Annotated in this window: 96 protein-coding genes and 1 pseudogene (1 of these 97 running past the window's edge); 55 read left to right on the top strand and 42 right to left on the bottom strand. The window is 31.2% G+C overall.

Annotated features, from left to right (window positions below):
* Window positions 1-109, bottom strand: the beginning of a protein-coding gene (locus C8N27_RS06700; RefSeq protein WP_121146749.1) for an ABC transporter permease/M1 family aminopeptidase. It extends 3449 nt beyond the left edge of the window; 109 of the gene's 3558 nt are visible here — the first part of the coding sequence; its start codon is at window positions 107-109; the stop codon falls past the left edge of the window.
* Between the two features lie 3 nt (window positions 110-112).
* A complete protein-coding gene (locus C8N27_RS06695; RefSeq protein ID WP_121146748.1) occupies window positions 113-994 on the bottom strand; it encodes an ABC transporter ATP-binding protein in 882 nt (293 codons plus the stop codon).
* 205 nt (window positions 995-1199) lie between these two features.
* On the opposite strand from C8N27_RS06695, the gene C8N27_RS06690 reads away from it, so the two are divergent.
* From C8N27_RS06690 to C8N27_RS06670, 5 genes are all read left to right on the top strand, one after another.
* A complete protein-coding gene (locus C8N27_RS06690) occupies window positions 1200-2330 on the top strand; it encodes a sensor histidine kinase (RefSeq protein ID WP_121146747.1) in 1131 nt (376 codons plus the stop codon).
* Window positions 2323-3024 carry a LytR/AlgR family response regulator transcription factor gene (locus C8N27_RS06685; protein WP_121146746.1) on the top strand — a complete coding sequence of 234 codons (702 nt, stop codon included), beginning with the start codon at window positions 2323-2325 and terminating at the stop codon, window positions 3022-3024. Before C8N27_RS06690 ends, C8N27_RS06685 begins: the two co-directional genes overlap by 8 nt.
* Window positions 3025-3090: 66 nt before the next feature.
* Window positions 3091-4863 carry an AMP-dependent synthetase/ligase gene (locus C8N27_RS06680; protein ID WP_121146745.1) on the top strand — a complete coding sequence of 591 codons (1773 nt, stop codon included), beginning with the start codon at window positions 3091-3093 and terminating at the stop codon, window positions 4861-4863.
* Between the two features lie 72 nt (window positions 4864-4935).
* The gene (locus C8N27_RS06675; RefSeq protein ID WP_028892070.1) at window positions 4936-6708 is read left to right on the top strand and encodes an AMP-dependent synthetase/ligase; all 1773 of its coding nucleotides are present in this window, start codon (window positions 4936-4938) and stop codon (window positions 6706-6708) included.
* 45 nt (window positions 6709-6753) lie between these two features.
* Window positions 6754-8376 carry a pseudouridine synthase gene (locus C8N27_RS06670; RefSeq protein WP_121146744.1) on the top strand — a complete coding sequence of 541 codons (1623 nt, stop codon included), beginning with the start codon at window positions 6754-6756 and terminating at the stop codon, window positions 8374-8376.
* Window positions 8377-8459: 83 nt separating this feature from the next.
* Here C8N27_RS06670 and C8N27_RS06665 read toward each other — a convergent pair whose 3' ends face one another.
* Window positions 8460-9755 carry an MFS transporter gene (locus C8N27_RS06665; RefSeq protein ID WP_099214508.1) on the bottom strand — a complete coding sequence of 432 codons (1296 nt, stop codon included), beginning with the start codon at window positions 9753-9755 and terminating at the stop codon, window positions 8460-8462.
* A gap of 68 nt (window positions 9756-9823) precedes the next feature.
* Entirely contained in the window at window positions 9824-10633 is an 810-nt protein-coding gene (locus C8N27_RS06660; RefSeq protein ID WP_121146743.1) for a M48 family metallopeptidase, read from the bottom strand.
* Window positions 10634-10765: 132 nt separating this feature from the next.
* Here C8N27_RS06660 and C8N27_RS06655 point away from each other — a divergent pair, with 132 nt between their 5' ends.
* The 8 genes from C8N27_RS06655 to C8N27_RS06620 all read left to right on the top strand — a co-directional run bounded on the left by C8N27_RS06655 (window position 10766) and on the right by C8N27_RS06620 (window position 18851).
* Complete coding sequence (locus C8N27_RS06655) at window positions 10766-11638, top strand: alpha/beta hydrolase (RefSeq protein WP_121146742.1); 873 nt, start codon at window positions 10766-10768, stop codon at window positions 11636-11638.
* A complete protein-coding gene (gene msrB / locus C8N27_RS06650) occupies window positions 11635-12102 on the top strand; it encodes a peptide-methionine (R)-S-oxide reductase MsrB (RefSeq protein WP_099214511.1) in 468 nt (155 codons plus the stop codon). Before C8N27_RS06655 ends, msrB begins: the two co-directional genes overlap by 4 nt.
* 52 nt (window positions 12103-12154) lie before the next feature.
* The gene (locus C8N27_RS06645) at window positions 12155-12709 is read left to right on the top strand and encodes a DUF1572 family protein (protein ID WP_121146741.1); all 555 of its coding nucleotides are present in this window, start codon (window positions 12155-12157) and stop codon (window positions 12707-12709) included.
* A gap of 171 nt (window positions 12710-12880) precedes the next feature.
* Entirely contained in the window at window positions 12881-14209 is a 1329-nt protein-coding gene (gene ffh, locus C8N27_RS06640; protein WP_099214513.1) for a signal recognition particle protein, read from the top strand.
* Between the two features lie 89 nt (window positions 14210-14298).
* Window positions 14299-15183, top strand: a complete 885-nt coding sequence (folD, locus tag C8N27_RS06635; RefSeq protein ID WP_099214514.1) for a bifunctional methylenetetrahydrofolate dehydrogenase/methenyltetrahydrofolate cyclohydrolase FolD — start codon at window positions 14299-14301, stop codon at window positions 15181-15183.
* 162 nt (window positions 15184-15345) lie between these two features.
* Window positions 15346-15975, top strand: a complete 630-nt coding sequence (locus C8N27_RS06630) for a cation efflux transmembrane domain-containing protein (protein WP_121146740.1) — start codon at window positions 15346-15348, stop codon at window positions 15973-15975.
* 184 nt (window positions 15976-16159) lie between these two features.
* On the top strand, window positions 16160-17260 hold the full coding sequence (locus tag C8N27_RS06625) for a helix-turn-helix domain-containing protein (protein ID WP_121146739.1): 1101 nt from the start codon (window positions 16160-16162) through the stop codon (window positions 17258-17260).
* A gap of 118 nt (window positions 17261-17378) precedes the next feature.
* Window positions 17379-18851, top strand: a complete 1473-nt coding sequence (locus tag C8N27_RS06620) for a serine hydrolase (RefSeq protein WP_121146738.1) — start codon at window positions 17379-17381, stop codon at window positions 18849-18851.
* A gap of 151 nt (window positions 18852-19002) precedes the next feature.
* Here the strand turns inward: C8N27_RS06620 and pepE are convergent, their stop codons facing one another.
* Window positions 19003-19710 (bottom strand): dipeptidase PepE, encoded by a 708-nt coding sequence (pepE, locus tag C8N27_RS06615; RefSeq protein WP_121146737.1) that lies wholly within the window; start codon window positions 19708-19710, stop codon window positions 19003-19005.
* 67 nt (window positions 19711-19777) lie between these two features.
* Between pepE and C8N27_RS06610 the strand changes: the two genes are divergently transcribed.
* The 8 genes from C8N27_RS06610 to C8N27_RS06575 all read left to right on the top strand — a co-directional run bounded on the left by C8N27_RS06610 (window position 19778) and on the right by C8N27_RS06575 (window position 27326).
* A complete protein-coding gene (locus C8N27_RS06610; protein ID WP_121146736.1) occupies window positions 19778-20296 on the top strand; it encodes a lipocalin family protein in 519 nt (172 codons plus the stop codon).
* A 268-nt stretch (window positions 20297-20564) separates the two neighbouring features.
* On the top strand, window positions 20565-21098 hold the full coding sequence (locus C8N27_RS06605; RefSeq protein ID WP_121146735.1) for a lipocalin family protein: 534 nt from the start codon (window positions 20565-20567) through the stop codon (window positions 21096-21098).
* A gap of 133 nt (window positions 21099-21231) precedes the next feature.
* Window positions 21232-22008 (top strand): carboxypeptidase-like regulatory domain-containing protein, encoded by a 777-nt coding sequence (locus C8N27_RS06600; RefSeq protein ID WP_121146734.1) that lies wholly within the window; start codon window positions 21232-21234, stop codon window positions 22006-22008.
* A gap of 4 nt (window positions 22009-22012) precedes the next feature.
* Window positions 22013-22828, top strand: a complete 816-nt coding sequence (locus C8N27_RS06595; protein WP_121146733.1) for a carboxypeptidase-like regulatory domain-containing protein — start codon at window positions 22013-22015, stop codon at window positions 22826-22828.
* Window positions 22829-22832: 4 nt separating this feature from the next.
* A complete protein-coding gene (locus C8N27_RS06590) occupies window positions 22833-23612 on the top strand; it encodes a carboxypeptidase-like regulatory domain-containing protein (protein WP_121146732.1) in 780 nt (259 codons plus the stop codon).
* A 91-nt stretch (window positions 23613-23703) separates the two neighbouring features.
* Entirely contained in the window at window positions 23704-24501 is a 798-nt protein-coding gene (locus C8N27_RS06585) for a carboxypeptidase-like regulatory domain-containing protein (protein WP_121146731.1), read from the top strand.
* A 30-nt stretch (window positions 24502-24531) separates the two neighbouring features.
* Window positions 24532-25026, top strand: a complete 495-nt coding sequence (locus tag C8N27_RS06580; protein ID WP_099214523.1) for a DUF6702 family protein — start codon at window positions 24532-24534, stop codon at window positions 25024-25026.
* A gap of 71 nt (window positions 25027-25097) precedes the next feature.
* Window positions 25098-27326: a M1 family metallopeptidase gene (locus C8N27_RS06575; protein ID WP_121146730.1), complete on the top strand. Its 2229-nt coding sequence runs from the start codon at window positions 25098-25100 to the stop codon at window positions 27324-27326.
* Window positions 27327-27402: 76 nt separating this feature from the next.
* Here the strand turns inward: C8N27_RS06575 and C8N27_RS06570 are convergent, their stop codons facing one another.
* Window positions 27403-27837 (bottom strand): hypothetical protein, encoded by a 435-nt coding sequence (locus C8N27_RS06570; protein ID WP_099214525.1) that lies wholly within the window; start codon window positions 27835-27837, stop codon window positions 27403-27405.
* 395 nt (window positions 27838-28232) lie between these two features.
* Between C8N27_RS06570 and C8N27_RS06565 the strand changes: the two genes are divergently transcribed.
* Window positions 28233-29828 (top strand): helix-turn-helix domain-containing protein, encoded by a 1596-nt coding sequence (locus C8N27_RS06565; protein WP_167444731.1) that lies wholly within the window; start codon window positions 28233-28235, stop codon window positions 29826-29828.
* An 8-nt stretch (window positions 29829-29836) separates the two neighbouring features.
* Here C8N27_RS06565 and C8N27_RS06560 read toward each other — a convergent pair whose 3' ends face one another.
* A complete protein-coding gene (locus C8N27_RS06560; RefSeq protein ID WP_099214527.1) occupies window positions 29837-30049 on the bottom strand; it encodes a hypothetical protein in 213 nt (70 codons plus the stop codon).
* Window positions 30050-30330: 281 nt separating this feature from the next.
* On the opposite strand from C8N27_RS06560, the gene C8N27_RS15885 reads away from it, so the two are divergent.
* Genes C8N27_RS15885 through C8N27_RS06555 form a run of 3 tightly spaced genes read left to right on the top strand, consistent with a single transcriptional unit; the run spans window position 30331 to window position 30905 of the window.
* Entirely contained in the window at window positions 30331-30501 is a 171-nt protein-coding gene (locus C8N27_RS15885) for a hypothetical protein (protein WP_164723413.1), read from the top strand.
* A 26-nt stretch (window positions 30502-30527) separates the two neighbouring features.
* Window positions 30528-30698, top strand: a complete 171-nt coding sequence (locus C8N27_RS15880; protein ID WP_167444730.1) for a hypothetical protein — start codon at window positions 30528-30530, stop codon at window positions 30696-30698.
* Window positions 30699-30725: 27 nt separating this feature from the next.
* Window positions 30726-30905, top strand: a complete 180-nt coding sequence (locus C8N27_RS06555) for a hypothetical protein (RefSeq protein ID WP_121146727.1) — start codon at window positions 30726-30728, stop codon at window positions 30903-30905.
* A 62-nt stretch (window positions 30906-30967) separates the two neighbouring features.
* Here the strand turns inward: C8N27_RS06555 and lon are convergent, their stop codons facing one another.
* Window positions 30968-33424, bottom strand: a complete 2457-nt coding sequence (gene lon / locus C8N27_RS06550) for an endopeptidase La (RefSeq protein ID WP_121146726.1) — start codon at window positions 33422-33424, stop codon at window positions 30968-30970.
* A gap of 231 nt (window positions 33425-33655) precedes the next feature.
* On the opposite strand from lon, the gene C8N27_RS06545 reads away from it, so the two are divergent.
* Together C8N27_RS06545 and C8N27_RS06540 are read left to right on the top strand one after the other, a co-directional pair.
* Window positions 33656-34342 carry a tetratricopeptide repeat protein gene (locus C8N27_RS06545; RefSeq protein WP_099214530.1) on the top strand — a complete coding sequence of 229 codons (687 nt, stop codon included), beginning with the start codon at window positions 33656-33658 and terminating at the stop codon, window positions 34340-34342.
* On the top strand, window positions 34342-34872 hold the full coding sequence (locus tag C8N27_RS06540) for a YfiT family bacillithiol transferase (protein ID WP_121146725.1): 531 nt from the start codon (window positions 34342-34344) through the stop codon (window positions 34870-34872). The genes C8N27_RS06545 and C8N27_RS06540 overlap by 1 nt, the downstream gene beginning before the upstream one ends.
* A 23-nt stretch (window positions 34873-34895) precedes the next feature.
* Here the strand turns inward: C8N27_RS06540 and C8N27_RS06535 are convergent, their stop codons facing one another.
* From C8N27_RS06535 to pheT, 6 genes are all read right to left on the bottom strand, one after another.
* A complete protein-coding gene (locus C8N27_RS06535) occupies window positions 34896-35225 on the bottom strand; it encodes a cupin domain-containing protein (RefSeq protein WP_099214532.1) in 330 nt (109 codons plus the stop codon).
* Between the two features lie 161 nt (window positions 35226-35386).
* A complete protein-coding gene (locus C8N27_RS06530) occupies window positions 35387-35623 on the bottom strand; it encodes a hypothetical protein (RefSeq protein WP_121146724.1) in 237 nt (78 codons plus the stop codon).
* A gap of 98 nt (window positions 35624-35721) precedes the next feature.
* Window positions 35722-36282 carry a helix-turn-helix domain-containing protein gene (locus tag C8N27_RS06525; RefSeq protein WP_099214534.1) on the bottom strand — a complete coding sequence of 187 codons (561 nt, stop codon included), beginning with the start codon at window positions 36280-36282 and terminating at the stop codon, window positions 35722-35724.
* Between the two features lie 112 nt (window positions 36283-36394).
* Window positions 36395-37009, bottom strand: coding sequence for a LysE family translocator (locus tag C8N27_RS06520; protein WP_121146723.1), 615 nt, complete (start codon window positions 37007-37009; stop codon window positions 36395-36397).
* 3 nt (window positions 37010-37012) lie between these two features.
* Window positions 37013-38047 (bottom strand): quinone-dependent dihydroorotate dehydrogenase, encoded by a 1035-nt coding sequence (locus C8N27_RS06515; protein ID WP_121146722.1) that lies wholly within the window; start codon window positions 38045-38047, stop codon window positions 37013-37015.
* A gap of 64 nt (window positions 38048-38111) precedes the next feature.
* Window positions 38112-40538: a phenylalanine--tRNA ligase subunit beta gene (gene pheT, locus C8N27_RS06510; RefSeq protein ID WP_121146721.1), complete on the bottom strand. Its 2427-nt coding sequence runs from the start codon at window positions 40536-40538 to the stop codon at window positions 38112-38114.
* A gap of 172 nt (window positions 40539-40710) precedes the next feature.
* Between pheT and C8N27_RS06505 the strand changes: the two genes are divergently transcribed.
* Entirely contained in the window at window positions 40711-43281 is a 2571-nt protein-coding gene (locus C8N27_RS06505) for an endonuclease (protein ID WP_121146720.1), read from the top strand.
* A 71-nt stretch (window positions 43282-43352) separates the two neighbouring features.
* On the opposite strand, the gene C8N27_RS06500 is transcribed toward C8N27_RS06505, so the two are convergent.
* Entirely contained in the window at window positions 43353-43646 is a 294-nt protein-coding gene (locus C8N27_RS06500) for a hypothetical protein (protein ID WP_047789548.1), read from the bottom strand.
* Between the two features lie 103 nt (window positions 43647-43749).
* Here C8N27_RS06500 and C8N27_RS06495 point away from each other — a divergent pair, with 103 nt between their 5' ends.
* From C8N27_RS06495 to C8N27_RS06470, 6 genes are all read left to right on the top strand, one after another.
* On the top strand, window positions 43750-44376 hold the full coding sequence (locus C8N27_RS06495) for an NUDIX hydrolase (RefSeq protein WP_121146719.1): 627 nt from the start codon (window positions 43750-43752) through the stop codon (window positions 44374-44376).
* Window positions 44377-44436: 60 nt separating this feature from the next.
* Window positions 44437-45252, top strand: coding sequence for a lysophospholipid acyltransferase family protein (locus C8N27_RS06490; RefSeq protein WP_121146718.1), 816 nt, complete (start codon window positions 44437-44439; stop codon window positions 45250-45252).
* Window positions 45253-45298: 46 nt separating this feature from the next.
* The gene (locus C8N27_RS06485) at window positions 45299-46387 is read left to right on the top strand and encodes a M42 family metallopeptidase (protein ID WP_121146717.1); all 1089 of its coding nucleotides are present in this window, start codon (window positions 45299-45301) and stop codon (window positions 46385-46387) included.
* 57 nt (window positions 46388-46444) lie between these two features.
* Window positions 46445-46993 (top strand): NUDIX hydrolase, encoded by a 549-nt coding sequence (locus C8N27_RS06480; protein WP_099214544.1) that lies wholly within the window; start codon window positions 46445-46447, stop codon window positions 46991-46993.
* Window positions 46994-47011: 18 nt separating this feature from the next.
* On the top strand, window positions 47012-47632 hold the full coding sequence (locus C8N27_RS06475; protein WP_121146716.1) for a hypothetical protein: 621 nt from the start codon (window positions 47012-47014) through the stop codon (window positions 47630-47632).
* Between the two features lie 74 nt (window positions 47633-47706).
* On the top strand, window positions 47707-49317 hold the full coding sequence (locus C8N27_RS06470) for a class I SAM-dependent methyltransferase (protein WP_121146715.1): 1611 nt from the start codon (window positions 47707-47709) through the stop codon (window positions 49315-49317).
* Between the two features lie 55 nt (window positions 49318-49372).
* Here C8N27_RS06470 and C8N27_RS06465 read toward each other — a convergent pair whose 3' ends face one another.
* The 4 genes from C8N27_RS06465 to C8N27_RS06450 all read right to left on the bottom strand — a co-directional run bounded on the left by C8N27_RS06465 (window position 49373) and on the right by C8N27_RS06450 (window position 56753).
* Window positions 49373-50050 (bottom strand): fibronectin type III domain-containing protein, encoded by a 678-nt coding sequence (locus C8N27_RS06465; protein WP_121146714.1) that lies wholly within the window; start codon window positions 50048-50050, stop codon window positions 49373-49375.
* Window positions 50047-52524 (bottom strand): leucine-rich repeat domain-containing protein, encoded by a 2478-nt coding sequence (locus C8N27_RS06460; RefSeq protein WP_121146713.1) that lies wholly within the window; start codon window positions 52522-52524, stop codon window positions 50047-50049. Before C8N27_RS06460 ends, C8N27_RS06465 begins: the two co-directional genes overlap by 4 nt.
* Before the next feature lie 171 nt (window positions 52525-52695).
* On the bottom strand, window positions 52696-55194 hold the full coding sequence (locus C8N27_RS06455) for a PIG-L family deacetylase (protein ID WP_121146712.1): 2499 nt from the start codon (window positions 55192-55194) through the stop codon (window positions 52696-52698).
* A 131-nt stretch (window positions 55195-55325) separates the two neighbouring features.
* Entirely contained in the window at window positions 55326-56753 is a 1428-nt protein-coding gene (locus tag C8N27_RS06450) for an ATP-dependent DNA helicase (RefSeq protein WP_121146711.1), read from the bottom strand.
* Window positions 56754-56856: 103 nt separating this feature from the next.
* On the opposite strand from C8N27_RS06450, the gene C8N27_RS06445 reads away from it, so the two are divergent.
* Genes C8N27_RS06445 through C8N27_RS06435 form a run of 3 tightly spaced genes read left to right on the top strand, consistent with a single transcriptional unit; the run spans window position 56857 to window position 58953 of the window.
* Window positions 56857-57591 (top strand): hypothetical protein, encoded by a 735-nt coding sequence (locus C8N27_RS06445; RefSeq protein ID WP_099214550.1) that lies wholly within the window; start codon window positions 56857-56859, stop codon window positions 57589-57591.
* The gene (locus C8N27_RS06440; RefSeq protein ID WP_121146710.1) at window positions 57569-58396 is read left to right on the top strand and encodes a DUF3822 family protein; all 828 of its coding nucleotides are present in this window, start codon (window positions 57569-57571) and stop codon (window positions 58394-58396) included. The genes C8N27_RS06445 and C8N27_RS06440 overlap by 23 nt, the downstream gene beginning before the upstream one ends.
* Window positions 58396-58953, top strand: a complete 558-nt coding sequence (locus C8N27_RS06435; protein WP_121146709.1) for an RsmD family RNA methyltransferase — start codon at window positions 58396-58398, stop codon at window positions 58951-58953. The genes C8N27_RS06440 and C8N27_RS06435 overlap by 1 nt, the downstream gene beginning before the upstream one ends.
* Window positions 58954-59026: 73 nt before the next feature.
* Here C8N27_RS06435 and C8N27_RS06430 read toward each other — a convergent pair whose 3' ends face one another.
* Window positions 59027-59866, bottom strand: coding sequence for a hypothetical protein (locus C8N27_RS06430; protein ID WP_121146708.1), 840 nt, complete (start codon window positions 59864-59866; stop codon window positions 59027-59029).
* 224 nt (window positions 59867-60090) lie between these two features.
* Window positions 60091-62913 (bottom strand): PKD domain-containing protein, encoded by a 2823-nt coding sequence (locus C8N27_RS06425; protein ID WP_121146707.1) that lies wholly within the window; start codon window positions 62911-62913, stop codon window positions 60091-60093.
* 242 nt (window positions 62914-63155) lie between these two features.
* Here C8N27_RS06425 and C8N27_RS06420 point away from each other — a divergent pair, with 242 nt between their 5' ends.
* On the top strand, window positions 63156-65279 hold the full coding sequence (locus tag C8N27_RS06420) for a response regulator (RefSeq protein WP_121146706.1): 2124 nt from the start codon (window positions 63156-63158) through the stop codon (window positions 65277-65279).
* Between the two features lie 25 nt (window positions 65280-65304).
* On the opposite strand, the gene C8N27_RS06415 is transcribed toward C8N27_RS06420, so the two are convergent.
* Entirely contained in the window at window positions 65305-66927 is a 1623-nt protein-coding gene (locus C8N27_RS06415; RefSeq protein ID WP_099214557.1) for an ABC-F family ATP-binding cassette domain-containing protein, read from the bottom strand.
* Between the two features lie 177 nt (window positions 66928-67104).
* Between C8N27_RS06415 and C8N27_RS06410 the strand changes: the two genes are divergently transcribed.
* A complete protein-coding gene (locus C8N27_RS06410) occupies window positions 67105-68463 on the top strand; it encodes a hypothetical protein (RefSeq protein ID WP_121146705.1) in 1359 nt (452 codons plus the stop codon).
* A gap of 125 nt (window positions 68464-68588) precedes the next feature.
* Window positions 68589-70388: a DEAD/DEAH box helicase gene (locus tag C8N27_RS06405; RefSeq protein ID WP_121146704.1), complete on the top strand. Its 1800-nt coding sequence runs from the start codon at window positions 68589-68591 to the stop codon at window positions 70386-70388.
* A gap of 66 nt (window positions 70389-70454) precedes the next feature.
* On the opposite strand, the gene C8N27_RS06400 is transcribed toward C8N27_RS06405, so the two are convergent.
* From C8N27_RS06400 to C8N27_RS06370, 7 genes are all read right to left on the bottom strand, one after another.
* On the bottom strand, window positions 70455-71285 hold the full coding sequence (locus tag C8N27_RS06400) for a prohibitin family protein (RefSeq protein ID WP_099214560.1): 831 nt from the start codon (window positions 71283-71285) through the stop codon (window positions 70455-70457).
* Between the two features lie 35 nt (window positions 71286-71320).
* Complete coding sequence (locus C8N27_RS06395; RefSeq protein ID WP_121146703.1) at window positions 71321-72223, bottom strand: cation diffusion facilitator family transporter; 903 nt, start codon at window positions 72221-72223, stop codon at window positions 71321-71323.
* A gap of 68 nt (window positions 72224-72291) precedes the next feature.
* Window positions 72292-74445 carry a TonB-dependent receptor gene (locus tag C8N27_RS06390; protein WP_121146702.1) on the bottom strand — a complete coding sequence of 718 codons (2154 nt, stop codon included), beginning with the start codon at window positions 74443-74445 and terminating at the stop codon, window positions 72292-72294.
* 109 nt (window positions 74446-74554) lie between these two features.
* Window positions 74555-74893 carry a hypothetical protein gene (locus C8N27_RS06385; RefSeq protein ID WP_099214562.1) on the bottom strand — a complete coding sequence of 113 codons (339 nt, stop codon included), beginning with the start codon at window positions 74891-74893 and terminating at the stop codon, window positions 74555-74557.
* 33 nt (window positions 74894-74926) lie between these two features.
* Window positions 74927-75325 carry an acyl-CoA thioesterase gene (locus C8N27_RS06380; RefSeq protein WP_099214563.1) on the bottom strand — a complete coding sequence of 133 codons (399 nt, stop codon included), beginning with the start codon at window positions 75323-75325 and terminating at the stop codon, window positions 74927-74929.
* A 5-nt stretch (window positions 75326-75330) separates the two neighbouring features.
* Window positions 75331-75510, bottom strand: a complete 180-nt coding sequence (locus tag C8N27_RS06375; RefSeq protein ID WP_047790511.1) for a CPXCG motif-containing cysteine-rich protein — start codon at window positions 75508-75510, stop codon at window positions 75331-75333.
* Window positions 75510-77528: a VWA domain-containing protein gene (locus C8N27_RS06370; protein ID WP_167444729.1), complete on the bottom strand. Its 2019-nt coding sequence runs from the start codon at window positions 77526-77528 to the stop codon at window positions 75510-75512. Before C8N27_RS06370 ends, C8N27_RS06375 begins: the two co-directional genes overlap by 1 nt.
* Window positions 77529-77657: 129 nt before the next feature.
* On the opposite strand from C8N27_RS06370, the gene C8N27_RS06365 reads away from it, so the two are divergent.
* The gene (locus C8N27_RS06365) at window positions 77658-77999 is read left to right on the top strand and encodes a hypothetical protein (RefSeq protein ID WP_121146701.1); all 342 of its coding nucleotides are present in this window, start codon (window positions 77658-77660) and stop codon (window positions 77997-77999) included.
* Here the strand turns inward: C8N27_RS06365 and C8N27_RS06360 are convergent.
* Window positions 77989-78396 (bottom strand): group III truncated hemoglobin, encoded by a 408-nt coding sequence (locus C8N27_RS06360; RefSeq protein ID WP_121146700.1) that lies wholly within the window; start codon window positions 78394-78396, stop codon window positions 77989-77991. The genes C8N27_RS06365 and C8N27_RS06360 overlap by 11 nt on opposite strands.
* Before the next feature lie 71 nt (window positions 78397-78467).
* On the opposite strand from C8N27_RS06360, the gene C8N27_RS06355 reads away from it, so the two are divergent.
* From C8N27_RS06355 to C8N27_RS06340, 4 genes are all read left to right on the top strand, one after another.
* Entirely contained in the window at window positions 78468-79064 is a 597-nt protein-coding gene (locus C8N27_RS06355) for a Crp/Fnr family transcriptional regulator (protein WP_121146699.1), read from the top strand.
* Between the two features lie 297 nt (window positions 79065-79361).
* The gene (locus C8N27_RS06350) at window positions 79362-79634 is read left to right on the top strand and encodes a hypothetical protein (protein ID WP_121146698.1); all 273 of its coding nucleotides are present in this window, start codon (window positions 79362-79364) and stop codon (window positions 79632-79634) included.
* 11 nt (window positions 79635-79645) lie between these two features.
* The gene (locus tag C8N27_RS06345) at window positions 79646-80065 is read left to right on the top strand and encodes a hypothetical protein (protein WP_121146697.1); all 420 of its coding nucleotides are present in this window, start codon (window positions 79646-79648) and stop codon (window positions 80063-80065) included.
* A gap of 99 nt (window positions 80066-80164) precedes the next feature.
* Window positions 80165-81319, top strand: a complete 1155-nt coding sequence (locus tag C8N27_RS06340; protein WP_121146696.1) for a hypothetical protein — start codon at window positions 80165-80167, stop codon at window positions 81317-81319.
* Between the two features lie 103 nt (window positions 81320-81422).
* Here the strand turns inward: C8N27_RS06340 and C8N27_RS06335 are convergent.
* Window positions 81423-81538: pseudogene (locus C8N27_RS06335) on the bottom strand (IS110 family transposase); the annotation flags it as partial.
* A 437-nt stretch (window positions 81539-81975) separates the two neighbouring features.
* On the opposite strand from C8N27_RS06335, the gene purB reads away from it, so the two are divergent.
* The 5 genes from purB (at window position 81976) to C8N27_RS06310 (ending at window position 87234) form a co-directional block, all read left to right on the top strand.
* Window positions 81976-83319: an adenylosuccinate lyase gene (gene purB / locus C8N27_RS06330; protein WP_099214572.1), complete on the top strand. Its 1344-nt coding sequence runs from the start codon at window positions 81976-81978 to the stop codon at window positions 83317-83319.
* Complete coding sequence (locus tag C8N27_RS06325; protein ID WP_121146695.1) at window positions 83319-83735, top strand: hypothetical protein; 417 nt, start codon at window positions 83319-83321, stop codon at window positions 83733-83735. Before purB ends, C8N27_RS06325 begins: the two co-directional genes overlap by 1 nt.
* A gap of 3 nt (window positions 83736-83738) precedes the next feature.
* Entirely contained in the window at window positions 83739-84518 is a 780-nt protein-coding gene (locus C8N27_RS06320) for a TerC family protein (protein ID WP_099214574.1), read from the top strand.
* 78 nt (window positions 84519-84596) lie between these two features.
* The gene (locus C8N27_RS06315; protein ID WP_121146694.1) at window positions 84597-84920 is read left to right on the top strand and encodes a hypothetical protein; all 324 of its coding nucleotides are present in this window, start codon (window positions 84597-84599) and stop codon (window positions 84918-84920) included.
* Window positions 84921-84972: 52 nt separating this feature from the next.
* Complete coding sequence (locus C8N27_RS06310) at window positions 84973-87234, top strand: TonB-dependent receptor (protein WP_121146693.1); 2262 nt, start codon at window positions 84973-84975, stop codon at window positions 87232-87234.
* 69 nt (window positions 87235-87303) lie between these two features.
* On the opposite strand, the gene msrA is transcribed toward C8N27_RS06310, so the two are convergent.
* Window positions 87304-87963, bottom strand: a complete 660-nt coding sequence (gene msrA / locus C8N27_RS06305; RefSeq protein ID WP_099214577.1) for a peptide-methionine (S)-S-oxide reductase MsrA — start codon at window positions 87961-87963, stop codon at window positions 87304-87306.
* A 144-nt stretch (window positions 87964-88107) separates the two neighbouring features.
* Between msrA and dnaX the strand changes: the two genes are divergently transcribed.
* Window positions 88108-89808, top strand: coding sequence for a DNA polymerase III subunit gamma/tau (gene dnaX / locus C8N27_RS06300; protein ID WP_121146692.1), 1701 nt, complete (start codon window positions 88108-88110; stop codon window positions 89806-89808).
* Here the strand turns inward: dnaX and C8N27_RS06295 are convergent.
* The 5 genes from C8N27_RS06295 to C8N27_RS06275 form a co-directional block, all read right to left on the bottom strand.
* On the bottom strand, window positions 89797-91620 hold the full coding sequence (locus tag C8N27_RS06295) for a cation:proton antiporter (RefSeq protein WP_121146691.1): 1824 nt from the start codon (window positions 91618-91620) through the stop codon (window positions 89797-89799). The genes dnaX and C8N27_RS06295 overlap by 12 nt on opposite strands.
* A gap of 58 nt (window positions 91621-91678) precedes the next feature.
* The gene (gene pbpC / locus C8N27_RS06290) at window positions 91679-94018 is read right to left on the bottom strand and encodes a penicillin-binding protein 1C (RefSeq protein WP_167444728.1); all 2340 of its coding nucleotides are present in this window, start codon (window positions 94016-94018) and stop codon (window positions 91679-91681) included.
* A gap of 102 nt (window positions 94019-94120) precedes the next feature.
* Window positions 94121-95245: an efflux RND transporter periplasmic adaptor subunit gene (locus C8N27_RS06285; RefSeq protein ID WP_121146689.1), complete on the bottom strand. Its 1125-nt coding sequence runs from the start codon at window positions 95243-95245 to the stop codon at window positions 94121-94123.
* 10 nt (window positions 95246-95255) lie between these two features.
* Window positions 95256-99578, bottom strand: a complete 4323-nt coding sequence (locus tag C8N27_RS06280; protein ID WP_121146688.1) for a CusA/CzcA family heavy metal efflux RND transporter — start codon at window positions 99576-99578, stop codon at window positions 95256-95258.
* Window positions 99579-99660: 82 nt separating this feature from the next.
* The gene (locus C8N27_RS06275; protein ID WP_141554028.1) at window positions 99661-100056 is read right to left on the bottom strand and encodes a hypothetical protein; all 396 of its coding nucleotides are present in this window, start codon (window positions 100054-100056) and stop codon (window positions 99661-99663) included.
* 256 nt (window positions 100057-100312) lie between these two features.
* Here C8N27_RS06275 and C8N27_RS06270 point away from each other — a divergent pair, with 256 nt between their 5' ends.
* Window positions 100313-101260, top strand: coding sequence for a tRNA dihydrouridine synthase (locus tag C8N27_RS06270; RefSeq protein WP_121146687.1), 948 nt, complete (start codon window positions 100313-100315; stop codon window positions 101258-101260).
* 52 nt (window positions 101261-101312) lie between these two features.
* Here C8N27_RS06270 and C8N27_RS06265 read toward each other — a convergent pair whose 3' ends face one another.
* Together C8N27_RS06265 and C8N27_RS06260 are read right to left on the bottom strand one after the other, a co-directional pair.
* The gene (locus C8N27_RS06265; RefSeq protein ID WP_121146686.1) at window positions 101313-102626 is read right to left on the bottom strand and encodes a DEAD/DEAH box helicase; all 1314 of its coding nucleotides are present in this window, start codon (window positions 102624-102626) and stop codon (window positions 101313-101315) included.
* Window positions 102627-102764: 138 nt separating this feature from the next.
* Complete coding sequence (locus C8N27_RS06260) at window positions 102765-108260, bottom strand: alpha-2-macroglobulin family protein (RefSeq protein ID WP_244174717.1); 5496 nt, start codon at window positions 108258-108260, stop codon at window positions 102765-102767.
* A 255-nt stretch (window positions 108261-108515) separates the two neighbouring features.
* Between C8N27_RS06260 and miaE the strand changes: the two genes are divergently transcribed.
* From miaE to C8N27_RS06245, 3 genes are all read left to right on the top strand, one after another.
* Window positions 108516-109097, top strand: a complete 582-nt coding sequence (gene miaE, locus C8N27_RS06255; protein ID WP_099214586.1) for a MiaE family protein — start codon at window positions 108516-108518, stop codon at window positions 109095-109097.
* Window positions 109097-109534, top strand: coding sequence for a DUF4268 domain-containing protein (locus C8N27_RS06250; RefSeq protein ID WP_099214587.1), 438 nt, complete (start codon window positions 109097-109099; stop codon window positions 109532-109534). The genes miaE and C8N27_RS06250 overlap by 1 nt, the downstream gene beginning before the upstream one ends.
* A gap of 112 nt (window positions 109535-109646) precedes the next feature.
* Window positions 109647-110138 carry a CAP domain-containing protein gene (locus C8N27_RS06245; RefSeq protein ID WP_164723410.1) on the top strand — a complete coding sequence of 164 codons (492 nt, stop codon included), beginning with the start codon at window positions 109647-109649 and terminating at the stop codon, window positions 110136-110138.
* An 88-nt stretch (window positions 110139-110226) separates the two neighbouring features.
* Here the strand turns inward: C8N27_RS06245 and C8N27_RS06240 are convergent, their stop codons facing one another.
* The 3 genes from C8N27_RS06240 to C8N27_RS06230 form a co-directional block, all read right to left on the bottom strand.
* Window positions 110227-112104: an OmpA family protein gene (locus C8N27_RS06240; RefSeq protein ID WP_099214588.1), complete on the bottom strand. Its 1878-nt coding sequence runs from the start codon at window positions 112102-112104 to the stop codon at window positions 110227-110229.
* Between the two features lie 11 nt (window positions 112105-112115).
* Complete coding sequence (locus C8N27_RS06235; protein ID WP_121146684.1) at window positions 112116-113054, bottom strand: PorP/SprF family type IX secretion system membrane protein; 939 nt, start codon at window positions 113052-113054, stop codon at window positions 112116-112118.
* 10 nt (window positions 113055-113064) lie between these two features.
* Window positions 113065-115343: T9SS type B sorting domain-containing protein (locus C8N27_RS06230; RefSeq protein WP_147431704.1), on the bottom strand; the 2279-nt coding region annotated here is incomplete at its 5' end.

The following is a 115343-nucleotide window of genomic DNA, read 5'->3' as shown; positions in this document are numbered from 1 at the left end:
CTTGGCTTCCTGTAAAATATCCTAAGCCTAGAAACAAGACTGCAAATATGGGAAAAGCTCGTTGTTTTAACTGATAGTATATTTCAAATTGCAATAATTTCTTAAACATAGGTTAGGCTTTTTTATGGTGAAACAATGTAGCAAAGTAGTAGTCTTCTAAATTCGGAGTGATTCTTTCAAACCCGTTAGATAGTGAAGTCTCAGAAAAAACTCTTATTTGTGTTTCTCCTGACACTAGTTTGGTTGAAATAACCTCGTACATTGTTTTATAGTGCTCAAGGTCATTTTTAGTTATAATTTTTGTCCAAATATTATGTTCAATACTTGCAACTAATTCTTTTGGGTTACCTTGGGAAATGATTTGACCTTCCGATAAAATTGCCATTTGTGTACATAAATTTCTAACATCCTCTACTATGTGAGTAGATAAAATAACTATTACGTTCTCTCCTATTTCACTCAGAAGATTTAAAAAGCGATTGCTTTCTTCAGGATCTAACCCAGCTGTTGGCTCATCTACAATAATTAGTTTGGGGTTAGCCAATAAAGCTTGAGCTATCCCAAAACGTTGGCGCATTCCTCCAGAAAACGTATGTACTGCTTTTTTTCTGTGTTGGTAAAGGTTTACTTGTTGTAATAAAGAAGTTACTTGCTCTTTTCGTGTTGAGTTATTAGTAATACCTTTCAGAATAGCTAAATGATCTAACAATTTTTCTGCTGATATTTTAGGATACACTCCAAACTCCTGAGGAAGATACCCTAAGTGTTTTCTTATCTCCTCTGGTTTATTAATAATATTGTAATCATTAAATACAATTTCTCCAGATGAGGGTTCTTGTAAAGAAGCGATAGTACGCATTAAAGAAGATTTACCAGCTCCGTTAGCGCCTAATAAGCCAAACATTCCGTTCGAAATTTTTAAGTTTATTCCATTTAGTGCTTTAACTCCGTTAGGGTATGTTTTAGTAAGGTTTGTTATAGTTAATGTATTCATATAAGATTCGTTTTGTTTGCAACAAATCTCTAGCATCATACCTTTATTATAAATTAAAAATGATGTACTCTATTCTTTTCAGCACACACCATATTCTTTTAATAGCTAACTTATGTTTGACTAAAAAAGCTATTCATTCATCTAAAAAACAACAGTGTTTATCAATATAATTGTGAGAACAGTTTTACATGAGTAATTTTGAGGTATGATAGATTTTTTAAAGAAATACAAAGCTTTTCTTATTGGATTCTTAATTATTGTTCCATTATTCACCTTATTAGATTATCTGAATTTTCTAAATATACCGAATGATCAACCTGTTGAGGTTATTGTAATTACTGTTTTTTGGGCACTTGTTATTGCTTTACCCATACATAATTATCAATACTTAAAAAGGAAAAAGAAAGCTGTATTTGGTATTGCTGTTCTTTTTGTACTACTTTTTATTACTGTGCTTATTGATTCATTTATGAAGCTTCCAGATAATCCTATCACCTTCATTCTATTAATGATATTTTGGTGTGGGCTAGCTTATTTTTTAGTGCCCAACTTCATAAAAAAATACTGGAAATTCATAGCACTACTATACACACCTCTACTCTTATATTTTTTATACCTACGATTATTTTCTGGTGACTTAGAAGCTTATTTAAAAGTAAAGCAAGAAACTCCGTTCTATATTTTCTTCATACCCATTCCTATCTTCTTTTTTCTTTGGGTTTTTGAACAATGGAAATGGATACAAGAGCTAAAAAAAGAAAAGTCTAAAACAGAATTATCACTCTTAAAAACACAAATAAACCCGCATTTTTTCTTCAATACTCTAAATAACCTGTATGCCTTAACAGTTAAAAGCTCACCTCAAGCACCAGAAGTTATATTAAAACTATCTGATATGATGCGCTACACAATTTATGACGGGGAAAAAGAAACTGTAAAAATTTCAGAAGAGATAGCATACTTAAATAATTACATTGAGCTACATAAAATCCGTTACAGAAAGTCTGTTGAAATTACCTTTAACCATAACATAGATACGAATCTAAATATTCCGCCACTACTATACATTATCTTACTTGAAAATGCTTTTAAACACGGTATAGAAACACTAGCAGAAAATGCTTTTATTCATGTCTATTTATATGATAATGATGATTTTATTTACTTTGAAATAGAAAACAATTTTGATCCTAATGAAATAACTAACTCTAAAGGAATTGGACTGCAAAATTTAAAACGAAGATTATCTTTGTTGTACAAGCAACAACATGAACTAAATATTGATATTACAAACAACTTTTACAAAACACTTTTAAAAATACCGAAGCATGCTTAAATATATAATTATTGATGATGAGCCTTTAGCACATGAAATCATAACGGAATTTTGTAGCATGCTACCTCATGTTCAATTAGAAAAAAGTTGCTATAATGCTATGGAAGCTATGCAGTTTTTAAATGAACATACAGTTGATTTTATGTTTTTAGATATCAACATGCCTAAATTAAAAGGCTTAGATTTTTTAAAGACGCTGTCTAACCCTCCTAAAACCATTATTACTACTGCCTACAAAGAATATGCCCTAGAAGGGTTTGAGCTAAATGTTGTGGATTATCTTTTAAAGCCTTTTAGTTTTGATCGTTTGGTAAAAGCTGTAAATAAAGTATCAGATACACTACCTACCAAAACAATCCACAAAGAAAGCATAGAGTCAAATGAAATCAATACCCGACTGTTTATCAAGGGAGATAAAAAGCACCATCAGATTGATTTAAATAATTTGTTATTTATCGAAGCTTATGGAAATTATACTAAACTATTTTTAGCAGATGAAATGATTGTAAGCCATGAAAAAATTTCTCATTACGAATCTCTATTAAATCCTATTCAATTTTTAAGAGTACATAAATCATTCATTGTTGCAGTAGATAAAATAAAGTTTATAGAAGGTAACCGTATTATAATTCATGAGCATAAGGTTCCTATTGGTCAAACCTATAAAAGCAGTGTTAGTAAACTTTACAACTAACCTCAATTTAATTTTTTATTTATCTCTTTTATTTTCATAGATTTATGCGTCACCAAAATCATTTACATGCATATATCTTCAAAAGTTACACGTCTTTTTGATTTCCCCTATCACCAACTAAAAAACTATCCTCAACAACACTGCTTAGTTTCAAAAGTAAACAATGAATGGAAAAGTATATCTACTCAAAAATACATTGAAGACGCCAATACCATAAGTAAAGCTTTACTAAACCTTGGTGTTAGACCTGGAGATAAAATAGCTGTGATTACTTCTGTAAATCAACCAAAGTGGCATATTTTAGATATAGGAGTTATGCAAATAGGAGCTGTAAATGTACCTTTATATCCTACTTTTTCAGAAAAAGATTATGCCTATATCTTAAATCATTCTGATAGTGTTTATTGTTTTGTTTCTGATGATGAACTTTATCAAAAAGTAATAAAAGTTCAAGAACAAACACAACTTAAAAAGGTGTTTACTTTTGAAGATCTAGAGACAGACTATGGATGGAACTCTTTCCTAAACCTTGGCAAAGATGAAACCCATCAAACAACAGTGAATGAATTAAAAAAAGTTGTAGAACCATACGATTTAGCTACTATTATCTATACCTCAGGTACTACTGGAACTCCAAAAGGAGTTATGCTTTCACACAATAACATTGTTAGTAACGTTTTTGCTGTAGGGAAAAGACTCGATTTACAAGGAAATAAAAAAAGAGTTATTAGCTACTTACCTATTTGTCACATTTTTGAGCGTGCAGCATCTTATTATTGTCAATATATGGGCTTTGAAATTCATTTTGCTGAAAGTATTGATAAAGTTGGGGATAATTTACGTGAAATTCAACCTCATTTTATGGCAGTTGTTCCTAGATTATTAGAAAAAGTTTTTGATAAGATAGTTGATAAAGGAAGTAATTTAAAAGGTATAAAAAAACGTCTATTCTTCTGGGCATTGCAACTAGGAGAACAGTATAAACCATACAAAGAAAATGGTTGGTGGTATGAGTTTAAGCTCTCTATAGCCCGTAAACTTATTTTCTCAAAATGGAAAGAAGCTTTAGGCGGACAATTAGAATTTATGTTAGCGGGAAGCGCTCCTACACAAGCTAGACTTGTTAGAGTATTTACAGCTGCAGGAATTCCTGTTTTTGAAGGCTACGGACTTACCGAAACTTCTCCTGCTATCTCTGTAACCGATATGCGAAATAATGGCTTTAAAATAGGAACAGTTGGGAAAGTTATTGAAAACGTAAGTGTAAAAATAGCTGATGATGGAGAGATCTTAGTTAAAGGCCCTAACGTAATGATGGGTTATTATAAAGATTTAGAAAAAACTGACGAATCTATTGAAAACGACTATTTTCATACGGGAGATATCGGAGAACTAGATAATGAAGGTTTTTTAAAGATTACGGATAGAAAAAAAGAAATCTTCAAAACTTCTGGAGGTAAATATATTGCTCCTGCTATACTAGAAGGTGAATTAAAAAAATCACGTTTTATAGAACAAGTAATGGTTATTGGTGAAGGAGAAAAAATGCCTGCAGCATTAATCCAAGTAGCTTCAGAATTTGTTCAAGAATGGGCTAAAAGACATAACCATACTATTACAGATATAACTACAGATAAAAAACTAATCAAACGAATTCAAAAAGAAATTGATTTTTGTAATGAGAAGTTTGGTAAATGGGAGCAAATAAAACGTTTTGAAATTACTCCTGATGAATGGACTACAAATGCAGGTCATTTAACTCCGACATTAAAAATGAGACGAAAAATTATCTTAGAAAAATACAATAATCTATACCAAAAAATATATAATCCTCAATAAATCAACCAGTAAACTACAACTTGTGCAATCGGGGTATTTTTCATACTTTGCAAAGCCCAAAAATTTGAACATATGTCGATTGAAATTACGCGTCTTTTTGACTTTCCTTATTATCAACAAGAAAAATATAATTTAAAAAAAGCATTTATCACTAAATACAATGGTGAATGGCAATCTATATCAACAAATGAGTATATAGAAAAAGCCAACGCTATAAGTAGAGGTTTATTACGATTAGGAATACAACCAAACGATAAAATTGCTGTAATTTCAACCAACAATAGAACTGAATGGAATATTTGTGATATTGGAATACTACAAACAGGAGCTCAAAACGTTCCTATTTATCCAACCATTTCAAAAGAAGACTACGAATATATCTTAAACCACTCTGAAGCTACTTATTGTTTTGTTTCAGATGATACCATCTTAGAAAAGCTAAATCAAATAAAAGGAAATACAAAGCTTAAAGAAGTTTTTACTTTTGATGATATTCAAGGAGAAAAAAGTTGGAAAGAAGTTTTAGCATTAGGCGAAGATAATAGTAATCAAAATGAAGTTGAAGAGCGTAAAGCTGCTGTTAAAACTGACGATTTAGCTACCTTAATTTACACTTCTGGAACAACAGGACGCCCTAAAGGAGTTATGTTAAGTCATAAAAACATAGTTTCAAATGTATTGAGTAGTGAAAAAAGAGTCCCGCTTGAAAATGGACAAGGAAGAGCTTTGAGCTTTTTACCTGTTTGTCATATTTTTGAACGTATGCTATTATACTTATATCAATATTGTGGAATCTCTATTTATTTTGCAGAAGCTATTGATAAATTAAGTGAAAATGCACAAGAGGTAAAGCCTAATGTAATGACCGCTGTTCCTAGATTATATGAAAAAATATATGATAAAATATATGCCAAAGGAGCTGACTTAACAGGAATTAAAAAGAAATTATTCTTTTGGGCTATAGACTTAGGTTTACAATATGAGCCATATGGAGCTAACGGATGGTGGTATGAGAAGAAATTAAGTATTGCTAGAAAACTTATATTCTCTAAATGGCAAGCTGCTTTAGGTGGAGAATTAAAAATAATGGTATCTGGTTCTGCTGCATTACAATCTCGTTTAACAAGAGTATTTACAGCTGCTGGAATGCCTGTAATGGAAGGTTACGGTCTTACTGAAACTTCTCCTGTTATTTCAGTAAATGATATGCGTAATGGTGGTTTTAAAATAGGGACTGTAGGTAAGTTAATTGATGGTGTTGAAGTAAAAATAGCTGATAACGGTGAAATCCTAGTAAAAGGCCCTAACGTAATGCAAGGGTATTACAAAGACCCTGAAAAAACCGCTGAAGCATTACAAAACGGATATTTCCATACAGGTGATAAAGGTGAATTAAGTGAAGATGGTTTCTTAAAAATAACTGGACGTACTAAAGAAATGTTTAAAACCTCAGGTGGTAAGTATATTATTCCACCATTATTAGAAGGTCAGTTAAAACAATCTCGTTTTATAGAACAAGTAATGGTTATTGGTGAAGGTGAAAAAATGGCTGCTGCATTTATTCAACCAAACTTTGAGTTTGTACGTGAATGGGCACAAAGACATAACGTTACCTTAGGAGATAATAAAGACTTGGTAAGTAATCCTAAAGTCATAGAACGTATTCAAGAAGAAGTTGATTATGCCAATACAAAATTTGGTAAATGGGAAACTATTAAAAAGTTTGAATTAACTCCAGAAGAATGGTCTATTGATAGTGGTCACCTTACCCCTACGATGAAAATGAAACGAAACATTATTAGAGAAATGTATAAAGACTTATACGATAAAATTTATAGAGAATAATCGTTTATTTAAAGTGTTGTGAAAGCAACACTTTTTTCTTTTAAGATGACAAAAATAATTTCTTTTTCTTCGGATATATCTAACATTGAATTACCAAAAAAATTCGATTATCCATACAATTATTCACCTCACACCTTAGCTCAAATAGCTACTAAAGAATTACAAGAGTATTTAGTAAACCAAACCGATTTTTCTCACAACTTCGGAATCAAAAAACCTGAGGATGTAAAAGCGCTTGGAAAAATGTTTGGAGTATTAGTTATAGAGCAACAAGATGGAAATTTAGGATATGTAGCCGCTTTTTCAGGAAAACTAGCTGAAAGCACACAACATAAATATTTTGTTCCGCCAGTATTTGATGTGTTAGATGCAAATGAATTTTATATTAAAACAGAAGAACAGCTCAATGAATTAACTCATAAAATAGTAAGCTTAGAAAACGCTTCTGATTTTATTGAAATAAAAAAAATATATCAAAAAACACAACAACTACATGATAACCTTTTAACAAAAGAGCAGTCTAAAATTAAACAACGTAGAAAACTTAGAAAAGAATTAGCAAAACAAAACAATCAGTTAAATATTAACGAAGAGTTTTACTTACGTGAATATGAAGTGTATTTAAACGATAAAATAGCTCCTTTAAAAAAAGTATACGACACAAAACAGCAGCAAATTGAGGAGTTAAAGCAGAAACGAGCAAATATTTCAGCCTGGGCTCAACAAGAAATATTTAAAAAGTATGCTTTTCTTAATTATCGAGGAGAAACTAAAAACTTATTAGATATTTTTACTGACTCTACACAAAATATTCCTGCTGGTACTGGTGATTGTTGCGCTCCTAAATTACTTCAATATGCATACAAACATCAACTAAAACCTATTTGTATGGCCGAGTTTTGGTGGGGTAAGCCTTTGCAAACCTCTATAAGAAAACATCTAAACTACTACTCTGCTTGCACTGGTAAATGTAAACCTATTTTAACACACATGTTACAAGGAGTAACTGTAGAAGAAAACCCATTAGTGGCGCAATTAAAAGAAGAAAAAGAAATTACAATTATTCATGAAGATGCAGATTTATTAGTAATCAACAAACCCCATGAATTATTGTCAGTTGCTGGTAAAGAAATTAAAGATTCTGTTTTTAGTCGTATTCAAAAATTATATCCAAAAGCTACAGGCCCGTTAGTTGTACATCGTTTAGATATGTCAACCTCAGGAATACTATTAATAGCAAAAAATGAAGACACTTATAAAGCTTTACAGGCACAATTCATTAATAAAACTGTACAGAAACGCTACGTAGCTTTATTAGAAGGTGTTTTAAAAGATAAAAAAGGGATTATTGAGTTACCACTTAGAGTAGACCTAAATGATCGCCCTAAACAGCTTGTTTGTTATAAACATGGAAAAAAAGCACTTACTAAATGGGAAACTATAGAAACTATAGACAATAAAACCAAAGTGTACTTTTACCCTGTAACAGGACGTACACATCAGTTACGTATACATGCTGCACACATTTTAGGGCTAAACACTCCTATTATAGGTGATGATTTATACGGAAAGAAAGCAGATAGGTTGTATTTACATGCTGAAAAAATTACGTTTGTACACCCTACTTCAAAAGAACAAGTAAGCTTTATTGCTCCTGCACCTTTTTAATCGCAGGGCGATAGCCAAAAAAACCCTTAAACTTATTTTAAAATAGTTTTAAGTATTATTTGTGTAGCTAATATTGCACAATTTTATACTACATATTTTGTCTTTTTAAGTGTGCTTAAAATAATAAATGAAGCTAAAAAGAAAATAGCTAAACACAACACACTCCACTGCATAGAACCTGTAATTGCATTTAATGCTCCATATACAGCTGTTCCTAAAACAATTGCTATTTTTTCGGTAACATCATAAAAACTAAAATACGTGGCATGATCTTCTGTTTCTGGTAATAATTTTGAATACGTAGAACGTGTTAAGGTTTGAATAGCTCCTTGTACTAACCCTAATAAACCTCCTAACCCATAAAAATAGATATCAACATACTCTTGAGATTTATCTAAAGAAAAAGCACAAAAACAAACTAACATCCACACTGCAATCGTTACTTTTAAAGCAGTTATATTTCCCCATTTTTCTGAAAACCTTGAAAATAAAACAGCTCCTAAAATTGCAACAATTTGCACCAATAAAATGGTAATAATTAAACTCGTAGAAGACAACCCTAATTCTGATGAACCAAAAATAGCTGCCATTAAAATAATAGTTTGTACACTAATACTCAATAAGAAGAAAGAAATTAAAAAGCGTTTTAAGGTTGGGTAATTTAATAGCTCTTTAATTACTATTTGTAACTCTCTGTACCCTTTCCATATATAATCTTTTTCAGGTTTCTTGTTGTATACATTACCTGGTAAACGTTTAAAGGTAACTTGAGCAAACCCTAACCACCATAAACCTACCATAACAAAGGAAATTCTAGACGCCATTCCTGCACTAATACCTAAAGTTTCAGGAAACATAATCATAGCTAAATTTATTAGTAATAAAATAACAGAACCAATATATCCATATACAAAACCTTTGGCACTGGCTCTATCTTGTTGTTCTGGATGAGCTACCTCTGGTAAATAAGCATTATAAAACACCAAACTTGCCCAAAAACCTATACTTGCTAAAACAGTAAATAAGATTCCAATCCACACAGTGTCTATTCCATCAAAAAAGTACAAACTCATTACCGATAATGATCCTAGTGTACAGAAAAACTTCATAAACTTTTTCTTACTTCCCGTATAATCTGCAATACCTGATAAAATTGGAGAAATAAAAGCTACTACTAAAAAAGAAAACGATAAAGCATAGCTATATAAACTATCTGGATGCTCCCAATCCATACCCAAAAAGCTTACTATTTTACCTTCCGTTACTCCGCTGTAATACAACGGAAAAACGGCTGTACTAATTACTAATGAATATACTGAATTGGCCCAATCGTAAAATGCCCATCCATTAATTAACTTCTTGTCTCCTATTTTGTACATATAAATTCTAATAAAAAAAACCGTTCATTTAAAATGAACGGTTTGCAATATACTATAATTTATCAATCTTATTTACTCGTAGGCATGTTGTATTTTGCCGCTAACTTTTTAGCTTCAGGTAAAAAATTTCTTAAAGTCTGAATACGCGTTTGATTAGATGGGTGTGTACTCATAAATTCTGGTGGAGCTCCTCCTCCTGAACGTTGACTCATTCGTACCCATACTTCTGCTGCTTCTTCTCCATTATACCCTGCCATAATCATAAAAACCAACCCTAATTTATCAGCTTCAGTTTCATGTTGTCTACTAAATGGTAACATTACCCCTACTTGAGTTCCTAAACCATAAGCCATATTCCACATTTCAGCATTTTCACTGTTTTGAGTACCTAAAGCTAAAGCTACTCCTCCTAGTTGTTGTAACTGACCTGTAGACATACGTTCTTGCCCATGTTTTGCAAATGCGTGAGCAACTTCGTGTCCCATCACCGCTGCAATACCATCTTCATTAGCACAAATTGGTAGAATTCCTGTGTAAAAAACTACTTTCCCACCAGGTAAACACCATGCATTTACAGTTTTATCTTCAACTAAATTAAATTCCCACTTATAAGCATCAGCTTCTGCTTTCATACCATTAGCTCGCATAAAACGATCTACAGCTATAGAAATATTTTTCCCTACACGTCTAATCTCATTCGTTTTAGCAGTATTAGTAGATAGTTTATTCTCTTCTAAAAACCCCTTGTATTGTGCAAAACTTGCTGGTAATATTTGAGCATCATTCACAAAATTTAATCTTTTTCTTCCCGTAATTGGCACAGTGCTACACTCTACTAAAAAAGCGGCTAAAAATGTTAGGGCTATAATTTTTTTCATTGTTTAATAGTTTAAAGTTCTATGTTCTTGGTTGTATATTTTATGACACAAAATTAACTTATTTGTCACAAACTTGATAATATATTATGTCTTTAAAGCTACAAATTCTATCTTTATCTTAAAAACCAATTCATGAATTTTACGCATTCAAAAACTGCTGAACCTAGTATTAAAATTCCTAAACCTGTAATATTTTCAGCTAAAGCTTTGCAGTTTATATCTGTAAGTAAAGCTGCTAAGTTTGGGGCTAGGCTTTTTACGACTCCTGTTAACTTCCCTATTCCTAAAAGGGAAAAAGTAATGTTAGAGAGTGCTCAAAAGAAAACAATAAATGTGCCATCTATTTCAAGAGATGTTCAAGTGCTATCGTATGGTTACTCTACTAAAAAAGTATTATGGGTACATGGTTGGGCAGGAAGAAGTACTCAATTATATATGATTGCTGATAAGTTACTAGAAAAAGGCTATATGGTTATTTCTTTCGACGGACCAGCACATGGAAAGTCTACAGGAAAAACTACTGAAATGCCTGAATTTTTAGAAACCATTGCTGAAATCAATAAACAATTTGGACCATTTGAAGCTGCTATAGGACACTCTTTCGGTGGTGTATGCCTTTATAATGCCTTTTCAGAAGGTTTTACTGTAAACAAATTGGTTACCGTAGGAGCAGCAGATAAAATATCAGATGTTATTTTAAACTTTACTAAAAACTTACAAGTAAAACCTATCATAGCTCATAAAATGAAGAGCTTGTTTGATAAAAAATGGCAACGAGATATTGATACTCACTCTTCAAGTGTAAAAGCTAAAAGTGTAAAAATACCTACTCTAGTAGTCCATGACTCATTTGATGGTGATGTTGATGTAAGTTGTGCTGTAGCAATACGTCAAAACTTACAGAATGGAAAACTTTTAATTACTGAAGGCTTAGGACACACTAGAATTCTTCGTAACCCGAAAGTAGCTTCCAAAATTGTTGATTTTATAATTAAAGAACCATGAGAAAATTAGTTGTTTTATTCCTTTTAATAGTAACGGTTAGTACTACTGTAAATGCTCAAAAAAAGAAAAAATACCCGATAAATAAAACCAATAGTGAGTGGAAACAGTTGCTAACGCCAAAACAATATTATGTTCTTAGAGAAGCAGGTACAGAACGTCCAAACTCAAGCCCTTTAAACTTTAACAAGAAAGAAGGGACCTATGTATGTGCAGCCTGTAAAACCCCGCTATATAAATCTGAAAACAAATATGATTCAGGTAGTGGATGGCCTTCTTTTGATAGAGCAATTAAGGGAAATGTAGAGCTTGATACAGATTATAAACTAGGCTATGCTAGAACAGAGTTAAAATGTAATAAGTGTGGCGGACATTTAGGGCATTCTTTTAATGATGGTCCAAAAAAAACTACTGGTAAACGTCACTGTATTAATGGAGTTGCTTTAGAGTTTATTCCTAAAAAATAAAATTGTAAATTAAGGCTGGTTTTAACCAGTCTTTTTTATTAAAAAATATGCCATGCAAAACTCCTATTTAGAAAGTATAAGAAAACAAATAACCTACTATAAAAGTTTAGGCGATAAAACTTTTAATCAACTTACCCAAGAAGAACTATTTTACCAATATAATCAAGAAAGTAACTCTATAGCTGTAATAGCTAAACATATTGCGGGTAATATGCTATCACGTTGGACCAACTTTTTTACTGAAGATGGAGAAAAATCGTGGAGAAATAGAGATGATGAATTTGTAAAAACCTTTTCAACCAAAGAAGAAATGATTGCCTATTGGGAAAAAGGATGGAATTGCTTTTTAAACACTATTAATTCTTTAAAAGAAACCGATTTAGAAAAAATCATCTACATAAGAAATCAAGGACATACTGTAATCGAAGCAATTAATCGTCAAATTTGTCACTACCCATACCATATTGGTCAAATTGTATTTTTAGGGAAAATGTTACAAAACGAAAAGTGGGAATCCTTATCCATTCCTAAAAATGCTTCAAAAAACTTCAATCAAGAAAAATTTAGTCAAGAAAAAAGTCGCAAACATTTTACTGATGATTTATAGCATTTACTCCTATTCACACCAATAGAAAAACTAAAAAAATAGACTGCTATTCTTACAAATCATAAAAAAACACACACTTTTATACTATTAAGCAGAAAAAATCTGTAAACAAATTGCTAAAAACTAACAACTAATAACTAAATTTGTGCCTCTAAAAAATGAAGCCGATACATGTTTAATAATTTAAGCGAAAAGTTAGATAAAGCGTTACACACGCTGAAAGGACACGGAAAAATTACTGAAGTTAACGTTGCGGAAACTCTAAAAGAAGTTCGTAGAGCTTTATTAGATGCCGATGTTAACTTTAAAATAGCAAAGAATTTTACCAAAACAGTAAAAGAAAAAGCCTTAGGTCAAGACGTATTAACAACGTTAAACCCTGGGCAATTAATGGTGAAATTGGTTAAGGATGAATTAACCGAGTTAATGGGTGGTGATACTGTTGGTATTAACCTAGGAGGTTCACCTACTGTAATTTTAATGTCTGGTTTACAAGGTTCAGGTAAAACAACCTTTTCTGGTAAATTAGCTAACTATCTTAAAACTAAGAAAACTAAACAAGTTTTATTAGTAGGATGTGATGTATACCGTCCTGCCGCAATTAACCAGTTACGTGTTGTTGGAGAGCAAATTGGAGTTGAGGTATATGCAGAAGAAGGAAATCAAAATCCGGTAGAAATTTCTCAAAATGCTATTAAGCATGCAAAAGCAAACGGTAAAAATGTGGTAATTATCGATACCGCGGGTCGTTTAGCTGTTGATGAAGAAATGATGACCGAAATTTCTAACATCCATAAAGCAGTAAAACCACAAGAAACTTTATTTGTGGTAGACTCTATGACAGGGCAAGATGCTGTAAACACAGCTAAAGCCTTTAACGATGTATTAAATTTTGACGGAGTTATTTTAACCAAGTTAGATGGTGATACACGTGGGGGTGCTGCAATATCTATTAAATCGGTAGTAAATAAGCCAATTAAGTTTATAGGTACGGGTGAAAAAATGGATGCTATTGATGTATTCCACCCAAGTCGTATGGCTGATCGTATTTTAGGAATGGGAGACGTTGTTTCGTTAGTAGAACGTGCCCAAGAACAATACGATGAAGAAGAAGCTAGAAAATTACAAAAGAAGATTGCTAAAAATCAGTTTGGTTTTGATGATTTCTTAAATCAAATCAATCAAATCAAAAAGATGGGTAGCATGAAAGACTTAGTAGGTATGATTCCTGGTGCTGGTAAAGCATTAAAAGACGTTGATATTGACGACGATGCTTTTAAAGGAATTGAAGCCATTATACACTCTATGACTCCTGAAGAAAGAAGTACTCCTTCTGTTATTAATGCAAGTCGTAAAAAACGAATTGCTAAAGGTTCCGGAACTTCGGTGCAAGAAGTTAACCAGTTAATGAAGCAATTCGATCAAATGAGCAAAATGATGAAGATGATGCAAGGTGGTGGCGGAAGAAAAATGATGCAAATGATGAAAGGCATGAGATAATATTAAATAAAAGAGAAGTTTTGTCGACTTCTCTTTTTTCTTTTTAAATTAACAACAACACACTGAATAACACACAACAACACACACAAATGATTTTACTAGACGGTAAAAAGACATCAGCAGACATTAAAGAAGAAATTGCTTTAGAAGTAGCAGCATTAAAAGCTAACGATAAAAAAACACCACATTTAGCAGCTGTTATCGTTGGTAACGACGGAGCAAGTTTAACCTATGTAAATGCAAAAGTAAAAGCGTGCGAACGCGTAGGGTTTGAATCTACTTTAATTCGTCTTCCTGAAGAAACTACTGAAGAAGAATTATTAAACGAAATTGCTATTTTAAATATTGATAATGATATTGATGGTTTTATAGTACAACTACCCCTACCCGATCATATTGATGAACAAAAGGTATTAATGGCTGTAAACCCTGATAAAGATGTAGACGGTTTCCACCCTATGAATGTAGGAAAAATGGCATTAAACTTACCAACGTACATTTCTGCAACTCCTTTTGGAATTTTAGAATTGTTAGATCGTTATAATATTGAAACCTCTGGTAAAGATGTAGTAGTTATTGGTCGTAGCCATATAGTAGGAAGCCCAATGAGTATTTTACTATCACAAAAAAGAAAAGTAGGAAACGCAACCGTTACTCTAACACATAGTAGAACCAAAAACTTAAAAGAGGTTACTAAAAGAGCAGATATTATTATAGCTGCTATTGGTATTCCTGAGTTTTTAAAAGGTGATATGGTAAAAGATGATGTAGTAATTATAGATGTAGGTATTACACGAGTTGCCGACCCTTCTAAGAAAAGAGGTTTTAGATTGGTAGGTGATGTTGCTTTTAATGAGGTAAAAGAAAAGGCATCTCACATTACACCTGTACCAGGCGGTGTAGGACCTATGACAATTGCAATGCTATTAAAAAACACCTTATTGGCTTGTGAACGTAGACAAGAAGAAGATTAAAAACACACATTATATATAATACAAAAGACTGCCCTTAAAAGCAGTCTTTTTTTGTTGTAATATCAGTTAAAAGCACTTGTTAACCATATTTAACTATCTTTTTGTTATATTGTTTAGTGTCAAGTTGTAAAAGTCTTGAGAAACAGAATAAAATAGATTTTAATGGCAGATAACAAAAAACTATATAAAATAGCATTTGGACTTGCAATATTTACAATAATCTATAACATTGCAGAAGGAATTATCTCAACATACTTAGGGTTTGAAGATGAAAGTCTTGCTCTTTTTGGTTTTGGATCAGATAGTTTTATAGAGGTTATTTCAGGACTTGGAATTGCCCATATGATAGTAAGAATTCAAAAAAATCCTAATAGTAAACGTGATGATTTTGAGCGAACAGCATTAAGAATTACTGGAATTGCTTTTTATATATTGGTTTTTGGACTTGTAGTAACCAGTATTTATAATATCTGGACAGGACATAAACCACTTACAACTTTTTGGGGAGTTGTTATTTCTATAATTTCTATCCTAATAATGTGGATATTGGTTGTTTGGAAAAGAAAGGTTGGTAATCAACTTAATTCCGTACCAATTTTAGCCGATGCAAATTGTACAATGGTCTGTGTTTATATGTCTATAATTTTACTTGTGAGTAGCGGAGTTTATGAATTGTTTAATATTCCTTACATAGACAGTATTGGAACACTTGGACTTTCTTACTTTGCCTTTAAAGAAGGAAGAGAATGCTTTGAAAAAGCTAAAAGCGATAAAAACTGCTATTGCGATTAGATAAAAAATCAACGTGCAATAAATATAAAACTACTACTCTCCTCCTTTCTAACCCTCTACTTCTTAAACACCTGTTTAATTACCTTTTTTGTTATATTAGCCACCTTTGGCTACGATTGTACAATAAATATGAATATTGTTTTTTGTAGCGTACAGAGAGATTACTCATAAAAACACAAGGCTATTGGAAAGTAAAATAGAACTTATTGAAAGTATTGGAAAGATTATTGTATTTATGATGATACTTCTTTCTGTTTTTCTTTTTACTGTTAAAACAAAAAATAAAGTGCCAAATACAATTTTTGGTATTTACTTACTGGTTATTACATTTGATTTAATAGGTTTATTTACAAACAAAACTCTACAATATCCTGCTATTCAAAATTTAAAAGTAGCCTCTAGCCTACTGCAATTACCTTTGTTCTATCTCTATGTATTATCAGCTTGTTATTCAAATTTTAAGATTACAAAAAAGCATGAGCATGCTATTCATTTCTTCTTATTTATCGTTTTTCTAGTCATTTTTTATATTACGGATGCATCTAATCAGAGCTTATTACTTTATGAAATAGTCAGTGAAATACAATTTATTAGTTACATCATTGCCATATTTATAGTTTTGAAAAAATACAAAACAATCTATCTTGAAAACTATTCAAACGCCAATTATGCCGTTTATAAATGGCTATTTCAAATTACATTATTTTCTTGCATAGCTCACTCATTTGTGCTGGTAAGATGGTTTTTATCCAACTCTATCTATCAAGAATACGTTTTAAATATTAATCTATTAATAAGTTTTTCTGTTTTATCTATTACTATCTTTTTTGTGTTAAAAGCGTTGTACTATCCACAACTTTTTACGGGTATAAATATGAACTTAGAGCCACTTAGTACTACTTCAAAAAAGAAAACCAAGGCATTAAGTGCGAAAGAGAGCGAGGTTGAAAGCCAGTACTTAGAAACACTCATCACGTTTATGAATGATAAAAAACCGTATTTAGACTTTGAATTAACCTTGCAAAAACTATCTGTTAAAACCGAGATTCCAGAAAAAGAATTATCGCTATTAATTAATCATCATTTAGGAAAACACTTTTTTGATTTTATAAATGAGTACCGTATAAATGATGCAAAAACACTACTACAAGCCCCTTCTAAAAAAGACCTTACAGTATTAGAAATCTTATACGAAGTAGGTTTTAATTCTAAGTCTTCATTTTATAGTGCTTTTAAGAAAGCAACAAACCAAACTCCAACACAATACAGAAAATCAAGAGTTTAAACTTGGTCTTACTTTTAATTGTACTCTTTTTTACATAAAAATGAGTCCGACTTTCTTTACTCGGACGTTTATAAACGCGTAATAATTCATATTTGCATCAAATTAAAACTGTACAAACATGAAGTTTATTAACTCTCTCATATTAATAATAACTATTCAATTCTGCTTTAGTCAACAAACACCAAAAGAACTAAAGGATATTGAAAGTGAGATTAATCAATTGATGAAAAAATACAAGGCCGTCGGGGTATCTGTGGCTGTAGTTAAAAATAACAAAGTGATATACTCAAAAGGATTTGGTTATAGAGATTTAGAAAATAAACTACCTGTTACTACCAATACTATTTTTCCTATTGGGTCTGTTACTAAATCATTTACAGGATCTGTTTTAGGTATTTTAGCATCTAAAAATCAAGTATCTCTAAAAAACAAACCAGCATTTTATCTTCCAAATTTTGAGTTTTATAACGACACCATGAACAATTTAATAACCATTGAAGACCTTTTAAGCCATAAAAGCGGAATAGGAAATCAAGGAACTACACAAATATTCTTTCCAGAGAAAAACAGATTGAAGATGGTACAACGTCTCAAATATTTAAAACCTGAAGCTGAAGTAAAAAATAGTTTTGCCTATAGTAATATGGCATACACCCTTGCAGGAACAATTATTGAGCAAGTTACAGGAGATAGTTGGGAAACCAATATTAAAGAAAAGATATTTACTCCACTAGAAATGACTAATTCATATATCATATTAGATAAAATGAAAAAAACGTCTAATTACTCTTTACCCTATGGTATATATAAAGGAGAAATTGAGAGAGTAACCTTCGAAGAATTTAACACCATTAGTGCTGCAGGTGCCATTAAGAGTACTGTAAATGATATGACTAATTGGATATTAACTTGGTTAAACAACGGCGTATATAAAAACTCTCAAATCATTCCTAAAGAATACATAAAGAAAGCAACAACTCTTCAAAATAGTAACGAAGGAAGTTATGAAAAAGACGCTTTTTTATTCGGAGAAGGCTTTGGATGGCGTCTACGATCTAGCTGCGGACGTTTTAGAGTTGAACACGGAGGAAACACCTACGGGTTTAGTTCAGATCTGGCACTATTTCCTTTTGAAAACATAGGAATTGTGGTTTTAACCAACCAAGATAACTCTCTCTTACCTTATATGATAGTGGACACTATTACAAGAAGATTATTTAATATTACCCCAGAACCTAACTATCCAGTTAAAGTAAAAGAAATATATAAGCCTATGCCTTATAAGCAATTTAATAAGGATAAAATGCCAACCTATTCTTTAAATTCATTTTGTGGCGCTTATGAGGCTAAAGGGTTTGGAAGGATAGATATTGTTAAAGAAAATGGTAAACTATATGCTATTTTACCTACCTATAAATTTCAGTTGGAGCATTTAAACTATGACTCTTTTTTCTTAAAACCTACTAAAGAGTTTAAAGACGTATTTAATCCTCAATTTGACATTCAATTTATGAATAATATTAAAGGAAAAATTACATCATTAAAAATGTACTCTCAAAAAGAACCTATAGAGTTTAATAAGATACAGTAAACTTGTGTGAGTAGATTTTCACCTCCAAAAAACACCATATTAGCTTATGAGTGAAGACAAGAAAATAGTTAATCAACAACCTTTATGAATAAAAAAACTCCAAACTGCTGTTTGGAGTTCTCTTTTATAAGTTATTCTCTATAAAATCGTATTAAAAATACTGGTTAACCTCAGTATCAGTAGGCAACTCTACTGGTTCTTTTCCTTGTTTAAATAAACGTGCGGTATAACTTCCTCTTAACGTAATAGTTGCTCCGTTAACCTCTAACCAACTACCTTCACGTAGTCCTAACACAGGAGTTTCGTTAAATATATGATACTCTTTAATACGTGTTTCTCGTGTTTCGCCCATGTGGGTAGAGTCTGGATTAGGATCTAAATAATGCGCATTAATATTAAACGGAATAAACCCTAAGGTTTTAAAACTCGGTGGATATACGATAGGCATATCGTTCGTATTCATCATAGTTACCCCACAAATATTACTTCCTGCACTAGTACCTAAATACGGAGTTCCGTTTTCAACTGCCGTTGTTAAATCTGGTAGTATATCATTTTTATATAATTGGTTTACCAGTTCAAACGTATTACCTCCACCTGTAAAAATTGCTTCAGCTTTTAAAACAGCATCCTTCGGGTTATCAAACTCGTGTATTCCAACCACTTCTTTACCAATTGTAGCAAAAGCTTTGCGAGCTACAGAAGTGTATTCATCATATGTTTTTCCGCTTGCGCGTGCATACGGAATAAATAGTATGGTAGTTGCTTCTTTAAAAAAGTTTTTTAAGGTGGGTAAAATATATTCTAGGTACCCACTACCATGAACGGTAGATGTACTTGCTACAATTAGTTTTTTCATTATTTTCTTTGTTTATTCAATCAAAAATATGATTTTTGACCTCAATAATTAAAAAAAATTAAAAACTATGAAAAAAATACTTTTTGTATTCAGTATCTCTTTTCTTCTATTTTCTTGTTCAGACAGCAATGATTTGGTAGAAATTTCAAATGATGACCTTGTAGGTAAATGGAACCTAATTGAATTGACCTCAAATGTAACTAACAAATTTTCTTATCAAGGAAATACTGTTAAAAGTACAACATCTATTTATGGTAAAAATTATAATTTTTCAATGACCTTTTCTGATAATCCTAATGAATATTCTACTGAAGGATCTCTTACTATTGTTACAGAAACCAATACTAATGGAGAAGTAGAAACTCAAGAAATAGAGTCGGGTTCTATTATGGATTTAGAATCTGGAGAATGGGAAATTAAAGGAAATAAACTTATTACAAAGAACAATGATGTTTCTTCTGAAATAATTATCGATTCTTATACTGAAAATAAGCTTGTTTTAAAACAAAAAATAAATGAAACCCAAACAGTTCAAGGTGTTGGGGTGGAAATTGTAGGTAATGCTACAGTTATATTAGAAAGATAAGTTTCTAACATATATTAAAAATTACAAGACCGTTTGAAAAATATTTTTCAAACGGTCTTTTTCTTCATTAAAAGTTTAATAATTCACCTTTTGTTTGTGCTAAACGTATGTTTTACAACCTACTATAAACACTATGCTTTACGAGTATTTATGGCTAAAATATGTAGTTAAAAATAAACCGTAAAATTATTTGATAAATAAAGTAGGGTTATTCAAGTCCTAGTTGTTTTTGTAGGTGTTATTTTATAAATCAAAAGCATATAAAACTATGAAAAATTTATTTTTCCTTTTTACAATTACATTATTATTCTCTTGTTCAGATTCTGTTGAAATTCCTATTACAGAAAACACTTCGTTTATAGAACTTGAAGGTACATGGAATTTAACTAGTTTAACTTCTGAGTATACAACTAAAGTTACTTCGCGTGTTTTATCATACGACAGCAAGTCTAACATTCATGGAGAAGATTATAACTTTTCGTTTAACTTTTCACAAAACTCTAATAAATATACAACCAAAGGAGCTGTGAAAATAGTAACTAAAACAAAGATTAATGATAAGGTAGAAACTACAAACCATAATGCAACTGCTATACAAGGTTTAAGTGCTGGTAAATGGGAAGTGAAAGGAAATGAACTAATATTTAAAAACGGTAATAGTAATGTAATACAATCAAAATTTACTGTTGAGTCATTTTCTAAAAACAGAATGGTGTTAAAACAAGATTTATCTGAAAATAAGGTTGTAGATAATGATGTTATTAAAACAGAAGGAACAGCAACAATTGTTTTAGAAAGATAACATTTTATACTTTTTATTAAATGCCGTAAGACCGTTTGAAAGTTATTTTTCAAACGGTCTTTTTTCTTTGTTTAACAAAAATTTACCATGTTCTTAAAACATTTTTAAGACTGCTTGGTGGTTTATTTGTGATATGAAAAAATTGTTACTTGTTCTTTTTACTTGTTTCTCTTGTATTGCTATCGCGCAAAACACACCTAAAATTATTACTGGTACTGTGTTTATAGATAGTATTGCTACACAAGATGTACATATTATTAATAAAAAAATGGCCATTGGTGCGGTTTCTAATGAAAATGGACGTTTTGAAATTTTAGCTGCAGAAAATAATACCTTATTAATTTCTCACCTTAACCTAGAGTATAAAGAGGTTACTATTACTAAAGAGCATATAAAAGCTAAAAATATTGTAATTTTTGTTGATAGTAAAACACACATGTTAGATGAGGTTGTGCTAGAAAGACAAAAAAGTATTTTAGAAATTGATAACGATATTCTTAGCAATGCTCCTATTGTTAATGCAAAAACCCTAAAACTCCCCTATGCTAATGTTATACAACCAAAAGATGAAAAAACAGTAAAAATTCAATCGGGAGTAGCAATTAATTTAACTGGCCTTATTAATGCTTTAAATGGAAAGAACAAGCTAAAAAAACAATTAAAAAAGGCAACTATTGAAGATAAAAATATTGAAAAAATTAGAAAGCACTTTACCGATGGCTTTTTTGTACAACAACTAAAAATAAAGAGAGAAAGCATTAATCAGTTTTTGCAAGCGTGCATTTCAAAAGGAATTATAAACCTATATAATAAAGATAAAGTTTTAGAGCTTACAGCTGTTTTAATTGAAAATAGTAAAACTTCCCCTTACCTATTAGAAAATGAAAATATAAGAGTTACCAAAAAATAATTGCATGATTAAACAACTACCCATCATACTTTTACTTCTTATTACGTTAGGTGCTACTGCCCAGAAAAAAAGAAAGTTCTTATACGGGGTTTTAAATGATGAAATTGGTGCTATACCCAATGCTCATATTATCAACCTAAATACCAAGCAGGGTACATTTAGTACCGATTTAGGTAAATTTAGAATATTGGCAAAGCCTAACGATACCTTACAGGTTTCGTTTGTAGGATACGAAACCAAAAAAGTTAAGGTTACGAGTCTTCATTTTGGAATGGAAGAAAACGAGATTAAACTGATTAAAGTTCCTTTTGAATTGGATGAAGTGGAAGTTAAAAAACATAACTTAATAGGTTCTATTGCTATTGATGCCAAACAAACGCCCAAAGATATTGGCATGGAAAAAGCTAAAAGAGCTTTGGATTTTTCTATGATTGATTTTCAAGACCCTATTATTATGCCTATTGATGAGATTGATAAAATGGGGGTTCCTAATATGAGAAAAGTAACTGACCCTACTGCTAAATTTGCTGGTGTTGGAGGCGCAATTAGTTTAGGGAAAAATAATTATTCTGAACAGCTAAAAAGAACCCGAAAAAAAATAAAATTTAAAGAAAGCTTTCCTAAAATGCTACTCTCAGAATTTGGAGAACATTTCTTTTATAAAGAACTTAACATACCTAAAGATAAGTATCTCCATTTTTTAGAATTTTGTAATCCCTTAGGTATAGAAAAATTATATAAAGAGAAAAAGCTTTTAAAAGTGATTGCTATCTTACAGCAAGAAAGTAAGAGCTATTTAAAAGTAATTAGTAATAACTAAGCACATGAAAAATATACTCCCTTCAATTATTTGTCTGTTTTTTATAATAAAAACTACAGCACAAGAAAGCAGAAAATTCTTTTACGCTACCATACAAGATGAAGTAAGTGTCGTTTCTAACGCACATGTTATTAACCTAAACACTAAACAAGGAACCTTTACTAATAACAATGGTGAGTTTAGGATTTTAGCCAAAGTAAGTGATACTTTACAAATTTCGTTTGTTGGTTATGAAACCAAAAACGTTGTGGTAAACATAAATAACTTCGGAATACAAGAAAATTACATTCAACTAAAAAAAGTACCTATTGAACTGGATGAAGTAGCGATAAAAAAACATAATTTGCTTGGATATATTTCTTCGGACACAAAACATATAAAGTCTGAAAAAGAAATTAATGCCGAAACATTAAACCTGCCCTTTGCTGGTTCTAGAATACTTACTTCTGCTGAAAGGAGGCTACATACTGCTACTTCAAGTTATGGAGGAATAATACCTGTAGATCTATTGCTAAATTGGATGTCTGGAAGATTAAAAAAACTAAAAAAATTTAAAGCTATTGAAGACAGAGAAAAAAGAATAGAAAATATACGTAACAACTACCATATAGTTATTGAACATGAAATAAAAATACTAAAAGAGGATATTGACAGATTCATTTACTTTGCCGAATCTGCCGATGACTTCAATACTCTTTATTTAAATAATGAAGTAGCAATGATTACATTTTTACAGCAGAAATCAGAAGAATTTAAAAAGCTAAATCCTAAAAAATATAATTAAAATACCTCTTCCCTATTTGGTTATTTAAGTTACGCTTTCTTAAAATATTTTGTACCTTTAGGTGTATACTAATCTAACCTTATAAAGTACCATGAAAAAAGTTCTAATAACCTTATTGTTTTTATCTCAATTAGTATTCTCTCAAGAAGAACGAAAAACACTTTTTGGAATTGTTTATGATGAAAACGGTGTGTTAGAAAATGCTCATATTGTTAACTTTTCAACAAACCAAGCAACATTTTCTAATGATAAAGGAGAATACAAACTTTTTGCCAGACCTACCGACTCTATAAGGTATAGTAGTATAGGTTATAAAACCATATATGAAAAGCTTACCAAAGCTGATTTTAATACTTATAGAAAAAGAACCACTCTTGAAAAGCAAGACTATGAGCTAGATGAAGTTTTACTAAGAAACAATGAACTTTCAGGAGAATTAGCCAAAGACCTTAAAAAAGTAAAACAAGATAAAAACTTAGAAATCGCAAGTAAAGCTACCAACTTTTCTAATGTTAACTATACTAATTATCACTCAGACGATTATATAAGCAAACATGTAAAGCCTAATGTGGTTAGAGTCGATCCTACTAAAGCTTTTGAAGGTATGGGTACTACCAATACGTTTCCTGTAAAAGACTCAGAAAAACTATGGAAACTTCGTAAAGAATTAGCTTTTAAAGAAAGTATGCCTGCAAAACTACTTAATGAACTAGGTGAAGACTTCTTTTTTGTTGAGCTTGAAATTCCTGTAGATAAGTATTATCACTTTTTAGAGTATTGCAATCCGTTAGGCATAGAAAAACTCTACCAAAACCGCGAAGTGTTAAAAGTGATTAAAATTTTTAGAAAAGAACATACAGAATACCTTAAAATTATTGGAAAACACTAATTTGGCGCAATAATTGATTTTTAATCAACCATGAAGAAAGTTATCATCCTTTTATTAGTACTTCCATTACTACTATCATTTACCTTACATAAATACTATGTTGCGTTAACTGAAATTGAATACAGAGAAGATACTCAAAGTGTACAAATGATTATGAATGTTTTTATGGATGATATTGAACTGGCCATAAACAAAGATTATAACACTAATCTTCAAATTGCTACTAAAAATGAGTTACCATCTATTAACGAATACTTTTATAAATACTTAAAAGCTCATTTTAAGATTAATATAAATGATGATGAAAAAGCCTATAAATTTATAGGTAAAGAATATGATGGTGACATTGTTTACTTTTATTTAGAAATTGAAAATGTTTCACTCCCAAAAACAATAAAAGTAGAAAACGATATTTTAGTAGATCATTTCCCTGATCAACAAAACCTTATTAAAGCAACTGTTAAAAAAGAACGTAAAAGTTTGTTTTTATCGAGTGATAATGATAAAGGTTTGTTAAATTTTTAATAAACCTTCTTTTTTAGTAATAAGATTTCATTAACTTTCCGCTTATTTATTCAAAAACTAATAAGCATATAATGAGAAAATATTCTACGCTATTATTCTCGGCACTCTTTGTATCCGCTTCCTTATTTGCCCAAGAAGCTCCTAAAAAAGAACGCCAGCAAGGTCATACCGACCAAAACAAATTTCGACAATTAAAAGATGTTTTAGCAACTCCTAACGATCAACGTACAGCATCAGGAGCGCCAGGTCATGCATACACGCAACAAAAAGTGGACTATGTAATGAGCTTACGTTTAGATGAAGCTACAGACAGGTTATACGGAGATGAAGATATTACCTACCACAATAACTCTAAAGACCATTTAGAGTATTTATGGTTACAGTTAGATCAAAATATGAGAGCTCCAGATTCTAAATCGCCTTTGGCAGAATCTAAAGGAGCTAATGGTTTTCAAACTCCTGATAAATTTGTGAGTGAAAACATGGACAAGCCAAAAGCTTTCGGTTTTAATATTGAAGCTGTAAAATATGCTGATGGTAGAGACTTACCTCATACTATTAATCGTACTATGATGCGTATAAACTTACCTAAACCATTGGCACCAGGTGAAGTTTTTAAGTTTAGAATTAAATGGAACTACTTAATCAACAATTCTGTTGAAGACGGTGGTCGTTCTGGTTTTGAATCTTTCCCTGACGGAAATAAAAACTACACCATTGCTCAGTTTTTCCCAAGGTTATGTGTTTATAATAATGTTGAAGGATGGCAAAACATGCAGTTCTGGGGTCGTAGTGAATGGGCTTTAGAATTTGGTGATTACGATGTAAAAATTACAGTTCCTGCTGATCATATTTTAGAGGCTACTGGTGAATTACAAAACGAAAAAGAAGTCTTAACAAAAGAACAACGCAAGCGTTTTGAAAAAGCTAGAAAATCGTATAAAAACCCTGTATTTATTGTAACGCAGGCTGAAGCTGAAGCAAACGAGAAAGAAGGAACTACAAAAACTAAAACTTGGCATTTTAGAGCAAACAAAGTTCGTGACTTTGCTTTTGCTTCGTCAAGAAAATATATTTGGGATGCAATGGCAGTAAACATCAACGGAAAAGATGTGATGGCTATTTCATTATATCCAAAAGAAGGAAATCCTTTATGGGAAGAGCATTCAACTCGTGTTGTTGCTAATACTTTAGAAGAGTACTCTAAAATGACTTTTGATTACCCATATTCTAAAGCTATTTCTGTACACGCAAAACGTCAAGGAATGGAATATCCAATGATTTGTTTTAACTACGGACGTCCAAATCCTGATGGAACATATTCTGATAGAGTTAAAAACGGAATGATTGGAGTAATTACTCATGAGGTTGGTCATAACTTCTTCCCTATGATTGTAAATTCTGATGAGCGTCAGTGGACTTGGATGGATGAAGGGTTAAACTCTTTTGTAGAAATTTTAGCTGAATTAGATTACGATCCTAACTTTAATACTGGTAACTTACCTAAGGATATTGTTCGTTACATGAGTTTAGATCAGAATAAGTTAAGCCCAATTATGTCTCAAGGTGATTATGTGCATAATTTTGGACCTAATGCTTATACTAAACCAGCAGCAGGTTTATATATGTTACGTCAAACAATTATGGGACCTGAATTATTTGACTATGCTTTTAGAACATACTCTAAAAGATGGATGTTTAAGCACCCTACTCCTGCTGATTTCTTTAGAACAATGGAAGATGCTTCTGGTATGGACTTAGATTGGTTCTGGAGAGGTTGGTTCTATACAACTGATTATACTGATATTGGAATTAAAGAGGTTAAGCCTTTATATTTAACTAATAAACCAAATGAAGAAACTAAGAAAATACAACAGCAATACCCTTCTTACTTTGCTCAATTAGGTAAATTAATATACTTAACAACTGATAAAAAAGATGCTGATAAATCTGAGGTAGAAGCATACATCAAAGAGTTACCTTCTGATAAAAAAGCTAGCTTAAAAGAGATTCCTAACTACATGTATCAGGTAGAGTTTGAAAAACCAGGAGGTTTAGTAATGCCTATTATTGTGGAGTTAACATATGCTGATGGTACTAAAAAACGTGAAACCTTCCCTGCTCAAATATGGAAGAAAGATGAACGTAAAGTATTCAGAGTATTTACTTCTTCACAAGAAATTAAAAGTATTGTTGTAGATCCTGATTTAGAAACTGCTGATATTGATACTTCAAACAACAGCTGGCCTAAACAAACAACAAACAAGTTTGATGCTTTTAAAAACAAAGCAAAAAATTAATAAGGTTATAAAAACCTAGTCATAAAAAAAAGCAGCCTTTAAGGCTGCTTTTTTTAACTTATCATCTTAATTATTATTATTTACTAAATAACTTATTTACTTCTTCATAAGTAAGTAATTTAGAAACTGTCATAATATCTGGATCTCTGCTTACATATTGTTGAATTTGTAACATAACAACTCCGTCAACCTTTGTATATTTTAACCAAATTACATCCCCGTTTGCTTTAATTTTATAAGGATCTCTTGGGTTTTCTTCAAAACCTTTTACGATTATTTGGTGTAGTTTTTCTACATCATTATCTAAGTTTTTAAAAGAAAAATGAACATACTCGTGAATAGGATCGTTAATATTCTTATAATAAAAGTTATAAGCTTCATTTCCTATTTTCTCTAAATAAACATACTCTATCTTTCCTACTATTTCTGTTTTAGTAGTTTCAATAAATTCAATTTGAGAATACGAAGCTACAGAGAATAAAAGACCTGTTAATAAAAGTAGTTTTTTCATAAAATTCAAGGGTTTAAATTTGATATTGTTTTTAAGTTTTTAAATATAACTAAAACAACAACGTTTTTTACCTATAAAAAGTATTTTATCTTTTTAATTATCGTCTAAGTTCTTTTCTTTTATCTGGACATTATTTACTAAAGTAATCTGTATATAGACTAATAACACTCTATAAACCATTAAAAAAGAACAAAACAAGCTGCTGATTAATAGCTCAAAATATTTAAATATTTTTTATTTTGCAGTTCCTATTAATTCTTTAACTCCTCCAATAAATCATGTTAAAACAAATTTCGTTTCTCTTCTTAGTATTTTTTACTTGTTTTGTTTCTTTCTCTCAAACAACAAAGAAGTATAGCGAGAGTGATTTAAAAGATTTTAAAAAAAAGTTCTACTTGAATAGAGAAATTGGTGTTGATAGCTCTCTATATTACATGAACAAACTTTTACAAAGTAATAATGTTGCTTACAAGACTTTTGGATATGCTGCTACAGAATATTTAAAAGTAAGAGAAAAACAGCCTATAAACATTCCTTTTAAAGATAGTATAAATAAGTATCTACCCAAGATAGCCAAAACCAATAAAAATTTTCCCTTACTATTCGATATCCATATATTATTAGGTAATTCTGATAAAAGAAAAAAGTTAATTAAATCTGCTTTACAAAATTATATAGCAGCTGAAAACTACGCTTTTTTAGCTAAAGATATTGAGCGAACTATTAAAATTAAAGGTAATATAGCGCTCATTTATCAAGATATGGGAGAGTTAGACAAAGCTCTTAATAAAGCAAAAGAAACTCTTGAACTTATAGAAATAAATAAAGAAGCTCTTTCTAATAAGTACTATAGTAGTAAGTATAAAAGAATGTTTAATGTTGCCGCTATTTATGCTACCTTATATAAAAATGATAAAAAGAAACAACAATATGCAGACTCTTCATTACATTACTATAATTCCATACTAAAAACAAAAGAGTTTAATCTTAATAGCTATTACACTGGCAAAGTTTATTATGGCAAGGGGACTATTTATACCTTAAAAGAAGAATACTCTAAAGCCAGTTCTTTCCTTGAAAAAAGCATAGAGTTATTTGAAAAAAGTAAATCACAGTCATACTTGTATAAAGGTTATTATAATAATGCCTATAATTATTACATGTCTAATAATCTAAACAAAGCAAAAGAGAACTTTCTAAAGGTTTTAAAAATAAAAAAAGACACAATTCTAGATTACAATTATTTACACACTCATTATTATCTTTCTAAAATTCACTCTAAGCAAAATAAAATAGACTCTGCTAAATATCATTTAAACACTTTTATTATTGATTATGATAAACTTACTTCAAGAAAAAAACAGCAAATCAATGGAGCTTACAAGATAGATCTTGATAAAAAAATAAAAGAGTTAAAAGAATTAAAAGAATACATTGCTAACAAAAGTTTTTATTACAGAACAATTTTTATAATACTAATCCTCACCCTATTGATTATTAGCTTCCTAGTTGTTAAAAACTCTAAAGAGAAAAGAAAAGCTAATGAAAAACTAGATGAATTATTAGCTAAAATCTCAAAAAAAGAAGACTTAAATGAAAAATCTTTTTCATCACCTAATACCGTAAAAATAAAAGATGAACAACATCAACAAATTATTAATGGTTTATTAAAAATAGAGGAGAAAAAATACTTTTTAAAAGAAGAGTTTAACCTGTATAATGCGGCAAAAAAAATAGGCACTAATACTACCTACCTATCAAAAATCATTAAAGATTATAAAAAAATGAGTTTTAATGATTATACAAATGAGTTACGAATTAATTATATTATTGGAGTATTAAGTAATGACAAGAAAGTGAGATCTTATACAACTCAAGCTATTGGAGAAATAGCTGGATACAAGAACTCTAAGTCCTTTACTCGAATTTTTAAAAAACATATAGGTATAACTCCTTATCAATTTATAGAAAAAATTAATAAAGAGTTATAATGTTATAATTATTTGTAAATACTAAAAACTTTGTACTCATAGCATTTATCTTTACTATCCTCTCCAGGAGGTGGAGGTAAACAATCTTCTTCTCCATCTGTATCAGGTCCACCAAATACTTCTGTGTTTGGTTTTGCAATTGGGTCTCCTGCAAATATTTTAAATTTTTCTTCTGATGTTAATTCATACTTCATTAACGACTCAATAGATAAGCATTTCATAAGTTTTAATTTTTCTGTTTAGGTAAAGTTAATTTTTTTTATCAGTTCTTTTTCACTTACACATACATCACTCCAAAACAAAACAACAAACAACTCATAAACAAGCACTTAAACACTTTTTTATAGTGCTATTTTTTTTAAATAGTACCTGCTTTTTTCTTAAATAGTCACTTAACATGCTTCTTTTCCTTTGCTAATCTCACAATATTTGTGATACATAATTCTTAAATGCGGAACCTGAAAAGCATATAATAGAGTAAGGAAAATTAAATTAATTAACCATGTTAAAATCAATTTCAAGCTTAGGAAACGTTTTGAATAAATCAGAACAAAGAGAAGTTAATGGAGGTCAAATTGTATGTCCTAGAGGAACTTATTTAAAATGTGACTGGATAAGATGCTGGTGTGAGCCAGAATATACTGAAAAACCTTTTGAAGATTTTGATCATTAAAAACAAATAACTAAAACTAATCAATCATGTTAAAATCAATTGCAAACTTAGGAAACGTTTTGAACAAATCAAAACAAAGAGAAATCAATGGAGGCCAAATAACTTGCCCTAGAGGTCAAGTATTAAGATGTAACTGGTTAGGTTGCTGGTGTGAGTTTGAGTATGCTGAAGAACCTCTTGAAGACTTTGATCATTAAAAAGTTAATAACTAAAATCTATTAATTATGTTAAACTCAATTTCAAAATTAGGAAACGTTTTGAATAAATCAGAACAAAGAGAAATTAATGGGGGAATACTACAATGTCCTGATCATACAGTATATACATGTATAGGTACACCTCCTATGGTATCTTGTTGGTGTCAACCTTATTTTCAACCAGGTGATGAAATAGCTACTAGATAATCAAGTAACTTGTTAAAATTAAAAAGCCACTTATATCTTAATAAGTGGCTTTTTTTTATAAACTATACAAGTTTCTTAGCATTCTTAACTTTTTGCTTGGTAAGTGCAATATCAATTACCTCACTCATATCGGTTACATAATGGAATGTTAATCCTTTTAAATAACTTTCTTTTATTTCTTCTATATCCTTTTTATTATCAGCACACAAAATAATTTCTTTGATGTTTGCTCGTTTTGCAGCCAATATTTTTTCTTTAATACCGCCAACTGGAAGTACTTTTCCACGTAACGTAATTTCACCTGTCATAGCTAATTTATTTTTCACTTTACGTTGCGTAAACAAAGATACTAAAGAAGTTAGCATAGTAATACCAGCACTTGGTCCATCTTTTGGAGTTGCCCCTTCTGGTACGTGAATGTGTACATCATACTTATCTAATACTTCAGGGTTTATTCCAAACTCCTCCGCATTAGATTTAATATACTTCATTGCAATTGTTGAAGATTCTTTCATTACCGTACCTAAGTTACCCGTAATTGAAAGGTTACCTTTTCCTTTAGAAAGAATAGATTCAATAAATAAAATATCTCCTCCAACACTTGTCCAAGCCAATCCGGTAACTACTCCTGCTACATCATTACTTTCATATTTATCACGTTCTAAACGTGCAGGTCCTAAAATAGTTTCTATATCTTCATTCGTTAAAACAACATTGTACTCCTCCTCCATTGCTATAGACTTTGCAGCGAAGCGAACTACTTTTGCTACTTGTTTCTCTAAACCACGAACTCCAGATTCTCTTGTATATCCTTCTACTATTTTCTCTATTTGCTTTTTACCTACCGTTAAATGCTCTTTAGATAATCCGTGCTCTTTTAACTGTTTAGGAAATAAGTATTTTTTTGCTATTTCTACTTTTTCTTCAATAGTATAACCTGTAACATTAATAATTTCCATACGATCTCTCAATGCCCACGGAATTTGATTAATATTATTAGCTGTAGCAATAAATAATACCTTAGAAAGGTCGTAGCCTACTTCTAAATAATTATCATAAAACGATGTATTTTGCTCTGGATCTAAAACTTCTAACATAGCAGAAGAAGGATCTCCTTGATGACTTTGACTTAACTTATCAATTTCATCTAATACAAACACTGGGTTTGAAGTCCCTGCCTTTTTAATATTTTGAATTAAACGACCTGGCATCGCTCCTATATAAGTTTTACGGTGTCCACGAATTTCGGCTTCATCACGTAAACCACCTAAAGACATACGTACGTACTTACGCCCTAGTGCTTCAGCAACCGATTTACCAAGCGATGTTTTACCAACTCCTGGAGGTCCATATAAACAGATAATAGGCGATTTCATATCGCCTCGTAACTTAAGAACAGCCAAATGTTCTATAATACGTTCTTTTACTTTCTCTAATCCGAAATGATCTCTATCTAAGATTTTTTCAGCTCTTTTTAAATCAAATTTATCTTTTGAATACTCTCCCCATGGTAACTCCAACATTAACTCTAAATAGTTACGTTGAACACCATATTCGGCCATTTGAGGATTCATACGTCTTAAACGGTTTAACTCTTTTTCAAAAGTTTCTCCAACCTCTTTATTCCATTTCTTTGACTTTGCTTTAGCACGCATTTCATCTAGCTCTTGCTCATGAGAAACACCACCTAACTCATCTTGAATAGTTTTTAACTGTTGGTTTAAGTAATATTCACGTTGTTGCTTATCTAAATCAGAACGTGTTTTAGATTGAATATCATTACGTAATTGTAATTTTTGAAGCTCTTTATCTAAGTTCTTTAACGTTAGTAGCGCACGCTCTTTTAAATTGTCTTTCTCTAACAATACTTGTTTTTGCGATACGCTTAACTCCATATTTGATGAAATAAAATTCACCAAAAATGAACTTGACTGAATGTTTTTAATTGCAAACGATGCTTCTGAAGGTAACATAGGGTTTTCTTTAATAACCTCTAATGCCAAGTCTTTAATAGAATCGATAATTGCATCAAACTCTTTTTGATCGTCAATTTCTCGTTCATCAACAGCTTCTTTTACCTTTGCTTTTAAATAAGGTTCTTCTTGCGTAATTTCTTCAATTTCAAAACGCTTTTTACCTTGAATTATCACAGTTGTATTACCATCAGGCATTTTTAACACACGTAATATTTGTGCAACCACACCTGTTTGATAAATATCATCTATTCCTGGATCTTCTACTTCACTATCTTTTTGCGCTACTACTCCTACAACTTTATCTCCCTTGTTAGCGTCTTTAATTAACTGAATAGACTTATCTCTACCTGCTGTAATTGGTATTACAACTCCTGGAAATAAAACTGTATTACGTAATGGAAGAATTGGTAACTCTTCTGGAATACTTTCTCTATTTATTAACTCTTCATCTTCTGGTGTTAGTAATGGGATTAACTCAGAATCTTCATTAAAAACATCTTGAAGCGACAAATTGTCTAAATGTAATATTTTTGATTTGCTCATATCTTATTTATTCTGTCATAGTGGCACTTTTAATTTTTCACTTAAAATAAAACCACTTTTTTAAAATCATAAATCACTGATAAACAAAAGAATACAAACACTCTAATATCTATCATACTATCTATATTTCAATTCTTATGCCAACAAAAGCTATAAATAACTTAATTTGTAACTTATTTTATTTTGAATCGTCTTATTAATATCTTACTTCAACAAAAACTAACCAGAAAAATGAAATTTAAATTTTTAATTCTTTCACTTATACTATTATTTGCTAGTTGTTCTTCTAAAACAAACTCTCCTGAGTTTACAGAAAAAGCAGCTGGACGTTATTATTTTAATGCTGATGAAATTATAGAAGTTACTTTTAATGAAGATAATAAATTGCTTATAAAATGGCGTAATCAAGATTTAGAGCCTTTAAAAGTAAACGATTCTTCTTTTTACGTTAGAGAATTGAATGAGAAACTAATTTTTAATACATCTGAAAACAAAATAGAATTAGCTGAAAAAAGAGAACACGATGATGAAAAATATGTTTTCAAGAAGCTAAAAAAAGGAGAAAGAACACCTAGTGAATATTTAACAGAAGGTAACTTTGAAGCTGCTTTAAAAGGTTATAAAGCTATTAAAGAAAAAGATAGCTTAAATCCTGTAATTAGAGAAAGAAACTTAAACAGATTGGGATATCAATATCTTAGAAAAGATGAATTTGAAAACGCAATTAATGTTTTTAAAATCAACATTGAATTGTATCCTAATAGTTCTAATACCTACGATAGTACTGCTGATGCTTATGCTAAAATGAAAGATACTATAAAAGCTATTGAATACTATAAAAAAGCACTAGCTATCAATCCTGAAAATAGTAGTTCTAAACGAAATTTAGAAAAACTAACTTCAAAAAATGAAGAATAATGGAAAAGCTAAAATACCCTATTGGTAAACCTGAGATACCAAACAATATTTCTTCTGAAAATATTGCTAAATGGATTGAAACCATAGAAGACTTCCCAAAAAGACTAAACAAGTTAGTTTCTGATTTATCCGAAGAACAATTAGATACTCCATACAGAGAAGAAGGTTGGACAATTAGGCAAGTGATACATCACTGTGCTGATAGTCATCATAATTCTTATACTCGCTTTAAATGGGCTCTTACTGAAGATAAACCAGTTATAAAGGCTTATTTTGAAGATCGTTGGGCTGAATTATTTGATTCTAAAACTGCTCCTATTCAACTTTCGTTAGATACTCTAAAAGCATTACATGCCAAATGGATTTATTTCTTAAAAGGGTTAACTCAGGATGACTTAAACAAGTCGTTTATCCATCCAGATGGAAATGAAGAAGTAAGTTTAAAAGAAAACATTGGTATTTATGCTTGGCATTGTAACCATCATTATGCACATATTGAACAATTATTAATTAGAAAAGGCTGGTGTTAAAAGACATGATAAAAAATCATTTGTTATTTTTTTAAAATAATAGAGAGCATTTTAAACCTTTGATGAGCTTCAATTGTGCTTGCTGTATTTCCTGGTATAATCATAGAGTCTCCATTTTGCAAGTTAGTAAATACTTCATCTACCAATACTTCTGCTGATCCTTCTATAACTTGAATAAATGTTGAAAAAGGAGTTGGCTCTGGCTTATATATTTTACCATAATCCAAAGCTAGTACTATAATATCGTTTGTTTCAGCGTATGATATATGTTCAATTACTATAGTGTTCGAAACATAATGTAACTTATCTTTTATATTATAACTTATCAACTTCTTAAATTCATCATTTTTCATGTAATATAAAGGTTAAAATTGAACTATAAGTTACGTTGAAATGATCAATTATTTATTACATAAAACCTACTTTAAATTACATATATCACAGATTTTTATATAAAAAAAATCGTTTTGAGCTAAAACGATTCTTTTATTAATGATTATTATAAAAACTAGTTTTAAAGAGTAGCTTGGTAGTTAGCCTTTAAAATACCTATTACCTCACCACGATCCTTATGTAGTTTAGTTTCTAGTCTTTTAAATAAATCTACTTCTCTTCCTGATTCAAATTTCACATCTTCTTCTGTTAATTTAGGATACTTATCCTTTAATGCTTTAGACTGTTTACCCCAATCTCCACTAAATTTAAAAAACTCATTTGTTTTTTTCTGCTCTCCTTTGTTTTCGGTTTCCATGATTACATAATTTAAAATAATGCTGAATTACATTTATACAAAGATGGTTCTAAATAACACTAATTCTATTACATAATCAAAGTATTATATTACATAAATCACAGATTTTCAAGGTTTTTACTTCTCTTTTTTCCTGTTTTTTTAAAATAAGAAGGTGAATGTCCTGTTATTTTTTTAAACTGATTAGATAAATGAGCCACACTACTATAGTGCAATCTGTAAGAAATCTCAGTAAGATTTAACTCATCATAAAGTATAAGTTCCTTGGCTTTTTCTATTTTATGTTTTATAATAAAATGCTGAATTGTAATCCCCTTAACCTCTGAAAACAAGTTGGATAAATACGTATAATCATATCCTAATTTTTCACTAATAAAATCAGAGTAATTAACCTTAGGTACTTCCTCTGAATAGTGTATCATATTAATAATTGTGTTCTTTATCTTATCAATGAGAATACTTTTTTTATCATCTAATAACTCCAAGCCAGAAACTGCTAAATTAGATTTTAACTGTTCTTTTTGTTTTTCAGTAAGTTTTTCTTGAGTTTCAACCAAACCAAGCTCAATATTGGTATAATGAAGTCCAAGTTTTTGCAACTCTTGTTTAACCATTAGTTTGCACCTTAAACTTACCATATACTTTACATATAGCTTCATCGTGTTTTATTAGTAAATACCTGATTTAAAATTAGTTAAAGATACATTATAAATACCTATACAGGAGTAATAACAACTAGTATTTATCCTATTTTTTACAAAAAAGCTTTAACTATAATAAAATCAACAGAGCAATACCTACAAACACTACAATCTGAGCCCACTTTAAGTATATTCCTACTTTATTGTGCTGTTTGATATAATCGGAAATTTTTCCTGCTAAAATAGCTATTGAAGAAAATATAAAAAATGACGTTAGTATAAACAGACCTCCTAATACATAAAACTGAATAACGTTTGACAAGGTGTCAGAAAACAAAAACTGTGGGAAAAACGCCAAAAAGAAAATTGTAACCTTGGGGTTTAGCACATTCATCCAAAAACCTGTTTTGAATAATTGTAGTGTTGATTTTTTCTGTACATTTTCTGTTGAAAAAGCAATATTAGCATCACTTTTATACACTTGAAAAGCTAAGTACAGTAAATATCCTGCTCCAAATAACTTAATAATAAAAAATAAATTGGGATTTTGTTTTATGATTTCTGAAACTCCAAAAGCAACCAAAGTTGTATGAATAATACATCCCGTCATTAAACCAGCAACCGTGGCTAACCCATATTTTTTTCCATTGACGATACTTTGTGTCAACACAAAAATATTATCAGGTCCTGGCGAAATAGCTAAAGTAGCCGTAGCAAATACAAAAGAAATGAGAGTTTCTAGCATAAATTAACTTTCAGCTAAAATAGCTTTATTGATTCTTTTTACCAAGCTTGGTCCTTCATAAATAAAGCCTGTATAAATTTGTACTAAGTCTGCACCTGCTTTAAGCTTTTCTAAAGCATCTTTTTCAGAATGGATACCTCCTACTCCAATTATAGGAAATGCTTTATTAGAATTATCTGCTAAATACTTAATCACCCTCGTACTTCTATCTTTAACTGGTTGTCCGCTTACTCCTCCATTACCTATTTCTTGTAAACGCTCTTTAGAAGCTTTTAAATTATCTCTATTTACTGAAGTATTCGACGCTATTACTCCATCAATCTTGGTGTTAGCAACCAACTCAATAATTTCGTCTAACTGTTGATTATTTAAGTCTGGCGCAATCTTTAATAAGATAGGTTTTTGTTGTGCTTCAGCGTTGTTTAACTTTTGAACTTCAGTAATTAGTTCCTTTAAGTAATCAGCATCTTCAAGTTTTGCATGACTAGATACATTTGGACAACTTACATTAAGCACAAAATAATCTACATACGGATGTAATCCTTTAAAACACGCTACATAGTCTTCTGTATAATTTTCAGGAGCTGTATTCGTATTCTTACCAATATTTCCACCAATAATTATTTTTCCTTTATTCTTTTTTAATTGTTCAATTGCTTCTTCTAAACCTTCATTATTAAAACCCATTCGATTGATAATTCCCTTATCATCTTTTAAACGGAATAAACGCTTTTTTGGGTTTCCTACTTGACCTTTTGGTGTTACTGTACCTATTTCAACAAAACCAAATCCAAAATTAGCCAGTTCATTATACAACACTGCATTTTTGTCAAACCCTGCTGCTAATCCTACAGGGTTTTTAAAAGTTAGCCCAAATAAGTTACGTTCTAACTTTTTATCTTTTATTTGATACATTCCTCTAAAAATAGAAGGCACTCCTGGTATTTTTGATAAAAACTTTACCAATGAAAATGTAAAATGATGAATTTTTTCAGGATCAAAAAGAAAAAAAATTGGACGAATAAGTAATTTGTACATCAGTTTATTTTAGTTTGTCTTATTTATTAAATATAAAAAAAGCTCCATAAATGGAGCTTCTGAATTATCGTAATACAGCATCTAAACTCTTTTCGAATGTTTGCTGTAGTTTCTGCATTATTTTATCTATTTGTTTATCTGCCAATGTTTTGTTTTCATCTTGTAAAACAAAACTTACAGCATACGATTTTTTACCTTCTGGTAATTTATCTCCTTCGTATACATCAAACAAATCCACTTCTTTTAAAAGCTTTCTTTCTGATTGAAATGCTAAGTTATAAATCTCTTTGAATTCAACTTTATTATCCAATAACAAGGCTAAATCACGCTTTACAGCTGGAAATTTAGGTAAATCAGCTACTTTTATTTTTTTCTTACCAACTAAACCTAAAATGTTTTGCCAGTTAAAATCAGCAAATAATACTTCTTGTTTAATTGAAAATTCTTTTAAAATTGTTCTTTTAACAACTCCTAACTCTACTAATTTAGTTTTCCCTAAGCTTAACGTAATTCCTTCAGAAAACACATCTGATTTTGTTGGAGTAGTCTTTAATTTATCAATTCCTAAACGACTTAATAAAGCTGTTACAACTCCTTTAACATAGAAGAAGTCTGATGCTTGTGAAGCAACTTTCCAGCTATCTTGTGTTCTATTTCCTGTAACAAACAATGTTAAATGCTTATCTTCTTGGTATCCACTTTCGTATTTATGATACGTTTTTCCGAACTCATAAAACTTTAATGAATTATTCTTTCTATTGATATTATAAGCAACTGACTCTAAACCACTAAATAGTAACGATTGACGCATTACTTTTAAATCGTTACTCAACGGATTAAGCATTTCAACATTAAAGTCAGCGTTTAAGCTATCAGATAACTCAATATAATCAGCTTTCGTTAACGAATTAGCCATAGTTTCATTAAAACCTATCGACGTTAATTGGTCAGCTACAATGTTTTCAATCTTAACGTTTTTATCACTATCAAAAGAAATTGATGTGTTTAGTTTATGAGAAAACTCTATGTTATTATACCCATAAACACGTAAAATCTCTTCTATAATATCCGACTCACGTTGTACATCTACTCTATAAGAAGGTACCACTAACCCTAAACCTGCCTCAGTAACACTATTTATTTTAATATCTAGTGAAGCTAAAATCTTTTTAATTGTTTCTTTCGGAATTTCTTGACCTATTAATTTGTATGCATTATCAAACGATAAGAATACCTCAAAATCTTCCACCTTTACTGGGTAAAAATCTAAAATATCAGAAGACATTTTTCCTCCTGCATATTCTTCAATTAATAAAGCAGCACGCTTTAAAGCATACTTTGTAGTATTTATATCAATTCCTCTTTCGAAACGGAAAGAAGCATCCGTGTTTAATCCGTGACGTTTTGCTGTTTTTCTAACCGATACTGGATTAAAATAAGCACTTTCTAAGAAAATAGAAGTTGTATGTTCTGTTACTCCTGATTTTGCTCCTCCAAACACACCTCCTATACATAATGGATTATCATCTGCATCACAAATCATAATATCTTCAGAAAACAACTCTCTTTCTACATCATCTAGAGTAGTAAATTTCGTTCCTTCCTCTAAAGTTTTTACGACTACTTTACCACCTCTAATTTTAGAAGCATCAAAAGCATGTAATGGCTGTCCTAATTCGTGTAACACATAATTTGTAATATCTACGATATTATTTTTAGGTGTTAACCCTATTGCTTTTAACCTATTTTGAATCCACTCTGGTGATTCTTTTACTTCTACATCAGTTATTGTAATACCACAATAACGAGGAGCTAAATCTTTATCTTCAATTTCGATATCGATTTTGTGAGTACGCTCATCAACATGGAAGTCTGATACTGATGGAGATATTAATTCAATATTAGTTCCTTGCTGAATTAATCCAGCTCTTAAATCACGTGCAACACCGTAATGGCTCATTGCATCTGCACGGTTTGGTGTTAAACCAATTTCAAAAACGTGGTCCTTTTCTATATTAAAAACTTCTGAACAAGGAGTACCTGGAACTAAGCTTTCATCTAAAATCATAATTCCGTCATGACTTTGTCCTAAACCTAATTCATCTTCAGCACAAATCATTCCGTGACTCTCTTCTCCTCTAATCTTTCCTTTTTTGATTTTAAAGCCTTCTCCTTTTTCATCATACAACATAGTACCAACAGTAGCTACAGGTACTTTTTGACCCGCTGCAACATTTGGTGCGCCACATACAATTTGCACAGGGTTACCATCTCCTAAATCTACAGTGGTAACTTTTAACTTATCTGCATTTGAATGCTTTTCACAAGTTTTAACTTCACCTACGACAACTCCTTTAAGGCTTCCTTTAATACTCTCTACAGTTTCTATTCCTTCAACTTCAAGACCTAAATCAGTTAATAACTCACCTGTTTTATCTGCCTCCCAGTCTGTCTGTAAAAATTGTTGTAACCAATTGTATGATATCTTCATAATCAATCTCTAATTTTAGCGTGCAAATTTACGCAAAATAAAGGAAAAACTATAAACTAGTTCTCTACAAAAGATATACAATTGATTATTAACCTTTTGGTAACATTGGAAAATTATATTTTTTATTGATTTGTAACGAGTTAACAAAATTTTAACATTTCAAGAAAATATTATGAAACATAAACTACTCTTCTTTTTATTGATAGCTTCTCTATCAATTTTTTCTCAAGTCCCTTCATATTATAACGACGTAAACTTGAATTTATCAGGTTCTGCTCTAAAAAATGAATTGGCAACTAAAATTATCAATACACATACCACTAACTTATCATATACTCCTGGTGTGTGGAACGCTTTAAAACAAACCGATTTAGATCCTAACGATCCTAGTAAAGTTTTATTAATTTACGGATATAGTGACACTGATGGTAATTATGTTACTGACAGAACTAGAGACAAGGATGCTAACGGTGGTACAGCTGGCACACAATGGAACAGAGAACACGTATATGCTAAATCATTAGGAAATCCTAATTTAGGAACTTCTGGTCCTGGTGCAGATGCGCATCATTTAAGAGCTGCTGATATTTCTTTCAACTCTCAAAGAAGCAGCAAAAAATTTGCAGATGGCTCTGGTAATGCTGGTGATGTTTCTGGTGGTTGGTACCCTGGTGATGAATGGAAAGGTGATGTTGCCCGTATGATGATGTATATGTATTTACGTTACGGTAACCAATGTTTACCTACTGGTGTTGGTACTGGAGCTACTATGGCTTCAGACTCTAACATGCTTGCTTTGTTTATTCAATGGAATGTAGATGATCCTGTATCTGACTTTGAAAAACAACGTAATCCTATTTTAGAAGGAATTCAAGGAAATCGTAATCCATTTATTGACAATCCTGCTTTTGCTACTGAAATTTGGGGAGGCCCTCAAGCTGAAGATTTATTTGGAGGTGGTAGTGGTTCTGACACCCAAGCTCCTACTGCTCCTACTAACTTATCTGCTTCTAACATTACTGAAACTACAGTTGATTTAACTTGGTCTGCTTCTACAGATAATATTGGTGTTTCAGGATATGATGTATATAATGGAGCTACTAAAATAACCACAACCTCTTCAACTTCCTATACTGTTACAAGTTTAACAGCAGCTACTAATTATACTTTTTCTGTAAAAGCCAAAGATGCAGCAGGTAATGAATCTACTTCTAGTAATTCAGTTTCTGTAACAACTAACGCTAGTTCTGGTGGAGGAAGTGGAACAGCAACAGATTTATTAATTTCTGAATATGTAGAAGGTTCTTCAAATAATAAAGCTATTGAAATTGCTAATTTTACTGGAGCTACTGTAAACTTATCTGGATATTCATTAAAAAAAGCCGCTAATGGTGGCGGATGGACTAATACTTTAACTTTAAGTGGTCAATTAACAAATGGAAATGTTTATGTAATTGCTAATAGCAGTGCCTCTAGCACAATACTTAACAAAGCTGACAGAACAGACACAGGTGTAATTTCTTTTAATGGAAACGACGCTGTTGGTTTATTTAAAGGAAGTACCCTTATCGATTTAATTGGAGATCCTAATAGCTCTTCTACATTTGCGCAAGACAAAACAATGCAAAGAAAATCTTCTGTTACATCTCCTAACAGTTCTTATACAACTTCTGAGTGGGATATCTTAGCTAAAGATACATTTAGCGGCTTGGGAAACCACAACATTAATGGCGGGTCTACTACTCCAGATACTACTGCTCCATCAACTCCTACTAACGTTGCTGCTTCTAGCATAACACAAACTTCTGTTAATTTAAGTTGGACAGCATCAACAGATGATACTGGTGTTACAGGATATGAAGTGTATCAAGGAAGCACTAAAATAGCAACAGCAACTACCACAAACTATTCCGTAAGTGGCTTAACAGCATCTACAAATTATAACTTTTCTGTAAAAGCCAAAGATGCTGCTAATAATATTTCTTCAGCTAGTAATACGGTAAATGTAACAACTTTAGCAAACACAGTTTCTTACTGTAGCACTAAAGGAAATAACGTAAATTATGAATGGATTGACAATGTTGCTATCGGAGGTATTTCAAATACTACTAGTGCTAATAATGGATATGCAGACTTTACTTCTTTAACTAGTAATTTACCTTACGGAAGCAATACTATAGTAGTAAGCGCAGGTTTTTCTAGCTCTTCTTACACTGAATATTGGAAAGTTTGGATTGATTTTAACCAAAACGGAACTTTTGAGTCTTCTGAAGAAGTTGTTAGTGGCTCTTCATCTAGCTCTGGTAATTTATCATATAATTTTTCTGTACCTACCTCTGCTTTAGCAGGTGCTACAAGAATGCGTGTATCAATGAAATGGAATGCAGCTCCTTCACCTTGTGAAACTTTTTCTTATGGTGAAGTTGAAGATTATACGGTAAACATAGGTGCTAGTGCAAAAGGATTAGGAGATAGTAATATTACTATTGATGGAAAGTTAGGAAATGAAGCTTCTATCTTTGATGCTAGTGTTTTACCAAACCCTAGTGTAGACTTCGTAAAAATTAAATTAGCAGATGACAGAAATGCTACTTTTAAAGTTACAACCTTAACAGGTCAACAAGTTTTAACAGGAAAAGTTACTCATAACAATCTTAACATTTCAAGCTTAAATAACGGAATTTATATTCTTGAAGTAAACGACGGTCAAAAATCGTTTACTAAAAAGATTATCAAAAAATAGTTTATAGCTATAGAATACAAAAAGAGCTTCCAAAATTGGAAGCTCTTTATTTTTTTATACGATTTAAAAGACTAAACTTCAATTGTAGTTTTTGATTCTTTTGAAGAAAACACATAAGTATATAACCACATAAGAGTAAATGTTGGTACAACATCTAACCCCGGCATTGCTTCTTCAATAAAAGCAATAGCTCCTGCTACTTTACCTTTATTTCCTTTATACATTTTTGTCATTATATACGCAGATGCTGGTGCCCAAACAATATCAGACAACTCTCCAAGCCCAGGTATTAAATAAGATACATACCCAATAGCGTCAAACAATAAACTTAATGCTAGTTTTTGGTACTTTTTTTCTTTATTCATTTAGTATTAAATTAATTCCACACTTAACAAATCAAAATTCAAGCCAAAATTTATAACTTTTATCTTGTAAATTGATAAGTTTGTCCTAAAATACTAAAAACGAATGACTTTTTCTGATTTCATCAATCAAATAGAAAGATTGCAGCAAAAGCAACTGGGTGGTTTAACATCTCAATTTAAATTAGCTCCAAAGTTAAGAACACGTTTTTCAGAAGAATTAATACAAAGTAAAAATCCTAGAAAAGCAGCTGTTTTAGCGTTATTTTATCCTGACAATAATAACCAAACACGTTTTTTACTTACTGAAAGAGCCAGTTATAATGGAGCACATTCATCACAAATAAGTTTTCCTGGAGGTAAGTTCGATAAAGAGGATAATAACCTAAAAACAACTGCTTTACGTGAAACTTTTGAAGAAGTTGGTGTACACTATAAATCTATTGAAATAATACGACAAACTTCAGACGCCTATATTCCTCCTAGTAACTTTTTAGTAGCTCCATTTATAGGTATTTCAGAAAAAACACCTCATTTTACTCCAAATGAAGAAGTTGCAGAAATTATTGAAGTTTTATTAGCTGATTTATTAGACGATTCAAACTTAACTTCAGTAGAAATGGAAACCTCATACATGAAAAATATTGAGGTACCATGCTTTAAATTAAACGATTACATTGTATGGGGTGCAACTGCCATGATGCTTTCAGAAATTAAAGATTTATTTAAATAGTTTTTTTTATGGTTTTCTTTTGTAATTTAGCATTTACACTAATAAAACCTGATTATAAAAATGCCTTTATTTAAAAGGAATCCTTTTGGACATATATTGTTCATTAAAAGATTTTTAATACAAGTTCTCGGAGTTATTTCTCACGGACGTTACCGTAAGTTTAATGACCTACAAATAGAGGGAATGGATGTTTTAAGAAGTCTCCCCGACCAAAGAGTACTATTTATTTCTAACCATCAAACTTACTTTGCCGATGTAGCAGCCATGTTTCATGTATTTAACGCTGCTTTAAAAGGTAGAGACGACAATATTAGAAATGTAGGATATTTATGGAAACCTAAACTAAATATTTATTATGTTGCTGCAGGTGAAACCATGCGTTCTGGTTTACTTCCTAAAATTTTTGCTTATGTAGGTTCTGTTTCTGTTGAAAGAACTTGGAGAAGTGCAGGTAAAGATGTAAACAGACAAGTAAAAATGTCTGACATTTCTAATATAGGTAAGGCATTAGATGATGGTTGGGTAATCACCTTCCCACAAGGTACAACTACCCCTTTTAAGCCTATTCGTCGTGGTACAGCTCATATTATTAAAACCTATAAGCCTATTGTAGTTCCTATAGTAATTGACGGGTTTAGACGTTCTTTTGACAAAAAAGGATTGATGATAAAAAAACGTAACGTACTACAATCTATGGTTATTAAAGAGCCTTTAGAAATTGATTACGAAAATGAGGATGTAGCTAGCATTGTTGAGAAAATTGAATATGCTATAGAGCAACATCCATCTTTTTTAAAGGTGTTAACACCTAAACAACTTCAAGAACAAGAAGAGTTCATTGAAAAAAGACGTTTTTGGGGAGCTGATAAACCTTAAGAAAAAGAAAAGAAAGATTAATAACATTAAAATTAACGTTTAAGTTATGGCTGATAAATCTATTTTAAATAAAAAGTCGATAGACTTCTTAGAAAAATATTTAAATAATGCTGCTCCTACTGGATACGAGTGGGAAGGGCAAAAAATATGGATGGACTATTTAAAACCTTATGTTGATGAGTTCATTACAGATACTTATGGTTCTGCTGTAGGAGTTATAAACCCTGGTGCTAAATATAAAGTAGTTATTGAAGGACATGCTGATGAAATTTCTTGGTATGTAAATTATATTTCTGATGACGGATTAATTTATGTAATCCGTAACGGAGGTAGCGACCACCAAATTGCTCCTAGTAAAATTGTGAATATTCACACTAAAAACGGAATTGTAAAAGGTGTTTTCGGATGGCCAGCAATTCATACACGTAATAAAGCTAAAGAAGAAGCTCCTAAACCTGATAATATTTTTATTGATCTGGGATGCTCTACTAAAGAAGAGGTTGAAAAATTAGGTGTACATGTTGGTTGTGTTATTACATATCCAGATGAATTCCATATTTTGAATGGAAATAAGTTTGTTTGTCGTGCTCTAGACAACCGTATGGGAGGGTTTATGATTGCTGAAGTAGCTCGTTTACTACACGAAAACAAGAAAAAATTACCTTTCGGACTGTATATTACAAACTCTGTGCAAGAGGAAATTGGTTTACGTGGTGCACAAATGATTACTGAAACAATTAAGCCTAATGTTGCTATTGTTACCGATGTAACACATGACACTACTACACCTATGATCGACAAGAAGAAAGAAGGTCATTTAGAGTTAGGTAAAGGTCCTGTAGTAGCGTATGCTCCTGCTGTGCAACAAAAATTAAGAGATTTAATTATTGATACTGCCGAAGCTAATAAAATTCCTTTCCAACGCTCTGCCCTATCAAGAGCTACAGGAACTGATACTGATGCATTTGCATATAGCAATGGCGGTGTTGCTTCTGCTTTAATCTCTTTACCATTACGTTACATGCACACTACCGTTGAAATGGTACACCGTGAAGATGTTGAAAACGTAATTAAAATGATTTACGAAAGTTTATTAAAAATTGAAGACGGAGAAAATTTCTCTTATTTCAAATAATAGAAATAATTAAACGTCATTACTTCCCTGTAATGACGTTTTTTTTACCGACCTTTTATGGATGAATTAATAGATATTGTTGACGAAAACGGAAACTACACAGGTAAAACCTGCTTAAAATCCGAAGCTCACAAAAATGGCTACTTCCACCCTACTATTCATATTTGGTTATATACTCCAGATCAACAAATACTACTTCAAAAAAGAGCATTAACCAAAAAAGTGTTTCCTGGTTTATGGGATATTTCTGTAGCAGGACATATAGCCGCTGGAGAAGACATTAAAATTGCTGCTATCAGAGAAATTAAAGAAGAAATAGGTTTTGATATTCTTTCTGAAAACTTACATAAAATAGGTACACGAAAACACATGGTAAATCATCCGAATGGAATTATCGATAATGAGTTTCATCATGTATTTATTGCTGAATTAACAGTTTCTGTTGAAGATTTAACCCTTCAAGAAGAAGAAGTTGCCGAGCTTAAATTATTTCCTTTAGAAACAATTCTACATACCAAAGACTACAAAAACGTACTACTTCCTCAATATCAAGACTATTATTCGTTTGTACATAACCAAATTGTAAAAAAACTTAGTATATTATAGTATCTAATTTCATTTAAAATGAAAAAGTTACTATTCTTTTTATTTGTCTACATACTTCAATCATGTGCTTCTAAACAATATTTAAAAAAACATGGTTTCTCAAGTGATATTAAGAGCATGATAGAAGAGATATATGTAATAGAAAACAATCAAAAAAAGTTAATTCAAACTAAAAAACTACATTTTACTAAAAACGGACGTGTAAAATCATCAATAACCACTGATAACCTAGGCAATGTTATTGAACAAACCGAAACACGTCTTTGGTTTGAAAAACGCTCTTATCCTAACAAGCTTCCTTTTTATTGTAAAACACGCTGGAAACCAAAACAACGAGAACGTATTAGTTGCTATACCCAAAAACAGTATAAACAAAATGAAGTCATTGCTCATTATACTCAAAAAGGATTAATTGATAAGATAGTAGATAATTTCTCTACGTTTTACACACATCAATACCAATACACAAATGGTCAACTTTCAAAAATTTTAGTTACTGATAAAGACAACAATCTTGTAAATACAATCAAATTTGAATGTCTCTCTAAAGACTACAAAGGAAATTGCCTTGAACAAAAGAAAGAGTCTACAAGTTCAGATACTATAAATATTATATCTTTTACATTCACCTATCAATAGTCTTCAAAAACTTAAAATTAGATAGAGTACGTTTAAACTTAAATAGCTATATTTAAGACAAATAATCTCTCTATATGTTAACAAAACAAGAAAAATCTGCATTAAGAAGTAGGTTGTTTCGTCACTTAGATGGAATTGTAACTTGTCCTGCAGCCTACACTTTACATGAAAAAGGAATTACAGAATATTTGTTAGATAAAAAATCAGTTAGTTTAACTGAAATCACCAATCATTTCAAAGCCAATGATGGTTACTTAAATGTCGCCTTAAGAACACTCTGCTCACAAGGTTGGCTAACTCAACATGTAGACAATACTCAAAATAAAGTTCAGTTTGAAGTAAATAAAGCTTCTGCTATTGCTTTTTCTTATTTTCATATATATAAAGAAGCCTTTTCTTTATTAAAATATTCTGAAAATTACAGTGCCAGAAAGTTTGAAATAGAGCCTTTTGAAAAACTGGAAAATCTCTATAAAAATTTCACTAATAACTTTGGAATAGAGCTTATATCAACTTCCGAAGAAAAAGAAATTATAGCGCAAATTCTTACACACATTGAAGGAATTATCATTGGTCCAACAATAGTTTTATTAGGAATGAGTGGTATGTTTCATAAATACTTTATGCAAACTAAGTTTAGTGCCGATGAATTTCATAAAGACGCTGATAATTTTAGTCGACTACTTGATTTATTAACCAATTTAGGTTGGTTTTCCAAAACAAATGACTCGTATGAATTTACTGATAAAGGTTTATTTTTTGCACGAAGAGCAAGTGCTTACGGAGTTACAGTATCCTACATCCCAACTCTTAGAAAATTAGACAAACTTATATTTGGAAACCCTGATATTTTTAGAACTTCTGACATAGGTAATGACGAAATTCATGTAGATAGAGAAATGAATGTTTGGGGAAGCGGAGGCGCGCATTCTACCTATTTTAAAGTCATTGATGAAATCATCATCAACCTATTTAACAAACCTATTAATGAACAACCCAAAGGAATTTTAGATGTTGGCTGTGGTAACGGTGCTTTTTTAAAGCATTTATTTAACGTAATTGAACATCAAACTTTGAGAGGTACCATGTTAGAAGACTACCCGCTCTTACTTATTGGTGTAGATTATAACGAAGCTGCTTTAAAAATTACTCGTAAAAACTTAGTACAAGCAGATATTTGGGCGAAAGTGATTTGGGGAGATATTGGTAATCCAAAAGCACTATCAGAAGATTTACAAGATAGATATGGTATTAACCTTTCTGATTTATTGAATGTCCGCACCTTCTTAGATCACAACAGAATTTGGCAAGAGCCCTCACCTAATGATGATTTAACTATTACCAATTCAACTGGAGCTTATGCTTACAAAGGAAAACGTTTGAACAATAACCTTGTGATAGAATCATTAAAACAACATTTCAACAAATGGAAGCCCTATATCAGTAAATTTGGATTGTTATTAATTGAATTACATACCTCAAAACCAGAATCGGTTGCTAAAAACTTAGGAAAAACAGCTGCAACTGCTTATGATGCTACACACGGATATTCTGACCAATACATCATTGAACTTGATGAGTATATGAACGCTATGGAAGCTATTGGGTTGACTTACGATAAAAATACGTTTAGAAAATTTCCAAACTCGGAATTGGCAACAGTTTCTATTAATCTTTTTAAGTAAAAAAGCTAGAGTAGTTAAACTACTCTAGCTTTTTTAAAAGATAAGTTCAATTTATCTAAATGTTAAACTGGAATTCCTTATAAATAGACGATGAGTTTCCATTTTTGTCTAAGACCACAACCATTAAAAAATAAGTCGTGTTATAATCAACACTTTGTTTTTCAATAAAAGTACTTTCTGTTTCTTTTATCAATTCAACTGAATCTTTTGACTCCCCTAAATATACTTTGTATTTTAAAATGTCATTGTCAAGATCAGATGCTTCCCAACTGATATTAATCGTACCATCTTTATTATCTTCTAATGTTATACTCGCAGGAAATGGAGCATGATTAGAAACAGAAACTCCTTCTGTATAAAAATTCCAAGCACTATTACTCTGTTTTCCTTTATTTTGTAAAATAGCAGTTACATTCCAAGAAAATTTTGTTGCTTTTGGCAAAATAACACTCATAGAATTAGTGTTAGTCATCTTTTCAATTCTATTTCCACTTTCAGTGTTAGTAAGTACCACTTCATAAGATATAGCATTTGTAGAATTACTCCATTTTAAAGGAATAGAAACTTCGGTATCAGATACTTCAGTTCCTTCTGTACAAAGCGTATTATTTACAGGAAAAACTAACTCAAAAGCTCCTAATTCTGGTTCTGATGGTACTGGATCTTCACTTCCTCCTCCTCCACAAGAAGTTAAAATTAATTGTATAAATAGTATAAATATTAGTTTTCTCATTTTTTGAATATTTTAGTATTAACAGTTTGTGTTGAAGTAGTAACTGTTACAAGATACATTCCTGTAGCAATAGTATTCATTGGCAATTTAGCTACTCCGTTATAAACATCAAGTTTAGTTGATAATACAGTAGCTCCCTCAAGGCTTCTTACGATTACTATAGCCGAATTATCTGTAACACCAGAAATGTTTAGGTAATTTGTAACTGGAATAGGATACAATGTAATACCTTTAATTGTAACGCTCTTGTTATAAATACCTTGACATGGTTTATTTGTTGTTATTTCTACAGAGTTGTTTCCATTATCTAGATTAACTATTATTTCTTGTTTACCAGCATCTTTAAAAGTATACAAATACTCTTTGTTATTTACGGTTACTTTATAATTTTCACTTCCTGAAACTTGATACGTAAGTGAAGTACCTTTTAAACTAGTTTGCGAAACTTTTAAGGCTGCTGGAGTGCTAACCATTACATTATAACATTGGCTAAAACTAGGTAACTCTGACGCGGTAACACATATTTCATAACTTCCTACAGGTAACTCTGTAATTTCTAATCCAGAAGTATAGTTTACATTTTCAAAAGTTTTATTTATTACACCTTGCCCTACCAAAATTACTTTATAGGTATAATCTTTATTAAATGAAACGTATACAACACCATTACTTTTATCAGGACAAGTTGTACTGCTTACCATGACCTGAATATCACTAGGTACTATATCAATTAATTGGTATTGAGCACACCCATTAGCATCAACAACACTACCTTCATTTGTATTAGGGCATTTATCGACATTATTGAATATGCCATCACTATCATTATCTAATTGACTTTCCGAACATCCGTCTGCATTTACCGATTCTCCTGTTGGTGTATTTGAACATAAGTCTTTATCATTATTTACTCCATCCTTATCATCATCTAGCTGACTTTCTGAACATCCGTCTGCATTTACCGATTCTCCCGCTGGTGTATTAGGGCATAAATCTTTGTCATTATTTACTCCGTCGTTATCTGAATCCTTAGGCCCTACATTTAATATTATTACATTTTTATACAATGTTAAATCAGTAATAATAGTATTATTTATAACACAGTCATAACTTCCTTTATCTGCTAAAGCTACATTATTCATTATATATTGTCTACTAGTGGCACCAGGTATATTAACTCCATCTTTTCTCCATTGGTAAGTATTATTAACACTAGAAGTCTCATTTACGGTTAAGATTATAGATTCATTTTCAATTAAGGTATGTTCTTCTGCAAGACCTACAACAGTTTGTGGAGAATAAGTGTAATATGCTAATTTACTTTTTAATAACCAATGCTCTTTCTCTAAATCTTCAAAAACAAAACGGTTATTCCCAATTCTAAAAGATTCTAGATTAATTAACCTTCCTACTTCTGAAGGAATTTCTCCTGACAATTGATTACTTTCTAAGGATAAGGTACTTAAATTAGTTAGGCTTCCTATTTCAACAGGAATTTCTCCTGACAGTTGATTATAATCTAGATTTATCCTTTTCAACTTAGTTAAACTCCCTATCTCAGAAGGCAAAGTTCCTGTCAATTGGCTTTTTACTAAGTATAAAGTTTCTAGATTTACTAATTTCCCTATTTCAATAGGAATGCCTCCTGTAAACTTGTTCCTTGATAAAAACAGTTCTTTTAACTTAGTCAAATCACCTATTTGAGAAGGTATCACTCCTGTTAACTGATTATCACCTAAAACCAACTTCTCTAAGTCACTAAGGCTAAATATTTCAATAGGAATCTCCCCTGTAAACTGATTACCGGATAGAGTTAAGTATTTTAAACTAGTTAAGTTTCCTATTACTGGAGAAATAGTACCTGTTAATTGATTTTGACTTAAATCTAAGTCGTTTAATTTAGTTAGATTCCCTATTACTGAAGGAATAGTGCCTGTTAATTGATTCTGTCTTAAATTTAAAATAGTTAAATTATTCAAACTCCCTATTTGAGAAGGTATTGCCCCTGTCAATTGATTCCATGATAAGTTCAAATATTTTAACTTAGTTAGGCTACCTATTTCTACAGGAATAGTTCCTGTTAATCCTTCCATTCCTTCAGAAATAGTTCTCATAGACCAACCTAATAATAAAAGGCTTTCCAAGTTGACTAGATTCGTGATTTCAACAGGAATGGTTCCTTTTACACCATTTAAAAAAAGTTTTTTTAAGTTAGTTAATTTTCCTATTTCGACAGGGATTATTCCATTTAAATTATTTCTATATAGATCTATTTCTACAACATTCCCTAAATCATCTATAGTTACTCCATACCAATTTTGTGGAGAGTCATTCAAATCCCATTTTTTTGTCCAATTCGCTCCATCTGTAGCATTATAAAGAGCTATTAAAGCATCCTTATCACTTTGAGAAATTTCTTGAGCATTTACATATACACCAAAAAGGACTAGCGTAAAAAGTAGTAGTCTTTTCATATAATTTTTTTAATATTCAGCGTCAAAAGTAATTAAAGTTACCTCAATCACAAAAGATTACTTTTTATTTAGTTTTACTTACTTAGAAATCTATTTTTATTGATCTTTTTAAATAAAAAAACGAGGTTTATACCTCGCTTTTCTTTAATTTATATGACTCTTTTCACTTTTCTATTTCTCCACAGTATTCTCTTTTACAGATAATAAATTAGCAAATAATTTATAAGCTCCAGGAACACCTGCTGGTAACTCTCTAAAAAAACTTAAGCCTGTGTAGATATAGTTTCCTTTTCCATATTTCGCTACGAGTAAACTTCCATCTTTAGCTGACTCTCCTTTATCATGCATTGATAAAATAGGCGTGTATTCTTTACTCCATTTGTTCGGAAAGTACAATCCGCGTTCTTGTACCCAACCATCAAAATCAGCTTCAGTGATTTTGTTTGGGTAATTTAAAATAGAATGTTCTTTAGCTAAGAATGTTACGTTTGCATTTTCATCAGTAACTCTATCACGAGATAACTGTAAATTGTACGGAGCTTGTACATCTACTCTTCTATTTGTATTGTATTGTACAATTACATTTCCTCCATTTTTCACATACTCTAGCAAGTATTTTTGCTTAAACTGTAACTCTTTTATAGTATTATATGCCCTAATACCAACAACAACTGCATCAAATTGCTCTAAATTACCATTAATTTCATTTACATTCAATTCTGTTACTTCGTAACCAATTTGTTGTAAGCTTTCTGGAATTGCATCTCCAGAACCTTGTATATACCCTATTCTTGTACCGTTCTTTTTTATATTCATACGCACAACTTTAGCTTGTGATGGTAATAATACTGACTGCTTAGGGATATGATTGTAATTGATTTCTATCAATTCTTTATCATAATTTTTTCCTTCAACTTTTGCTATAGCTTTTAATACTCCTTCTGATTCTTTCTTTGTTGGAGTAACCATAAAGTCAATCAATTGAATATCTCCTTTTTGAGCTATGGAAAATTTTGCTTCGTTTGGAGTAACTGTCCATCCATTTGGTGCTTTTAGAGCAACTTTTCCATTTATGTTTTTTGCACCTGTACGTACCTCTACAGTTACTTTTTGAGATTTTTCTGAAGAAAAAACTAATACTTTATTCAATAGCTTTGTTGTTACTTTAGGTAATACTTCAAAAGGCTCATAAATTTCTCCTTTATCTCTTTTTGAATAACGATGCACTATTGGTTTTACAAAAGAAATAGACTCATTTTCTATCATTAAATTGAATTGTACTTGAATTGGTCTAGGAGTTTCAGGTTTTCCTCTTAATTGTTGACTTTCTACCGTATACATTCCTAAGCCCCAAGGTTTTTCTAACCAATATGGCGATGAATACGAAACTTCAGGTATCAAAATACTTTCTGTAAACGTTTTCTTTTCGTTATTCGCTAAATCTAAGTCTTTTACTATTTTTTTATTCTCTGGAAGTATTTTTATGGAAGATAACTCCATTGAAACTCCACTCCTATTTAACACTTCAAAATCAACATTCACTGAACTATTTGGTGTTGCACTAGAACTTTCTGCGGAAGCTTCTAAATACAAACCGGCACAAGCTTCAATAATTTCTTTTAGTTCTTTAGTTTTAACTTTCTTCCAGTGTTCACTTTTTAATTTTTGAACTTTTTGATATGCTTTTAATAGCGCTGGAAGATGTTTCGACGGATTTACAAAATCAAAATTTTGCTCAACATCATATAAAATATCTCCTATTTCTCCTCCACCTTCTACTCTATTCCATGTGGTATTGATTCCTGAAAAAATATCTTTTTTGTCTTTAGGAAAATCTCCTTTTAAGAACTCTACATATTCTGTTTGAGTTCCTCTAGTAGTTAATCTACCAAAGCCTTGGCATAAATGCTGACTACTTGCAATAGATGCTAATTCATTGTTTGACAACCCTTTTAAAGGATAATACGTTCCAATATCAAAACTTAACATTTTACTTTTGTCTGCTTTTGCAAATTTTTCTTGACTACCATAAAACCACCAAGAGGTATTAAAAAATAACCTATTTGGTTTCCATGTATGGGTATATTGTAATTGCTCTGGGTATTTTGTTTTATCATTAGCCAAATCAAAAGCTTCTACACTTAACATTGCCGAAGATGTATGATGCCCATGTGTAGTTCCTGGAGTTCTATGATTAAAACGATTGATGATTACATCAGGCTTGAAAGTTCGTATTGCCCAAACTACATCGGCTAATACTTTATTCTTATCCCAAATTTTTAACGTTTCATCAGGGTGTTTTGAATATCCAAAATCATTAGCTCTAGAAAAACGTTGTTCTCCTCCATCTACACCTCTTGCTGCTAATAATTCCTGTGTACGAATAACTCCTAATAGTTCTCTCATTTCAGGGCCTATTAAATTTTGTCCTCCATCTCCTCTAGTTAACGACAAATATCCTGTCCTTGCTTTTTCATGATTCGATAAATAAGCAATTAAACGTGTATTTTCATCATCAGGATGTGCAGCAATGTATAAGGCTGAGCCAAGAAAGTTTAGTTTTTGAACTTTCTCATAAATTTGGTTTGAAGTAAGTTTTTGTGGTTTTTGTGCATTTATTGTTAGTGAAATCAATAAAAAAGACAGCAATAAAAGTACTTTTTTGTGCATTTTTAATAGTTTGAGTAATACACAAATGTAGCTTTTTTAACTAAAGTATGAAGTACATTAACAAAATGCTAACATTTCCATTCTGGAGAACAACACTTATTTCTCCAGAGAAAAAGAACACAGGTATATTCCTAATCTAAAAAATACTCATCTTTAAAACCTATTAAGTATAATTTTTCTTGGGCACGAGTAACAGCTGTGTATAACCATCGTAAATATTCTACTGAAGCTCCATCTGGTAAGTATGGCTGCTCTATAAAAACTGTTTTCCATTGTCCCCCTTGTGATTTATGACAAGTCATCGCGTATGAAAATTTCACTTGAAGCGCATTGAAATACTTATTTTTCTTCACTCCCATAAATTGCTTGTATTTGGATTTTTCATGCGCAAAATCTTCCTTTACAGCTTCATACAAACGGTTTGATTCTTCATACGTTAATGATGGGCTTTCACTTGTAAGAGTATCTAACAACAATACCGTTTCAAAAGGTTTCATATCTGGATAATCAATCATACGAACTTCCACCTCGGCAAACTTAAACCCGTATAATTCTTTAATTGCATTAATACGCATTACTTCACAAATATCACCATTAGCAATAAATCCTGCTGAAGAAGAGTCTTTTAACCAGTAGTAGTTATTTTTTACCACCATCACATAATCTCCCGTAGAAATCTCGTTTTCTTGTCCACGAATTTTAGTTCTTATCTGTTGATTGTACTGATTTGCTCGTTTATTTGAACGCACAATTATTGCGGTGTCTTCCACACCTATTTCACCATCGTAGGCTGTTGTTATAGCATCTTGAATATCATATCCGTCTTGTAATCGAATAATATCAGGATAATTTACATCAAATTGAAAATGTGTTGAATCGTTCTGAATTAATAAGCGTAAGTCTGTTGCATTAGCCAAAATTCCAGAACCTTCTTCTTGTCGAACCACTTCATCTAATTCAATTTCTGTAACTTCTTTGTTAAACTCAAAAGATAACTTATCGGCTTCCAAAGCTGGACTCATCGTCAATTTTACAGGTGGTAACTGCGCAGTATCTCCAATAAAAATAATTTTACAATTTTTTCCTGAGTATACATACGAGATTAAATCATCCAATAAAGAACCATTTTCAAATAGTTTAGCGTTCTGTTTTTCATCAGAAATCATAGAAGCCTCATCTACAATGAAAAGGGTATCGGTATGCTTATTGGGTTGCATTACAAAATTCACAGCTCCACTACTTTGTTTTTTAGGAAAGTATATTTTTTTATGAATGGTAAATGCTTGTCGGTTAGAATATCCTGAAATTACTTTTGCTGCACGCCCTGTAGGTGCTAGTAAAACTGCTTTTTGTCCTATCTTCCATAAATTGTGAACCACGGTACTTATAATGGTAGTTTTACCTGTTCCTGCATACCCTTTTAACAAAAATAAAGCACGATTATCATCCGAAAAAATAAAGTCTGTTAAGACATCTAATAACTCATTTTGCTTTTCTGTAGGTGTATATGGGAACTTTTGTAGTATTTCTTTATAAAATTTCGAAGCAGTTTGTATCATATTTCAAATAATATTCAAAGATAAGTCTATTTATAAATTAATTATTTTCATCATTGAAAAAAAATTGTAGATTTGCGAATATCATACATTAAAAATTAAAAAAATGAGTTTATTATTAATGATTTTAGCAGCTGTTGTAGTTGCAGTTCTTTTAGCATTACTTGTTGTTAAGTTTGTTCCTCTAAAAATGAGATGGTTAGTCTCTTTATTATTATTAGGAGCAACTGTCTTTTTAGTATATAAAATTTATAATGGTGTTATGGAGCCTATCAATTTTAACAAAGACAAGAGAGTACGTTATGCTAAGGTTATTAAGAATTTAAAGTTGATTCGAGACGCTGAAGTAAAATATAAAGAAGTTTACGGAACATATACTGATAATAAAGACACTTTACTTACCTTTATTAAAAATGGTCAATTAGCTATTACTGAAACTAAAAACGTTGAAAAAACAATTGAATTAGGTGGAGGTATTACTAAAGACATATCTGTTAAAGTTATTGATACAGTTGGGTATGAGCCTGTTTTAAAATATTTCGAAGGTAAAGAGTATTCTACCATGTTTGAGGTACCTGGTACTAAAGAGCAATTTGAATTAGCTACTGGTAGAGTTGAAAAAGTTGCTGGTTTAGAAGTTCCTGTTTTTGAAGCTAAAGTTTCTAAGAAGCCTATTTTAACAGGAATGAATCCTTCTTTAATAAAACAAGAATTAGAAGCTATTGAAACAGACCAAATTAAAGGTGAATTTGTTTCTGTTGGTTCTTTAACTGAAGTAACTGTAGGTGGTAACTGGCCTCCTTATTACGATAAAGGTGATGCAATTGCAAAAAAAGAGTAAAAAAAATAGCGCTTTTGCGCAGCATAAAAGTCTATCCATCCAATTTAGTTTGGATGGATTTTCTTTTTGTATTTCAAACTCAGAAACTAAAGAACCTCTTCTTTTTACTGAGTATACCTTCTCTAGCGCTACTCCTTCTCCTGAACTCTTATTAGAGGAAATAATCCGTGTTTTTGACACAGACAAAGACTTACAACAAGATTTTATATCTGTTTTTGCTATTCATCAAAATAATTTGGCCACATTGGTTCCCAACAAGCTTTTTGATAGAAATAACTTAGCCCCTTATTTAAAGTATGATGTAAAAACGTTAAAAACAGACTTTATTACTTATGATTTACATAATGTTATAGCTGCTAATACGGTTTATATACCTTATGTAAACATTAACAATTATCTTTTTCAAAACTTTGGTGAGTTTGAGTATAAACACCATTCAACAGTTTTAATTGACAAACTACTTACTTATTCTGAAAACGACTCTGAAGAACAATTCTTTGTGCATGTTTCTTCTTCTCATTTAGATATTATCGTTTGCAAAGAAGGTAAACTATTGTTTTACAACTCATTTTCTTACAATACAAAAGAAGATTTCATCTATTACATTCTTTTTACTGCTGAACAGTTACAAATGGATCCAAACTCCTTTCAGTTAACTTTTATTGGTGATATTGAAAAAGAATCAGATATATACTCTATCACTTACACATACGTTCGAAATATTCATTTTATGAATCCTGTAAATAGCTTTTTTGCAGATAGTGAAGACTTTTCGAACCATTCTAATTTTATACTTATAGCCTAATGCGAATTATTTCTGGAAAATATAAAAGTAAAAGAATTACAGCTCCTAAAAACTTACCTGTACGTCCTACAACTGATATGGCAAAGGAGTCTTTATTTAATATTTTAAATAACTTCTATTACTTTGAAAACATTTCAGTATTAGATTTATTTTCTGGAACTGGAAATATTAGTTACGAATTTGCCTCAAGAGGAACACAAAATATTTATGCTGTTGATGCTCATTATGCTTGCATAAAATTCATTAATCAAACAGCTAAAGATTTAGGCATGGAAATCAATAGCTATAAAAGTGACGTATATAAGTTTTTAGAGAAAACACCTCTTAAAACAGATGTTATTTTTGCTGATCCTCCTTATGACTTTGAAGAATGTCAGTTTTTAAAAATTGCTGATATTATTTTTGATCGCGGTTTATTAAATGAAGATGGTCTTTTAATTATTGAACACTCTAAACATACAGACTTATCTCAACACCCTTTTTATAGCTATGAAAAACGTTACGGAGGTAATGTTTTTAGCTTTTTTGAAATCGTTGAGAATGACGAAGAAGAATAAAATATTCTATAAAAAAAGGGAGCTAATTAGCTCCCTTTTTTATTACTCTATTATTTAAATACATACTGCATTATTATAAAACGGTATTAAGTTTTAATTGCTCTTCATACATTTTTCTTGTTTTATCATCCATTTGAGATACATTATCGTATGCTACTGGCTCTGTTAATTTACTTTCAGAAGAATCAAGAATTTTATAGCTTGTTTTTTCATTGAAATATTCTATTACTCCTGTTGCATATTTAATGTTCCAAACACTAGTTAGTGCATAAATCTTTCCTGGTTTTAGAGTGTATTCATCTTCTATAGACTGGCTCCAAATTCTAGTTATTGAGTTTTCATACTTCTGAGTAAATGAGTCCTCTATTTTTGACTTAAATCCTGCAGAAACTTCAGCACTTCCTCCTGCTGGATCATCTTTTCCTCCAATCCAGCCTCCAATTTTTCCATTGATGCTAAATTCAGAGCTTTCGCTATGTGATTTTGAAAAAGAAGACGATTGTGAAAAAGCTGTTTGAAATGTTGTTTTAATAGTCCTTTTTACAGTTTCATTAAAATTTCTTAAATCAAAAAAGTAATATACTCTCACATTCTCTTCTTCTATTTTTTCTCCTGTTGGTTTTAATTCAGCCTTTTGTAAAAAGTGCCCTTTATCACTGCTCCAGTTCACATAAAAATCATCAGACATATCATAAATAATACCTGGTTCTATAATTACTGGAAGTCCTATTCCTTCTTTTTTCCAAACCCTAACTTTAACCGTTGGATAAGAATCATCTCTAAGCTCTCCTATATTTCCCTCATTTATATCAATCTCCATTCCTGGGATTGTACCTAAATATGGTTTTCCATCTGTAGTTTTATAAAACCCTACTCTAATGTTTGCTCCTGTTAATACATTTTTAAATCTCATTTTTTTTCTATTTTTAAGTTATGTGTTAATTGATTAAATTTTATACTAGGAGTTACCAAAAAGAAATTGATAAAACCTTATTTTACAAATATTAACAATATCATAATCAATATTGTGTCAACCATACTCACCATTATATCAAATAGGTTATATAACTAAAAAACACCTTATTTAAATAAGGTGTTTTTTGTTTCACTAGTTATTTTCTAACTACTTTATGATAATTAATAGATAATATAAACCCAACCTTTTAAGTTTCTTGAATTTTCTTCTATTGTAAGCATATAAAAATAGACCCCTGCAGGTAATCTTTTTCCTTGGTTTTTACTTATACCATTCCAATCGTTTTGATAATTATAAGAATGATAAACTCTGTTTCCCCATCTATTATAGATTTCTAATTTATTGTTTGGGTAGTTATGTAAACCTTCTACCACAAATACATCATTTACTCCATCACCATTAGGAGAAAACCCATTATATACTGACAATTCTGATGAGTCACATACATCACCTATTCCATTATTATCCAAATCCTTTTGATCAGGATTTGACATTCTTGGACAATTATCATTTATATTTAATACTCCATCACCATCTATATCATTATCACATACATCTGCTATCGAGTCATTATCTAAATCATCTGATATAAAAGTTACAACAGCTTCTTCAGAACTCGACAAACCATTGGAGTCAATAACTGTTAAGGTAACTATATAGTCTGTTAAATTCGGACAGTTAAAACTTGTTTGACTTAAACTCATACTTGCTATTCCTGATGCATCATAAGATCCATCATCTATATCTTCAGGGTTAATAATTGCATTTCCATTACTATCTAAACTAACTACAATATCTTTTGTTATGATTATTGGTGGGGTAATATCTTCTACGGTTATATTAGCTCTACATATATTTGTATTTCCGTTGGTATCTTCAACAGTTAAGGCTACCGTATTTATTCCTACACTACTACAATCAAAAGTTGTTTTATCCAAACTCATTAAAGCTATTCCACAAGTATCGTTACTACCATTATCAATATCAGCAGCAGTTATTATTGCATTTCCTGAGGCGTCTAACGATACTGTGATATCTTGACAAATTACCTCGGGTGGAGTTACATCTTCTACGGTTACTGTTGCTACGCAACTATTGGTGTTTCCGTTGATATCTTCAACAGTTAAGGTTACTGTATTTATACCTACACTACTACAATCAAAAGTTGTTTTATCTAAACTCATTGAAGCTATTCCGCAAACATCTGAACTACCATTATCTATATCAATAGCTGTAATAGTTACAATTCCTAAAGCATCTAACTGTATTGTAATATCTTGGCACATTACCGTAGGTTGGGTGATATCTTCTACGATTACATTAGCCGTACATATATTGGTATTTCCGTTGGTATCTTCAACAGTTAAGATTACATTATTTACTCCTACATTGGTACAATTGAAAGTTGTTTTGTCTAAACTCATGGAAGCTATTCCGCAAATATCTGTGCTTCCGTTATCAATATCTGTAGTTGTAATTGTTGCTTGCCCTGTGTCATCTAATTGTATTGTAATGTCTTTACAAATAGTTGTGGGAGGAATTACATCTTCTACGGTTACTATAGCCGTAGCTGTGTTACTATTACCACTTGTGTCTGTTACTGTTAATGTTACCGTATTATCACCAACTTCTGAGCAACTAAAAGAAGTTTTATCTAAACTCATGGAGGCTACCTCGCAATTATCATAAGAGCCATTATCTATATCAGCAGCAATTATCGTTGCAACTCCTGAAGCATCTAACGGTACTGTTAGATTCTGGATTAAGACCATAGGTGCTATAGTTTCTGTAGTGTTTATATATGCTTTTTTTATAATTGTTTTACTACATCCGTCAATATCAGAAACTGTTAAACTCACATCAAAAACACCTACTGTTGTATATGTATGTTTAGGATTTGTTTCATTACTCGTAGTACCATCTCCAAAATCCCAAAACCAGTCGGATGATGGACCATAAAAAACAGTATTATCAGTAAAACTAACTGTTAAAGGTGTACAGCCAGTTGTTACGTCTGAAGAAAAATCAGGAGTGAGACCTATAACTTGTATTAAATTTGCTTTAGTTTCTGTTCTTGTAAATCCTGTTATAGCCGTTTTTATAGTTAAACTTACATTATATACTCCTACTGATTCGTAAGTATGGGTAGGATTTTGTTCGGTAGAAGTATTGCCGTCTCCAAAATTCCATAACCATTCTCCCACTGTGTCATTTCCTTCTATTGTAGATTCATCTCTAAAGTTTACCGTAAAAGGTCCACAACCCAAAGTATCATCTACACTAAATTGTGCTTTTGGAATTACTATTTTTATTAAACTTGTTGCTTTGTCAACACACCCATTTATGGTATCTCTTACTGTAAGATTTACCGTATAATCTCCTGCAGCAGTATATGTATGTATTGGGTTTTGCGCTGTTGAAGTATTTCCATTACCAAATTCCCAAAACCATAAATCTGGCAACGTTGATTGATCTGTAAAGAATACAGTATGTGGTGTTGCTTGCCCTCTTGTAGGGTTAGCAACAAACCTAGCTTTTGGTGATTGTACATTAAAGGATTTTGTTATAGAATTTGTTTCTCCAATGACATCAGTTACTTTTAATGATATTGTAAAGTTACCTAAGTCAGCGTAACTATGAGTTGGGTTTTGTTCGGTAGAAGTTGTACCATCGCCAAAATCCCATTCCCAACTTACAATAGCTCCATTAGGAGACGAAGAATTGTCTGTAAGAGTAACTACGTTACCTATACAATATCCTCCAGAAATTGTAAAATCAGCTGCTGGAGGCACAAAATAGGTTCTTATTTTTGTACTTATACTTTCATATAAATAATCATGTTTTAAAAATTTTGGTGCTTTATTTGCTTTTGTAGTGTTAGTAGGCTTAAAATCAAAAAACGAAATACTTTTTTCTTTGTTTAGAGACTTTGCTAAACCTAAATAACTAAATAATAAAAATATGAATAGTAATTTTAATTTCATGTTCTACTTTCTTTCTGTTGAAGCTCTAAAAATAAATTGATTATAAAAGTTCTGATAATGGTTCAAAAAAGAATCGACCTAACATGACTCATTAACCGAATTGCAAACATAAATTTTCTCTAAGTCAATATTACTTCAATTACACTCACTATTGTGTCAAACATCCTAAAACACTGGTAACAAATCATAAAAAAGATGTTGTTTATAGATAGATTAATATATTTGACCTTTTAATTATTCTAATGGGGGAAATAGCTAAACTTTATACTAACATAACTAATATTGGTGTAACAGATAAACTTTCTAAATTAGAAATGAAGAGAGTTCGTTTACTTAATATCTTTATTTCTAACTGGTTTTTAATTGAACTTATTTTAATCACAGAAGACACTCTGAAAAAAGGAATTTATTCACTTCCTGTTTTAATACATATAGGCAGTATAACAGGGTTGTTGGTTACCTTATTTTTACAATACAAACGTAAATTTATGGTAGCACGTATTTTATTTTTCTCATTAATTCTATACAGTAATTTTATGTTCTGTAATTTTGCTGAAAGAGGTGGTTATATTGAATACTTTTATATTGTTGTACCTGTATTCCTATTACTTTTTACCAATAACAAATACTTACTTTATAGTGTTTTTATTATTTCTTACTTGCTTTTTGTTATTCCAATACATATTTTTCCTATTTATCCGGAAGGTACATTTGGTTCTCCAGTACTTATTTTAATTCAATTCATTATTTTCTTTTTTTTAGTACAGTACTTTAAAAATGCCAATATTAAAAGTGAGGAAACTCTAGAGAACCAACGAAAACAGCTGGAAGAACTAAATGAATTTCAATCTCAGTTTTTCATCAATGTTTCTCATGAAATCAGAACTCCTCTTACCTTAATTAAAGGTGAAATAGACCAATTAGAACTTCTAAAGGGATCCGCATACGAAAAAGAAGGTTTTGATATTAAAAACCGCCTAAACAAACAGGTTAATAAAATTAAAAACATAGTTGACGATGTGCTTGATTTAGCCAAAATGAAGGAAGCTAATTTTAAAATATCACCTACTCCCTACTTAATAAATAAGTTAATTGATAAACTCTATACCTCTTTTGAACCTTTATGCAACCAAAAAGACATTGTTTTAACTGTTAAAAAAGAAAAAGATGAGTGCTGGGTATTATCTGACATTATTTTTTTAGAAAGAGCGTTAAATAACATTATTCTCAATGCTATTAAATACACTCCTAAAAAAGGAAACATTACAGTTTCTTTAAACAAGCTAAACGAACAAATTATTATCTCTATCAAAGACTCTGGTATAGGAATTTCTGAAAAAGATATTAAACTCATTTATAACCGTTTTTATCAAGTAAAAAATGACATTAATAAAGCTGGAGGTAGCGGTATAGGCTTAGCTTTTAGCAAAGAAATTATTGAGCTACACCAAGGAAACTTAACTGTAAAAAGTGAATTGGGTAAAGGCAGCACATTTATAATCTCTTTACCAGAAACAACTAAAATTGACAAAGAAATACAACGTGAAAAACCCTCAAAAAAGAATACGCATAAAAGTACTTTAATTTCTAAAGACAAAATTAAACAACCTACATCAGGTCACTATAGAATTCTTATTGTTGATGATAATTTTGAAATGCGAGCTTATTTAAAGAGGATTCTAAGTAATTACACTTGTTTTGAAGCTGAAAACGGAGAAGAAGCGTTAGATTTTCTTTCTAAAGAAAAAATTGACTTTATTATTACCGATTATATGATGCCTGTAATGAATGGTTTAGCTTTGATAGAAAAAATTAAGGCAAAGAAAATAAATGTTCCTATTTTAATGCTTACAGCCCGTACTGACGCTAAAAGTAAATTAGAAGTTCTACGATTAGGTATTGATGATTATTTAAATAAACCTTTTGAAAAAGATGAGTTACTTATTCGAATACAAAATGCCTTAAACAATAGCATAAACCGAACAACCTATATTAAAGAAAATACTATTAAAAAGGAAGAATTGAATGAAAGTGATTTATGGATAAAAAAAGTAGAAGAGTTTATTAACAAGCAATGCTCTGATCCAAACATGACACAAGAAGATATTGCTCTACATCTCAATACTTCAAGAAGTTCTTTAAATAGAAAAATAAAAGCAGCTACCGGGTTAACCCCTAATCAATTTATTACAGAAATTAAATTACAAAAGGCTCGAAGTATTGTAGAACAAAATCCTTCTGTATTATTAAAAACATTAGCCTTGGAAGTAGGTTACCTACATTCAACACATTTTTCTAAAATATATAAACAACGTTTTGGGGTGCTTCCTCTAAATAAAAGCACAATAAAAAAGGGAGCTAATTAGCTCCCTTTTTTTATATCTTATAATTTTAAGAGTACATTTTCTCTCTTAACTCTTTTACTTTAGGATCATCTAAATACTCATCAAAAGTAGCATATTTATCAATAATACCCTTAGGTGTAATTTCTATAACTCTGTTCGCTACTGTTTGTGCAAACTCGTGGTCATGTGTAGTAAACAACACAGTTCCTTTAAAGTTAATTAAAGAGTTATTCAATGCTTGAATAGATTCTAAGTCTAAGTGGTTTGTTGGTTCATCTAACATTAAAATGTTAGCTCTAGTCATCATCATACGAGATAGCATACAACGTACTTTCTCTCCTCCTGATAATACATTACTTTTCTTTAGGGCTTCTTCTCCAGAAAAAATCATTTTCCCTAAGAATCCTCTTAAAAACACTTCCTCTCTCTCCTCTTCAGTTTGTGCATATTGACGTAACCAATCTACTAAGTTTAAATCTCCATTTTGAAAATACGAAGAGTTATCTGCCGGTAAATAAGACTGTGTAGTAGTTACACCCCAACTATATTTCCCTGCATCTGGCTCTTCATTTCCTGAAATTACTTGATAAAAAGCTGTAGTTGCTTTAGAGTTTTTAGAAATAACAGCTACTTTATCTCCTCTATTTAGGTTAAGATCTACTTTAGAGAATAATAATTCGCCTTCTGCATCTTTTTTAGAAAGACCTTCAATATTTAAAATTTGATCTCCCGCCTCTCTATCTCTTTCAAAAATAATTGCTGGGTAACGACGTGAAGATGGCTTAATTTCATCTACATTTAATTTCTCGATCATTTTCTTACGAGAAGTCGCTTGTTTAGATTTTGCAACGTTAGCAGAAAAACGACGAATAAACTCTTCTAATTCTTTCTTTTTATCTTCTGCCTTTTTGTTTTGTTGCGCTCTTTGTTTAGCTGCTAATTGAGATGACTCATACCAGAATGTATAGTTTCCTGAGTAGTGGTTTATCTTCCCAAAATCAATATCAGAAATATGTGTACAAACAGCATCTAAAAAGTGACGGTCGTGAGATACTACAATTACAGTATTATCATAATTTGCCAAGAAGTTTTCTAACCAAGCAATGGTTTCGAAGTCCAAGTCGTTCGTAGGCTCATCCATAATTAATACATCAGGATTACCAAATAACGCTTGTGCTAATAACACACGTACTTTCTTTTTAGAGTCTAATTCTGCTAATAAAGTATAATGATCTTCTTCTTTAATACCTAAGTTAGATAATAAACTTGCTGCAGAAGCATCGGCATTCCAACCATCCATTTCTTCAAAACGAACTTGCAATTCTCCTATTTTCTCTGCATTTTCATCAGAATAATCTGCATACAAAGCATCTATTTCTGACTTTATTTTATGTAGTTCTTTATTTCCCATTAACACAGTTTCTAAGGCAGTATACTCATCAAAAGCATAGTGATCCTGTGTTAATACAGACATTCTTTTTCCTGGTTCTAAATGAACTTGACCAGAAGTAGGTTCTTGTTTTCCTGATAAAATCTTTAAAAATGTAGATTTCCCTGCTCCATTTGCTCCGATAATTCCGTAGCAATTTCCTTGTGTAAACTTAGTGTTTACTTCATCAAACAAAACACGTTTTCCAAACTGAACTGATAAATTAGAAACTGATAACATGTATATTTTTTTTAATTCCGTGCAAAAGTATAAAAACTAAAGACTATAAAAGAATTTGCATGAAAGTTTTTAACATCTTACTTTTGGCTCGTTTTAATTCTTTTTAACAACGAATTAACAGCCTAATATTAAAGAGTTATCTATTTTTGAACTCTAATATTTAGGGTAATTTAAATCATGATTAAGTATTTTATACCTCTCATATTAATTCTATTTATTGGATGTAACGAGTCTAATAAAAATAAGCCTACCTATTTTGGGGGTAAAATCATCAATCCTAAATGTGACTTCGTTGTGTTATCTGATAATTACAACTTTAACGATACTATTCCTCTTAGTAAGAATAATACATTTTTAGGAAGCTACGATAAATTTAAAGAGGGTCTATATATTTTTCACCATGGTAATGAACTTCAGTATGTGTACATGCAACCTTCTGATAGTTTATTAATTAGATTAAATACTTGGGATTTTGACGAATCTCTTGTTTTTAGTGGTGTTAATGCTGAACGAAATAATCTATTAATTGAGTCTTTTTTACAGTACGAGCAAGACTACAAAAACTCATCTAAATACCTTTCATTACCAAAAAAAGAATTTTTAGCTAAAATAGATTCTATGAAATCTATAAAAAGTGCTACTCTTGAGAGCTATAAAGCTCGTAGCAATGATGCTTCAGGCTTTGTAGATATTTTAAATATTTCTTTAAATTTTCCTTTATATGCAAAGCTAGAAGAGTATGCTATACAAAGTTTAAAGAAAGAAACATCAGAGAAAATTAATAATTCTTACTTTGATTATCGCAAAAGTGCTCCAATAAATAAAGACTCTTTAATGTTCTATGGACCATATTATAGGTTTATTATTAAGAAAATACAAAATGATGCTTACTTAAAGGATAATGGAGTAAAAACAGAGAAATTCACGCAAAATTTACTGCAAGCTATTAATGAAAATGTAAAGCTTGAAACTGTTAAAAATAAAATGCTGTATAATGCTGTTATTCGCAACTTTTATGAAGAACCTAGCAGTGAAATGAAAAGTGAAGCTTTTTTTACATTTTTCAAGTTAAATACTAATAACGAGCATAAAAAAAATGTTCAACGTTTAATTAATGATTTAAAAATATTAAATAAAGGAGAACGATTACCTTCTTTTAAATTAATTGCAGCAGATGGTGAACTTAAAGATTTCTCTAGTATTTCTAAGAATAAAAACACTGTTGTTTTATTAAAAAACTATCAATACGCTTCAGATGATTGGGTATCTTCACGTTTCAATTACTTAGTTAAGAAAAACCCTGACGTTAACTTTGTATTGGTTAACCTATGTGATTCTTCTAAAAGGTTTACTAAAAATGTAGATGTAAAGTATCAATACACCATACCAAGTGAAAGCGCTGTGTGTAATTTTACAACTAGTAAATTTCCTCGTATGATTTTAGTTGATAAATACGGAATTATTCAAAATGGTTATACTAGTTTATCTGCTAATGATATAAACTTAGAAATCAGTAATTTACAAAAAACAAAATAGTTAACCTCTATTCATTTTATTTAGTGTACTTTTGCACCGTCCAAAAAAAATCGTACTAAACGATTTAATTAATATTAATTATAGAATTCGCGGAGGGGCATCTGTGGGTTCTCTAAAAACACAGTATGTCAACATTTTTAGATTTAGGTTTGCAAGAACCTATCAATAAGGCGTTAACCGATCTAGGTTATGAAAAGCCAACAGTAATTCAAGAAAAAGCAATTCCACAAATAATTTCTTCAAAAGAAGATTTAAAAGCATTTGCACAAACAGGTACAGGTAAAACTGCAGCCTTTAGTTTGCCTATTATAGAGCTTATAGATCAAACGAACGTAAGCACACAAGCAATTATCTTATCTCCTACTCGTGAACTAGCAGTTCAAATAGGAAAAAACATTGAAGATTTTTCAAAATATTTACCAAACCTGAAAGTAGCAACTGTATATGGTGGTGCTAATATTGATGAACAAATTAGAAAACTTAAAAAAGGTGTTCAAATAGTTGTAGGTACTCCTGGTAGAACTGTAGACTTAATTAAAAGAAGAGCCTTAAAGTTAGGAAACGTACAATGGTTAGTTCTTGATGAAGCAGATGAAATGCTTAATATGGGATTCAAAGATGAATTAGACCAAGTATTAGATGCAACACCAGATAGCAAACAAACTTTATTATTCTCTGCTACATTTCCAAGAGAAGTTGAGGCTATTGCAAAAAACTACATGACTAACCCTGTTGAAATAACTTCAGGACAAAAGAATCAAGGTTCAGATAATGTAAGTCATGAATATTATTTAGTAAACGAAAAAACTCGTTATCCTGCTTTAAAAAGAGTAGCTGATTTAAATCCTGATATTTACGGAATCGTTTTCTGTAGAACACGTAGAGAAACGCAAGAAGTAGCCAATAATCTTATTAGAGATGGTTATAATGCTGATTCTTTACATGGTGACCTATCGCAAGCTCAACGTGACTCTGTAATGGAGAAGTTTCGTAAAAAGAACATTCAAATACTAGTAGCTACTGATGTTGCTGCTCGTGGATTAGATGTTAATAACTTAACACACGTTATTAACCATAAATTACCAGATCAAATTGAAAACTATAATCACCGTAGTGGAAGAACTGGTAGAGCTGGTAATAAAGGAATCTCTATTGCTTTAGTTAGTAAAAAAGAACAAGGTAGATTACGTCCTATTGAACGTATTATAAAAAAACAATTTGTTCACACTCCTATTCCTTCTGGTAAAGAAATATGTCAAAATCAATTATTTCATTTAATTGATAAAGTTCATAATACTGAAGTAAATACGGATCAAATTGAAGGTTTTTTACCTGGTATTTATGAAAAATTAGAAGACTTAACTCGTGAAGAGTTAATTCAAAAATTTGTATCATTAGAATTCAACACTTTCTTATCATACTACGAGAATGCTGCTGATTTAAATAATTTATCATCAAAAGATAACTCAAGAGGTCGTTCTTCTAGTGAGAATATGACACGTTTCTTCATCAATTTAGGAAGAAAAGATCGTTTAAATCCTGCCAAATTAATTGGTTTAATCAACGATCAAAACATTGGTGATAAGATTGAAATTGGTGCTATAGACATCTTAGATACTTTTTCTTTCTTTGAAATCGATAAAAATTTCGAAAAAGAAACTTTGGACGCTTTTGCTGCTAACGACCCTGATTTTAATGGGCGATCAGTAAATATTGAAATTACTAAAAACGACCGTAGTGGCGGTGGTGGAAGAAAACCACGCAGAAGCAGTGGTGGTGGATTCAATGGTAAAAAACGTAGAAGCGATAGACCTTCTTCTGACAACAAAAAAAGTTTTGGTAGAAGACGTAGTGAAAATAGTTCTTCTAGAAGAAGTGATAACAAACCTGCTGCTGGTTTTGGTAGAAAGCGCAGAAGAGATTAAAATATAAACAAATCACAATAAAAAAAGCAGCTCAATTGAGCTGCTTTTTTATATAAGACTATTTTCCTACTGATTTCCTAAAATAATTGGCATTCCACTTTTCCCAGAACCAATAATAACCACTTTACTATTGTTAGAATTTGCTAATCTATTGGTAGCTTCGATACCTTTATCCTGCAAAATTTTATCTGTTAATGAAGCACTTAAAATTCTATTTGCATCAGCTTTACCTTTTGCTTCAATAATTTGCTTTTCTGCTTCTTTTTGAGCCGTAACTAATCTAAATTCATACTCTAATGACTCTTGCTCTTGCTTTAGCTTACGTTCAATTGCTTCTTTAATAGTTGATGGTAACGTTACATCTCTAACTAAAATTTCATTTAACTGAACATATTGCTTTTCTAATATCTTCTTTGTCTCTATAAATATTTCATCTTGAATAGCATCCCTTTTACTTGAATACAATTGTTCAGGTGTATAACGGCCTACTACACTACGCGCTGCTGAACGAATTGCTGGCTGAATTACACGTTGTAAATAATTTTCACCTAGTGTTTGATGTAAGTTTCCTAAATCTTTATAAACTGGTTGATACCAAGCAGATGCATCTATTTGAATTTCTAATCCGTTAGATGACAATACTTTCATTTTTTCAAAAAGTTCTTGTTGTCTTACCTCATATACATGTACTTTATTCCAAGGAGCAACCACATGAAAACCTTCTCCTAATGGTGGTTCATCTGTAACAACTCCTCCTCCAAACGTTTTATACAACACTCCTGCTTCTCCTGAATTAATTGTTACAGTTGATTTTGCTATAAAAATTATTAGAACTACAACTACTGGAATTAACAATCCGAATTTTGGAAACTTTAACTCTACTTGATTTCTTGTCATTTTTTTATGTTTTATACTCAAATGTACAATTAAATTTATGAACCGCAGTTTTCATAATCGCATTCTTGTGATGCAAACTCAAGCTCAAGAGTAATATGTTCTAAGTGAAATTCATCATGCAAAACTCGCTTAACTTCTTGCTTTATTTGATGATTTTTTTCCCAAGATAATTCGCTGTTTTTTATTACTAAATGAGCTGTAAACACGTTATACTGGCCGTCCATCGTCCATAAATGACAATCGTGAATACTTTCTACCTCTTCTATAGAAACTATTCTTTGTTGAACTTCTTCTACAGAAACATTTTCAGGAGTTCCTTGTAATATAACTCTAAGGCTCTCTTTAATGTTTTTATACACATTATACAGCACAAAACCAGCAATAGCAATAGATAAGACTGGATCTAAAACCGGAACGTCCCAAAACTGCATTACAATACTTGCTAGTAGTACTACTACCCAACCTAACACGTCTTCTAATAAATGTAATGAAACTACTCGCTCGTTAATTGAGGTTCCTTTTTTTAATTTTAATACAGCAGCCCCATTTACTATAATTCCTAAAACAGCTAACCACATCATTCCTTTAGCATCTGCATTTTCTGGATTAATAATTCTAGGAATCGCCTCTTTTATTATAAATACCGAACCAATAACTAATACTATTGAATTAATTACAGCTCCTAAAAGAGAGAACCTTTTATACCCGTATGAATATTTCTTATTTGCTCTTTTTGTCGATTTTTTTTGAAAATACCAAGACAACCCCAAGCTTAAACTATCTCCTAAATCATGCAAGGCATCAGACATAATTGCCAAACTATTGGTATAAAAACCTCCTATAAATTCAATAATTGTAAATGCTAAATTCAAGAAAAAGGCAACGGCTATATTCTCTGTAGAACTTCCGTGTGAATGATGGTGATGGTTGTGTCCCATGTTTTTATTAATTGACTTTAAATGTATAAAAAAGATGCAAAAAAGAGGAGTAAAAACTCCTCTTTCTCTTATAGCTTCACCAAGATTCCAGCGTTGAAAATAAACCCGTCAGTTGGTGCCCAAATATCTGTAAAAGAAGGATCGTTATGTGGTGCTTCTATCATATCTTGATAGTTTTGTTGTTTGGTATCTGTAAAATTTTCAAAATTTGCATACAAACTAACCTTACCAAACGTTCTCATTGCCATAAAGCCCATTGTCCAATAATCAGGAGTTTCTGTTAAGTTGTTTCTCAACTGAGAACTCTTGTAGTAAGCTTCATAACCTATTCGCCACTTATCATGTACTTCATACATTAATACTCCTCCAAAACTATGCTTTGGTGTTAATGCTTTTTGATTATTATCAATTTCAACATTGTTATAAGCATAATTCGTAAAAAGTATAAAATCTTTGTATTTCAACTTTAAATTAGTTTCAGCTCCATAACTATTTAATGAACTGCTAGCATTTATAAACTCATAATTCGTCCCGTTCTCTTCCAATAAAAGAGAATTTTTCAACTGTGTGTAAAACACTAATTGATTAAAAGATAATGACACATTATCATTAAATATTCTTGTTTTATAATTTACATCTGCATTAAATCCAATAGAAGTTTCCGCTTCAAAATCAGTCAGGTTAATTGGCATTACATTTTGATACGAGCGTAATTCAGCATCTTCAGTAAAGATTGTAGGAATTTTATAACCTAAACCTCCTCCTATCCTACTCGAAATCTTTTCATCATATTTAATAAACAATGAAGCTCTAGGAAGTACAAATGTTCCATAATGATCATTATAATCTGTTCGTAAACCACTTTCCAGCGTTAAATTGTTTGAAAGTCGCCAGTTATTTTGAGTAAACCCTCCAAAGGTAAATTGCTTGTAACTTCTATCTAAATCTGTTGTTGGGTTTTCTATAAAGTTTTCAGTTATGATGTTCCCTCCAAAAACCCAATCAGAAGTAAGGTTGTATAAGTTATATGTTGCTTCAGTAAAAGTAGCCCATTGCTTTCCATCAAATTCATAATCTGGTGAAGTTAAATTTCTTTTAAAATAGCTTACACTGTTTTTAAAATGAAAACTTTTATCTTCTGAAATATCATTAGAATATGACAATTGTGTTGAATAACGTTCCGATTTGTTTTCTTCAAAAAAACTATGATCGGTGGTCATATTTCCTGCTATTACATCAGTATCTCCACCTATTCGATTCTCTATAGTTGTCCCAAAATTCAAGCGCCATTCTTCTTTTTCATTCGGGTAATAAAATAACGACGGGTTAATACTAAAACTTCTAACTTTTGGAATATCAGAAAAATGATCATCGTTTACATCGGTTGCTTCTTGTCTGTTTGCTGAACCATACAAAGTAACTCCAAACTTATTAAAACGTTCACTATAAAAAGCATTTATGGTGCTTCCGTTACGTGAAGTTTGATCGAACATTAGGCTAACTTCTCGTTTGTCTTTTGGCTTTTTTGACACTAAGTTTACCAAACCTGCAATAGCTCCTCCTCCATATAAGGTTGATGAACTTCCTTTAATAATTTCTACTTGTTGTAAATCTAACGGTGGAATTTGCATAATACTCAATCCACTAGAGAATCCTCCAAATAAAGGAAATCCGTCTTTTAGTAATTGCGTAAATCGCCCATCTAACCCTTGAATACGTATACTTTGATTGGCTGAATTTGCAGATGTTTGCTGCATTTGTATCCCTGTACTTTCACGTAAAACCATGGCTATATTTGCTGAATTCATAACCGCTTTTTCACCCAATTCTTCAGCTCCTACTACCTCTATTCTAGTCGGAATTTCAGCAATTGCTCTTTTACTTCTTGTTGATTGAATTACAACCGCTTCTAAAGTTTCTTCATCTTCGTGAAGCTCTATCACAAATTGTTTCTTTGTTATTGGAAAGGTTATGACTTTTTCAACCGTTTCAAACCCTATAAACGATACTACAAAAGTTTGCTTCCCGTTAGGGATATTATTGATAATTGCAATTCCGTCTAAATTAGTTTCTTCTCCTAATGTGGTGTTTTTTATATATACTGATGCACCAATAACTGGTTCTTTTTCATCAGAAATTACTTTAAATTCTACTGAATTTTGCGCGTTTATTTGAATAGCAGATAGTACCATTACTACCGCTAACACTATATTTTTTAACATGTGTTTCTTTTAAATTAATTATATGTATTTGTAAGCTGACACCTTTTTAATAAAAAAGATGCAAGAACTACTTTCGTATATCTTCGAAAGCAAACCGAGAATAATTAATTTAAAATTTTGGTGGCTGAAAAATAGCCGACAAGTATGAATTGTAGTATGTGTTTTGATAGAAGTTAATACTATTTCTTATTTCTAAAAAAATAGGAATATCAAAACTATAATCGGTTGGTATAAAATCTGCTGTAACAGTAATTACGTTACAATGATGGTGATGTTCTTTGTTTTTTTCTTCTTCAGTATCATGCTGATGATGCTCATCTTGATGATCTTCATTTAACACATCGTGATGCACTTCTGATTCAGCAACAAAAACCACAGCATCAGTATGTGCCTGTAAAGGAGGCACAACTAATAATAAGGTTAATAATATGATGATACTGTTTTTCACGAATACTGTTTAGGGTTACAAAATTATAAAAATTTATGAATCTTCATTATCTAACCTATCTTTAACATACTCTATTTTTGTTTTACCATGTGCAAAAGGCTTCCCTTCTTCGTCTAAACTCACCATGATAATTTTATCAATTGCAATAATTGTTTTTCGGGTTATTTTGTTACGAACCTCACAGCTTAAGGTGATAGACGTTGTACCAAACTTTACTACATCAATTCCTATTTCTACAATATCTCCTTGTTTTGCTGAACTAACAAAATTTATTTCAGACATAAACTTGGTTACTGTTTTTGGAATTTCTAACTGAATAATAGCATATAACGCTACTTCCTCATCAATCCATTGTAATAATCGTCCTCCGAAAAGTGTTCCGTTAGGATTTAAATCTTCTGGTTTTACCCATTTACGTGTGTGAAATCTCATCGTATTTATTGTTCTATATTTTTAGCTTCAAAAGCTACTAAATCGTTATTTACAAAGGTAAAAGTTATTTGTATAGGATTGCAACATACCTCACAATCTTCTACATAGGTTTCAGATGTACTAGCATCCAGCAACATGGAAATTTCTTCCCAACAATGCGGACATTGAAAAAAGTGTTCATACATCATATTTTACCATAATATTTTCTAACAAACCACTCTATTGATAACAAAACTATAATCAATAATAACAACCATTTCCAATCAACTAAACTTTGTTTTTTGGTAATAGACTTTTGTGTGGTATAAAAAGATGCATCTTCTTGTATCTTTTTTAATAAATCGTCAACTTTATCTGCATAAACTATAGCTCCGTCTGTTTTTAACGCTAGCTGTTCTAATTTCTTAAAATTAGCATTGGTAAACTGCTCTTCTATCTGATAATCTTCAATTTTAAACCTACCTGAACTACTTATATTTTGGTTCTTTACTGTTACTGTATATGAATATTCTCCTGAGGCTAATCCTTCAACAGCAACTTGATACGAGTTGTTAAATAAAGAAAACGGAATGCTCTTTTTAGCCTTTGTTTCTAAATTAGTTACTGTTAACTCTAAAGATGCTCTGCTATCAAATTGGTAGTTTTTATCAACATAAAAAGCGCTTATGGTTATGGGCTCATTAGCTGCATACAAACGTTGTGCTTTTACATCTAAACGTCTTCTCTTTTTAGTTGATGCTAAATACTGAACTAAGTTTCCTACAAACGTATCAAAGCTTTCAAAGTTTTTCTCTTTTAAATAACTGGCAGCTCTCCATTTCCAAATACCCTCACCAAATAGTATTGCATACTTTTTATCATTCTCTTCAAAGGTTGATAATAACGGTTGTGTGGTTTCTACCCCTGCGTACTTCTGATACAACAAGCTTTGAGATTCTTTTTTAACCTGTACTTCTCCAAACTTGTCTTTTAGTGGTGGAAATTGACCAAAACCTATATCCTCTTGGTAAAAAGTTAGAAAATCTGGATTGTAAATAGCAGTATATTCTTCTTTTTGATTGATAACTCTTTTTTGAACTCCTAAACCTTGACTATTCAAAAAGTTCCAATCTGTTTTAGTTCCTGAAACCAGTAAAAAGTTAGATTGTATTTTTTCTAAAGTTGTTTTAAAATAGCTGTTAGGTTGATATAAAACAAAAAACTGATACGCATCTAAGTTTATATTCTTATCCTGTATCAAAGCAATGTCTACTTTGCGTTGTTTATTGCTCTCTATCGCTTTTTTTAGTGCCCCTAAATCTGGATGTAAAAAAGAACTGAGCAATAAAACTTTGGTTTGCTCATCTAAAACTTCAACTGAAAAGCTTTTATAATTGTTCTTCGTGTTTTTTTCATTTGCTATACTACTTATCGACGCTGTGTAATAGTGTACTCCTTTGGTATTAGACACTAAATTGGCTGTAACAGTTTGCACAGGATTTTCTGGTGAGAAACGCACTCTTTTTGAGAAAACTCTGCTCCCGTTTTTTACGATTGAAAAAGTAGTGTTCACCGTTTCTTTTCCTTCATAATACAACAATGCTTCTACAGGAAACTTGTTCTTTACATAGCTATACTTATTCACATTTAACTGCGAAATTTGAATATCTTGATACTTAATAGTATCACCAATAACTATAGGAAATACTTTATGCTTTGTTGATGAAAACTCGTAATCGTTTCCTTGGGTTTGATTTCCATCGGTTATTAAAATAGTAGCTGCATTTTTATCTTTATTCAATTCATTAACGGCTTCAACTGCTTTTGAAATATCTGTTTGTGTTTCAGCAAAAGATAAACTATCCAACACCTTAATATCATTCCCAAACGAAAAATACTGTACGTCAAATTTATCTTGAAGTTCTTCGTTGCTTTCTACTTTTGATATTAATTCTTGTACCTTTTTTTCTTCTTTAAAAAATTGAGTAGATAACGAATTGTCTGCCAATACAGATAACACAGGTTTTATATTTTCCGTTTCAAGAGTTGTTATCTTCGGATTAATCAATAGCAACCCAATTAAAAAGAGACTCAGTGCCTTTAAGCTAAAAAGTAAGATATGTACTTTCGGAGTTCTATTTACCTTATAGAAATATTGAAAAAAAGCAATGGCTACGCTTATTAATACGGCTAATACAATGTAAATTATAGTTATTGACTCCACTCAGCTTATTTTAGTATGTGAAGATAAAAATATCTAACAAATAAAAAGACCTTTTCTTCTTTTTCATTTATGACTTCAATCATAAAAAACTAGTTATCAGTTACATAATTTTACTAAAAACTATTATGTATGGTAACTACAGAAAACTTAACCTCAGAAAAAATGAATCAAAGAACCTCTCTATTAGGTTTTTTAGCTTATATCAACCAAAAAATAGCCGAAGGAGAAAAATACAGTATAGGCATATCAATAATTTTAATTACTGTAGGTTCTATGATAGCCTCATTTACAGCTGCTTTAGCTGTAGATGGAGATGTGAATTTATTCGCTTTAATTTTTGCTTGTGTAACCGCTATGGGAGCAAATGCTGCTGCCATAAGTCAACGCCCTTTTAAAACAATAGTTTGGGCTTTTATTATTAGCTTTTTAGGAAATATCTTTATGATTTTTTATCAAATACTTATGAAGTAGGCTTTGGTTTTGCTTCAAACATTCTAAAAAAGAGCATAGAGGCTATGTTTCTAGCTCTTTCTTTCGCTTCATGCGCTTTTGTTCCGTCAAAAAGTTCATCAACTGTTTCAAACCACAATTGCAACCAGCGTCCAAAGTGTTCTTGATAAATAGCATACTCAAAATTTCTATCTACATCTTTGTGTGCTTTCATCGGGTTTCCTTTAAACTTTCTAACAAAAAACAAATTCGTTTCCCAAAAATCGGTGAGTTTTTGTAAATGAGGTTCCCAGGTTTCTTCTGGAATTGTTTTTAAAAAAATAGGACCTATAAAATCATCCTTTCTAATTTTATCATTATAAAAGGTTGATACTAACTTATACACATCTTCCCTATTTTCTATGTCTCTTTTATCCATTTACAAATCGTTCTTGAAATACGCTACAAAAGTATATCTTTATGCAATTGCAATTTATGACTTAAATCATAATGATTCCAGAAGAACTCTTATTAAAATACCACGCTGAAACCAAAGATTTTCAAAAAGACGAAATTATTTTTTCTGAAGAACAAACCGCACATTATTATTACCAAATAGTAAACGGTGCTGTAAAAATGAATAATTTTAATGATGATGGTAAAGAGTTTATTCAAGGAATATTTTATAAAAACCAAAGCTTTGGTGAGCCTCCTTTATTTATTGATGTAAAATATCCTGCCAATGCGGTGGCAATTTCTGATAGTACAATTCTAACTTTAGCTAAAAGTGATTTGTTTAAATTACTACAAGACAATCCTGAAATTCACTTAAAAATCACCCAGAGTTTAGCAAAACGTTTGTACTATAAAGCTATTATTGCTTCCGAAATATCTAGCCAAGAACCTGCCCACAGAGTACTCCGCTTTATTGATTATTTAAAAGACGATGTATACAAAGTTGAAGGAAAGTTCTCTTTTAAAGTAGCCTATACACGTCAACAAATAGCCGATATTTTAGGTTTGCGAGTGGAAACGGTTATTCGAGTAATAAAGTCCTTAGAAAAAAAGGGAGACGTAAAAATTAGCAAACGAAAGGTATATCGTTAAAGCCTTCTTTAAAGAGAACATTCAATAAAACACCTTACAAATCATAAAAATTAATTGATTTACGGAATTCCGTAAGAATTTGTACACCCCTTGTAGTAAGTTCGCTGAAATTGTATAATTAGTTAATAAATACCGATAACTCGTTAATAACTTTATCTCAGGTAACCTATTGATTTTAATATATTTGATAGCGTATAAAATTGCTAAAAGTTACGCTTATCTTACCATTAAGAGAATATAACAGTAATTTTATTACGTATATAAACAAGTTAGCTTACATTAAAATAAGTATTATAGATGAAGAAAACATTGATAATTAGTTACGATTTAAAAAATGCGTCAGACGACCAATATGAAGAATTGTATCAATTCTTCAAAGATTATGGAACGTGGGCACATATAACAGAATCAACTTGGGCAATTGTCACAGAAGAGAAAACAACGGAAGTAAGAGATAAAATAAGTGACATCGTTCCTTCAGGAAGTTCAATATTCGTTATTAAGTCGGGCTCTATTGCAGCGTGGCAAAATGTAATATGTCGTAACGAATGGTTAAAAAAGAATCTTTAAAAATCTGAATTATGGCAGAAAATGACAAAAAAGCTATCGATTCGGAAATAGAAAAGGGAGAAGTTAAACAACACTTCCAAAAAGGTTCTGAATCAAGCACTGAAAGTAAAGGTCCGAAAATAAAACGTGGTAGATATGACTCATTGGTTTTATATGAAGTTAGCGAATCCGAGTTGTACATTATTGAACGTGGTTCACCAAGTTCGACTTATTTGAATTTTGCAATTTTCTCTTTATCTATTGGACTATCCTTTTTGGCAAGTCTCTTGACTTTTGACTTGGACAACCAATCGGATAAAGCGTACATTGTATTTGTTGTAATTACGGTTCTTGGAATTCTTCTCGGTTTATTGTTACTTATAATTTGGTGGCGATCAAAGAATCAATTCGATGACGTGATTAAAAAAATAAAGAGCAGAACAATTGAATAAAAAACGCTAGCTAACACTGTATATGTAATCATAGCCGCCTATCGGCAGGCTACGTTCCATATACTCAACGTTGTAAACAATACCAAGTCACCTATCAATTTGATAAAACTTTTTGACCATACTGAAGAAGTTATAAAAGGACCATCTAATAACAATGAAAATGCCTTTAACTACTATCATAAAAGTGATAGGAAAGATATGGCTATTATTAGAAAAATTTTAGAAGAGTGGTTTTTCAATTACCCAAATACCGAAAAAAAAGAATTGAAAAACAGATTCAAAAAAGATATGGATTCTGCATTTTATGAACTCTTTTTATATGAATTATTCAGGTCTTTAAATTTTAAAATAGAGATACATCCAAAACTTAAAGATTCAAGTAAGAGACCTGATTTTTTAATTCAGCAGAACAATTTCTCAGCCTATGTTGAAGCAAAAATCTGTTACGACAGATCTAAAAGTGAAATGGCTTTTGAACGGCGTCAGAATGAATTTTACGATTCTTTAAATAAAACTAGAATTAAAGGATTTTTACTTAGGGTTGCCGAACTTGAATTTAAAACAACGAAACAACCAAGAACTAAGGAATTAATCTCAAAAATTGAAACTGAAATATCCTTCCTAGACCCTGAAATTATTACATCACAAATGGAAAAATACGGATTTGAAGGTTGTCCGTTCATTGATTATGAAAATGATGATTTTAAAATTTCAATACAACCTATTCCTCTAATCAAATCTAAAAGAAATAAGATTAGCAACAACCCTATTGGAATGTTTCCTTTCGAGACTTTTTTGGTTGGTGGTGAAAACTCTTTGAGAGAGTCAATTTTGAAAAAAGCAAAGCGATATGGGAAATTTGATATTCCTTACTTAATTTGCATAAACGCGCTTAGTAAAAAAATTTCTGGTAATATTGATATTGAAAATGTAATTTGGGGTTCTTTACAATATACTTATTCTACAAACCCAGATAATCGAGATGGTAGAATGACTAGAGCTATGGATGGTGTATTTTATAATTCAGGAAAGCCTAAATTAAAAAACGTAAGCGGAATTTTAGTAACAAGAGTGTTTCCTTCCAATATTCCTAATGCCAATTATTGGTTATTTGAACACCCTTTTGCGGAAAATAAAATGGATTTTAGTAGACTAAATTTGGTTTACAGTTATGTTAAGGAAAATCAAATTATTAGTCTGGAAGGAAATGACTTTGACAAAATATTTGGAATATCAAAAAACTGGTTGGAATGAAAAAAGTACTGGTTACAACAAAGAACTGAGGTAAAAAACAAGTACATTTTGTACTTTTTTAACCCAAAGTACTTTTATAATTTACATTATAAGGCAAACCACTTTATACTATTTCAAAAGCTTGTTTTAATAGCTTATTACACACCGCTATTAAAGCAAGTTTTTTACTCTTACCTTTAGCAACTATCGGTCATAAAGTTCTCTACTCACTTTATTGAATAGTCTCGAATACTCCCATTTGTGAGGAAAGCTCACTAATATTACAACACGGGTCGCTGATACTACGGCATGCTCCGTTGACACCGCGGCACGGGTCGCTGATATTACGGCGTACTCCGTTAACACCACGGCATGGGTCGCTGATACTACGGCACGCTCCGTTAACACCACGGCACGGGTCGCTGATACTACGGCATGCTCCGCTAACATCACGGCACGGGTCGCTGATACTACGGCATGCTCCGCTAACATCACGGCATGCTCCGTTAACATCACGGCACGGGTCGCTGATATTACGGCATGGGTCGCTAATACTACGACATACTTCTTTGTCCCTAAATAAGATTGCTTTTATTTAGTACTAAAATTCCTGTAGTTTATCTCTAAAAAAAGGGAAGTATTTTCTATTTTTGTGCCTTTCAACACAACAACAAAACATGAACTTAACAGAATTAAACGCCATCTCTCCTATTGATGGTAGATACCGTAACAAAGTAGCAAGCTTAGCGAACTATTTTTCAGAAGAAGCTTTAATAAAATATCGTGTAAAGGTAGAAATTGAATATTTCATTGCTTTATGTGAAATTCCATTACCTCAATTAGCCGATTTCAACAAAGATTTATACGCTGATTTACGTAAAATTTATGAAGATTTTTCTGCTGAAGATGCGCTAAAAATCAAAGAAATTGAAAGCGTTACCAATCACGATGTAAAAGCTGTTGAGTACTTTATTAAAGAAAAGTTTGACGCTTTAAACTTACATAAATATAAAGAATTTATCCACTTCGGATTAACGTCTCAAGATATTAACAACACTGCTATTCCATTATCTATTAAAGATGCTATGGAAGAAGTATACTACCCTACTTTAGATACCTTAGTTTGCAAATTAGCTGATTTATCTGAAGAATGGGAAAACGTACCAATGTTAGCAAGAACTCACGGGCAACCAGCCTCTCCTACTCGTTTAGGAAAAGAGTTTTTTGTATTTGTAGAACGTATTAACAATCAAGTTATTCACATACAACATACACCACATGCTGCGAAGTTTGGTGGAGCTACAGGTAATTACAATGCACACAAAGTAGCGTATCCAGATATCGACTGGAAAAACTTCGGTACTCATTTCGTTGAAGAAGTGTTAGGTTTACACCACTCCTTCCCTACTACGCAAATTGAGCACTACGATCACATGGCAGCTTTATACGACGGATTAAAGCGTGTAAATACAATTTTAATTGATTTAGATCGCGATGTTTGGACGTACGTTTCTAACGACTACTTCAAACAAAAGATTAAAAAAGGTGAAGTAGGTTCATCTGCAATGCCACATAAAGTAAATCCTATCGATTTTGAAAACTCTGAAGGAAACTTAGGTATTGCCAATGCTATTTTTGAGCATTTATCTGCTAAGTTACCAGTTTCAAGATTACAACGTGATTTAACTGATAGTACGGTATTACGTAACGTTGGAGTTCCTTTTGGACATACCTTAATTGGTTTTGCTTCTACGTTGAAAGGATTGAACAAGTTATTATTAAATGAAGCTAAGTTTGCTGAAGATTTAGAAAATAACTGGGCAGTAGTTGCTGAGGCTATTCAAACAATTTTACGTCGTGAAGCATATCCTAATCCATACGAAGCGTTAAAAGGATTAACTCGTACGAACGAAAAAATCAACAAAGATTCTATCGCTAATTTTATTGATACTTTAGAGGTTTCTGATGCTATTAAAAATGAATTAAAACAAATTACACCATCTAATTACACAGGTATATAATGAGATATTTACTTACTTTTTTAGTTTTATTTTTAGCTATTTCGTGTGCTCCAGAAAAAAAAGGAGATCCTACACGTTTTGTTCACGGAACGTTTGAAATTCCTGCTGGTGATAACTACGGAAAAACAACTATTGTAAGAAAAGACAGCTTACAAATAGAAGAATACACTAAAAAAGTAAGTATTTCAGCTGACAGTTTAGTTACTGAAAAAGAAATAAAACATATAGATACACTCTACATCAAATGGAAAAATAATTTTGCATACACTTTGCAAATGAAAAGTCCGAAAACTGATCTAGATAAAGACCCTATATTTGTTCAAATAACTAAAGTAACTGACAGCTCTTATAGTTTTACCGCAAAAATTGGCTATTCTAACTTTAAACAAAAAGGAACTGTATATAAAGTAAAATAAACTATGGAAATTTTCTTACAACCTGATACGTGGGGTGCACTTGTTACCTTAACATTTTTAGAAATTGTATTAGGTATTGACAACATTATTTTTATTTCAATAGCTGCAAATAAGCTACCTGAAAATCAACAAAAAAAAGCGACTAATATTGGGCTATTCTTAGCCATGATACTTCGTATTGCTTTACTTTTTGGTATTTCGTTGCTTATTGCTATGAATTCTCCTTTTTTTAATATCGATTTATCTTGGCTTAATGCAGGAGTTACAGGTCAAGCATTAATTTTATTTGCTGGTGGTATATTCCTTTTATATAAGAGCACTAAAGAAATTCACCATAAAGTAGAAGGACATCTTGAAGACGAAACTGACGGTAAACCTAAAAAAGGCTATACATTAACACAAGCTATTATACAAATTACGTTAATTAACATCGTTTTCTCTTTTGATTCTATTTTAACGGCTGTAGGAATGACTAATGGTATTGAAGGAGCTATGATAATTATGATTACCTCTGTAGTATTATCTATGGTTATTATGATGTTATTTGCAAACCCTGTAGGGAAGTTTGTTAGTAAGCACCCAACTATTCAAATGTTAGGATTATCTTTCTTAATCTTAATTGGGTTTATGCTTATTGCTGAAGGTGCCCACTTATCTCACGCTACTCTTTTTGGAGAGGAAATAGGAAGTATTCCTAAAGCTTATTTATATTTTGCCATTACTTTTTCTTTAGTAGTAGAGATGCTAAATATGAAAATGAGAGGAAACTCAAAAAAGCATTAAGAAAATATTAAGACTATAAAAAAATAAAACCTAATAGTAAATTTCTATTAGGTTTTATTTTTTATACTTTTGTACTCAGTGATTAAGCTCAAAAAACATATTGCACTACTAAGTATATTAATTCTACTATTACCAACAGTAGTTTTAACAATACACTTATTTGAAAATCATGAGCATACTGTTTGTACATCTACTAGTGAGCATCACTTTCATGCGCAAGAACTAGATTGTTCTTTAGCTCATTATCATTTAAATACATTTACGTATCAAACTGCTGAATACTTTTCAGTTATTCCGCAACACTTTTACAAATTAGATTACGAGGCTCAACCTCAGTTAATCTCTTATGTGTATGCTGATAAAAAATCTTCAAGAGCACCACCATATTTTACTGTATCATAACATTGTTATAAACAACTAACAAAACACATCGTTAACAGTAAAATTCATTTTAATGAAGAAAATTATAAATTTCCTATTATTCATAGGAGTATCTGCTATATATGCACAAAACAGTTTATCAGGAAAAATCACAGACACTGATAATCAACCACTTTTAGGAGTAGAAGTTTACTCAGAACAATTACATAAAGGAACCGTAACCAATGAAAATGGTACCTACAACGTACAAAACATTCCTAACGGAAAAGTAACCTTTAACTTTACATTCTTAGGTTTTAAAACTGTTTCAAAAGAGTTTGATTTTAATAATGAAAACATCTCTTTTGACCTTCACTTAGAAGAGTCTATTTTTAAAATAGATGAAGTAATTATTTCAACTCCATTTAATAAATTACAATCAGAAAATGTAATGAAAGTTGAACGTCTTTCGGCTAGAGCTCTTCAAAAAACAGGAGCTACAACATTGGCGGAAGGAATTACAAACATTGCAGGGGTATCTCAAGTTTCTACAGGAACATCTATCGGTAAACCTGTTATTAGAGGTTTAAGCGGAAACAGAGTTTTAGTGTACACACAAGGTATCCGACTAGAAAACCAACAATTTGGTGGAGAACACGGTTTGGGTATTAACGATGCTGGTGTTGCTGGTGTAGAAGTTATTAAAGGCCCTGCTTCTCTTTTATACGGTTCTGATGCTTTAGGTGGTGTTTTATATATTCAACCAGAAAAATTTGCTCCAGAGAATACTACTAAACTTAATGTGAATCAGCGTTACTTTAGTAATACTTTAGGTACAAATACTTCGGTTGGCTTAACATCTTCTTTAAAAAACTGGCAATTCTTAGCTAGAGGAACTTATGCGCAACATGCAGACTACAAAACACCTGACTATAGAGTAACTAATACACGTTTTAAGGAAAAAGATTTAAAATTAGGTGTAGGGTTTCATGAGAAAAACTTTTCTTCTGAGTTACGCTATAACTTCAACAATTCTAAGTTAGGACTAACAGAAGGGATTGGAGAACAAACAAAAGAAACGCATTTTGAAACTCCTTATCAAGATATTGACAATCATATTATAAGTTTACACAATCATATTTTCTTTAAAAACTCAAAATTAGATATCGATTTAGGATATACTATTAATAACCGTAAAGAGTTTGAAGAGCATCATGAACATGAGGAAGAGGAAACTGAAGAAGAACACGAAGAGCATGAAGAAGGTGAAGCTGCTTTAGATATGAAGCTAAAAACGTTTAGTTACAACACAAAATATCACCTTCCTAAGTTTGGTAAATTTGAAGTTTTAATAGGTGCTCAAGGTTTACACCAAACCAACACTAACTTTGGTGAAGAATTGTTAATTCCTAATGCTACTGTAAATGATTTTGGTGTATTTACTACAGCAAACGTTGAATTGAATGATAATACTTCTTTACAAGCTGGTATTCGATATGACAATAGAGCTATAACTACCGAAAGACATGAAGTAGCTCATGAAGATGAAATACATATTTTTGAAGCTATAGATAAATCTTTTAATAGTTTTACTGCTTCTTTTGGTGCTAAAACTAAACTTTTTAATGCTGTTACAACTCGTTTAAATATTGCAAGCGGATTTAGAGCTCCAAACCTTGCTGAATTAACTTCTAACGGGGTACATCACGGTACAAATCGTTTTGAAGTTGGTAACAACAACCTAGTTAATGAGAAAAATTTACAATTTGATCTTTCTTTAGATTATAACACTGAACACTTTGAGTTATTTGCCAATGGTTTTTATAATAAGTTAAATGATTACATCTACTTATCTCCTACTGGTGAAATTGAAGATGATGCTCCTGTGTATTCTTACTCTCAAGAAGATGCAAAATTGTATGGAGGTGAGTTTGGTTTTCACTTACACCCTCACCCTCTTGATTGGCTACATTTAGAAAGTAGTTTTGAAACGGTAATTGGTAAACAAGATAATGGAAACTATTTACCACTAATTCCGGCAAATACCTTAAAAAACACACTTAGAACTGAGTTTTCTAATGAAAAGTGGTTACCAAACGGATATGCTTCTGTAAGCTTACATTCATTTTTTAAGCAAGATAATGTTAGTGAGTTTGAAACAGCAACACCTGCTTATAATCTAGTTAATTTAGGTATTGGAGGTGATATTATCATTAGTAAATACACTTTTACTACATCTTTAACCATAAATAATCTTTTTGATAAGAAGTACATAAATCACCTATCTAGATTAAAGCCTGATAATATTTTTAACCCTGGTAGAAATATTGTTTTAGGAATAAACTTTACTTTATAAAATAAATAACTCCCCAGTAACGCTGTTGCTGGGGAGCTTTTTATATAAACAAACTTTAACTTAATAAAGTTACCCGTCTTTTCTTTTTTTAAGCAATTCCGGAAACTTGCGTTTAAACCGATTTAATCGAGGAATTGATACTTTTTGCACATATGGATTCTCTGGGTGCAAACGTTCATAGTTTTGATGATACTCTTCCGCAGGATAAAACCTCTCCATCTTTTTTACCTCTGTAACTATTTTCCCATGATACACATCTTTGTTTAACTTTTTAATAGTATTTTCTATGAGCTGTTTTTCTTCTTGTGTTTTATAAAACGCTATGGACCTATATTGTGACCCATAATCTGGATGTTGTCCGTTTTTAGTAGTTGGATTATGCGAACCAAAAAATACAGTTACTAATGTTTGAAAACTAACTTTTTTCGGGTTGTAATATACTGCTACCGATTCTGCATGTCCTGTACGGCCTGTTCCAATTGTTTTATAAGTTGGGTTTTTAGTGTGTCCTCCTGCATATCCTGATACTGCTTCCTCTACTCCATTCACACTTTCAAAAATTGCTTCTACACACCAAAAACAACCACTTGCAAAGTAAGCTACTTTTGTTTCTGAGGTTGTTTGTATTGATACCTCTTTTAGTTTTTCTTCTTTTTTTTGTGAGAAACTTAATAACGTTACCGCTAAAACAACAGCCGTAAACACTGCTACTCCCTTGAATATCTTCATATAATTACTATTATTTATATGTTAGTTGGTCGTAGAAAGTATGCAAATTTTACAATTGTTTACAACTTTAATATTTCCTTAATAATTTTGTTTGCGTGTTGCCACCGTGTTTTCTATTTTTGTTCGAGTAAACAGTAGATTTTAATGGAACATTTTATAGTATCGGCACGTAAATATCGTCCTCAAAATTTTGAGGATGTCGTAGGGCAACAAGCCATTACTAATACGTTAGAAAATGCTATACAAAACAACCATTTAGCTCAGGCTTTATTGTTTACAGGACCTCGTGGTGTTGGTAAAACATCTTGTGCTCGTATCTTGGCTAAACGTATTAACCAAGAAGATGCAACTACGGATGATGAAGATTTTGCTTTTAATATTTTTGAATTAGATGCGGCTTCTAACAACTCGGTTGATGATATTCGTAACTTAACTGATCAAGTTCGTATACCTCCTCAAACAGGAAAATACAAAGTGTATATCATTGATGAGGTTCACATGCTTTCTCAAGCTGCTTTTAACGCTTTTTTAAAGACGTTAGAAGAACCACCAGCACATGCTATTTTTATTTTAGCGACTACAGAAAAACATAAAATTATACCAACGATATTATCTCGTTGTCAAATTTTTGATTTTAAACGCATTGGTGTTTTAGATGCTAAAGAGTATTTAAAAACAATTTGTGCTAAAGAGAATATTACTGCTGAAGATGATGCACTTCATGTAATTGCTCAAAAAGCTGACGGTGCAATGCGTGACGCCCTTTCTATTTTTGATAGGGTTGTAAGTTTCTCAGGAAACAACCTAACTCGCGAAGCTGTTACCCAAAACTTAAATGTGTTAGACTACGATGTGTATTTTAACATTACCGATTTATTACTTGGAAATAAAATTCCAGAAGTTTTAATGGCTTTTAATGATGTGTTGGGAAAAGGTTTTGAGGGACATCATTTTATAAACGGTTTGGCTTCTCATTTTAGAGATTTGTTAGTTGCAAAAGATCAAGCTACTATAGCTTTACTAGAGGTTGGTGATAATACTAAGAAAAAATACTTAGAACAGGCTTCTAAAGCTAGTATGCAGTTTTTACTCCCTGCTATAGACAAGGCTAATGATTGCGACTTGAAATATCGAGGAAGTAAAAACCAACGATTATTGGTAGAACTTACTTTAATGCAAATTGCCTCTATCACTTTTGATGGAGCAAAAAAAAAATCTAGCAACTACATAATTCCTGCTACTTTTTTTACCTCTTTATCTCCTTCAGTTAAAAAGACTGAGGTAAAACCTGCTGTTGCTAAAAGTCCTAAAAAAGCTGAACCTACATCTGTAACAGCTACAGTTACAAAAGAAGCGCCTGCTAAACCAGTTTTAAAAAATATTAAGCGACGTACCTCTGCTTTATCTTTAAAAAGTTTACATCAAAAGAAAGAAATAAAAAGTACTATAGATGTAGAAGAAAACTACGACAATCATCCAAGAACTCCTTTCACTCAAGATGAGTTAAAAGATGCTTGGAAAAAATACTATTTCCAACTACAAAATTTTGGAGAACGAAGTATAGCTGCCATTTTAGCTTCTGATGAACCTAAGTTACAAGAGGATTTTACTATTATTTTTTCATTACCTAATGACTTAATGAAGTCTCAACTTGAAAAAGGTAAGCCTAAACTATTACGCTTTTTACGTGAAAAGTTAAATAACTATGGTATTCAAATTAATGTTATTGTAAATGAAACTGTAGAAAAAAAGTTTGCCTATACTCCTCAAGAGAAGTATGACAAACTAAAAGAAAAAAATCCGTTAATTGAAAAGTTAAAGAATACTTTCGGGTTAGATGTTTAAATTCTTACCTACATAAACTAACTTCCAATCTTCTATTTTCTTAACGTTTTTCTCAAATTCTGAAATTAATAGAATTTCATTTTTCTGGCTCTTAACAAAAATTGGTATTGATTTTTGATCACGATTAATTTCATTAATTTTATTTTTATAGTCATCAATAGAATTTACTACTGTTTCGTGAATTTCAGGGAATTCTCTTACAGCTTCCATTAAATTAATATAATCATCTTCTATTGTAAATAAATGATCTTCATCTTCATAATCTTTCGTAATGACTTCTTGTGAAGTTGCTAAACGATAAGCTCCTTGTTCACCAAAAATCGATGAAAAGTTTGAGATTACAAATTTGTTAATTGAATCACTTCCTGTCATTGCTATTAAATATCCTACATCATTTAATTCAATATTATCTGTTAACTCATCATCGTAAATATTTACTTCAATTGATTCTAATCCTTCTTCTTTAGCTTTTTCTACATTTTCAATATTAGAATCAATTAATACTACTCTTCTTTTATTCTCTTTTAAGTACTTCGCAATCATTCTTGCTAAATCTGAAGCTCCAACTATCATAATTGCATTAGAACGCTCTAAAAACACTCCTACTAGCTTAGAAAACAATCTTGCTGTTGTTGCGTTTAACAAAACAGTTCCTAAAACTACCATAAATACCAAAGGAGTTATATACTCAGCACCATCAATTCCTTGCTTTAGCAGTTTACTTCCAAATAAAGAAGCAATACCTGCCGCAACAATACCTCTTGGTCCTACCCAACTAATAAACAGTTTTTCGTTTGTTTTTAAGTTTGATTTTGATGTACTTAAAAATACTGCTAATGGACGTATTACGAACACTATTAAAGCAAATAAAAGCAATGTTTTCCACTCGTATAATAGCGTTAGTTCTTTATAATCAATATTTGCTGATAGTAAAATAAATAGTATTGAGATTAATAAAACACTTAATGATTCTTTAAAGTATAATATCTCTTTTAAATTCTTAAGTTTACTATTTCCTAGTACCATTCCCATAACCACAACAGCTAGTAATCCTGATTCATGAGCAAACAATTCAGATTCTACAAACACTAGTAAAACAGTGGATAAAGAAACCACATTTAATAAATAATGTGGCACCCATTTTTTATTTATCACAAAAATTAAGGCGTGTGCAAAAGTGAATCCGAAAGTGGTTCCGAAAAGGATTATTTTTAAGAACTCTAATAAAGCAGTCCCTGTAAAACCTGCACCACCTCCTACACTTATAAATTCAAAAACAAGTACAGCTACTAAAGCTCCAATTGGATCTATTAATATTCCTTCCCATTTTAAAACTGCTGAAACGTCTTTTTTAAGCGGTATATTTCTAAGAATTGGTGTTATTACTGTAGGTCCTGTAACAATTATTAGACCTGAAAACAAAAATGATAATTCCCAATTTAAACCAAACACATAGTGAGCAATTATGGCTCCTCCAAAAAAAGTAATCGCCGATCCTAGGGTTATTAATTTTGTAATAACTGGGCCTATATTTTTTATTTCTCCTCGTCGTAAAGTTAGTCCTCCTTCAAAAAGAATAATACTAATAGATAATGACACGAAATAATACAGTCCATCACCAGGAAACAATCCTTTTTCTCCATTCCATATAGGTTCTATCCATTTACTTCCATCATCATTAAAAAATTCTGCTGCAATAGGCCCTACAAGTAATCCAATTAAGATTAAAGGTAAAATTGCTGGTATTTTAAACCTCCAAGCTACCCATTGCGCCAAAATTCCAAGTATAATTATCCCTGCTAGTTCTAACATAGTTTATTTTTAAAAAGACTAAAAATACAGCTTTTAATTAAACCGTATTTATATTTATTTAATTTTTTACCTCTATAATTCTCTTTAACTCATTACCAAAATCATCTATCGCTGTAATTGTATGAATTCCATTTTTAGGTATAATTGCTTGTTCATGATATTGCTCTGTTATTCCGATAAATTCTTTGTTTAAATACCAATAAACTTTTGCTTCTGCATTAGCATGTGTTAACTTTAAAATTATAGGGTTTAGTTTATTGTTTTCTCCTCTCGTTAAAGATATTTTTGATGTATACTTAGCTGGAAAAACAAAATCCATTGTATTACTTTCTAACTGGTTACAATCTGATCTAAACTTGGGCAGCGATCTATAATCCGCATTGTTTTGTTGATAGTAGTATGCCATTAGTGGAGGTAACACAAACCATGATTTTGTTACCATATTTGAAATAGATTCACAGTTTGAATTCACTCTGAATTTTTCAGATATATCTACTGTTATTTCTTGATGGTATGAACATGATTTTGCTTTCATCGCAGTTTTTTGAACTCTTTTTGTTATAGATGGACAAATTGATTTGGCTAAAAAACCACTTTTTTCACAAATAGCTACTTCTATTAAATCTTCATAAGGTTCCAAAAACCAATTAGACTTCGGTAACACATCAAAAACATTAAATAATAAAGGGGCTGCACTACCAACTCCTGTAAGATCTGGACGTCCTTCTCCATCTGAGTTTCCTATCCATACTCCTACTACATACTTAGGGGTAACTCCAACAGCCCAAGCGTCTTTATTTCCAAAACTTGTTCCTGTTTTCCACGCTATTTTTTGAGACGAATCGTAATACTTCCAAGCTTGATCTGTATAAGGTCTGTTTACCTCTATTAAAGTATTTAGTGTTAAAAAAGTAGCTCCAGCGTCTAAAGTTGTATAGTCTTCTTGAACTTTACCAAAATCTGGAGTTCCTTCAAACAAAAAACTCGGTTCTATAAATTCATTTTGATAATAATTATGTTTTAATTCTTCATAGTGATTTACAATACCTGCATATCCTGCAAAGGTTTTACATAAATCCCATAAGCTAGCTTCCGCTCCTCCTAAAATTAATGAAAGCCCATAATAATTTGCTGACTTATTAATATCGTTAATGTGATATGCTTTTAAATCTTCTCTAAATTTTTCCAATCCATATCTCTGTAACATACGTACTGAAGGTATGTTTAAAGAACGTGTTAATGCTTCATTTGCTGGAACTGCCCCATCAAAAGTTAAGTTAAAGTTTTTAGGAGAATACCCCGCTATTTCAGTTGGTACATCTGCTACTAATTGACTGGGTAATAAGTCTCCCGACTGAAGCATTTGTGCATATAAAAATGGTTTTAAAGTACTTCCTGTGCTTCTTGGAGCAATAATATTGTTTACATCTTTTTGATGTGCTTTATCTGTTGGAGAATTCCCTACATAAGATACTACTTTTCTTGTTTTAACATCTAACACCAACACAGCCATATTATATACTTCATTTTGTTTTTGACGGAAATAATGCTGCTTAACTAAATTATTTACTTGTTTTTGTAGATGAATATCTATAGAGCTTTTTACTCGTTGTCCTCTATACTGTTGAGTTACTTCTTGTACAAAATGAGGTGCTACTGTGGGTAACGGATATGGTTTTTGCGGTAATTCTTCTTCAATAGCTAAATCATACGTAATTTGATCAATAATTCCCTCCTCATGTAATTTTTGCAATAACCTATTTCTTTTGATTTTTAATTTTTGTTGATTTTTTCCTGGATAAATCAATGATGGAGCATTTGGCAACACTGCTAAAGTGGCTGTTTCTGCCCATGATAATTGATATGGTTTTAATCCAAAATAACGCCACGATGCCATTTCCAATCCAACAACATTACCTCCATATGGTGCATGCGAAGCATACAACTTTAAAACTTCTTTTTTGGAATGACGAAATTCTAATCGAGTAGCTAATATTAACTCTTGCAACTTTTCAAAATACGAACGCTCTTTATTTTTTCTTGATAATCGAATTACTTGCTGTGTTAGCGTACTTCCTCCTCTTACAACTCTTTTTGCTTTGATATTTTCTACCATTGCTTTTCCTATGGAAACAGGATTAAAACCAAAGTGCTTATAAAAATAAGCATCTTCAAATTGTAAAATACAATGTTCAAACTTTTTAGGAACGGAATCTAACTCAGGAAATCGCCACTGACCATCACTAGCAATAACAGCTCCTAACAATTCATTATTTTTTGCTGTTACGACTGTTGATGTTGGGTTATCGAATAGGTTTTTAGGTAGACAGAAATAGTAGAAAATGACTCCTATAAAAGTCAAGATTAATAATATTTTCTTTTTCTTAGTCTTAATCATCTTCCTTCTTTTAACAAAAAGCAAAGAAATATATATTTTCATACATTTCTTTGCTTTTTTATTATAAAAAAAATATAAAAATTATGATTTAGCTCATTTTTTCTATTCTATTAATAAATTAAAAACTCCTTTTTCTAAAAATTTTGTTTCTTTTTTAAGTTCTGAGTTTTTTAATTCTACATTCTTCTCAAACGTATTTCCAACCTCAACTTTTTTCTTTTTAAAATAATAGCCTTCGTTTGATTTTTCATCTAAAATTAATCCAAACATTTCTCCTTCTATCTCAGCTACTGAAGTCTCTGGTAATGAATTAACTTTATTGCTATTCATTTCTATTACAGCTTCTACAAACATACCTGATAAGAAATTTCTTTTTTTCTCTTCCTCAATATGTGCATGTACATCTACCGTTCTGTTTTCGTTAATACTTTTTCCTATTAAATGAACTTCTGCTTTGTATTTTTCTGATGATAGTTCTGGAACCCTAAAACTGATTTCTTGACCAACTTTTAATTTTAAAGCATCTTTTTCAAAAACAGAAAGCTCTAAATGCAAGTGCTTATTATCTATAATTTCTAAAATTTCATCAGCTGGAGATATATACGAACCAGTAACTGCTTTGATTTTAGTAACATTTCCTGAAATAGGAGCATAAATACCCGTTACAGAAGTTATTGAACTACTATTTAATTTACTTGCAGATATATTAATCATTTGTAACTGTTTTTGTAAACTAACCAACGTAGTTTGTGCTACTTCAAAATCTCTCTTTGCCTTTAAATAATTTCTTTCTGATGTTATTTTTTCATCAAACAAAGTCTTTTGACGTTCGTATTCAGACTTTAAAAAAGTTATTTCTTGTTTTGTTTCTAAATACTGTTGTTGCATAGCTACAAATTCTTGATTTTCTATCGCTATCAAACGTTGTCCTTTTTTAACTTTATCACCAACTAATAAAGGAATGTTTTTTATAAATCCTCCCATTTTAGCAGTTACTACAACCTTATTTTTAGGCGGTACATCTATTTTTCCTACTACCTTAATTGTTGTTGGAAAATCTTGTTCTTCAACAGTAACTAATTTCATACTGTTTTTTTCCCATTGTTCATTCGTTATAAAAACTCTATCATCAGTAATTACTACTGAAGATTCAGTAGTACTTTCTGCTTCTTTTGATTTACATCCTATTACAGTTACAAGTAGGATACTATAAATTATATATTTCATCTTTATTTTTTTAATACGTTAAGTAGTTAATATCTATCACAATATTGTTGTACGACTCTATACTGTTTACATAAGCTAACTTTAGTTGATATGCATTTTCAACACTTTGTATGTATTGAAAAAAATCTATTTCACCATGTTTAAAACTCATGTTTGCTGTTTTCAGGATTTCATTCGCCAAAGGCATCCCTTCTTCTTGATAATAAGCTAATGATACTGTTTGTTCTTGTAACTTATTTTTAAGGTTTGTATAGTAGGTTTCTAACTGTTTTTGATAATTTAAAGTTTCATTTTCAGCAATTTCTTTTACTATTTTTGATTGCTTTATTTTAGAAGATTCTCCACTAAATAATAATGGAATTTTAATTCCTACTTGATATCCATAAAAGTCTTTAGCTATATATTGATTACTTCCTCTAAAGACTTCTAAAGATAAGTCTGGTAACAATTGTTGTTTTTGTTGTGACAATTGTCTTTTTGCTAACTGCTCTCTTTCATAATAACCCTGAAGTTCAGTAATTTTATTTAGATTAATGCTTTGTACTTGCATTGGTTGAATAATAGTTTCTTTTTCTACTACCAAACTATCTTTCACCTGAACTAGCGCTTTAATTTTTTGATAAGCTATGCGGGAAGCAACTACTGTGTTTCGATAGTCATTTTTTACTTGCTTCTGTTTTGCTTTTGCTGTTATTTTTTCTAAATAATTAGTTTCTCCCAACTCAAATCGTCGTTTCGCTGCATACGAAAACTTATTATAGAGGCTATCTAAACTCCTATAAATATTCTCTTGCGCTTTCGTGTATTGATAGGTGTAATAAGCGTTTACAACTGATTTTATCAGCTTCTTTTTAGCTGTTTCGTATCGATTACTTTCTAAGCTATATGCTGATCTTTGTACTTTCTTATTAGCTCCATAAACTGTTGGAAAAGCGAATGTTTGTTGAATACCGAAAATATCTAAAGGATGATCTGCTACTGTATTGTTTTCATCTCGACTATAATAAACTTCTGTTTTATCAAAAGTATAAGCTGAAGTAATGGCTGCTTTGGCTTTTTCTACCTTTAATTGTTGAGCTTGCAAGCCTTTATTATTTTCTACAGCTAAATCTATTAAACTTTGTAATCCTTTAGGAGTTTGTTGTGCTTGAACAGTACACAATCCCATAAGAAGTACAACACCTAAACTCGCTACCTTTTTATTAATTTTTAATTTCTTTGGGTTATCAAAAATTGTGTACAATACAGGCAACACTACCAATGTTAAAATTGTAGAAGTTACTAAACCTCCTATAACTACTGTTGCTAAAGGACGTTGTACCTCTGCTCCTGCATTAGTTGATATCGCCATAGGTAAAAAACCTAATGCTGCTGCCGATGCTGTTAGTAGTACAGCTCTTAACCTATCTGCTGCTCCTTGTTTTACCAATTCTTCAATAGTAGAGAATTCTTTATTTCTTAATTCTTTAAAATGCTCTATTAATACAATTCCGTTGAGTACTGCTATTCCAAAAAGCGCAATAAAACCAACACCAGCTGATATACTAAAAGGTAAATCGCGTATCCATAACAATAATACCCCACCAATAGCTGCAAATGGTATTGCTGAATAAATAATCAATGCTTCTTTTACTGACTTAAAAGCAAAATATAACATAATAAATATTAATATTAACGCTACAGGAACAGCTATCATTAAGCGTTTAGAAGCACTTTGTAAGTTCTCAAACTGTCCGCCATACGTAATTGTATACCCAGTAGGTAGTTTTACATTTTTGTTTATCAATTGTTGAACATCATCTACTACAGATTGTAAGTCTCTGTTACGAACATTGATTCCTACTACTAATCTACGTTTAGTATCGTCTCTTGAAATTTTTGCTGCTCCTTTTTGATACGTAATAGTTGCTAATTCATCTAACGGTACTTTTCCTCCATTAGGTAAATCTATATATAACTCTTTTAAATCACTGATATCAGTACGGTTAGTTTTATCTAATCTCACCACTAAATCAAAGCGTTTTTCACCTTCAAAAACATTTCCTGCTGTTTTTCCTGCAAATGACATAGATACCATTTCATTAACTTCTTTTATATTAAGACCGTATCTTGCAATTTTAGTTCTGTTGTAAGCAACATTCATTTGAGGTAAACCTTCAATTTTTTCGACAATGATATCAGAAGCTCCTTCTACATTTTCTACTAACTTTTTTATTTCATTTCCTTTCTGAGCTAAAACTGACAGGTCTTCTCCAAAAATCTTGATTGCAATATCGGCTCTCACCCCAGTAATCAACTCATTGAAACGCATTTCAATTGGTTGTGTAAATTCAACTTCCATTCCTGGAATTATCTCTAAAGCTTCTTTAAACTTATCTGCTAATTCGTCTTTACTTTCAGCAGAAGTCCATTCACCTTTGGGGTGTAACGTAATTATTACATCACTTTCTTCCATACTCATAGGATCTGTTGGTACTTCGGCAGCACCAATACGCGATACTACTTGTTTAACCTCTGGAAAGTTATCTTTTAAAATTTTTTCAATTTTTGTAGTTGCCTCAATTGTGTTGCTCAGCGTTGTTCCTGTTTTTAAAACGGGTTGAATAACAAAATCTCCTTCATCTAATGTAGGAACAAACTCTCCGCCCATTTTTGTATAAATAAAGACAGAAAATAATAACATAGATAATGCTATCCCTAGAACTGCCTTTTTTCGATGCAATGCCCAATGTATTACTGGTGCATACCATTGATTCAGTTTATTTATTAATCGTACCGAAATGTTTTTATCTGTAATGTTTGAAGGTTTTAAAAATATAGATGCCATCACAGGAACATAAGTTAAGCATAGTAAAATAGCCCCTATCAATGCAAAACTGAATACTAAAGCCATAGGCTTAAACATTTTTCCTTCAACACCACTTAAGGATAAAATTGGTATAAAAACAATGAGAATTATTAATTGCCCAAATACCGCAGAACTCATCATTTTTGAAGCTCCTTCATTACTAACTGAGTCTTTAACTTGTTGTTGATCTTTTTTGTTTAATGTAACGAAGGTGTCTTTTTGCTGGGTGATTTTAAAAGTAATGTATTCAACAATAATTACAGCTCCATCTATTATAATTCCGAAATCTATAGCTCCTAAACTCATCAAGTTTGCATCAATCCCAAAAATGTACATTAACGATAGAGCAAATAAGAGACATAAAGGAATTACAGATGCTACTACCAATCCTGAGCGAATGTTTCCTAATAAAAGAACTACTACAAAAATTACAATTATGCATCCTAATACTAGGTTTTCAGTAATTGTAAATGTTGTTTTACCTATAAGTTCACTTCGCTCTAAAAATGCATTAATGAATACTCCTTCAGGTAATGATTTTTCAATGCTTGCTACTCTTTCTTTTACAGCTTCAATTACATCTTTTGAGCTAGCGTCTTTCAACATCATTACCTGTCCTAACACTTTTTCTCCTTCTCCATTTGCGGTTATGGCTCCGAATCGTGTAGCACTTCCATAGCCTACTGTTGCAACATCTTTAACATAAATAGGCATTCCTTCTTTATTTGTTACAACAATATCTTTTATGTCTTCAAGCGTTTTAGCTAATCCTTCTCCTCTTATAAAGTAAGACTGATTTACTTTTTCTATATATCCTCCTCCTGCAACACTATTGTTATTTTCTAATGCTGTAAATACTTCTTTTGCTGAAATATTCATCGCATTTAGTTTTTGAGTATTAATAGCTACTTCATATTGTTTTAAATAGCCTCCCCAAGTATTAACCTCAACAACTCCTGGAATACCTGATAATTGCCTCTTTACTACCCAATCTTGAATAGTTCGTAAATCTGTTGTACTGTAACGGTCTTTAAACTCTGGCTTTACATCTAATATATATTGATATACTTCTCCTAGTCCTGTAGTGATAGGCCCCATTTCTGGTGAACCAAATCCTTCTGGTATCTTTTCTGAAGCGGTTTTAATTTTTTCGGCTATTAACTGCCTCGGTAAATAAGTTCCCATAGATTCTTCAAAAACTATGGTTACTACAGATAAACCGAATTTTGAAACAGATCTTATTTCTTTTACCCCTGGTAGATTTGCCATTTCTAGTTCTACAGGATAAGTTATAAACTGTTCTATATCTTGTGTTGAAAGATTTCGTGATGTGGTGATTACCTGCACCTGATTATTTGTTACATCTGGTACAGCCCCTATAGGGATTTGTGAAAGTGAATAAATTCCGAACCCTACAATAAAACTTGTAAATAGCAGGACTATAAATTTATTCTTTATAGTGAATTGTATAATTTTTGATAACATAATTCATCTTTTAAATAATTACATGTTTTATACCGATCCGTTATGGATTAAATCGATATTTTAATTACTATTTGTATATGAATTATATATACCTAGGTGGCTGAAATACCCCTAATGCGTCTGGTGAGTTATAAAAATTTTGGTGATAAAATATTTGCTTTCTTTCAATGAAAGCTAATGTAGAGGGTAAAGAAACCTCTGTATTTTCGAATGTAATTGTGTGAAAGTCTACTAAATGATAATCAAATTGAAAAGGAAGTTTCTCATGTTCTTCTTTTTCTTCTTGATGCTTTTCTGAGTGAGTTACTTTTAATTCTCCATAGTGTTTAGATAAGAAAGTAATAAAACCATCGCTATAGGCTTCTTTATGAAACTGTGCATGCTCTATTAATTTATCTAAGTTTAAAATATTATTACACGTAATATTTAAACTTTGAAAAAGCATTACTATAGATAATATTATGGATGATGTTCTCACTTGCTAACAAAGATACTTTTTTAGCTCTTTTTTTACATTTAAATATTCTTAATATTATGTTAATAACAAAAAATAACCACTGTATAGTGATGATTCTCTATATTTTTTATAAAAATTTTAATGTTTTTATTTTTTAAGAAACACAATCGGCATCAACAAAACAATTTTCAAAGACAACTTATATATCTCAAAAGTATAAAGTTTACAGCAAACATTTAGTCGATAAGTCTGTTATATTTGCAACTCAAATTATACTATGAGTTTTAACTTACTTTCTTCACCTTTACAAGGGTTTACCGATTTTCGTTTTAGGAATGCCCAACAAAAATATTTTGGTGGTATTGATACTTTTTATGCTCCTTACATTCGATTAAATGGGAAGTTTAAAATAAAATCGAGTTATGAACGTGATTTACTCCCTGAAAATAACACAACTTTAACGGTTATTCCGCAAGTTATAACCAATGATGCTGAAGAGTTTTTATTTGTTGCCAAATATGTACAAAGTTTAGGATATAAAGAGTTGAATTGGAATCTAGGATGTCCCTACCCTATGGTTACAAAATCAGGTATGGGTTCTGGTTTAATTTGTAATCCTACTCGTATAGATGAAATACTACATCGCGCTCATAACGAAACCAACATTCTAGTATCAATGAAAATGAGAATGGGTTATGAAAACAGTGAAGAAATACTGCACACTTTTCCTATTTTAGATAAATATCCGTTAAAAAATGTGGCTATTCATGCCAGAATTGGAAAACAATTGTACAAAGGAGGTGTTGATTTAGATGCTTTTCAAAAATGTATAGACGTTGCCAAACATCAATTATATTATAATGGTGATATTACTACAGTAGCAGGTTTTAAAGCTATGAAAGAGCGTTTTCCTGATATTACACATTTTATGATTGGACGTGGTTTAATTGCAGATCCGTTTTTACCACAAATGATTAAAGATAATACTACTGAATATCCAAAAGACAGATGGAATATATTTAGAGAGTTTCATGATGAAATATACCAGCAATATGATGCTGCCTTATCTGGACCAACGCCTATAAAAATGAAAATGCTAGGTTTTTGGGAGTATTTTTCTCAATCGTTTTCTGATCCTCGTAAAACTTATAAAAAAATTAAAAAAGCGACAAATCCTAAGAAGTATCAAGCGGCTGTTAAGGATATTTTAGATAGTGAAAAATAACATTACTTTCCCCTAACAAACAGTAATAACTTATAGTTTATTTTTATTTACTTTACACAACACTAATACGAACTTTTTTGTTTTTTAAACGTGTATTGTTTAAATCTTCTAATAATCTTTTTGACTCAGTAACAGGAACCGAAATAAAAGCGCAATCTTGTTTTAGTTCAATAACTCCTAACTGTTCTTTTGTCAGATTTCCTTTTTTAAAGAATAAACCTGCAATATCTCCTTTAGATATTTTGTCTTTTCTTCCTCCTGAAATAAATAAAGTCTCCCAATAAGCAGGCTTTAACTTTTGTTTCTGAGAAATATCCGCATTGGGTATGTTTTTAAGAAATTCAGGTAAGCTTTCTTTTTGCCACTTTAAAACATAAGCAGTTCCTTTGGCATTTACTCTTGCTGTTCGCCCGTTTCTATGCGTAAACTCTTCTATTCTTTGTGGTAACTCATAATGAATAATGTATTTCATTTCTGGAATATCAATTCCTCTTGCAGCCAAATCAGTAGCTAATAGTACTTGACTTGTTCCGTTTCTAAACTTTATTAAAGAACGTTCGCGATCTCTTTGCTCCATTCCACCAGAAAAACAACTATGTGCTATTTTGTTCTTCGTTAAAAACTCGCTTACGTTAGCAATACTATCTTTTAAATTACAAAAAATAATTCCTTGTTGGTTTCCTATGTGATGTAATAACTCAACTAAGGTTTGATTTTTATTTTTTGATGGAGAAACAACCGTTTTTAAAGTTAATTTCTTTGGTTTCTTATCTGTTAAATAGTTTAATACAGTAGGATTGTTTAAACGTACAAAATCTGGAATTTCAGCTTCTTGAGTTGCTGAAGTTAAAATACGTTTGTTAATGTTAGGTAACTGATTAATAATTCCGCGCATTTCATACTCAAAGCCAACTTCTAGCGATTTATCAAACTCATCTAAAATTAAGGTTTTAATACTTTCTTTAGAAAAACGATCGTTCGTAAAATGATCAGAGATTCTACCAGGTGTGCCTATTAATATACTTGGTGTATGTTTTAAATCAATTTTATCTTTTGCCATTGAACGTCCACCATATACAGCATTTACTTTTAAACCAGTTCCCATTTCACGTATCACTTGTTCTATTTGAATAGCCAATTCTCTTGAGGGTACTAAAATTAAAACTTGAACCTCTTTATTATTAGGATCTATTAACTTTAATGTTGGTAATAAAAATCCTAATGTTTTACCTGTTCCTGTAGGTGATAATATTACTGTATTGGTTGTTTTATCAATAGTTGAAATGGCTTTTTGTTGCATTTCATTTAATTCATAGATATTTAGCTTTGTTAAAATATCTTCTTGTGTCTTAACTGTATTTACCATAATCTTTTTATATCTATGAATTTTATATTGATGGGCAAAGATAGGTAGTCTTACACAAGGAAAGATTAAGTATTTTAGAAATAAATAAAGCTTACTGAAATCAGTAAGCTTTATTTATCTCTTTTAATTATTTATAAACTACTTCACCACTTTAATCCATTCACCTTTCGTACGTGCAATGTAATCGTTATCATACATCGCTTCTACTTGTACTCCTGGCAAATAATACTCACCTAAGTACGACGCATTTAACAATACTCGGAATGTTTTTATCTCGTATTTTTTTAATGTAAAATAGTTACTAATACTTGCATCTCTTATATCTGTATAATCTACTTTTGAAGATATTGTATTGTTACCAAAATCAGTAAAACGAGTATTTACAATTTCCCATCCTGAAGGAATATATTGTGTTAATGCTACATTGTCAATCGTTTCACTCGTTGGATTCTTTACTGTAACTTCAGCTAAAAAGTTAGTTCCTTGTGACAAGTTATCTGGAGTAATACGAGCTCCATCTTTTGTTTTATATGTAATAGTTGTTTCTAAATTCTTTTGGAATACTTTTTCTTCACCAACTGGTAAGATTCCTTTGTTTAGTACACGTACATATAAAACTCCGTTATTTTTGTTTGTTATTTTTAATGAGTTCTCTTTTTGAATAGCTATTAAATCTTTTGCTAACAACGATTTTGAAGTACTTGCTTCTCCTGAAGCCTTATTTAAAATATAGCTAGCACTAATTCCATTACTACCTCCATTTTTCAAAGCATATTGGCTCATTGCTAATAAACTATAAGCTGTAGTTTGTGTACTCATCCAACGCTCACTCGATAGGTTTTCGGCAATTTCTTTTGCTAATTTTATTGATTTAGTTTCGTCGTCTAACAACATATAGGTTTCTAACGACATTGCTTTATTTCTCGTTTCAGACCCATAATTTGAATAATATTGTTTTGTATACGTATAACCTGTTATTTCTTTTAAAATAGATTTAGCAATAGCTTTTTTACCTATTAAAGCATACGCACTAGCTAATCTCATTTTTGCTTCATCTGAAACTCCCATTGATTCACGTAAACGGTTCATTGAAGCTAAATCAGGACTATTTGCTAAGCTTAACGTGTATAATCTATATGCTTGTGAAAGTGAGTTATTGTAATAGCGTGAGCTATTTCTCCAATTACGTGCTTGTTGTTTTTGATACCCTACCCATTTTGATTTGAAACCTATAGGCAATACATATCCTTTCTTTTCAGCTTCAATCATAAAATGACCTGCATAAGATGTTCCCCAGCTATCTGCGGTACTATTTCCTTGCCAATATGAAAGTCCTCCATTAGACAATTGAAAATCTGATAATCGTTGAATTGTTGCTTTAATATTTCTTTCTGTAGAAGCTATTTTTTCTTTCGGTAATTCAAATATTTCTGGTAAAAACAATTGTGGAAATGCACTTGATGTGGTTTGCTCTACACAACCATGTGGATAACGAATTAAATACCCCAAACGTTTGGTAAAGTTCATTGGAGGCAATGTCGATAATTCTATTGTAGCCGCGTTAGTTCCTTTTGTACCAAAACTTGTAAAGTTGATTTCTCCTACTTCATTTGATTTTAATACTATGTCTTTTACCTCAGTAGTTACAGGATTTGGATTTAACACATCTATTTCTACTTCGTAAGATGCTTTTTCTCTTCCTGAACTTGCATCTATTTTTACTTTACCTATTCCTTTAAAATCATTTACTTTTAAAGTAAAGTAGGCCATTTTTTCATCTGGCTGATTAAATGAAACTGTCTGTGTTTTATCTCCTACAATTGTGTATGCCTCGTTTGGTTGTACTGTAACTTTTACATTTTTGATATTTGATTTCATTGCAAAAACAGTAACTGGTAAGGTAACAGTTTCTTGTGGCGTTATTTTACGAGGTAATGATGCTAAAATCATTACTGGCTTTCTTACAAAAGCTGTTTTCTCGTCACTACCATACGCATCTTTTTTAGTATCAGTAGCCACTACCATTGCACGAACAGATCCTACATACTTTGGAATTTTAACCTTGTGTTCCTTAATATCTCCCATTTCTAAATCGAAAGGACCTAAATAGGTAACCATTGGTTTAAATCGGTTGGCTTTTCTGTTTTTACTTCCTGCTTCAGCTTCATCACCCCCAATACTTAATATTTGATTTACTTTTCCCCCATAAGCTCCTATAACATCATCAAATATATCCCAAGTTTTTACACCTAAAGACTGACGTGCATAAAATACTCCCCAAGGGTTTGGCGTTTTAAAACGTGTTAAGTCTAATAAGCCTTCATCTACTAATGCAATCGTATAAGTCATTGGTCTACCTTTTTCTTCTTTCACTCGAATAGTTGCGGTAGATTCTGGTCGTAACTCGTCTGCTAACTGAATTTTTGGTTCCAATTTGGTTGCAGGATTATTCACTAACATAGGAATTGAACCATACATACGAATTGGTAAATCATTTACTGTTTGACTGTGTTTTTGTAGTAACGAAATATTTACAAACACATTTGGTGTATAACTCGCTTTTACTGGAAAACTAAACGTTGTTTGTTGTGCTTGTGTTGGCACCCAAAAATGATCTAATACTTCTGTTCCGTTTTCTATTGTTATAAACGCTTTTCCTTCTTCTGAAGAAGGAAACTTAACAGTTGCTTTTTCACCTACTTCATACGATTCTTTATCGGTTGTAAATATCAACATCGTAGCGTTGCTCTTATCTTGGTTTCCTTTTTTCTTAGCATACCAAGAAGGCCAATCAAAATACACTACATTTGAGGTAACGTGCTTACTTTTTGAATCTTTTACTTTTATTAAATAACGTCCCCAATCGTTTTCATCAACCTTTAATTTAAAGGTTCCTTTACCATTTGCGTTTGTAGTTACTTTTAGTTTTTTATAAGGTTCATGATAACGTGTACCGTCATAACTAGATAAACCGTTATCAGAAGTACTCCACCACCAACGCCATGATAACTTATATACGTTTACTTCTAAACTATTTGTTACTCCTACCCCATCTTCATTTACTGAAGCTACATTAAATGTATATTCTTCATCTGTAAATAAATAGTTTTTAGATTGTGGTTCTTCAGCATCTTGCAACCCTACATATGAAGTATACGGTGACACTTTGTTAGAAAATACATCAGTACTGAAGTCTCCTCCATTTTCATACACTTTGGTTATAAAGCTCGCTCTTAGCATTCCTGGAGCTTTACTATCTAATTTAGGCTTTACTGAAAATTTAGTAGTTCCTTCGCTACTTAAATTCCCTTTTAAAACTTTAAATTCTTCAGTTCCAAATCTACGAGTTACATCATCAAAATTATAGTTTTTAAATTTTGGAAACTCTGTGTTGGTTTGTGAGAATTTTCCGTTGATATCTAACTTTAAACCTCTTGCTATTGCTCCATGCAACCACTTTACTTCTACATTTCCTGTAATAGTTGAATTTGCTTTAATAAATTCTGAATCTGTAGCTAGTTTAATCTTTAATCGATTCGGTTTTATGGTTTCAACTTTTAATGTTTTGTTGAAAACAGCTCCTCCAACACTTACACGTACTTTCCAATTACCAGTAATAGCTTCTGGATTTGTTACTGGAGCGTATGCATATACATTGTTTATTTTTTTTGGAAGTACTTTTCTATCGATTATCTTTCCTCTTGGATTTATTAATTCAAATTTTATTGGGTGCTCCTCTGGAATTGGATTCGCGTTATCATTCAAGATAAATGTTAAGAATAATTGATCTCCTGGTCGCCACACTCCTCGTTCTCCATAGATATATCCTTTAATTCCTTCTTGCAATTTTACACCAGAAACATCAAACTTACTCATTGAAAGTGCTTCTCCATCTTTTAATTTTATGTAAGTTGTGTTATTATTTTTAGTAACTACTGCAAAAAAGGCATTTGTTACATCAGAAAAAGAAACTACACCTTCTTTATTAGTTGTAGCTGAAGCTACTTCTTGTTTTTGTAGGTTGTATAAAGTTACTTTAGCACCTTCAATAACATTAGTAGTAAGTATATCTGTAACTGCTGCTACTATTTTATTATTGTTTCCTTTTTTTACTATAACACCAATATTCGTAGCTAAAATGTTTGTGCTAATATTTTTATTGTAATAGTATGAAGTTGTACAAGGATTTTCTCTATCTCTCCAGTTATAATCATAATAGTAATCATCATAATAATTAGGACTATCATAACTTTTAGTGTCTATTTCTTTTTTTCCAAAAACTATGGTTTTGGTTGAAGCACCTTCATCACATTTATAATTTGAATAGTCTTTGTTAAAAGAAAACTCAACTCTATACATTGCTCCATTCTCCACTTTTACTATTTCAGCTAAATCAATAGCAAAAGCATTTTCTTTACTTAAATCTAATCCTTGATTACCTAGATTTACTGTATATTTAGCTACTGGACGCCCCACATAACGTAGGTTTCCTTGATTACTTAAATTATTGTACTGTAAAAATTGTAGTACATTTTCTTTATAAACTTTATAGACAGTTGCATCAACTGCTTTTAGGTTTACTGCACTAAAATTTATTTTTAAGTTATTAGAATTTGGAAGTATAGATCCACTTTTTATAAACTTTACTGCTGGTTTTAATTCTTCAAAATACACTGTTTTAATGGTATTTTCTTTCAAAGCATAACCATCAGTACTCTTAATTCCTTTGAAAATTTCTATATCAACTTTTTGCCTAAATGATGATTTAGGGTATACAGTTACTTTATTACTGTTTACCTTGTATGTAAAAGCTCTTTTTTGAGTGTTTAAAAACTGAATTAATCCTTTTATGTTTTGTGATTTTTGTAATGGGTCAGAAAAACTTATCTCTATGTGCTGTTTGTCTGTATCAATAACTTCTACGCTTAATACTTTAAAGTTATTTTTTCCTGTAATAGTTACTTCTCTACTTCCTTTAGATTCTGATTGAACCGGAGCTCCAGTCCATTCAACCTTTAACTGTTTATCATCTTCAAAACGTTGTATACTATCTATTTTAAAATAAACTTTAGAACTTACTTTTCCTACAGTACTAAATTTTATAGGTTTTGCTTTTCCGTTGTATGTAGCTTTTACCAAAGATGATACTTTCTCTGTTTCAATTATATCACTAGCTATCAACTCTCCTTCAACTGCATATAGGTTTTTATTATAAACGCTTGGAGACTGTAAAGAGACATTAAATAATAGCTCTTTTGTTTTTACATTAACAGTAAAGTCTTCTAAATTCTCATCAACATCTTCATATAATTTTGATAAATGGAGTGTTATAGAATATTCTTGATTACTTTTTAATTTTTCAGCAGGGACAAAAACTAGTTCGTTGTCATTTAAAACTACTTCTCCTTTTATAGCTGGTTTGGTAGTAATAACTTCTGTAGCCTCGAAATTTGTAGTTACCTTCTTTTTTAATACAAATTTTAAGTTTGGAGTTACCGATATTAATTTATCTGGAAAAACACTAATATACTCGCTAAACTCATTAACGTTACTTTCCGTAACAATAGACTTTTTACATGAGTTTGCGATAAGCATCAAAAATATTAATGTAAAAGCCCCAATAATTTTTTTCATTTTTTTAAATAACTGTGATTTCATTTCCTTAGGAGTTTTGTCTTTCTCAATTTTACCTAAAACTACTGAAAAATCTTTTGAAAAGATTATCTATTTAGAATTTGTAGCAATTCATTTAGTATTCGTTATTACGAATCAATATTTTTAAGCAATTTTCTTAAGAGTTTTTTTTAACAACAAATCTAGCTATTTTTAGGCTATTTAGTATACAATTAGTACTTATATTTTTTACTTTTACAACCTCAATAATACATTATGCTTGGATTACAATTTGACACAGAAACTTCTTGGGTTGAAGTTGCTAAAAATGGATTAGAACAGTTATTAACCGATCATGCTTTTGCTGAGCAAAAAGCGGCTTCGAACGCTGTGTCAATTATCATTAATTACTCTGAAGAAACTGAACTGGTTAAAGACATGAGTGATATTGCCATTGAAGAAATGGAACATTTTAGAATGGTACATAACATCATGGTAGAACGAGGTATGGTTTTAGGACAAGCTACTAAAAATGACTATGCTTTAAAATTGCAAAAATTCTTCCCACATACCAAAAATAGAAACGAAGCTTTAATTCATCGACTTTTGGTTGCTGCCTTAATAGAAGCACGTAGCTGTGAGCGTTTTAAGGTTTTTGCTGATAATATGGAAGATGAAGAATTATCAAAATTCTATATAGATTTAATGGTTTCTGAAGCAAATCATTATACCTTATTTTTAGGGTATGCTCGTAAGTATATGGATCGTGAAATAGTTGATAAAAAATGGGAAGATTTATTGGCTTTTGAAGCTGAAATGATGCGTGAAAGAGGTAAAACTGCAAAAGTCCACGGATAGTGTTTAGTAAAGAAGAATCTGCTCGTTTACGTAAAGAGTTTTGGACAAGTTTTGGAAAGTCCTTTCCAAGAAAATGGTTGTTATACAATACCAAAATAAAAGGATTTGCTTTTAAATTTCAAGCCGATAGAAAAAAAGCTTCTGTTTGTTTAGATTTTGAACATCCTGAAGATATTGCTAATGAATTGCTTTATGATCAATTGCTTTCTTTAAAGAAGATATTGGAAAGTGAGTATTTACCTGAAGTTATATTTGATGATAGTTTTGAATTAGATAGTCATAAAATTATTCGTAGAGTTTATGTTCCTTTTGATAAGAAATTTAGCATTTATAATAAAGATACTTGGCGAGATTGTTATGAGTTTTATGTTGAAACTATGACACAGTTTGAACTCTTTTTTTACGAGTATGAAGACTTTATAAAACAAGCTATCTAGTCACAGGAAAAACCCCCTTTTTACCTCAAATTCATACAATTAACTTGTTTTGTGTTGAGTTTTCGTTATATCTTTACACCGTTTTTTGATTAACCCCTTAACCCCTATAATCATGAATAACTACCCCCTCAAGTTATTGGTGTTGTTTTGTGCACTAATAATAACATCTTGTTCTTCTAATGAAGCCGAGATAATTGACAGTACCCCAGAAATGTCAGCTAACGTCAGTGAAAAACCGATTGAAGCAGATATTTTAGACCTAATTAACTCTTATAGAGTTGATAATGGATTTTCTTCACTAAACAAGTTACAAACTATTAAGTCTCAAACAAGTAATCATACTAATTATATGATTGAAAAAGACGAAGTTTCACACGACTTTTTTTACCAACGTAAAGAGTATTTAGCTGAAAATGCTGATGCTGTTAAAGTAGGTGAAAATGTAGCTTATGGCTATTCTACTGCAGAAGCTGTGGTTAATGCTTGGATTAAAAGCAATGGGCACAGAGAAAATATTGAAGGTGATTATACTCACTTTGAAGTTACTGCTGAAAAAAGCGCTAACGGTAAATGGTATTACACTAATATTTTTGTAAAGAAATAGTGAAGTAAATTAAAAAACCCCAATCCAATATGCGCATTGAATCGGGGCTAAAGAAAACTACTCTACGGGAGACTAATTACTTATTTTACTATTTATAATCGTTCGTGATTATAAATTTTGATCGTCGGTTTTCTTGATGTTCCTCTTCTGTACAAGGAACACCGTTAGAACATTTGTTTACTAATTGCTTTTCTCCATAACCAATAGCACTTTCTATCCTATTGGTATTTATTCCTCTTGAGAAAATATAATCTCTAGTAGATTTAGCTCTCTTATCTGATAAAGTTTCATTATAACTATCACTTCCCCTACTATCGGTATGAGCTTCTATTTTAATAATCATTTTTGGATTATTATTTAAAACTCTTACAATATGCTCTAATTCATAGGCTGCATCGGGTCGTATATTCCATTTATCAAAATCAAAAAATATAGGATCAATTACTATCTCATTACCTATGATTAAAGGTGTTAAATACAAATCTAGCTCTATATTCTTATTATCTTCATTTGTCGTTAATATGTCTTTTAAATCATCTTTATAATCATTTTTTGATCCTCTGAGAACATATTTCTTTCCACAATTCACTTCAAAAAAGTAAGATCCATCTGCTTGTGTTGTAATTTTTTCTAACACTTTTCCTGTAGCATCAACTAGTTCTACTAACGCATCTGCCAATAGCTCATTTGTTTTTTTATCAAATACTTTTCCTGAAATAAACTGCTTACATTTTTCGAAGCTATATATATCATCATGCCCTTTTCCTCCTGGTCTATTTGATGAAAAATATCCTGTTTTATTATCTTCATTTAAAAAGAAGGCAAAGTCGTCATAACCACTATTAAAAGGTGCTCCTAAGTTTTTTACTTCTGATGAGTTATTATTTAATAAGCTAGACTTATAAATATCTAACAGTCCTAAATTTGCATATCCATCTGAAGAAAAATATAGTGTGTAATCTTTTGCTACAAAAGGAAACATTTCTCTACCAATAGTATTAATTTTATCACCCATATTTACAGGATCTCCATAAGTTCCATCTGATAAAATAGCAACTTTATAAATATCAGTAAAACCATATCCTCCTGGTCTATCTGACGTAAAATACAGTGTTTTTTCATCTGGACTTAATGCAGGGTGTCCGCTTGAATATACTTCATCATTAAATGATGGTTCTTCAATATTATCCCATTGCCCATTAATCAATGTAGCTTTATATATTTTTAAGTGAGATGTTCCTTCTTTATCATAATCTAACTTATCTCTTTTATTTAAGTTATTTCTGGTAAAGTACATTGTGGTACCATCTTTTGTAATAGCTACACTTGATTCATGAAAACTTGTGTTAATTTTTGAGGATGTAATTGGCACTACATCTTCTATAGTTTTTATTCCATTCTCTACATTTATTTTCGCTTCATATAAATCTAAATAAGGCTCATTATTCCATTCATAAATTTTGCCTTCATTGTTTTTTGCTGATGAAAAAACAAATTTATTTCCTGTTACATAAGGTCCAAAATCCGAGTTTTTAGTATTTACCTCTAGATTATAGATATTAATCGTATCATTATTTAAGGTCATGAGTTTTTCATAATCTTCTTTTGATAAACTCCCTTTAGCGTCAGGTAATTTTTGTAACCATTCATCTGCTTTTTCATATTCACCAATACTTCTTAATGCTTGTACGTATCTATGAATATTTTCATTACTCAACCCTTCTTCACTTTCTGATGCTAATTGATACCAATGAGCTGCTTTTTTTGAATCTGAATTGTTATAATAGCAATCACCAAGTCTTGCTAACGTATATGTAGTACTATCTCCTTTTTTCACTGCGCTTTCATAAAATTCAGCTGCTTTTACATAAGCATAATCCCTAAAGAACTTATCTGCTACTCTTTTCTGAGAAAATGAATAAGAGAATGAAAAAATTAAGATTAAAAGTGTAATTTTTGTCTTCATAACTATGCTTTTTAAAAATATCTAGGAGATTTAACTCTATTTACTTTATGCAATTCAAACATCAATAGTATTTCGTGTGTTCCATTTGAATACTGATTAATATCTGATAATGGGTATTCATACGCATAACCTACTCGGAACTGTCGTGATACTTGAAAATCTACTAATGCTCCTAAAGCTCCTGTATCTTCATTAATTCTATACGAACCTCCTAACCAAAATTTTTCATTGAATAAAAAGTTTGCTGTGATATCGTATGATAACGGTGCTCCATTGGTTGCTTTTAATAATGTAGAAGGCTTGAATTTTACGTTATCGCTTACATCAAAAACATACCCTCCTGTTAAGTAATAACTTACTTTATCTACAACTCCGTAATTAATTCCATTAATTTCTAAATCATTATGATCTATATTCAATAATCTTGGGGCAGAAAGCCCTACATACCATTTATTGGTATGTAGTAGCAATCCACTACCTATATTTGGTTCCCATCTATTTTGAATTCCTGAAATCCCTGGATCTGAACCTTCGGCTGCTATTAAAGCATCATCAATATTATATTGTGTAAACCCTGCTTTAAGTCCAAAGGCTAATTTTAAGTCATCATTAAGTTGAATGGTATATGAAAAATCTCCATATAAATAGGTGAATTTTTCATATCCTAATTGATCATTTATAAATGATAATCCTAATCCTATTTTATCATTTCTAAGAGGAGTGTGAATAGATAGTGTTTGCGTTTCTGGTGCTCTATCTAATCCCGCCCACTGGCTTCTATGTAACCCCACAATACTCAATACTTGTCTACTTCCTGCATAGGCTGGATTAATAGAAATTGTATTATACATATACTGAGTAAACTGTGGTAACTGTTGTGATTGAACTGTTAAAACTGTTGTAAAAAACAGTACAATAACTGCCTGTAATAGTTTGTAATTATGGTTCATAGCTATAATATTATTTGGTTCCTAAGTAAATTGCTCCTGTAAATGGTTTTAAACCACTATTTTCTAATATTACAATGTAGTAATATGTACCGGCTGGTAGTCTTTCAGCTCCTCCAAACGTAGCTCCGTCTGAAACTCCGTTCCAATTATTTGCATAATTGTTTGATTCAAAAACTTTAGCTCCCCAACGGTTAAATATTTTTACATTAACTATGAATCCACAGGATTCTACTCCTGTAACTTCGAAAAATTCATTCCATGAATCTCCATTAGGGGTTACTGCTTTAGATATTACCACATCTTCTTGTCCACATGGTAATACTATACAATCGTCGTTTATATTAATTGTAACTTTTGTTGATGTTAAACATCCATTATTTGGTGATGTATATGTAAATATGTAATCTCCTAAGTTTAATCCTGACGGATCAAAACTTCCATCATCAGATAATGTTACACTTCCTTGAGTTACTTCCCAAGTTCCATCTTCACTTTGATTTGCTAAATAGTCATTCAAATCAATCGTTCCATCATCAATACATCTTGAGTCTGCTATTTCAGTTACTGATGTCTTTACAGTTACTGTTATATATTGTGTAAAGTCTGCTACATTTCCACAGTCATCTGTAACTGTCCATGTTCTAGTTATTGTATAGTCACTATCGCTTCCATCAAATGTGCTTGTTTCTTCAAAATTTGTTTGTGTTACATTTGAAGAACAATTATCTGTGAACTCTAAAGTTGGAACCTCAGGAACATTATCACACTCTACTGTTATATCTTCTAATGTTGATACCAAGGTTGGTGCTTCATTATCTTCTATTGTTATAACTTGAGTATGTGATGTGCTGTTACCTGCACAATCTTGTACTTCCCATGTTCTAGTAATTGTATACTCTGAAGCACATCCTTCTTCTTGTCCAGAAAGCTCTTCTGAATATACAACTATTACTTCAGAATTACAATTATCTGTTCCTGTCAATGTTACAGCTTCAGGAATAGCATCACAACTTACTGTTACATCTGTTGGTAATTCTCCTACAAACTCTGGTGCTATTGTATCTTCTATTGTCACTACCTGAGTATGTGATGTAGTATTACCCGCACAATCTTGTACTTCCCATGTTCTTGTAATTGCATATACTGATGCACATTCATCGTCCTGTCCTGTAAATTCTTCTGAGTAATTTACTGTTACGGAAGTATCACAATTATCGGTTGCTGTTAAAACTACTGCTGCTGGAACTACATCACAACTTACTGTTACATCTGCTGATAATTCCTCTACAAATACTGGTGCTGTAGTGTCTTCTACTGTCACTACTTGAGTATGTGATGTGCTGTTACCCGCACAATCTTGTACTGTCCATGTTCTTGTGATTGTATATACTGATGCACATTCATCGTCCTGTCCTGTAAATTCTTCTGAGTAATTTACTGTTACGGAAGTATCACAATTATCGGTTGCTGTTAAAACTACTGCTGCTGGAACTACATCACAACTTACTGTTACATCTGCTGATAATTCCTCTACAAATACTGGTGCTGTAGTGTCTTCTACTGTCACTACTTGAGTATGTGATGTAGTATTACCCGCACAATCTTGTACTGTCCATGTTCTTGTGATTGTATATACTGATGCACATTCATCATCCTGTCCTGCAAATTCTTCTGAATAATTTACTGTTACAGAAGTATCACAATTATCGGTTGCTGTTAAAACTACTGCTGCTGGAACTGCATCACAACTTACTGTGATTTCTGCTGCTGGTAAAGTCTCCACAAATTCTGGCGCTGTAGTGTCTTCTACTGTAATTACCTGAATATGTGTTGTCGTGTTTCCTGAACAATCTGATACTGTCCATTTTCTAGTAATTAAGTATTCTGATCCACATGCGTCATCATCTCCACTGGTTACTTCACTTGGAATTACTGTTACAGAAGCATCACAATTATCGGTTGCTGTTAAGGTTTCCATCACTGGAATGTTATCACAACTTACAGTGATTTCTGCTGCTGGTAAAGTCTCCACAAATTCTGGTGCTGTAGTATCTTCTACTGTAATTACCTGAATATGTGTTGTAGTGTTTCCTGAACAATCTGATACTGTCCATTTTCTAGTAATCAAGTATTCTGATCCACATGCGTCATCATCTCCACTGGTTACTTCACTCGGAATTACTGTTACAGAAGCATCACAATTATCGGTTGCTGTTAAGGTTTCCATTACTGGAATGTTATCACAACTTACTGTGATTTCTGCTGCTGGTAAAGTCTCCACAAATTCTG

Origin of the sequence: Tenacibaculum discolor (assembly GCF_003664185.1) — a bacterium.
GTDB classification, from domain to species: domain Bacteria; phylum Bacteroidota; class Bacteroidia; order Flavobacteriales; family Flavobacteriaceae; genus Polaribacter; species Polaribacter discolor.
The sequence above is the reverse complement of the archived record's forward strand: the minus strand, read 5'-3'. Positions and strand labels throughout refer to the sequence as shown.

What these genes read in the sequence shown, in the direction of transcription:
- C8N27_RS06695 (WP_121146748.1), bottom strand. Translation starts at nt 994, where the DNA reads ATGAATACATTAACTATAACAAACCTTACTAAAACATACCCTAACGGA.
- C8N27_RS06690 (WP_121146747.1), top strand. Translation starts at nt 1,200, where the DNA reads ATGATAGATTTTTTAAAGAAATACAAAGCTTTTCTTATTGGATTCTTA.
- C8N27_RS06685 (WP_121146746.1), top strand. Translation starts at nt 2,323, where the DNA reads ATGCTTAAATATATAATTATTGATGATGAGCCTTTAGCACATGAAATC.
- C8N27_RS06680 (WP_121146745.1), top strand. Translation starts at nt 3,091, where the DNA reads ATGCATATATCTTCAAAAGTTACACGTCTTTTTGATTTCCCCTATCAC.
- C8N27_RS06675 (WP_028892070.1), top strand. Translation starts at nt 4,936, where the DNA reads ATGTCGATTGAAATTACGCGTCTTTTTGACTTTCCTTATTATCAACAA.
- C8N27_RS06670 (WP_121146744.1), top strand. Translation starts at nt 6,754, where the DNA reads ATGACAAAAATAATTTCTTTTTCTTCGGATATATCTAACATTGAATTA.
- C8N27_RS06665 (WP_099214508.1), bottom strand. Translation starts at nt 9,755, where the DNA reads ATGTACAAAATAGGAGACAAGAAGTTAATTAATGGATGGGCATTTTAC.
- C8N27_RS06660 (WP_121146743.1), bottom strand. Translation starts at nt 10,633, where the DNA reads ATGAAAAAAATTATAGCCCTAACATTTTTAGCCGCTTTTTTAGTAGAG.
- C8N27_RS06655 (WP_121146742.1), top strand. Translation starts at nt 10,766, where the DNA reads ATGAATTTTACGCATTCAAAAACTGCTGAACCTAGTATTAAAATTCCT.
- msrB (WP_099214511.1), top strand. Translation starts at nt 11,635, where the DNA reads ATGAGAAAATTAGTTGTTTTATTCCTTTTAATAGTAACGGTTAGTACT.
- C8N27_RS06645 (WP_121146741.1), top strand. Translation starts at nt 12,155, where the DNA reads ATGCAAAACTCCTATTTAGAAAGTATAAGAAAACAAATAACCTACTAT.
- ffh (WP_099214513.1), top strand. Translation starts at nt 12,881, where the DNA reads ATGTTTAATAATTTAAGCGAAAAGTTAGATAAAGCGTTACACACGCTG.
- folD (WP_099214514.1), top strand. Translation starts at nt 14,299, where the DNA reads ATGATTTTACTAGACGGTAAAAAGACATCAGCAGACATTAAAGAAGAA.
- C8N27_RS06630 (WP_121146740.1), top strand. Translation starts at nt 15,346, where the DNA reads ATGGCAGATAACAAAAAACTATATAAAATAGCATTTGGACTTGCAATA.
- C8N27_RS06620 (WP_121146738.1), top strand. Translation starts at nt 17,379, where the DNA reads ATGAAGTTTATTAACTCTCTCATATTAATAATAACTATTCAATTCTGC.
- pepE (WP_121146737.1), bottom strand. Translation starts at nt 19,710, where the DNA reads ATGAAAAAACTAATTGTAGCAAGTACATCTACCGTTCATGGTAGTGGG.
- C8N27_RS06610 (WP_121146736.1), top strand. Translation starts at nt 19,778, where the DNA reads ATGAAAAAAATACTTTTTGTATTCAGTATCTCTTTTCTTCTATTTTCT.
- C8N27_RS06605 (WP_121146735.1), top strand. Translation starts at nt 20,565, where the DNA reads ATGAAAAATTTATTTTTCCTTTTTACAATTACATTATTATTCTCTTGT.
- C8N27_RS06600 (WP_121146734.1), top strand. Translation starts at nt 21,232, where the DNA reads ATGAAAAAATTGTTACTTGTTCTTTTTACTTGTTTCTCTTGTATTGCT.
- C8N27_RS06595 (WP_121146733.1), top strand. Translation starts at nt 22,013, where the DNA reads ATGATTAAACAACTACCCATCATACTTTTACTTCTTATTACGTTAGGT.
- C8N27_RS06590 (WP_121146732.1), top strand. Translation starts at nt 22,833, where the DNA reads ATGAAAAATATACTCCCTTCAATTATTTGTCTGTTTTTTATAATAAAA.
- C8N27_RS06585 (WP_121146731.1), top strand. Translation starts at nt 23,704, where the DNA reads ATGAAAAAAGTTCTAATAACCTTATTGTTTTTATCTCAATTAGTATTC.
- C8N27_RS06580 (WP_099214523.1), top strand. Translation starts at nt 24,532, where the DNA reads ATGAAGAAAGTTATCATCCTTTTATTAGTACTTCCATTACTACTATCA.
- C8N27_RS06575 (WP_121146730.1), top strand. Translation starts at nt 25,098, where the DNA reads ATGAGAAAATATTCTACGCTATTATTCTCGGCACTCTTTGTATCCGCT.
- C8N27_RS06570 (WP_099214525.1), bottom strand. Translation starts at nt 27,837, where the DNA reads ATGAAAAAACTACTTTTATTAACAGGTCTTTTATTCTCTGTAGCTTCG.
- C8N27_RS06560 (WP_099214527.1), bottom strand. Translation starts at nt 30,049, where the DNA reads ATGAAATGCTTATCTATTGAGTCGTTAATGAAGTATGAATTAACATCA.
- C8N27_RS15885 (WP_164723413.1), top strand. Translation starts at nt 30,331, where the DNA reads ATGTTAAAATCAATTTCAAGCTTAGGAAACGTTTTGAATAAATCAGAA.
- C8N27_RS15880 (WP_167444730.1), top strand. Translation starts at nt 30,528, where the DNA reads ATGTTAAAATCAATTGCAAACTTAGGAAACGTTTTGAACAAATCAAAA.
- C8N27_RS06555 (WP_121146727.1), top strand. Translation starts at nt 30,726, where the DNA reads ATGTTAAACTCAATTTCAAAATTAGGAAACGTTTTGAATAAATCAGAA.
- lon (WP_121146726.1), bottom strand. Translation starts at nt 33,424, where the DNA reads ATGAGCAAATCAAAAATATTACATTTAGACAATTTGTCGCTTCAAGAT.
- C8N27_RS06545 (WP_099214530.1), top strand. Translation starts at nt 33,656, where the DNA reads ATGAAATTTAAATTTTTAATTCTTTCACTTATACTATTATTTGCTAGT.
- C8N27_RS06540 (WP_121146725.1), top strand. Translation starts at nt 34,342, where the DNA reads ATGGAAAAGCTAAAATACCCTATTGGTAAACCTGAGATACCAAACAAT.
- C8N27_RS06535 (WP_099214532.1), bottom strand. Translation starts at nt 35,225, where the DNA reads ATGAAAAATGATGAATTTAAGAAGTTGATAAGTTATAATATAAAAGAT.
- C8N27_RS06530 (WP_121146724.1), bottom strand. Translation starts at nt 35,623, where the DNA reads ATGGAAACCGAAAACAAAGGAGAGCAGAAAAAAACAAATGAGTTTTTT.
- C8N27_RS06525 (WP_099214534.1), bottom strand. Translation starts at nt 36,282, where the DNA reads ATGAAGCTATATGTAAAGTATATGGTAAGTTTAAGGTGCAAACTAATG.
- C8N27_RS06520 (WP_121146723.1), bottom strand. Translation starts at nt 37,009, where the DNA reads ATGCTAGAAACTCTCATTTCTTTTGTATTTGCTACGGCTACTTTAGCT.
- C8N27_RS06515 (WP_121146722.1), bottom strand. Translation starts at nt 38,047, where the DNA reads ATGTACAAATTACTTATTCGTCCAATTTTTTTTCTTTTTGATCCTGAA.
- pheT (WP_121146721.1), bottom strand. Translation starts at nt 40,538, where the DNA reads ATGAAGATATCATACAATTGGTTACAACAATTTTTACAGACAGACTGG.
- C8N27_RS06505 (WP_121146720.1), top strand. Translation starts at nt 40,711, where the DNA reads ATGAAACATAAACTACTCTTCTTTTTATTGATAGCTTCTCTATCAATT.
- C8N27_RS06500 (WP_047789548.1), bottom strand. Translation starts at nt 43,646, where the DNA reads ATGAATAAAGAAAAAAAGTACCAAAAACTAGCATTAAGTTTATTGTTT.
- C8N27_RS06495 (WP_121146719.1), top strand. Translation starts at nt 43,750, where the DNA reads ATGACTTTTTCTGATTTCATCAATCAAATAGAAAGATTGCAGCAAAAG.
- C8N27_RS06490 (WP_121146718.1), top strand. Translation starts at nt 44,437, where the DNA reads ATGCCTTTATTTAAAAGGAATCCTTTTGGACATATATTGTTCATTAAA.
- C8N27_RS06485 (WP_121146717.1), top strand. Translation starts at nt 45,299, where the DNA reads ATGGCTGATAAATCTATTTTAAATAAAAAGTCGATAGACTTCTTAGAA.
- C8N27_RS06480 (WP_099214544.1), top strand. Translation starts at nt 46,445, where the DNA reads ATGGATGAATTAATAGATATTGTTGACGAAAACGGAAACTACACAGGT.
- C8N27_RS06475 (WP_121146716.1), top strand. Translation starts at nt 47,012, where the DNA reads ATGAAAAAGTTACTATTCTTTTTATTTGTCTACATACTTCAATCATGT.
- C8N27_RS06470 (WP_121146715.1), top strand. Translation starts at nt 47,707, where the DNA reads ATGTTAACAAAACAAGAAAAATCTGCATTAAGAAGTAGGTTGTTTCGT.
- C8N27_RS06465 (WP_121146714.1), bottom strand. Translation starts at nt 50,050, where the DNA reads ATGAGAAAACTAATATTTATACTATTTATACAATTAATTTTAACTTCT.
- C8N27_RS06460 (WP_121146713.1), bottom strand. Translation starts at nt 52,524, where the DNA reads ATGAAAAGACTACTACTTTTTACGCTAGTCCTTTTTGGTGTATATGTA.
- C8N27_RS06455 (WP_121146712.1), bottom strand. Translation starts at nt 55,194, where the DNA reads ATGCACAAAAAAGTACTTTTATTGCTGTCTTTTTTATTGATTTCACTA.
- C8N27_RS06450 (WP_121146711.1), bottom strand. Translation starts at nt 56,753, where the DNA reads ATGATACAAACTGCTTCGAAATTTTATAAAGAAATACTACAAAAGTTC.
- C8N27_RS06445 (WP_099214550.1), top strand. Translation starts at nt 56,857, where the DNA reads ATGAGTTTATTATTAATGATTTTAGCAGCTGTTGTAGTTGCAGTTCTT.
- C8N27_RS06440 (WP_121146710.1), top strand. Translation starts at nt 57,569, where the DNA reads ATGCAATTGCAAAAAAAGAGTAAAAAAAATAGCGCTTTTGCGCAGCAT.
- C8N27_RS06435 (WP_121146709.1), top strand. Translation starts at nt 58,396, where the DNA reads ATGCGAATTATTTCTGGAAAATATAAAAGTAAAAGAATTACAGCTCCT.
- C8N27_RS06430 (WP_121146708.1), bottom strand. Translation starts at nt 59,866, where the DNA reads ATGAGATTTAAAAATGTATTAACAGGAGCAAACATTAGAGTAGGGTTT.
- C8N27_RS06425 (WP_121146707.1), bottom strand. Translation starts at nt 62,913, where the DNA reads ATGAAATTAAAATTACTATTCATATTTTTATTATTTAGTTATTTAGGT.
- C8N27_RS06420 (WP_121146706.1), top strand. Translation starts at nt 63,156, where the DNA reads ATGGGGGAAATAGCTAAACTTTATACTAACATAACTAATATTGGTGTA.
- C8N27_RS06415 (WP_099214557.1), bottom strand. Translation starts at nt 66,927, where the DNA reads ATGTTATCAGTTTCTAATTTATCAGTTCAGTTTGGAAAACGTGTTTTG.
- C8N27_RS06410 (WP_121146705.1), top strand. Translation starts at nt 67,105, where the DNA reads ATGATTAAGTATTTTATACCTCTCATATTAATTCTATTTATTGGATGT.
- C8N27_RS06405 (WP_121146704.1), top strand. Translation starts at nt 68,589, where the DNA reads ATGTCAACATTTTTAGATTTAGGTTTGCAAGAACCTATCAATAAGGCG.
- C8N27_RS06400 (WP_099214560.1), bottom strand. Translation starts at nt 71,285, where the DNA reads ATGACAAGAAATCAAGTAGAGTTAAAGTTTCCAAAATTCGGATTGTTA.
- C8N27_RS06395 (WP_121146703.1), bottom strand. Translation starts at nt 72,223, where the DNA reads ATGGGACACAACCATCACCATCATTCACACGGAAGTTCTACAGAGAAT.
- C8N27_RS06390 (WP_121146702.1), bottom strand. Translation starts at nt 74,445, where the DNA reads ATGTTAAAAAATATAGTGTTAGCGGTAGTAATGGTACTATCTGCTATT.
- C8N27_RS06380 (WP_099214563.1), bottom strand. Translation starts at nt 75,325, where the DNA reads ATGAGATTTCACACACGTAAATGGGTAAAACCAGAAGATTTAAATCCT.
- C8N27_RS06375 (WP_047790511.1), bottom strand. Translation starts at nt 75,510, where the DNA reads ATGTATGAACACTTTTTTCAATGTCCGCATTGTTGGGAAGAAATTTCC.
- C8N27_RS06365 (WP_121146701.1), top strand. Translation starts at nt 77,658, where the DNA reads ATGGTAACTACAGAAAACTTAACCTCAGAAAAAATGAATCAAAGAACC.
- C8N27_RS06360 (WP_121146700.1), bottom strand. Translation starts at nt 78,396, where the DNA reads ATGGATAAAAGAGACATAGAAAATAGGGAAGATGTGTATAAGTTAGTA.
- C8N27_RS06355 (WP_121146699.1), top strand. Translation starts at nt 78,468, where the DNA reads ATGATTCCAGAAGAACTCTTATTAAAATACCACGCTGAAACCAAAGAT.
- C8N27_RS06350 (WP_121146698.1), top strand. Translation starts at nt 79,362, where the DNA reads ATGAAGAAAACATTGATAATTAGTTACGATTTAAAAAATGCGTCAGAC.
- C8N27_RS06345 (WP_121146697.1), top strand. Translation starts at nt 79,646, where the DNA reads ATGGCAGAAAATGACAAAAAAGCTATCGATTCGGAAATAGAAAAGGGA.
- purB (WP_099214572.1), top strand. Translation starts at nt 81,976, where the DNA reads ATGAACTTAACAGAATTAAACGCCATCTCTCCTATTGATGGTAGATAC.
- C8N27_RS06325 (WP_121146695.1), top strand. Translation starts at nt 83,319, where the DNA reads ATGAGATATTTACTTACTTTTTTAGTTTTATTTTTAGCTATTTCGTGT.
- C8N27_RS06320 (WP_099214574.1), top strand. Translation starts at nt 83,739, where the DNA reads ATGGAAATTTTCTTACAACCTGATACGTGGGGTGCACTTGTTACCTTA.
- C8N27_RS06310 (WP_121146693.1), top strand. Translation starts at nt 84,973, where the DNA reads ATGAAGAAAATTATAAATTTCCTATTATTCATAGGAGTATCTGCTATA.
- msrA (WP_099214577.1), bottom strand. Translation starts at nt 87,963, where the DNA reads ATGAAGATATTCAAGGGAGTAGCAGTGTTTACGGCTGTTGTTTTAGCG.
- dnaX (WP_121146692.1), top strand. Translation starts at nt 88,108, where the DNA reads ATGGAACATTTTATAGTATCGGCACGTAAATATCGTCCTCAAAATTTT.
- C8N27_RS06295 (WP_121146691.1), bottom strand. Translation starts at nt 91,620, where the DNA reads ATGTTAGAACTAGCAGGGATAATTATACTTGGAATTTTGGCGCAATGG.
- pbpC (WP_167444728.1), bottom strand. Translation starts at nt 94,018, where the DNA reads ATGATTAAGACTAAGAAAAAGAAAATATTATTAATCTTGACTTTTATA.
- C8N27_RS06285 (WP_121146689.1), bottom strand. Translation starts at nt 95,245, where the DNA reads ATGAAATATATAATTTATAGTATCCTACTTGTAACTGTAATAGGATGT.
- C8N27_RS06280 (WP_121146688.1), bottom strand. Translation starts at nt 99,578, where the DNA reads ATGTTATCAAAAATTATACAATTCACTATAAAGAATAAATTTATAGTC.
- C8N27_RS06270 (WP_121146687.1), top strand. Translation starts at nt 100,313, where the DNA reads ATGAGTTTTAACTTACTTTCTTCACCTTTACAAGGGTTTACCGATTTT.
- C8N27_RS06265 (WP_121146686.1), bottom strand. Translation starts at nt 102,626, where the DNA reads ATGGTAAATACAGTTAAGACACAAGAAGATATTTTAACAAAGCTAAAT.
- C8N27_RS06260 (WP_244174717.1), bottom strand. Translation starts at nt 108,260, where the DNA reads ATGAAAAAAATTATTGGGGCTTTTACATTAATATTTTTGATGCTTATC.
- miaE (WP_099214586.1), top strand. Translation starts at nt 108,516, where the DNA reads ATGCTTGGATTACAATTTGACACAGAAACTTCTTGGGTTGAAGTTGCT.
- C8N27_RS06245 (WP_164723410.1), top strand. Translation starts at nt 109,647, where the DNA reads ATGAATAACTACCCCCTCAAGTTATTGGTGTTGTTTTGTGCACTAATA.
- C8N27_RS06240 (WP_099214588.1), bottom strand. Translation starts at nt 112,104, where the DNA reads ATGAAGACAAAAATTACACTTTTAATCTTAATTTTTTCATTCTCTTAT.
- C8N27_RS06235 (WP_121146684.1), bottom strand. Translation starts at nt 113,054, where the DNA reads ATGAACCATAATTACAAACTATTACAGGCAGTTATTGTACTGTTTTTT.